Annotated in this window: 97 protein-coding genes, 1 tRNA gene and 4 pseudogenes (1 of these 102 cut by a window edge); 47 read left to right on the top strand and 55 right to left on the bottom strand. The window is 69.3% G+C overall.

Translation table 11 applies throughout. From position 1 onward, the window contains the following. Positions 1–45, top strand: partial view of a Smr/MutS family protein gene (locus tag ODE13_RS14465; RefSeq protein ID WP_322479885.1) — the 3' end only. Its footprint begins 207 nt before the window's first position; the window shows 45 of its 252 coding nt (coding positions 208–252); the start codon falls outside the window, past its left edge; the stop codon is at positions 43–45. Between the two features lie 509 nt (positions 46–554). On the opposite strand, the gene ODE13_RS14460 is transcribed toward ODE13_RS14465, so the two are convergent. The 5 genes from ODE13_RS14460 to ODE13_RS14440 all read right to left on the bottom strand — a co-directional run bounded on the left by ODE13_RS14460 (position 555) and on the right by ODE13_RS14440 (position 3013). After that, positions 555–731 carry a GNAT family protein gene (locus tag ODE13_RS14460; protein ID WP_322479884.1) on the bottom strand — a complete coding sequence of 59 codons (177 nt, stop codon included), beginning with the start codon at positions 729–731 and terminating at the stop codon, positions 555–557. Between the two features lie 216 nt (positions 732–947). Further along, entirely contained in the window at positions 948–1373 is a 426-nt protein-coding gene (locus tag ODE13_RS14455; protein WP_322479883.1) for a DUF1801 domain-containing protein, read from the bottom strand. A gap of 193 nt (positions 1374–1566) precedes the next feature. Next, complete coding sequence (locus tag ODE13_RS14450) at positions 1567–2364, bottom strand: alpha/beta hydrolase (RefSeq protein WP_322479882.1); 798 nt, start codon at positions 2362–2364, stop codon at positions 1567–1569. Continuing rightward, positions 2361–2783 (bottom strand): type II toxin-antitoxin system VapC family toxin, encoded by a 423-nt coding sequence (locus tag ODE13_RS14445; protein ID WP_322479881.1) that lies wholly within the window; start codon positions 2781–2783, stop codon positions 2361–2363. The genes ODE13_RS14450 and ODE13_RS14445 overlap by 4 nt, the downstream gene beginning before the upstream one ends. Further along, entirely contained in the window at positions 2780–3013 is a 234-nt protein-coding gene (locus ODE13_RS14440) for a FitA-like ribbon-helix-helix domain-containing protein (protein WP_322479880.1), read from the bottom strand. The genes ODE13_RS14445 and ODE13_RS14440 overlap by 4 nt, the downstream gene beginning before the upstream one ends. Positions 3014–3268: 255 nt before the next feature. Between ODE13_RS14440 and ODE13_RS14435 the strand changes: the two genes are divergently transcribed. Further along, entirely contained in the window at positions 3269–3844 is a 576-nt protein-coding gene (locus ODE13_RS14435) for a GNAT family N-acetyltransferase (RefSeq protein ID WP_322479879.1), read from the top strand. A 407-nt stretch (positions 3845–4251) separates the two neighbouring features. Here ODE13_RS14435 and ODE13_RS14430 read toward each other — a convergent pair whose 3' ends face one another. Next, on the bottom strand, positions 4252–5112 hold the full coding sequence (locus tag ODE13_RS14430) for a class I SAM-dependent methyltransferase (protein ID WP_322479878.1): 861 nt from the start codon (positions 5110–5112) through the stop codon (positions 4252–4254). Between the two features lie 76 nt (positions 5113–5188). Next, positions 5189–6274: a redox-regulated ATPase YchF gene (gene ychF, locus ODE13_RS14425; RefSeq protein ID WP_322479877.1), complete on the bottom strand. Its 1086-nt coding sequence runs from the start codon at positions 6272–6274 to the stop codon at positions 5189–5191. 196 nt (positions 6275–6470) lie between these two features. On the opposite strand from ychF, the gene betT reads away from it, so the two are divergent. The 8 genes from betT to ODE13_RS14385 all read left to right on the top strand — a co-directional run bounded on the left by betT (position 6471) and on the right by ODE13_RS14385 (position 16453). Then, on the top strand, positions 6471–8600 hold the full coding sequence (gene betT, locus ODE13_RS14420; RefSeq protein WP_322479876.1) for a choline BCCT transporter BetT: 2130 nt from the start codon (positions 6471–6473) through the stop codon (positions 8598–8600). A gap of 11 nt (positions 8601–8611) precedes the next feature. Next, complete coding sequence (locus tag ODE13_RS14415) at positions 8612–10093, top strand: aldehyde dehydrogenase family protein (protein WP_322479875.1); 1482 nt, start codon at positions 8612–8614, stop codon at positions 10091–10093. Positions 10094–10107: 14 nt separating this feature from the next. Continuing rightward, entirely contained in the window at positions 10108–11682 is a 1575-nt protein-coding gene (locus tag ODE13_RS14410; protein ID WP_322479874.1) for a GMC family oxidoreductase, read from the top strand. 68 nt (positions 11683–11750) lie between these two features. Further along, positions 11751–12674: an ABC transporter ATP-binding protein gene (locus tag ODE13_RS14405; protein ID WP_322479873.1), complete on the top strand. Its 924-nt coding sequence runs from the start codon at positions 11751–11753 to the stop codon at positions 12672–12674. Continuing rightward, positions 12671–13444 carry an ABC transporter permease gene (locus ODE13_RS14400; RefSeq protein WP_179540430.1) on the top strand — a complete coding sequence of 258 codons (774 nt, stop codon included), beginning with the start codon at positions 12671–12673 and terminating at the stop codon, positions 13442–13444. Before ODE13_RS14405 ends, ODE13_RS14400 begins: the two co-directional genes overlap by 4 nt. 35 nt (positions 13445–13479) lie before the next feature. Further along, positions 13480–14568, top strand: a complete 1089-nt coding sequence (locus ODE13_RS14395; protein ID WP_322479872.1) for a sensor histidine kinase — start codon at positions 13480–13482, stop codon at positions 14566–14568. Further along, the gene (locus ODE13_RS14390) at positions 14565–15185 is read left to right on the top strand and encodes a response regulator transcription factor (protein ID WP_322479871.1); all 621 of its coding nucleotides are present in this window, start codon (positions 14565–14567) and stop codon (positions 15183–15185) included. Before ODE13_RS14395 ends, ODE13_RS14390 begins: the two co-directional genes overlap by 4 nt. Further along, positions 15185–16453: an MFS transporter gene (locus ODE13_RS14385; RefSeq protein ID WP_322479870.1), complete on the top strand. Its 1269-nt coding sequence runs from the start codon at positions 15185–15187 to the stop codon at positions 16451–16453. Before ODE13_RS14390 ends, ODE13_RS14385 begins: the two co-directional genes overlap by 1 nt. On the opposite strand, the gene ODE13_RS14380 is transcribed toward ODE13_RS14385, so the two are convergent. Continuing rightward, positions 16435–17199 (bottom strand): histidine phosphatase family protein, encoded by a 765-nt coding sequence (locus ODE13_RS14380; RefSeq protein WP_322479869.1) that lies wholly within the window; start codon positions 17197–17199, stop codon positions 16435–16437. The two genes, ODE13_RS14385 and ODE13_RS14380, sit on opposite strands and share 19 nt — an antisense overlap. 72 nt (positions 17200–17271) lie before the next feature. Between ODE13_RS14380 and ODE13_RS14375 the strand changes: the two genes are divergently transcribed. Next, complete coding sequence (locus tag ODE13_RS14375; RefSeq protein ID WP_322479868.1) at positions 17272–18489, top strand: DNA recombination protein RmuC; 1218 nt, start codon at positions 17272–17274, stop codon at positions 18487–18489. Position 18490: 1 nt separating this feature from the next. Here ODE13_RS14375 and ODE13_RS14370 read toward each other — a convergent pair whose 3' ends face one another. From ODE13_RS14370 to ODE13_RS14360, 3 genes are all read right to left on the bottom strand, one after another. Then, positions 18491–20158: a DASS family sodium-coupled anion symporter gene (locus tag ODE13_RS14370; RefSeq protein ID WP_322479867.1), complete on the bottom strand. Its 1668-nt coding sequence runs from the start codon at positions 20156–20158 to the stop codon at positions 18491–18493. A 79-nt stretch (positions 20159–20237) separates the two neighbouring features. Beyond that, positions 20238–21356 (bottom strand): 4-hydroxy-3-methylbut-2-enyl diphosphate reductase, encoded by a 1119-nt coding sequence (locus tag ODE13_RS14365; RefSeq protein WP_322479866.1) that lies wholly within the window; start codon positions 21354–21356, stop codon positions 20238–20240. A gap of 31 nt (positions 21357–21387) precedes the next feature. Then, positions 21388–22329 carry a hypothetical protein gene (locus tag ODE13_RS14360; RefSeq protein WP_322479865.1) on the bottom strand — a complete coding sequence of 314 codons (942 nt, stop codon included), beginning with the start codon at positions 22327–22329 and terminating at the stop codon, positions 21388–21390. A 203-nt stretch (positions 22330–22532) separates the two neighbouring features. On the opposite strand from ODE13_RS14360, the gene xseA reads away from it, so the two are divergent. Together xseA and ODE13_RS14350 are read left to right on the top strand one after the other, a co-directional pair. Beyond that, entirely contained in the window at positions 22533–23849 is a 1317-nt protein-coding gene (gene xseA, locus ODE13_RS14355) for an exodeoxyribonuclease VII large subunit (RefSeq protein ID WP_322479969.1), read from the top strand. Between the two features lie 17 nt (positions 23850–23866). After that, a complete protein-coding gene (locus tag ODE13_RS14350; protein WP_179540437.1) occupies positions 23867–24130 on the top strand; it encodes an exodeoxyribonuclease VII small subunit in 264 nt (87 codons plus the stop codon). Positions 24131–24151: 21 nt separating this feature from the next. Here ODE13_RS14350 and ODE13_RS14345 read toward each other — a convergent pair whose 3' ends face one another. The 4 genes from ODE13_RS14345 to ODE13_RS14330 form a co-directional block, all read right to left on the bottom strand. Beyond that, positions 24152–25147, bottom strand: coding sequence for a PPK2 family polyphosphate kinase (locus tag ODE13_RS14345; protein ID WP_322479864.1), 996 nt, complete (start codon positions 25145–25147; stop codon positions 24152–24154). A gap of 9 nt (positions 25148–25156) precedes the next feature. Further along, positions 25157–26395, bottom strand: coding sequence for a pyridoxal phosphate-dependent aminotransferase (locus ODE13_RS14340; protein ID WP_322479863.1), 1239 nt, complete (start codon positions 26393–26395; stop codon positions 25157–25159). 70 nt (positions 26396–26465) lie between these two features. Next, on the bottom strand, positions 26466–27713 hold the full coding sequence (locus tag ODE13_RS14335; RefSeq protein WP_322479968.1) for a pyridoxal phosphate-dependent aminotransferase: 1248 nt from the start codon (positions 27711–27713) through the stop codon (positions 26466–26468). A gap of 51 nt (positions 27714–27764) precedes the next feature. Next, positions 27765–28766 (bottom strand): glycine betaine ABC transporter substrate-binding protein, encoded by a 1002-nt coding sequence (locus ODE13_RS14330; protein ID WP_322479862.1) that lies wholly within the window; start codon positions 28764–28766, stop codon positions 27765–27767. A gap of 79 nt (positions 28767–28845) precedes the next feature. Between ODE13_RS14330 and ODE13_RS14325 the strand changes: the two genes are divergently transcribed. From ODE13_RS14325 to ODE13_RS14315, 3 genes are read left to right on the top strand one after another with little or no spacing between them, the layout of a single operon-like run. Further along, positions 28846–30624 carry a tetratricopeptide repeat protein gene (locus tag ODE13_RS14325; protein WP_322479861.1) on the top strand — a complete coding sequence of 593 codons (1779 nt, stop codon included), beginning with the start codon at positions 28846–28848 and terminating at the stop codon, positions 30622–30624. Next, positions 30621–32081, top strand: coding sequence for a HAMP domain-containing sensor histidine kinase (locus ODE13_RS14320; protein ID WP_322479860.1), 1461 nt, complete (start codon positions 30621–30623; stop codon positions 32079–32081). Before ODE13_RS14325 ends, ODE13_RS14320 begins: the two co-directional genes overlap by 4 nt. After that, positions 32078–32773: a response regulator transcription factor gene (locus ODE13_RS14315; RefSeq protein ID WP_179540442.1), complete on the top strand. Its 696-nt coding sequence runs from the start codon at positions 32078–32080 to the stop codon at positions 32771–32773. Before ODE13_RS14320 ends, ODE13_RS14315 begins: the two co-directional genes overlap by 4 nt. Here ODE13_RS14315 and ODE13_RS14310 read toward each other — a convergent pair. The 6 genes from ODE13_RS14310 to ODE13_RS14285 form a co-directional block, all read right to left on the bottom strand. Beyond that, positions 32715–34052 (bottom strand): aminoglycoside phosphotransferase family protein, encoded by a 1338-nt coding sequence (locus ODE13_RS14310; RefSeq protein ID WP_322479859.1) that lies wholly within the window; start codon positions 34050–34052, stop codon positions 32715–32717. The genes ODE13_RS14315 and ODE13_RS14310 overlap by 59 nt on opposite strands. Before the next feature lie 15 nt (positions 34053–34067). Continuing rightward, positions 34068–35009, bottom strand: a complete 942-nt coding sequence (locus ODE13_RS14305) for a hypothetical protein (protein WP_322479858.1) — start codon at positions 35007–35009, stop codon at positions 34068–34070. Positions 35010–35145: 136 nt separating this feature from the next. Then, entirely contained in the window at positions 35146–35802 is a 657-nt protein-coding gene (locus tag ODE13_RS14300) for a GNAT family protein (RefSeq protein ID WP_322479857.1), read from the bottom strand. 2 nt (positions 35803–35804) lie between these two features. Continuing rightward, complete coding sequence (locus ODE13_RS14295; RefSeq protein ID WP_322479856.1) at positions 35805–37469, bottom strand: DUF885 domain-containing protein; 1665 nt, start codon at positions 37467–37469, stop codon at positions 35805–35807. A gap of 57 nt (positions 37470–37526) precedes the next feature. Then, on the bottom strand, positions 37527–38966 hold the full coding sequence (locus ODE13_RS14290) for an NAD(P)H-quinone dehydrogenase (protein ID WP_322479855.1): 1440 nt from the start codon (positions 38964–38966) through the stop codon (positions 37527–37529). An 8-nt stretch (positions 38967–38974) separates the two neighbouring features. Continuing rightward, on the bottom strand, positions 38975–39679 hold the full coding sequence (locus ODE13_RS14285) for a maleylpyruvate isomerase family mycothiol-dependent enzyme (RefSeq protein ID WP_322479854.1): 705 nt from the start codon (positions 39677–39679) through the stop codon (positions 38975–38977). 103 nt (positions 39680–39782) lie between these two features. On the opposite strand from ODE13_RS14285, the gene ODE13_RS14280 reads away from it, so the two are divergent. From ODE13_RS14280 to ODE13_RS14260, 5 genes are all read left to right on the top strand, one after another. Then, positions 39783–40649, top strand: coding sequence for a purine-nucleoside phosphorylase (locus ODE13_RS14280; RefSeq protein WP_322479853.1), 867 nt, complete (start codon positions 39783–39785; stop codon positions 40647–40649). Positions 40650–40739: 90 nt separating this feature from the next. Continuing rightward, positions 40740–42566: a phospho-sugar mutase gene (locus ODE13_RS14275; RefSeq protein ID WP_322479852.1), complete on the top strand. Its 1827-nt coding sequence runs from the start codon at positions 40740–40742 to the stop codon at positions 42564–42566. Between the two features lie 51 nt (positions 42567–42617). Further along, positions 42618–43343 carry a deoxyribose-phosphate aldolase gene (gene deoC / locus ODE13_RS14270; RefSeq protein ID WP_322479851.1) on the top strand — a complete coding sequence of 242 codons (726 nt, stop codon included), beginning with the start codon at positions 42618–42620 and terminating at the stop codon, positions 43341–43343. Positions 43344–43378: 35 nt separating this feature from the next. Beyond that, positions 43379–43699 (top strand): hypothetical protein, encoded by a 321-nt coding sequence (locus tag ODE13_RS14265; RefSeq protein WP_179540451.1) that lies wholly within the window; start codon positions 43379–43381, stop codon positions 43697–43699. Between the two features lie 93 nt (positions 43700–43792). Then, a complete protein-coding gene (locus tag ODE13_RS14260; protein ID WP_322479850.1) occupies positions 43793–44782 on the top strand; it encodes an acyltransferase family protein in 990 nt (329 codons plus the stop codon). Here the strand turns inward: ODE13_RS14260 and mfd are convergent. Beyond that, positions 44685–48326, bottom strand: a complete 3642-nt coding sequence (gene mfd, locus ODE13_RS14255) for a transcription-repair coupling factor (protein WP_322479849.1) — start codon at positions 48324–48326, stop codon at positions 44685–44687. The genes ODE13_RS14260 and mfd overlap by 98 nt on opposite strands. 114 nt (positions 48327–48440) lie before the next feature. After that, positions 48441–49347: pseudogene (locus ODE13_RS16955) on the bottom strand (EamA family transporter). Positions 49348–49426: 79 nt separating this feature from the next. Between ODE13_RS16955 and ODE13_RS14240 the strand changes: the two are divergent. Beyond that, the gene (locus ODE13_RS14240; RefSeq protein ID WP_322479848.1) at positions 49427–50293 is read left to right on the top strand and encodes a LysR family transcriptional regulator; all 867 of its coding nucleotides are present in this window, start codon (positions 49427–49429) and stop codon (positions 50291–50293) included. A 19-nt stretch (positions 50294–50312) separates the two neighbouring features. On the opposite strand, the gene ODE13_RS14235 is transcribed toward ODE13_RS14240, so the two are convergent. Next, positions 50313–51464, bottom strand: coding sequence for a calcium/sodium antiporter (locus ODE13_RS14235; protein ID WP_322479847.1), 1152 nt, complete (start codon positions 51462–51464; stop codon positions 50313–50315). A 158-nt stretch (positions 51465–51622) separates the two neighbouring features. Here ODE13_RS14235 and ODE13_RS14230 point away from each other — a divergent pair, with 158 nt between their 5' ends. The 3 genes from ODE13_RS14230 (at position 51623) to ODE13_RS14220 (ending at position 53938) form a co-directional block, all read left to right on the top strand. Continuing rightward, positions 51623–52003 (top strand): DUF4267 domain-containing protein, encoded by a 381-nt coding sequence (locus tag ODE13_RS14230; protein WP_322479846.1) that lies wholly within the window; start codon positions 51623–51625, stop codon positions 52001–52003. 64 nt (positions 52004–52067) lie between these two features. Then, complete coding sequence (locus tag ODE13_RS14225) at positions 52068–52490, top strand: helix-turn-helix transcriptional regulator (RefSeq protein ID WP_322479845.1); 423 nt, start codon at positions 52068–52070, stop codon at positions 52488–52490. A gap of 242 nt (positions 52491–52732) precedes the next feature. Continuing rightward, positions 52733–53938: a hypothetical protein gene (locus tag ODE13_RS14220; RefSeq protein WP_322479844.1), complete on the top strand. Its 1206-nt coding sequence runs from the start codon at positions 52733–52735 to the stop codon at positions 53936–53938. On the opposite strand, the gene ODE13_RS14215 is transcribed toward ODE13_RS14220, so the two are convergent. Both ODE13_RS14215 and ODE13_RS14210 read right to left on the bottom strand, forming a co-directional pair. Further along, the gene (locus ODE13_RS14215; protein WP_322479843.1) at positions 53939–54559 is read right to left on the bottom strand and encodes a ClpP family protease; all 621 of its coding nucleotides are present in this window, start codon (positions 54557–54559) and stop codon (positions 53939–53941) included. It abuts the gene before it with no gap. Further along, positions 54556–55203, bottom strand: coding sequence for an ATP-dependent Clp protease proteolytic subunit (locus ODE13_RS14210; protein WP_322479842.1), 648 nt, complete (start codon positions 55201–55203; stop codon positions 54556–54558). Before ODE13_RS14210 ends, ODE13_RS14215 begins: the two co-directional genes overlap by 4 nt. A 137-nt stretch (positions 55204–55340) precedes the next feature. Here ODE13_RS14210 and ODE13_RS14205 point away from each other — a divergent pair, with 137 nt between their 5' ends. Next, positions 55341–55844, top strand: coding sequence for a DUF2505 domain-containing protein (locus tag ODE13_RS14205; RefSeq protein ID WP_322479841.1), 504 nt, complete (start codon positions 55341–55343; stop codon positions 55842–55844). A gap of 14 nt (positions 55845–55858) precedes the next feature. On the opposite strand, the gene pth is transcribed toward ODE13_RS14205, so the two are convergent. Together pth and ODE13_RS14195 are read right to left on the bottom strand one after the other, a co-directional pair. Further along, complete coding sequence (gene pth / locus ODE13_RS14200) at positions 55859–56443, bottom strand: aminoacyl-tRNA hydrolase (protein WP_322479840.1); 585 nt, start codon at positions 56441–56443, stop codon at positions 55859–55861. Between the two features lie 62 nt (positions 56444–56505). Then, the gene (locus ODE13_RS14195; protein WP_322479839.1) at positions 56506–57129 is read right to left on the bottom strand and encodes a 50S ribosomal protein L25/general stress protein Ctc; all 624 of its coding nucleotides are present in this window, start codon (positions 57127–57129) and stop codon (positions 56506–56508) included. 246 nt (positions 57130–57375) lie between these two features. Here ODE13_RS14195 and ODE13_RS14190 point away from each other — a divergent pair, with 246 nt between their 5' ends. Continuing rightward, entirely contained in the window at positions 57376–58173 is a 798-nt protein-coding gene (locus ODE13_RS14190) for an alpha/beta fold hydrolase (RefSeq protein ID WP_322479838.1), read from the top strand. 17 nt (positions 58174–58190) lie between these two features. Here the strand turns inward: ODE13_RS14190 and ODE13_RS14185 are convergent, their stop codons facing one another. The 3 genes from ODE13_RS14185 to ODE13_RS14175 form a co-directional block, all read right to left on the bottom strand. Continuing rightward, positions 58191–59171, bottom strand: coding sequence for a ribose-phosphate diphosphokinase (locus ODE13_RS14185; protein WP_179540472.1), 981 nt, complete (start codon positions 59169–59171; stop codon positions 58191–58193). Positions 59172–59204: 33 nt separating this feature from the next. Next, positions 59205–60704 carry a bifunctional UDP-N-acetylglucosamine diphosphorylase/glucosamine-1-phosphate N-acetyltransferase GlmU gene (gene glmU / locus ODE13_RS14180; protein ID WP_416210718.1) on the bottom strand — a complete coding sequence of 500 codons (1500 nt, stop codon included), beginning with the start codon at positions 60702–60704 and terminating at the stop codon, positions 59205–59207. Positions 60705–60775: 71 nt separating this feature from the next. After that, a tRNA-Gln gene (locus tag ODE13_RS14175) sits at positions 60776–60847 on the bottom strand. A 144-nt stretch (positions 60848–60991) separates the two neighbouring features. Between ODE13_RS14175 and ODE13_RS14170 the strand changes: the two genes are divergently transcribed. Beyond that, positions 60992–61840, top strand: coding sequence for a DUF6612 family protein (locus tag ODE13_RS14170; RefSeq protein ID WP_322479837.1), 849 nt, complete (start codon positions 60992–60994; stop codon positions 61838–61840). Positions 61841–61861: 21 nt separating this feature from the next. On the opposite strand, the gene ODE13_RS14165 is transcribed toward ODE13_RS14170, so the two are convergent. Continuing rightward, a complete protein-coding gene (locus ODE13_RS14165) occupies positions 61862–62386 on the bottom strand; it encodes a DNA-binding protein (protein ID WP_322479836.1) in 525 nt (174 codons plus the stop codon). 225 nt (positions 62387–62611) lie between these two features. On the opposite strand from ODE13_RS14165, the gene ODE13_RS14160 reads away from it, so the two are divergent. From ODE13_RS14160 to ODE13_RS14150, 3 genes are all read left to right on the top strand, one after another. Continuing rightward, positions 62612–63268 carry a hypothetical protein gene (locus ODE13_RS14160; protein WP_322479835.1) on the top strand — a complete coding sequence of 219 codons (657 nt, stop codon included), beginning with the start codon at positions 62612–62614 and terminating at the stop codon, positions 63266–63268. Positions 63269–63274: 6 nt separating this feature from the next. After that, entirely contained in the window at positions 63275–63472 is a 198-nt protein-coding gene (locus ODE13_RS14155) for a hypothetical protein (protein WP_322479834.1), read from the top strand. 253 nt (positions 63473–63725) lie between these two features. After that, on the top strand, positions 63726–65171 hold the full coding sequence (locus tag ODE13_RS14150; protein WP_322479833.1) for a hypothetical protein: 1446 nt from the start codon (positions 63726–63728) through the stop codon (positions 65169–65171). 4 nt (positions 65172–65175) lie between these two features. On the opposite strand, the gene ODE13_RS14145 is transcribed toward ODE13_RS14150, so the two are convergent. Together ODE13_RS14145 and ODE13_RS14140 are read right to left on the bottom strand one after the other, a co-directional pair. Further along, positions 65176–66381, bottom strand: a complete 1206-nt coding sequence (locus ODE13_RS14145) for a serine/threonine-protein kinase (RefSeq protein ID WP_322479832.1) — start codon at positions 66379–66381, stop codon at positions 65176–65178. Between the two features lie 27 nt (positions 66382–66408). Next, positions 66409–67170, bottom strand: coding sequence for a GntR family transcriptional regulator (locus tag ODE13_RS14140; protein ID WP_322479831.1), 762 nt, complete (start codon positions 67168–67170; stop codon positions 66409–66411). Positions 67171–67508: 338 nt separating this feature from the next. Between ODE13_RS14140 and ODE13_RS14135 the strand changes: the two genes are divergently transcribed. The 6 genes from ODE13_RS14135 to ODE13_RS14110 all read left to right on the top strand — a co-directional run bounded on the left by ODE13_RS14135 (position 67509) and on the right by ODE13_RS14110 (position 73230). Next, positions 67509–68648, top strand: coding sequence for an ABC transporter substrate-binding protein (locus tag ODE13_RS14135; RefSeq protein ID WP_322479830.1), 1140 nt, complete (start codon positions 67509–67511; stop codon positions 68646–68648). 101 nt (positions 68649–68749) lie between these two features. Next, complete coding sequence (locus ODE13_RS14130) at positions 68750–69550, top strand: spermidine/putrescine ABC transporter permease (protein WP_322479829.1); 801 nt, start codon at positions 68750–68752, stop codon at positions 69548–69550. Next, positions 69538–70437: an ABC transporter permease gene (locus ODE13_RS14125; protein ID WP_322479828.1), complete on the top strand. Its 900-nt coding sequence runs from the start codon at positions 69538–69540 to the stop codon at positions 70435–70437. The genes ODE13_RS14130 and ODE13_RS14125 overlap by 13 nt, the downstream gene beginning before the upstream one ends. Beyond that, positions 70437–71537 (top strand): ABC transporter ATP-binding protein, encoded by a 1101-nt coding sequence (locus ODE13_RS14120; RefSeq protein ID WP_322479827.1) that lies wholly within the window; start codon positions 70437–70439, stop codon positions 71535–71537. The genes ODE13_RS14125 and ODE13_RS14120 overlap by 1 nt, the downstream gene beginning before the upstream one ends. Further along, entirely contained in the window at positions 71534–72268 is a 735-nt protein-coding gene (locus tag ODE13_RS14115) for an HAD family phosphatase (protein ID WP_322479826.1), read from the top strand. Before ODE13_RS14120 ends, ODE13_RS14115 begins: the two co-directional genes overlap by 4 nt. Further along, the gene (locus tag ODE13_RS14110; RefSeq protein WP_322479825.1) at positions 72265–73230 is read left to right on the top strand and encodes an endonuclease/exonuclease/phosphatase family protein; all 966 of its coding nucleotides are present in this window, start codon (positions 72265–72267) and stop codon (positions 73228–73230) included. The genes ODE13_RS14115 and ODE13_RS14110 overlap by 4 nt, the downstream gene beginning before the upstream one ends. Positions 73231–73337: 107 nt before the next feature. On the opposite strand, the gene ODE13_RS14105 is transcribed toward ODE13_RS14110, so the two are convergent. The 9 genes and pseudogenes from ODE13_RS14105 to ODE13_RS14070 all read right to left on the bottom strand — a co-directional run bounded on the left by ODE13_RS14105 (position 73338) and on the right by ODE13_RS14070 (position 86300). After that, a complete protein-coding gene (locus ODE13_RS14105) occupies positions 73338–76973 on the bottom strand; it encodes a LamG-like jellyroll fold domain-containing protein (protein ID WP_322479824.1) in 3636 nt (1211 codons plus the stop codon). 89 nt (positions 76974–77062) lie between these two features. Continuing rightward, positions 77063–79117 (bottom strand): glycoside hydrolase family 127 protein, encoded by a 2055-nt coding sequence (locus tag ODE13_RS14100; protein ID WP_322479823.1) that lies wholly within the window; start codon positions 79115–79117, stop codon positions 77063–77065. 3 nt (positions 79118–79120) lie between these two features. Beyond that, positions 79121–79939 (bottom strand): carbohydrate ABC transporter permease, encoded by an 819-nt coding sequence (locus ODE13_RS14095; RefSeq protein ID WP_322479822.1) that lies wholly within the window; start codon positions 79937–79939, stop codon positions 79121–79123. Beyond that, positions 79936–80994, bottom strand: coding sequence for a sugar ABC transporter permease (locus ODE13_RS14090; protein ID WP_322479821.1), 1059 nt, complete (start codon positions 80992–80994; stop codon positions 79936–79938). Before ODE13_RS14090 ends, ODE13_RS14095 begins: the two co-directional genes overlap by 4 nt. Before the next feature lie 24 nt (positions 80995–81018). Continuing rightward, positions 81019–82287: a sugar ABC transporter substrate-binding protein gene (locus tag ODE13_RS14085; RefSeq protein ID WP_179540486.1), complete on the bottom strand. Its 1269-nt coding sequence runs from the start codon at positions 82285–82287 to the stop codon at positions 81019–81021. Between the two features lie 100 nt (positions 82288–82387). Then, entirely contained in the window at positions 82388–83410 is a 1023-nt protein-coding gene (locus ODE13_RS14080) for a LacI family DNA-binding transcriptional regulator (protein WP_322479820.1), read from the bottom strand. Between the two features lie 314 nt (positions 83411–83724). Then, positions 83725–84723 (bottom strand): annotated as a pseudogene (locus ODE13_RS16950) (ATP-binding cassette domain-containing protein); the annotation flags it as partial. A gap of 516 nt (positions 84724–85239) precedes the next feature. After that, positions 85240–85632: pseudogene (locus ODE13_RS16945) on the bottom strand (ATP-binding cassette domain-containing protein); the annotation flags it as partial. Between the two features lie 113 nt (positions 85633–85745). Then, positions 85746–86300, bottom strand: a complete 555-nt coding sequence (locus tag ODE13_RS14070) for a CGNR zinc finger domain-containing protein (RefSeq protein WP_322479818.1) — start codon at positions 86298–86300, stop codon at positions 85746–85748. A gap of 70 nt (positions 86301–86370) precedes the next feature. Between ODE13_RS14070 and ODE13_RS14065 the strand changes: the two genes are divergently transcribed. Further along, entirely contained in the window at positions 86371–87438 is a 1068-nt protein-coding gene (locus tag ODE13_RS14065) for an EamA family transporter (protein WP_322479817.1), read from the top strand. Here ODE13_RS14065 and ODE13_RS14060 read toward each other — a convergent pair. The 6 genes from ODE13_RS14060 to ODE13_RS14035 all read right to left on the bottom strand — a co-directional run bounded on the left by ODE13_RS14060 (position 87362) and on the right by ODE13_RS14035 (position 95653). Beyond that, complete coding sequence (locus tag ODE13_RS14060) at positions 87362–88915, bottom strand: NCS1 family nucleobase:cation symporter-1 (RefSeq protein WP_322479816.1); 1554 nt, start codon at positions 88913–88915, stop codon at positions 87362–87364. The genes ODE13_RS14065 and ODE13_RS14060 overlap by 77 nt on opposite strands. 189 nt (positions 88916–89104) lie before the next feature. Then, on the bottom strand, positions 89105–90094 hold the full coding sequence (locus ODE13_RS14055; protein ID WP_322479815.1) for a 4-(cytidine 5'-diphospho)-2-C-methyl-D-erythritol kinase: 990 nt from the start codon (positions 90092–90094) through the stop codon (positions 89105–89107). 108 nt (positions 90095–90202) lie between these two features. After that, positions 90203–91090: a 16S rRNA (adenine(1518)-N(6)/adenine(1519)-N(6))-dimethyltransferase RsmA gene (rsmA, locus tag ODE13_RS14050; RefSeq protein WP_322479814.1), complete on the bottom strand. Its 888-nt coding sequence runs from the start codon at positions 91088–91090 to the stop codon at positions 90203–90205. Next, a complete protein-coding gene (locus tag ODE13_RS14045) occupies positions 91087–92028 on the bottom strand; it encodes a TatD family hydrolase (RefSeq protein ID WP_322479965.1) in 942 nt (313 codons plus the stop codon). Before ODE13_RS14045 ends, rsmA begins: the two co-directional genes overlap by 4 nt. An 84-nt stretch (positions 92029–92112) precedes the next feature. After that, complete coding sequence (locus ODE13_RS14040) at positions 92113–93954, bottom strand: AMP-dependent synthetase/ligase (RefSeq protein WP_322479813.1); 1842 nt, start codon at positions 93952–93954, stop codon at positions 92113–92115. Positions 93955–94060: 106 nt separating this feature from the next. Further along, positions 94061–95653, bottom strand: a complete 1593-nt coding sequence (locus ODE13_RS14035; RefSeq protein WP_322479812.1) for a dolichyl-phosphate-mannose--protein mannosyltransferase — start codon at positions 95651–95653, stop codon at positions 94061–94063. 51 nt (positions 95654–95704) lie between these two features. On the opposite strand from ODE13_RS14035, the gene rsmI reads away from it, so the two are divergent. Next, positions 95705–96619 carry a 16S rRNA (cytidine(1402)-2'-O)-methyltransferase gene (gene rsmI, locus ODE13_RS14030; protein WP_322479811.1) on the top strand — a complete coding sequence of 305 codons (915 nt, stop codon included), beginning with the start codon at positions 95705–95707 and terminating at the stop codon, positions 96617–96619. Between the two features lie 51 nt (positions 96620–96670). Here rsmI and galE read toward each other — a convergent pair whose 3' ends face one another. After that, entirely contained in the window at positions 96671–97609 is a 939-nt protein-coding gene (gene galE, locus ODE13_RS14025) for a UDP-glucose 4-epimerase GalE (protein ID WP_322479810.1), read from the bottom strand. 322 nt (positions 97610–97931) lie between these two features. On the opposite strand from galE, the gene ODE13_RS14020 reads away from it, so the two are divergent. From ODE13_RS14020 to ODE13_RS13985, 8 genes are all read left to right on the top strand, one after another. Continuing rightward, entirely contained in the window at positions 97932–99146 is a 1215-nt protein-coding gene (locus tag ODE13_RS14020) for a glycosyltransferase family protein (protein WP_322479809.1), read from the top strand. Next, entirely contained in the window at positions 99139–100374 is a 1236-nt protein-coding gene (locus ODE13_RS14015; protein WP_322479808.1) for a glycosyltransferase family 4 protein, read from the top strand. The genes ODE13_RS14020 and ODE13_RS14015 overlap by 8 nt, the downstream gene beginning before the upstream one ends. After that, positions 100371–101573: a glycosyltransferase gene (locus tag ODE13_RS14010; RefSeq protein WP_322479807.1), complete on the top strand. Its 1203-nt coding sequence runs from the start codon at positions 100371–100373 to the stop codon at positions 101571–101573. The genes ODE13_RS14015 and ODE13_RS14010 overlap by 4 nt, the downstream gene beginning before the upstream one ends. After that, complete coding sequence (locus tag ODE13_RS14005) at positions 101570–103495, top strand: ABC transporter ATP-binding protein (protein ID WP_322479806.1); 1926 nt, start codon at positions 101570–101572, stop codon at positions 103493–103495. The genes ODE13_RS14010 and ODE13_RS14005 overlap by 4 nt, the downstream gene beginning before the upstream one ends. After that, positions 103492–104880, top strand: a complete 1389-nt coding sequence (locus tag ODE13_RS14000) for a phosphotransferase (protein ID WP_322479805.1) — start codon at positions 103492–103494, stop codon at positions 104878–104880. Before ODE13_RS14005 ends, ODE13_RS14000 begins: the two co-directional genes overlap by 4 nt. Further along, positions 104877–106013, top strand: coding sequence for a hypothetical protein (locus ODE13_RS13995; protein ID WP_322479804.1), 1137 nt, complete (start codon positions 104877–104879; stop codon positions 106011–106013). The genes ODE13_RS14000 and ODE13_RS13995 overlap by 4 nt, the downstream gene beginning before the upstream one ends. 26 nt (positions 106014–106039) lie before the next feature. Beyond that, positions 106040–106660, top strand: a complete 621-nt coding sequence (locus tag ODE13_RS13990) for a 5-formyltetrahydrofolate cyclo-ligase (protein WP_322479803.1) — start codon at positions 106040–106042, stop codon at positions 106658–106660. 128 nt (positions 106661–106788) lie between these two features. After that, entirely contained in the window at positions 106789–107070 is a 282-nt protein-coding gene (locus ODE13_RS13985) for an FmdB family zinc ribbon protein (protein ID WP_322479802.1), read from the top strand. Positions 107071–107083: 13 nt separating this feature from the next. Here ODE13_RS13985 and cpaB read toward each other — a convergent pair whose 3' ends face one another. The 5 genes and pseudogenes from cpaB to ODE13_RS13960 all read right to left on the bottom strand — a co-directional run. Beyond that, entirely contained in the window at positions 107084–107950 is an 867-nt protein-coding gene (gene cpaB, locus ODE13_RS13980; RefSeq protein ID WP_322479801.1) for a Flp pilus assembly protein CpaB, read from the bottom strand. A 109-nt stretch (positions 107951–108059) separates the two neighbouring features. Next, positions 108060–108410: a hypothetical protein gene (locus ODE13_RS13975; protein ID WP_322479800.1), complete on the bottom strand. Its 351-nt coding sequence runs from the start codon at positions 108408–108410 to the stop codon at positions 108060–108062. Continuing rightward, the gene (locus tag ODE13_RS13970) at positions 108407–112378 is read right to left on the bottom strand and encodes a DUF4011 domain-containing protein (protein WP_322479799.1); all 3972 of its coding nucleotides are present in this window, start codon (positions 112376–112378) and stop codon (positions 108407–108409) included. Before ODE13_RS13970 ends, ODE13_RS13975 begins: the two co-directional genes overlap by 4 nt. A 47-nt stretch (positions 112379–112425) precedes the next feature. Next, entirely contained in the window at positions 112426–113976 is a 1551-nt protein-coding gene (gene guaA, locus ODE13_RS13965) for a glutamine-hydrolyzing GMP synthase (protein ID WP_322479964.1), read from the bottom strand. 119 nt (positions 113977–114095) lie between these two features. Continuing rightward, positions 114096–114337: pseudogene (locus ODE13_RS13960) on the bottom strand (carbohydrate ABC transporter permease); the annotation flags it as partial.

Genomic DNA, 114337 nt, shown 5'->3' with positions numbered 1-114337 from the left:
GACAGCAAGAACTTCGGGCGAGTGTTCGTGCATTTCAAACACTGACGGCTCCCGGCGTCACCACTGGCAGAACACGGGAGTTGACGTCAACGACACTGCCGGGCAAGACCTAGGCACGAAGGACTCCTGGGGACTTCATCCGATCATGTAGACCGCACCCCGTCCCTCGCCCGGAAGTCCCGCGAAAAATCCCTGGGCCATGGCAGGCATGGCCTCAGGGGTCACGGTACCTAGCCGCGGGGTCCATCCCATCTGCTCCGCGTCCATGGTGACGTGGCCTTCGAACAGGTCTAATGCCGGACGCGGTGAGTCTCTTCGTTCCTTCGGTCCAGTGAGGACCGGGAGGCCTCCCCAGGCTTTGTCCAGCTACAACAACGACGGCGAGCGAAGCGACGTCCTCCGAAACCACACACGAGGAGGCCCCTTCCGCGCAGAACACGCACACTGCCGTGTCACTAATCTCTGGCGCTTCCCTCAGTCGGCGTGACCGCGCGGGGCCGGTGGTCCGCTGCGAGGATCGCCATGTAGTCGACGTCGCCCAGCCGTCGTCACCTTCAGGCCTGCCGCTCGGTGCCCTCGTGGACGAGTCCGACCTTCTCGTAGACGTGGCAGGCCCGCGGGTTGACATCATAGACCTCCAGACTGATCCTGTTCAGCCCAAGCGCGACCAGGCCATAGTCCACTGGGAAGCGGGTGGCCTCCGTGCCGAGCCCGCGCCCCCGGGCCGGCATCACCCGGCCTCCCGAGGCCCAGCCCACGGTCCGTCAGACAATCCGAGCATCGGTCCGCAACCCAGGCCCCAAAGGTCCCCCAGAGCCTCTCCGGGGAAAGCCGGGCAGCGGACCGATGCTGGAGTGTACCGACCCGGTTCACAGGGTCGGCTTGTGCGAAACGAGCGCACCGTCGTCAGGGTGAGGAGTGAGGCATGGGGCTCGTCCAACCGACGCTCAGTCGACCACCGAACGAACGATCTCCACGATGCGCCTCTGGGTGGCCTCATCCACGGTCTCGAAGTACCACGCAGCGGGCATCAGCGCCCCATCCTCGCCACCTGCCGGCCTGAAGGGTGCCTTCTCGGTGATCGCCAGATTCAAACGCTCGTCGTTCCGCAGGGTCACGAGTGCCGGGGTGCTCGCAGCCTTCGCATAGGCAGGCATTCCGTACCAGATCCGCGGCTTCAGGGTAGGGGCCACACTCACGATGATGTCGTGCACCTGGCGCACGACTGATCGCCGGGGCTCGTCCATCTTAGAGATCTTGTCGATCACCTGCGAGAGGTTCTTCTCGTCCTTCGACAACATGGCACATCCTTTCGTCAGCCGATGTCGGGCATCGGCGGAATGAAGTTGGCGCATCAGTGCGCCGCACCCCATCCGGACGTGTCCTGAAGTCCTCAGGCCTCTCCGCGATGATTCACGTGGTCGTCACGTGGAAGCGCAGTCGGTGGCGCGTACCACCATGACCAGGATACTTGACGTGCAGAAGACCACCCAGCAGACAATGCAGACGACGGCACACGTTAAAGCGGAACTCCACCGAGTTCCGACACGTACGACCATTTGCCCGTCACCGTGCAGGCGGGACCTCCGTGTCCGACAACAGCCAACCGCGCAGGGCACCAATCCACTCATCGAAAGCGTCAAGATGCGCATCGTGGCTCCCCGCCGAAAAGTCGATGCGCTCGGTCCCCGGACGACGCCGGACCAACTCGTCCTTTTCGGAGTCGCTGAACATCCCGTTCTTCGCGAACATCGCGAGCGTCGGAGTCCCCAGAGACTCCCACTCGTCCCAGCGCGGCTCGTGCACAGCCTCGATCGTGCGCTGCATGACGTCGGCGTCGAAGCGCGGTCGCAGCCCACCGTGGGTCACCTCAAGGTCAGCGATCCACGCATCGACGATCGCACCCGATCCGAGGAAGGTACGCGCCGCGTCCTCGCCGGTGAACGGCACAGGCCACGACGCGAAAAACTGCCCGGGCCCGGCAGCATCGCCCGAGTCGTCACTGCCGGCGACATGCCCTTCGAGCATCACGAGCCGTTCGACGAGTTCCGGGCGCGCCGCGGCCGTGAGGAACGCCGTGTGCGCGCCCATCGACTGACCGACGAGAATGCACCGCTGCCCCGGCGCGTACTGCTCGAGGACCTGGACGACGTCGTCGACGAAGGCCTCGCGCGACAGGTCCGCCGGTCGCCGAGTACTGAGCCCGTGCCCGCGCTGATCGATGAGCAGTACACGGAAGGCGTCGCTCAGCGCCCATGCCGTCGGAAGCATCTCTCGGGAGCTCCCGCCAAGGCCATGAAGAAGCACCAACGGCGGGCCGTCGCCGCCGAACTCGGCCACGGCGATCGACTCGTGTTCACTCACGCGAGAGTCCAAGGGTCGACCAGCTCAACGCCAGTATGCGCGAAGTCCTTCGCGTTGCGCGTCGCGCAGGTCGCGTCGTGGGTCAGGCAGATCGCGGCGATCTGCGCATCGGCCGTGCTGATCGGGGCTCCCGCGTTCTCTCGAGCCACGAGCACGTCGGCATAGCGGTCGGCCGCCACGTCATCGAACGGCAGCACAGCGCGACTGCCCCAGTACGGCTCGACTGCTGCGTGGATGCGTTCGGTCAGCTCATCCCTGCGCCGACCGTCCGGGAGTCGCCGCACACCTGCCAACAACTCGGCAAGCGTCACGGACGTAATCGCAACATCACCCGTCAACGACGCGAGCCAGTCCACCACGTGTACCTCCGGAGCCGGCCTGAAGATCTCCGAGATGACGTTCGTGTCGAGGACGATCACTCGAACTCGACCGCCCGCGCGACGTCATCGCGCACCGGGACCTGCAGGTCTTCGACTCCGCCGACTTCCTGCACGGCAGACAACAGCGCCATCCCGATGTGCGGCCGTCGCGCCGCCTTGGTCAAGATGTCGCGGACCTCCGCCTCCATGGACCGACCATGCTCCTTCGCCTGCGTGGCGAGTTGCTGCTTCACAGCGTCGTCGAGACCTCGAACGATGATCGATGACATGAGAGACCACCTCCTTTGCTATCAATCATGATAGCGCCACCCGGAGTGAGCACACCAGAGGTTATGGCACTGCCCTGCTATGACACCGCCCCGGCCGCCTCGTGTCGAGACGTCCGGGGCGGTGTGCGACTCCGAGGTCGCAACGAGTCACACGTTGAAGCGGAACTCCACCGCGTTCCAACACGTGGGGCCATCTGTGGTTCCAACTACACGGAAGGGGTGGCCGATCCCCTCGTGGGGGTGCACACTGGCAGAATGGCGATCATCGACGTGCGTCCTGCGGTGGACTTCGACGACGTCGCCGCGCTGGTCGGGCCGAAGAAGCCGACGTCGAACGTGTGCTTCTGTCTGAGCTACCGGATCGGCAGTAGAGAGAACAAGACTCTGCGCGGCCCCGCGCGCGCCGAGATGGTGCGCGCACTGTGCGCACAGGATCCGCCGCCCGGCGTCATCGCATATCGCGACGCGGAACCGGTGGGATGGGCGGCGCTGCACCCCCGCCGCGAGACGAGCTTCGCCCGTCACCGGCTCATCCCTCACATCGACGACCTCGATGTCTGGTCACTGTGGTGCTTCCGGGTGCGCCCCGGTCACCGGAAGCAGGGCGTGATGCACGCGCTCATCGACGGAGCAGTCGCATACGCTCGAGACCGAGGCGCACCCGCGATCGAGGGCTACCCCGTCGACAACCGCAGTGAACGGGTCGATCTGACCATGGCGTACGTCGGCACCAAGGCCCTCTTCGAGCGCGCGGGGTTCGAACAGCGCGCCGAGACCCGATCGGTGTTGAGCGGGTTTCCACGCGTCCTCATGCGACTCGACCTGAGCTGATCCCACCCGCGTTGTGCCCGCTGTCTCGGTGAGCATCGAAGCCCTCCCGGACGGATGACGAGGGCCCACCGATCATGACGTTCGGCGGGTCCTCGAGTCATCGGTCACACGTTGAAGCGGAACTCCACCGAGTTCCGGCACGGAGCAACCTCTGGTTGTGCCATCACATACGGTCCGAGTCGACGCCATCCTCCTTGATACGGCAACGTGAACCGCTGCGCTGGGAACACGTCGACGACCTCGCTACCCAACAACTCGCGAACGTCCTTCCCGAGAGCAGAGGCCCGCAACAGCAGCTTGCCGTCAGCAGAACCAGTCGAGGTCTTGTCGCACGGTACTTCCACGCCCAAACGGGTCCCGTTGAACTACCTCCTCCCGAGGTGTGCAATAGAAGATCGGTCCACGCGTTACCCGAAGATGCGGTCCGCCACGAACGACGATGAGGCTTCAATGGCAGCATCGTCACGCTTGGTGGCTACGTACAACCAGCCACGACCTGGCGCATACTCAAGGTCCCGGACATCGTGGATGGTGAAGCCCGCGTCTTGCAGTGCACTCTCGATGGCGTCACGTGACCGAAATCTGAGGGTCGAAACGGAGTCGTATCGTTCATCGTTCTCGTGGAAGACCACCGGAACAAGGTGCGTGGTGAACTCGCCCTCGACTGAACACAGTTCGACCCAGGTCTCCACAAGACCCGCGCCCGGAATCTCGACGGAACGGCGAGTCCGCTCGGGTGTCCACCGCTCCCATCCTCGGTCTTCCGGACGACGTGCCTCGAAGACGATGACCCCGCCAGGATTCAAACTGGCCCACGCAGCACGGAGCGCCGCGCTGAAGTCCTCATCGGAGAGAAAGACCTGAGCCACATTCGCCGTCATGGTGACGGTATCCACCTGCACCGACGACAGTTCTGTCACCGTCCCCACATGCCACGTGACGGCATCGGCACCAGGTTTGTTGCGCGCGATGTCGATGGAGGCCTCGGCGGGGTCGATGCCGACCACGGCGAGGCCGGCACGGGCGAGCCGCAGCGCGAACACCCCAGTGCCACACCCGATGTCCAGAACGGATGTCGCGCCGACTTCAACCCGCACGACACGTTCATACATGTCGAGGTCGATACGATCCGGGTCCAACGCGTCATACACCGCCGCAAGTCGAGACTCGCGAAACTCGCCGTCCTCGATCGCGATGCCTTGGTCACCGACCTGTCGCGTTGAGGGGTAGGTCCGCCTCTGACTCAAACCGCCGTCAGCGTCTCCCATGCACCCAGCTTCTCACTTCACAAAGCCACAGGCGATGAGCAGGCTTGCGGACGAGCGCTTGGAGAGTAGAAGTTGACTACACATTAAACCGAAACTCCACCACGTCGCCGTCCTTCATCACGTAGTCCTTGCCCTCCATACGGACCTTGCCGGCGGCCTTGGCATCGTTCATGGTGCCGGCGGCGGTGAGGTCCTCGAAGGAGACGATCTCGGCCTTGATGAAGCCCTTCTGGAAGTCGGTGTGGATCACGCCGGCGGCCTCGGGGGCGGTGTCGCCCTTGTTGATCGTCCAGGCGCGGGCTTCCTTGGGACCGGCAGTGAGGTAGGTCTGCAGGCCGAGGGTGTCGAAGCCGACGCGGGCCAGCTGATCCAGGCCGGACTCCTCCTGGCCGTTGAGCTCCAGCATCTCGCGAGCCTCCTCCTCGGAGAGCTCCACCAGGTCCGCTTCCAGCTTGGCATCCAGGAACACGGCCTGGGCCGGTGCCACGAGCTCGGCGAGCTCCTGTTGGCGTTCGGCAGAGTTCAGCACCGTCTCATCCGCGTTGAAGACGTAGATGAATGGCTTGGCGGTCAGCAGCGAGAGCTGGGCCAGCTGATCCATGTCCAGCTTCTCGGACTCGATGGCTGAGAAGATCGTGTCGCCGCGCTCCAGTACCGCCTGGGCGGCCAGGTAGGCGTCGAGCTGAGCCTGCTCGGCCTTCCTCTGCTTGACCTGCTTCTCCAGCTTCGGGACCGCATTCTCCAGCGTCTGCAGATCCGCCAGCACCAGCTCGGTATTGATGGTCTCCATGTCAGAGGTGGGATCCACCTTGCCGTCCACGTGGATGACGTTGTCGTCCTCGAAGACCCGCACCACCTGGGCGATCGCATGGGCCTCACGGATGTTGGCGAGGAACTGGTTGCCCAGCCCCTCCCCCTCCGAGGCGCCCTTGACGATGCCGGCGATGTCCACGAAGGAGACGGTCGCCGGCAGGATCCGGTCCGAGCCGAAGATCTCGGCAAGCGTGTCCAGGCGCTTGTCAGGCAGGTTCACCACCCCGACGTTCGGTTCGATCGTCGCGAACGGGTAGTTCGCCGCGAGGATCGTCTGCCGGGTGAGCGCGTTGAAGAGTGTCGACTTGCCCACGTTGGGGAGTCCCACGATTCCGATAGTCAGTGCCACGGTCACCCAACCTATCGCGCGCGGTCATGCCGAAGCGACTCGAACCGCCCATGCGGTGCGGAGAGCGTTCTCCGGAACGTGGACCGGGGACAGGGGATCGCGGCCCCGATAGGATCACACCACGTCGGACACCAGATGAGACGACAACACGCACCGCACACGCACTTCTGGGCATGTTTCAAGGGAAGGACACATCATGGCAGCCGCCACGGATCACTCGCCCGCCGACGCGGAGAAGGAGGGCGGATCAGGCACCGGGGGGCGCCTGAAGAACTCCAAGCTCAACCCGCCCGTCTTCTTCGGCGCAGCGGCGATCATCGTCGCTTTCACCATCTGGGCCTGGCTGGCCCCGGACACGGCCTACACCACTCTTGAGGCAGTCTTCCTCTGGATCGGCGAGCACCTCGGCTGGTACTACATCCTCACCGCCGGCGTCGTGGTCGCCTTCGTCCTGATCGTGGCGTTCTCCCGCGTGGGCCGCACCAAGATGGGTCCAGACCATTCCACCCCGAAGTACAACCTCTTCACCTGGACGGCGATGCTCTTCGCCGCCGGCATCGGCGTGGACCTGATGTTCTTCGCCATCTCCGGTCCGGCCACGAACCTGACCACGGCCCCCGGCAACGAGGTGGGCTCCTCCCAGGCCACCGAGATGGCCGTGCTGTGGACGCTGTTCCACTACGGCATCCCCGGCTGGGCGATGTATGCGCTGATGGGCATGGCGTTCGGGCTCTTCGCCTACCGCTACCACATGCCTCTGAGCATCCGCAGCGCGTTGTACCCCATCATCGGCAAACGCGCCCAGGGCGCCGCCGGGCACGGCATCGAGATCGCCGCCGTCATCGGCACCATCTTCGGCATCGCCACCAGCCTCGGCATCGGCGTGGTCTTCCTCAACTACGGCCTCGAGCTGCTCTTCGGCATCCCGCAGGGCACCGCGGCACAGGTCGGGCTCATCATCCTGGCCGCCATCGTGGTCACCTTCTCCACGGTCTCCGGCGTCGACAAGGGCATCCGCCGCCTGTCGGAGCTGAACGTGATCTTCGCGGTGCTCCTGCTGCTCTACGTGCTGATCGCCGGTCACACCACCGATCTGCTCAACGCCCTGGTGAAGAACATCGGTGACTTCGCCGCCTACTTCCCCTCCATGCTGCTGGACACCTTCGCCTACGACCCGCCGGAGGGTCAGTGGCTCGAGTGGTGGACGCTGTTCTTCTGGGCATGGTGGATCGCCTGGGCCCCGTTCGTCGGGCTCTTCCTGGCACGCATCTCCAGGGGCCGCACCCTGCGGCAGTTCGTGGTCGGCACGCTGATCATCCCGTTCGGCTTCATCCTGCTGTGGATCTCGATCTTCGGCAACGGGGCCATCTGGGAGTTCATCTCCGGCAACACCGAGTTCCTCACCGCCGCGGTCGAGACACCAGAGTCGGGCTACTACATGCTCCTCGAGCAGTACCCCGGCGCCACCTTCACCATCGGCCTCTCGGTGCTGACCGGTCTGCTGTTCTACATCACCTCGGCGGACTCCGGAGCCCTGGTGATGTCCAACTTCACCTCCAAGGCGGAGAACAGCACCGACGACGGCGCCCCCTGGCTGCGGATCTTCTGGGCCATCGCCACCGGTGCCCTCACCCTGGCGGTCCTGATGCTCGACGGCGTCTACACACTGCAGATGGCCACGGTCATCATAGGACTCCCGTTCTCGGTGGTGATGTACCTCCTCATGCTGGGCATCTGGCGGGCCCTGCGCGTGGAGGGCTTCAACCAGGCGTCCCAGGAGGCCTCACTGCCCTGGATGCTCTCCGGGCGCATCCGGGACGCCTCCGACCGCGGCGGCGGATGGCGACGGCGCCTGGCCCGTCACATGACCTTCCCCACGGCCAAGCAGGTCACCCGATACCTCGAAGAGACGGCCATCCCGGCGGTGGAGGAGGTCGCCGCCGAGCTGAAGGACCAGGGCGCCGACGTCACCTGCACGCGCGGGCTGCTCGCAGACACCGAGCTGCCGCAGATCGACCTGCACGTGCGGTTCGGCGACCAGAACGAGTTCAAGTATCAGGTGTACCCGATCGCCTACTCCGCACCGAACTTCGCCCAGAACATGAAGGCCGTGGAGGACGTCTACTTCCGGGTGGAGATCTTCTCCGCCAACGGGTCACAGGGTCACGACATCATGGGATACACCAAGGACCAGGTCATCACCGACATCCTCGACGCCTATGAGCGGCACCTGACCTTCCTCACGCTCAGCGAGGATGTGAACACCCAGTCACTCGGCACCGGGGGCCACATCCCCGACGAGTGGGACCACGACCGGACGAACTGAGAAGGAGCACCATGACCACCGCAACACTGTTCATCGACGGAGCGTGGGTCCCCGCCGCATCAGGCGAGACCCGCACCATCCACTGCCCCGCCGACGGACGTGAGGTCGCCGTCGTCTCCGAGGCCGGAGAGGCCGACGCCCTCGCCGCGATCGCGGCGGCGCGGCGCGCATTCGACTCCCGCACGTGGGCCGACACCCCCGCCGCACAGCGCGGCGCACTCCTGTTCAAGGTCGCCGAGTCGCTCACCGAACGCAAGGACGAGTTCGCCCGCGCCGAGGCCCTGGACACCGGCAAGCGCCTCGTCGAAGCCGAGATCGACATGGACGACATCATCGGCTGCTTCAAGCACTTCGGGAAGCTGGCCGACTCGAACCCGGGCCGCCTCGTCGACGCCGGAGACCCCACCGTCGTCTCCAAAGTCGTCTACGAGCCGGTCGGCGTCTGCGGGATGATCACCCCGTGGAACTTCCCGCTGCTGCAGGCCGCCTGGAAGATCGCCCCTGCACTGGCCGCCGGCAACAGCTTCATCCTCAAGCCCGCCGAGCTGACCCCGCACACCGCCATCCTGATCATGGACGTCCTCGACAAGCTCGGCCTGCCGGCCGGAGTGGCGAACCTTGTCACCGGGGCGGGGGCGAACGCCGGCGCCCCGCTGGCCTCCCACCCCGACGTCGACCTCGTCTCCTTCACCGGAGGGCTGGTCACCGGCCGCAAGATCGCCGCTGCGGCCTCCGAAACCGTCAAGAAGGTCGCGCTGGAGCTCGGCGGCAAGAACCCCAATGTGGTGTTCGCCGACGCCGACTTCGACGCCGCCGTCGACAACGCCCTCAACGCCGGTTTCCTGGACTCAGGCCTGGTCTGCTCCGCCGGCAGCCGGCTCATCGTTGAGGAGTCCATCGCCGAGCGGCTCGTGGACGAGCTGGTCCGCCGCGCCGAGAACATCTGCATGGGCGGGCCGTTCGACGAACAGGCTGAGACGGGCCCGCTGATCTCCGCCGAGCACCGGGACAAGGTCACCGACTACGTCAAGCGCGGCGTCGAGGAGGGTGCGACCCTCCGCACCGGCGGCCACTGGGGCGGCGAGGAGCACAAGGAGGGCTACTTCTACGCCCCCACCGTGCTCACCGGCGTCCGCCGGGGCATGAGCGTGGTCGTGGAGGAGGCCTTCGGCCCGGTGATCACCGTGGAGACCTTCACCACTGAGGAGGAGGCCATCACCACCGCGAACGACACGAACTACGGGCTCGCCGGTGCGGTGTGGACCTCCGACGCCGGCCGCGCCCACCGCGTCTCCTCGCGGCTGCGCCACGGCACGATCTGGATCAACGACTACCACCCCTACCTGCCGCAGGCCGAGTGGGGCGGATTCAAGCAGTCCGGAGTGGGCCGCGAGCTCGGCCACGCCGGCCTTGACGAGTACCGCGAGGCCAAGCACATCTACCAGAACACCGAACCGGCTGTCTCCGGCTGGTTCTCCATGCCCGCGAAGTGAGTGAGGAGCACAACGTGACTGAGAAGACCTTCGACTACGTAGTCGTCGGCGGGGGCTCCGCCGGCGCGGCCGTCGCCGCCCGCCTGAGCGAGGATGCCGACGTCAGCGTGGCGCTGCTGGAAGCCGGCCCCACGGACACTGACAAGGACGTCATCCTGCAGCTCAACCGCTGGATGGAGCTGCTCGAGTCCGGCTACGACTGGGACTACCCCATCGAGGAGCAGGCCCAGGGCAACTCCTTCATGCGCCACGCCCGCGCCAAGGTGCTCGGCGGATGTTCCTCCCACAACTCCTGCATCGCCTTCTGGGCTCCGCAGGAAGACATGGACGAGTGGGAGCAGATGGGGGCAGCCGGCTGGAACGCCGAGTCCACCTATCCGCTGTTCCAGCGCCTGGAGACCAACGACTCCCCCGGCGAGCACCACGGACGCACCGGCCCGGTGCACCTGATGAGCATCCCGCCGCACGACCCCTGCGGCGTCGCCCTGCTCGACGCCTGCGAACAGGCCGGCATCCCGCGCGCCGACTTCAACTCCGGGGAGACAGTGGTCAAGGGCGCGAACTTCTTCCAGATCAACCGCCAGCAGGACGGGACCCGGGCGTCGTCGTCGGTGTCCTACCTGCACCCGATCCTGGACCGGAAGAACCTCACCGTCCTCACCGACAGCTGGGTGCGGAAGATCCTGATCGACGACGAGCGGCGCGCCACCGGAGTCGAGGTCGTCACCAACGCCTTCGGCCGCGCCGAGACCGTCTCCGCCACACGCGAGGTCATCATTTCCGCCGGCGCCATCGACTCCCCCAAGCTCCTGATGCTCTCCGGCATCGGACCGGCCGCGCATCTGGCCGAGCACGGCATCGACGCCGTCGTCGACGCCCCCGGCGTCGGAGAGAACCTGCAGGACCACCCTGAGGCCGTCATCGGCTGGGACGCCAGGAAGCCGATGATCACCGAGGGCTACCAGTGGTGGGAGATCGGCATCTTCGCCGACACCCGGGAAGGTACCGGCGAGTCCGACAAGCCCGGCCGCCCGGACCTGATGATGCACTACGGCGCCGTGCCCTTCGACATGCACACCCTGCGCCAGGGTTACCCGACCAGCGACAACACCTTCTGCCTGACCCCCAACATCACCCACGCGAAGTCCCGCGGCACAGTGCGTCTGCGCTCCCGGGACTTCCGTGACAAACCGAAGGTGGACCCGCGGTACTTCACCGACGCCGAAGGTCACGACATGCGCGTGGCGGTCGAGGGCATCAAGCTGGCCCGGCAGATCGTCTCCCAGCCGGCGATGGCCGAATGGGCCGGTGAGGAGCTCTACCCCGGCAAGGACGTGCAGTCCGACGAGGAGATCGCCGACTACGTCTCCCGGACCCACAACACCGTCTACCACCCCGCCGGCACGGTCCGAATGGGCGCGGTGGAGGATGAGATGTCCCCGCTGGATCCGGACCTGCGGGTCAAGGGCGTCTCAGGACTGCGCGTGGCCGACGCCTCGGTGATGCCGGAGCTGACCACGGTCAACCCGAACATCACCACCATGATGATCGGTGAGCGCTGCGCAGATCTGGTCAAGGCGGCCCGCTGACATCTGTCATGGGGCATCGATGACACCAGCCCTATGACACATCCGACGCCCCGGGCGAGACTGTTGGCATGGACACAGCCATCATCTCCGCCCGGGGCGTCGCCATGTCATTCCGCGACGGCGCCGGAGGCCGCACCCGAGCCGTCGACGGCGTCGACCTGACGGTCACCCGCGGCGAGGTCCTCGCCCTGCTCGGCCCCAACGGGGCGGGCAAGACCACCCTTCTGGACATCATCCTGGGACTCACCACCCCCGAATCGGGCGAGGTGCTCGTGGACGGAGGCACCCCCCAGGCGGCGGTGCAGGCCGGCCGGCTCTCCGCACTGCTGCAGACCGGCGGCCTGCTGCCCGACCTCACCGCCGCCGAGACCGTCCGCATGGTCGCCGCCCTGCACCGCGACCCGGCGGACGTCGACGACGTCATCGACATCGCCGGTGTGCGCAGCTTCGCCTCGCGCCCGGTGGGCAAATGCTCGGGCGGGCAGCAGCAGCGGCTGCGCTTCGCCTTGGCGCTCCTCCCCCGCCCGGAGATCATCATCCTCGACGAGCCCACCGCGGGCATGGACGTCTCCGCCCGGCACGAGTTCTGGGATCGGATGCGCACCCAGGCCGACGACGGCGTCACCGTCATCTTCGCCACCCACTATCTGGAGGAGGCCGAGCAGTTCGCCCGCCGCACTGTGCTGATGGACCGCGGCCGGGTGCTCGCCGACGGCGCCACCGACGAGGTCCGCTCACGGGCCGGCGCCGCGCACGTGGCCGTGACCTGGACACCCACTCCGGAGGAGGTCGAGGCGCTGCCTCATGTGCTCTCTGTGACCTCTGAGGGACCACGGGTCAGCTTCCGTACCGACGACGCCGACACCCTGGCCCGGCATTTGCTCACCGGAACCGACGCCCACGGGCTCACCGTCCGGCCGGCCAGTCTCGAGGAGGCCTTCCGGCTGCTCACCGAGACCCCCGCCGAGGAGACCACGGAGGTGCGCTCATGAGCCGCAGCTATCACCTGGGCCGATACATCGCCCTCGACTTCTGGCGGAACCTGCGCAACATCGGCAACAGCTTCTTCGTCATCGTGCTGCCCACTGCGCTGTTCCTGTTCTTCGGCACCACCATGGACTGGTCGGACAACCCGGTGGGCCAGGGCAACGTCAGCGCCTGGACGATGATCGCGATCGCATCCTACGGCGCCGCCATGGCCACCACCTCCCTGGCGGGGGCCGCAGCCCTGGAGATCCAGCAGGGCTGGGGACGCCAGCTGGCGCTGACCGCCATGCCGCACGGCGCCTTCGTGTTGGCCAAGTCGGTGGTCGCCGTCAGCATCGCCGTGCTGCCGGTGGTGGTTCTCAACGTCGTCGGCATCCTCACCGTGGCGGACATGCCGCCCGGGGTGTGGCTGGCCACCGCCTCCCTGACGGTGCTGGGCTCGCTGCCCTTCGCGCTCTACGGGCTGGCGATCGGGCTGAGCTTCCGATCGGACGCGGCAGTGGGGGCCGCCACCGGGCTGCTGGTGATCTTCAGCTTCCTCGGCAACGCCTTCATGCCGCTGGACGGCATCCTGCTGGACATCGGCCGATTCACCCCCATGTACGGGGTCGTCGCGCTGGCCCGCTACCCGCTCACCGAAGGGGACCTGATCTCCATGGACGCAGCCAGCCAGCAGGACCCGCTGTGGGCCGTGCTGCTGAACATCATCGCCTGGACGGTCATCTTCGGCGCCGCCTGCCTGGCGCTACAGCACCGCAGGACCTCCCGCCGCTGAGGGCCTCCCTCGCTGACATGGGGCAGGATAGGGGCATGGGACAGGACGGGGGCATGGGAATCCGGATCTATCGGCTGGTCTATGCCGGCATCTGGCTGGTGTTCCTCAGCCTGCCGGTGGCCTATGCCCTGCGCCCTGAGACTCCCTCCGGGTGGCGCATCACCGCCCTGGTCACCACCGCCGCCTTCATCCTCCTCTACCTGTGGATCTTCTGGCGGAGCCGAGACACCCACGAGGTGACCGCGGATGCTCGGTGGACCGTGGCCGCCGTCGTCGTGCTGGGGCTGCTGGCCGCCGCCTCCGTGCCCGCAGCCGGATACGCGGCGCTCAGCTTCGTTCCGTTCCTCAGCGCGGTGCTGGTGTTCACCCTGCCCCTCCGCTCAGGACTGCTCAGCGGCACGCTGGTGTGGCTGGTGGCCTGCCTACTCTCCCTGCCCTTCGCCGACACGCTGTGGCCGGTGTTCGGAACCGGGATGGGCGTGCTGTTCATCGTGGTGATCCGTCTGGCCGACAACTTCGAGCAGCGTCAGCTCGACGCCGAGGAAGAGCTGCGCCGGGCCGCCGAGCGGGACTCGATCGCCCGGGACGTCCATGATGTGCTGGGCCACTCGTTGACCGTGCTCTCCATCCGAGCCCAGCTGGCCCGCCGGCTCATCGACCATGACCCGGCGCAGGCCCGTGAGGAGGTGGATCGGATCGACTCCCTGGCACGCGAATCGCTGGCGCAGGTCCGCTCCACGGTGAACCGCCTGCGCACCCCTCGGCTGGTCACCGAGCTCGAGGCGGTCCGGGAGGCGCTGACCGCCGCCGGCATCACCGCCGAGGTGATCGGCGACGCCGCCCCGGACTCCCGGCATGCAGAACTCTTCGCCTGGGCCCTGCGCGAGACGGTGACCAATGTGGTTCGGCACTCGCAGGCCAGCCGCTGCGTCATCCAGGTGGGCCCGGACCAGCTGCGCGTCCAAGACGACGGCGTCGGCCTGGCCTGCGCCGGAGGGCCCGAGGGTCACGGGCTCCGCGGGCTGCGCGAGCGTGCCGCCGTCGGCGGAGCCACCCTGCACATCGGGCCGGCCGCCGACGGCGCAGAGCGCCCCGGCACCGTGGTGGAGGTGAGCCTGCGATGAACGAGACCCGAGGCATCCGGCTGCTGCTGGCCGATGACCAGGACCTGGTCCGCGGCGGGCTGGCCGCCCTCTTGTCACTGGAGCCTGACCTGGAGGTCGTGGCCCAGGTCGGCCGGGGAGACGAGGTGCTCGCCGCGGTGCAGGAGCACCGACCGGACGTCGCACTGATCGACATTGAGATGCCCGGTCAGGACGGCATCGAAGCGACCGCACAGATCATCGCCTCCGAGGTGGGCTGTCGGTGCCTGATCGTGACCACCTTCGGCCGCCCAGGTTACCTGCGCCGCGCCATGGAGGCTGGCGCATCGGGATTCGTGGTCAAGGACACCCCCGCCGAGCAGCTGGCGCAGATGGTCCGCCGGGTCGCCGCCGGCCACCGGGTGGTCGACCCGGCCCTGGCCGCCGACTCCCTCTCCGGGGGCATCGACCCGCTCACCGAGCGGGAGCGGGATGTGCTGCGCGCCGCCGTCGACGGCTCCTCGGTGAAGACGGTGGCGGCTCAGCTGCACCTCTCCCCCGGAACCGTGCGGAATCATCTCTCCGCGGCCATCGGCAAGACGGGGGCAGAGAACCGGTACGCGGCGACTCGGATCGCACGAGACCGCGGCTGGATCTGATGCACGGCAGCTTCATCGACCTCACCCCGCTGCGCAGCTCCTCCGGCTTCCGACGCCTCTGGCTGGGCGGGCTGGTGTCCGCGTTCGCCGCGCAGCTCGCCGTCGTCGCGGTGCTCTTCCACGTGTGGGAGGAGACCGGCAGCCCGTTGTGGACCGGCATGGTGGGGCTGGTCTCGGCGGCGGCGATGACAGCAGGATCCCTGCTGGGCGGCACGGCGGCTGATCGGTATGACCGCACCCGGGTGCTGCGCTGGACCACGCTGGGGCAGCTGCTCGCCGGCCTCGGGCTCACCGTCCAGGCGCTGCCGGATCTCGCCCTGGGTGCCGCACCGGGGGTCACGCTGGTGCTGGTCCTGGTGGCGGCCAACGCGTTCTGCGCCGGGTTCGGCGCCGCCTCCCGGCGGAGCCTTCCTGCCCGGCTGCTGGATCACCTGCAGCTGCCGGCTGGCATCGCCCTGCTGCACCTGGGCGTCCAGGGCGCGCTGCTGCTGGGGCCGGCGATCGGCGGCGTCGTCATCGGGGCATTCGGCCTGGCGGCCTGCTTCGGTATCTGCGCCGCGGCGCTGTGCGTGGCATTGTGGACGGTGCTCCGGCTGCCGCCGGTGCCCCCGCCGGCCGCCACCGGGGCGAGCCCCTGGGCGATGACCCGGGAGGGCCTCCGGCACGTGAGCCGCCCGGGGGCGGTGCGCGGGGCCTTCGGAACCGACCTGTTCGCCACCCTGCTGGTCATGCCGGTCTCGCTGTTCCCGATGATCAATGAGATGCGCCTCGACGGCGCCCCGGAGACGCTGGGCATGATGACCAGCTCGGTGGCGGTGGGCGGGCTGCTCGCGGGGCTGCTCTCCGGGGCGGTGATGCGCCGGCAGCGGCTGGGACGGATCCAGTCCGGCGCCGCGGCGGTGTGGTGCCTGGCGCTGATCGGTTACGGGCTGAGCCCCACGCTGGGGACGATCCTGCTGTGTCTGGCGGTGGCCGGCGCGGCGGACACGGTGAGTGTCATCGCCCGCGGGGCGATTGTGCAGCTGGTGACCCCCGACGCGAGGCGCGGCCGGGTCTCCGCCGCCGAGCATGTGATCGGTGCGGCAGGTCCGGATGTCGGCAACGCCCGGTCCGGCCTGGTGGCCCAGCTGGTGGGCGCCCCGGCCAGCCTGGTCGGCGGAGGGATCCTGGCGCTGATCGGCATCGGATGGATCGCGGCGCGCAACCGGCACCTGCGGGACTTCCGCCGGTCAGACTTCTCCGGAGGGGATCAGACGGACACGCTCTGAGTCGCCGAAGGGTTCAGCAGCTCCGGGGAGAGGTTCAGCACGCGCAGCCGCGACTGGGCGATGATCTGCTCATCAGTGAGGCCCGCGATGTGCGCAGCCTCATCCTCCGGGGCGAGCGCGTCGTCCAGCCCGCCCCGCGGGAGCGAGCTGCTCACCGGACCCAGGGTCAGCGGCACGTCCACCACCGTCACCGAGGCCGGGGTCAACGGGATGGACTGGGCACGGTCGATCAGATCCAGGTGCTCCAGCAGCACGCGCAGGGCAGCCCCGTGGCTGACCACCACGGCGGTGCGCACCGCGAAGCTCAGGTCCGGAGACGCAGTGGGCCCGATCTGGGCAGTCTCCCGGACGACGCCGCAGAAGACGGCGAGCATGCGCTCGGCCAGCTGCTGATGGGTCTCCCCGCCGGCAGGGGTGTAGGTCCCTGCCCGCCAGGCGGAGAACTCCTCAGGTTCACGATCGCGGATCTCCGCGGCGTAGGAGCCTTCCCACTCGCCGAGGTTCTGCTCCATGAGCTCATCCCACACGCGCGGCTGCAGGTCCAGGCCGAACTGCGCGAAGGTCTGCTGGGTGCGCACCAAGGAGGAGACATGCCCCTGCTGAGGGTTCTGGGCGCGGACGAACCCCCCGGTGATGGAGGCCTGCCGCTCCCCCGAGGAGGCCAGCGAGATGTCCGAGCGTCCCTGCAGCCGGTGGTCACGGTTCCAGTCGGTCTCGCCGTGGCGGCACAGCAGGACACGGATCATGGGAGGCACTCCTGACGGTGAGGATTCCTGATGAGGGTTTCTGAGGATGATGGTTTCTGACGATGACACCCTATGCCATCGCGCGGCGGCGAGGCCGTGTCAGCGGCAGGTGCGATGCTGGTGATCATGGAATGGACGTTGTTTCCCCTCGGTTTACTGCTCGGTCTGATCCTCGGCGTCGCCGGGGCCCTGGTGCTGCTGCGTCGCATGCGCGGTGATGCTGACGACGGCGACTCCCTCCGCGAGCAGCTCCACGCCGCCCAGCTGGAGGCCGGAGCGGCGACGGCGCGTCTGCAGGCCATCGAGCAGCAGCGTGAGGACGACGCCGGGGCTGACCGGGAGCGCGAGACCCTGGTGGAGATGCTCCACCCGGTGCGCCGCGGGGTGACCGAGATGCAGCAGCGGGTCCAGGAGCTGGAGAAGGAGCGTGCCGCCCAGCACGCCACGCTGAGCCGGCAGCTCACCGAGGCCGCGCAGAACGACCAGCGGCTCTACGACTCCACCCAGGCGCTGATGGGCAGCCTGCATTCGACTTCGGCTCGCGGCTACTGGGGCGAGGTGCAGCTGCGCCGCATCGTGGAGGCCGCCGGGATGATCCCCCATGTGGACTTCGTGGAGCAGCACTCCGGCACCGGCGGTGACGGCGCCGTGCTCCGCCCGGACATGGTGGTCCACCTGCCCGGGGGCCGGCAGCTGGTCATCGACTCCAAGGCGCCGCTGAATCCGAAGGACGGCGCCGCCCAGGCCCGGGCGCTGAAGCAGCATGTGGGTGTGCTGGCCGCCAAGGACTACACCGCCACCGTGGAGAACTCCCCCGAGGTGATCTTCTGCTTCATACCGGCAGAGTCGCTGCTCTCCTCCGCCCTGGAGGCCGACCCGGAGCTGCTCGACCATGCCCTGGGCAGAGGAGTCTCACTGGTCTCCCCCTCCTCGCTGCTGGCCGCGCTGAAGGCCGTGGAGACCTCGTGGCGGCAGGAGCGGCTCGCCCACAACATTCGGGAGATCGTGGACCACTCCCGGGAGCTGTACCGACGTCTGGCCAAGATGAGCGAGCATCTCGCCAAGACCGGGGATCGACTTCGTCAGGCCGTCCAGGCCTACAACCAGCTCATCGGCAACATCGAACGCCAGGTGCTGCCGAAGGTGGAGACCATCAGCCGCCTGCAGCTGGCCCCGGAGAACGACGACGAGCAGGCACCGTTGGAGGATCTCGGCGAGACGCTGTCCCTGCAGACGGTGGAGGCCGAGGTCAATGACCTCGGCCCCCGCCTCGCCCAAGGTGAGCAGTGACCTACAGGCTCAGGCCGAACACCCACAGCAGCAGCGTCATGGACACCAGGGTGATCACCACGACGGCGGCGATGTTGAGCAAGATGCCGCCCTTGACCATCTGGCCGATGGTCACGTACCCGGAGCCGTAGGCGATCGCGTTCGGCGGCGTCGCCACCGGCAGCATGAAGGCGCAGGTGGCGGCCAGGGCCACCGGTGCGGCGAGCACCAGCGGGTCCACTCCTGTGCCCATGGCCACACCGGAGGCCACTGGCAGGAAGGTGGCAGCCGTCGCGGTGTTGGAGGTCATCTCCGTGAGGATCAGGACCCCTGCCGCGGCCAGCAGGACGAGCACCCAGACGGGGACAGTGCTCAGCCCTTCCATCTGCTCACCCATCCAGGAGCTGAGGCCTGAGGCCGAGAACTGTGAGGAGAGCGCCAGTCCGCCGCCGAAGAGCAGCAGCACACCCCAGGGCAGCTTCGCCGCGTACTCCCAGTCCAGCAGCCGGACCCCACGGTTGGCCCCACCGGGCAGCAGGAAGAGCAGCAGTCCGACCACCATGGCGATGCCGGCGTCGGAGATGAACGGCTCAGCGTCCTCCTCGAGCACACCGGCGCCGATCAGCAGATCGGTGCCCAGCGGGATGCTCACCCAGGAGACTGCCGCCAGAATGAAGATGAGCAGCACCCGCAGCTCGCCTGAGCTCATCGGGCCCAGCTTGTGCAGTTCACCTCGGATGAGGTCTGAGCCACCGGGGATCGTCTTGATCTCCGGGCGGAACAGCAGCCGGGTGAGCACCACCCAGACGAGCACGAGCATGACGATCGCGATGGGCACGCCCACCAGCATCCATTGGCCGAAGCCGATGGTGACGTCATGGTTGGTGCTCATATGGCCCACCAGCAGGGCGTTCGGCGGAGTTCCGATGATGGTGGAGACCGATCCGACCGAGGCCGCGTAAGCGATGCCCAGCATGAGGGCGGTGCCGAAGTTCGACTTGACCGCCTGGGCCTTCTCCGCCGGGTCGGCATCGTCCTCCGAGATCGATCCGGGGTCCTCTCCCTTGGCGATGCGCTGGACGAGCATGAGCACCGAGATCCCGATCGGCAGCATCATCACCGCGGTGGCCGTGTTCGAGACCCACATGGACAGGAACGCGGTGGCGATCATGAAGCCGCCGATCAGATTGACCGGCTTCGAGCCCATGGCGCGCAGGGTCAGCAGGGCGATGCGTCGGTGCAGGTTCCATCTCTGCATCGCCAGGGCCAGCATGAATCCGCCCATGAACAGGAAGATGATGTTGTGGCCGTAGTTCGCGCCGATCACGTCCACGGTCACGGGTTCATCGCCGGCCTCCGCGGCGGGCACCAGCATGGGGAACACCACCAGGGGCACCAGGGCGGTGGCGGGGATCGGGATCGCCTCGGTCATCCACCAGACCGCCATCAGCACGGCGGTGGCGGCGGTCAGACGGGGCCAGACATCCATGTCCCCCGGCATGACCAGAAACATCAGCCCGGCCCCGACCAGGCCCCCGAAGAGCCCGATGATCCGGCGGAGGAAAGTGGGCCTGGGCAGAGACTCGGCACGGGCACCGACTGAGAGCTGCTCCTGCTGCTCCCGGGCGGACTTCCGCGGGTCGTACTTCCTGAGGTGCTCCCCGGTGACGCGGGAACCCGGTGTCATCATGATCTGCGCTCCTGATCTGAGGTCGTCAGCGCGTCACAGCTCACGGTCTGTGACAGACGCCACAGAGTCTACCGGCAGGTCAGCTCCTGGACTTGGAGCGATTGCCGCCGCGGGCGCCCTCGCCGTCGCCGACCTCCTGGAGCGCCTTGCGGATCTCCTTGGGGAGACTGAAGATGATGTCCTCCTCAGCGGTGACGACCTCTTCGACGTCGTCGTAGCCGTAGTCCGCCAGCAGGCGCAGCACGTCCTGGACGAGGACCTCCGGCACTGAGGCTCCCGAGGTGACTCCGATGGTCTGGGCGTCCTCGAACCAGGCCTCATCGACCTGGTTGGCGAAGTCCACCCGCTCGGCCCGGCGCGCTCCGTACTCCGTGGCGACCTCTTTCAGCCGCACCGAGTTCGAGGAGTTGGCCGAACCGACCACGATCACCAGGTCGGTCTCCGGCGAGACCTTCTTGATGGCCGCCTGCCGGTTCGAGGTGGCGTAGCAGATGTCATCGCTGGGCGGGTCCTGCAGGTTGGGGAACCGCTCCTTGAGCTTCTGGACCGTCTCCATGGCCTCGTCCACCGAGAGCGTGGTCTGCGAGAGCCAGATGAGCTTGTCCGGATCAGGGACCTCGATCTGGTCGACCTCCCACGGGCCGTTCACGATCGTCGTGTTCTCCGGAGCGTGCCCAAAGGTCCCCTCGACCTCCTCATGGCCGTCGTGGCCGATGAGCAGGATGTGGAAGTCGTCCTTGGTGGTGAAACGCACCGCCTCCCGATGGACCTTCGTCACCAGCGGACAGGTCGCATCGATGGTCTGCAGGTTGCGGTCGGACGCGGCCTGCTTCACCGCAGGGGAGACGCCGTGGGCCGAGAAGACCAGCAGCTCGCCCTCAGGGACCTCGTCGGCCTCCTCCACGAAGATCACGCCCTTCTCGGTGAGCGTGTCGACCACATGGCGGTTGTGCACGATCTCCTTGCGCACATAGACCGGCGGGCCATAGCGCTCAAGAGCCTTCTCCACCGCCACCACGGCCCGGTCCACCCCGGCGCAGTAGCCGCGCGGCGCCGCCAGCAGGACCTTCCGGTCCCCCGAGAACGACGAGGCGGCGGCCACCTCCTCGGGGCTGCGGCGTTGGCGCGGCACCATCGGCACGGGCACAGAGATGTGCCGGGTGTGCGAGGAAGCTTCCGGAATCGCACGCGTAGTCATGCGGCTCAGTCTACCGGCCGGGGTGGGCTGCTCAGACTCGCAGCAGGTCATCGTGACCCACGGAACTCCCCGCCGGGTCAGGCCCTCGCGACGGCGTCAGCACCGCACCCAGCAGCCCGACGACGACGACGACGCTGCAAGCCCCGGTGAAGATCCACCAGGCCGGCCGGGCCCAGTCCGTGAGACGTGCCTGGACGTGATCCAGCAGCACCTCGGCGGCCGGTGGGATCTGCTGAGGCGGGGTCAGGTCCGGTGAGGCGACAGACAGCGCGATCCACAGCCCCAGCCCGAGGCCGAGTCCGAGGAGTCCGCCCAGCGCGAGGGCCGCCCACCGGCCACGGCCGACACCGATGACCATCGCCAGCAGACCCAGCAGCGCCGCGCCTCCGGCCATCACCGTCCAGTGCTTGGAGGCCTCGGCGCCCGCCGCCCACTGGTAGGGATCGACCCCGTCCTCGGCGACGGCGTCGAGGTTCACCACGATCTCCGGGGCCAGGGCGTCGAAGCTGGACTCGTCGAAGAACGGCAGCCAGCCGAGCAGGCCCTCCAGGCGCTCACGCAGCGGCTCAGTCGTCGCCGCGGCCATCGGGCTGAGGTCCAGCGCGACGACGAGGTCCTCCGGGGACCCTGTCCCGCCCTCGTGGAAGAGTCTCTCCAGCTCGGCGGCGAGGTCCTCCCGACTGGTCTGCAGGGACTCGTCCCAGGCCTCCAGGGTCTGGTCCTCCTTCAGCACCGAGGACGCCATCCCGGAGACGGCCTCCTGCACACCGGAGGGCAGCGCGTCCTCGTCCTCTCCGGTGAGCTCCTCGACCATCATCTCGACCGCGGCCTCGGCGAAGCCCTCCTGGGCGGGGAGATCCCCGGCGATCTCCCGGACGGGCTCCTCCTCGCGGAGGAGCTGGTCTATCTGGCCTCCGGCGAGTGCGGCGGCCGCCAGAAGGGCGGCCAGCACGGCGCAGAGGGTGCTCAGCACGTGACGCACTGGATCTCCTGTCTTCCACTCGGCGCTGTTCCTCCACAGGTTTCGATGCTGTGCGGGTCTTCTCCACACCCGTGGACCACCGGGAGGAACGCGTCGGCGCAGATGAGTAGAGTGTCTGGCAGCATCGATCGTACCGGCGCGGAGGAGGAACTGTGGGTCAGGCACACGCGGGGGACGGTCCTGAGCTGTCCGCCATGCCGGCGACCAGCCGTGAGACCTCCCCGGAGACGCCGTGGCCGCTGAGTCACTTCTCCGGAAAACTCAAGACGCACATCGAGAAAGTCGCCCCCACCTGGGTGGAGGGGCAGCTGGTGGAGTTCACCCTGCGCAACGGCAACGCCTGGATGACCCTGCGGGACCTCGAGCAGGAGGTCTCCTTCAGCGCCGTGGCGTGGCGCCAGGTGGCCTCCGGGCTCGACGGCGTGGTCCAGCCCGGTTCCCGCGTGGTCGCCCAGGTGCGCCCGAACCTGTATGAGAAGACGGGCCGGCTCTCCCTGGTGACCCAACAGATGCGCCCCGTCGGGCTCGGCGACCTGCTCGCCCGGGTGGAGCAGCTGAAGAAGCAGCTGGCCGCCGAGGGGCTGTTCGCCGCCGACCGGAAGCGGCCGCTGCCGGTGCTCCCCCGCCGGATCGGGCTGATCACCGGCCGGAACTCCGATGCGAAGAAGGACATCCTGCGCAACACCCATGCGCGGTGGGCCGCCGCACAGTTCGAGATCCGTGAGGTCGCCACCCAGGGCACCGCCGCTCCGCTGGAGGTCGCCGCCGCGTTGGCCGAGCTCGACGCCGACCCGGCCGTGGACGTGATCGTGATCGCCCGCGGCGGCGGAGCGCTGGAGGAGGTCGTGCTGCCGTTCTCGGACGAACGCCTGATCCGGGCCATCGCCGCCGCACAGACCCCGGTGGTCTCGGCGATCGGCCACGAGGCCGACCGTCCGCTGCTCGACGAGGTCGCCGACGTCCGCGCCTCCACTCCCACCGGCTCGGCCAAGCTGCTGGTGGTGGACGAGGCGCTGGAGCGGGAGAACATCACCCAGGCCCGCGCGCGGATGTCTTCCGGGGTCCAGCGGATGGTCGCCCGCGAGGCCGAGTGGCTCAGCTCCGTCCGCTCCCGCCCCGTGCTGGCCCAGCCGGAGACCATGGTCACCGTGCGTGCTGAGGAGCTGACCGGGCTGCGACGCCGGGCGCTGGTCTCCATGGAGGCCTCGGTGGCGCGCGCCCGCGACTGGGTCGGTCAGGCCCGGGCCCGGGTGACCGGGCTCTCTCCGCAGTCCACCCTGGACCGCGGCTATGCGGTGGTCCAGTCCCATCCGGAGCACGGCGCCCTGGATGAGTCCGGCCGACCACGGACTCGCAGCGGATGGCACATCGTCCGGGACGCCTCCGAGGTGGAGCAGGGGTCGCCCCTGCGCGTCATGGTGGCCCGCGGCGAGCTGACGGCCCGCACAGCACACGTGCTGGCGGGCGAGGGCCCGGCCGCCGAGGGCGCAGCTCACGAGGATCAGAACTGAGAGGAAGAGGGCAGCAGATGGCACAGAACCCGGAAGAGGGCTTCTCCGGCGCCCAGCTCGAGGACATCGAGACGATGACCTACGAGCAGGCGCGGGAAGAGCTGATCGCGGTGGTCACCAAACTGGAGACCGGCGGCGCGCCCTTGGAGCAGTCGCTGGCCCTGTGGCAGCGCGGAGAGGCGCTGGCGGACCGCTGTGAGCGCTGGCTCGACGGCGCCTCGGCACGGCTCGAAGAGGTCCGGCGCAGCCTGGAGAGCACCCAGGAGGCGGAGCAGTCCTGAGCAGATCGGCTCCGGCCCGGCCTACAGCCAGCTCTGCAGCAGACGGGCTCGCTCCGTCTCGATGTCATAGCCAGCCCGGGGCCAGCCCAGCTCCAAGTCCTCCAGGGCGGCGATGAGCAGCTCCTGGACCGCGAGCCGGGAGTACCATTTGCGGTCCGCCCCGACGATGTGCCACGGCGCCCAATCGGCGTCGGTGGCTTCCAGCAGGCCCGAGTAGACAGTGCGGAAGGTGTCGAAGTCGGCGCGGGCATCAGCATCGGAGGGGTCGTACTTCCAATGCTTCTCGCGCCGGTCCAGCCGGGAGAGGAGCCGTTCCAGCTGTTCCTCCGGGGACAGATGCAGGAACACCTTGACGAGGGCGAAGCCGCGACGCACCAGCTCGTCCTCGAAGAGGCGCAGCGTCTCTGTGCGTCCGGCCAGCGCGTCGGCGTCCAGGTCGCCGCTGACCGCCGGGACCAGCACGTCCTCGTAGTGCGAGCGGTCGAAGACTCCGACCATTCCGGGCGCGGGCAGTCGACGGATGACCCGACGCAGGTAGTGTTCGCGGCGTTCCGCCTCGGTAGGCCGCCCGAATCCGGTGACCGAGACGCCCAGCGGGTCCATCGAGCCGGCCACATGCTTGACCGTGCCTCCCTTGCCCGAGGCGTCCATGCCTTGGAGGACCAGCAGCACCCGGGGGCCCTGCTCCACGTCGCGCAGCGCCTCGAGGACCTCAGCGGTGAGCACCTGCTCACGCCGTCTTCGCTGATCACCGGTGAGCTGCGGGATCCGGCTGGTGAGCCGCTCCATGACGGCGGAGCGGGTCTCGTCAGCGGCGGCGACCTGGTGGGCCCAGAGCCGCTCCTGGGCGTCGGCGAGGACCTCGGCACGTTCGGCGAGCAGGCGCCGCCCCCGCTTCTTCTTCCCGGCGAACTCCAGACGACGTCCGGTGGGGATCTTCTCCAGATGCAGCGGAGCGCCCCAGCCGGGGGCTCGCCAGATGCCGCGGGGGTCGGCGTCGAAGGGAAGATCCGTCACGGAGACCTCTCAGCTGCGCGCCGCAGCGTTCCGGTACGCCTCCAGGAACTCGGAGATCCCACCGATGGCGACCTCCAGCTCCTCCACGCCGGGCAGGGTGACCAGCCGGAAATGATTGTCATCGATCCAGTTGAAGGCCCGGCCATGAGAGACCAGGATCTTCTGCTGCCGCAGCAGCTCGATGACGAAGGCCTCGTCATCCTCGATCGGGTAGATCTCCGGATCCAGCCGCGGGAACAGATACAGCGCACCGTCAGCCTGCTCCACGGTGACACCTTCGATCTCGGAGAGCAGCCTGTGCGCGGTGGTGCGCTGCTCGTGCAGACGTCCGCCCGGAGCGATCAGGTCCTGGATGGACTGGTGACCGCCGAGGGCGGCCTGGATCGCATGCTGAGCCGGCACATTGGCGCACATGCGCATGTTCATCAGCAGGGTCAGGCCTTCGAGGTAGTTCTTCGCCCGGTGCTTGGGTCCGGAGACGTAGATCCACCCGGAGCGGAAGCCCGCCACCCGCCAGGTCTTCGACAGACCCGAAAAGGTGATCGTGAAGACATCATCAGAGAGCGTGCAGACGTTGACCATCTCGGCCTCGTCGAAGGTGATGTTCTCGTAGATCTCATCCGAGAGCAGGATCAGGTTGTGACGCCGGGCGATGTCGACCATCGCCTCCAGAATCTCCCGCGGATACACCGCCCCGGTGGGATTGTTCGGGTTGATGATCACCAGCGCCTTGGTGCGGTCGGTGACCTTGGACTCGATCTCCTCCGGATCCGGCCACCAGTGGTTCTGCTCATCACAGAGGTAATGCACCGCGCGACCCCCGGCCAGCGTGGTCGCTCCCGTCCACAGCGGGTAGTCCGGGGCCGGGATGAGGACCTCGTCCCCAGGCGCCAGCATCGCCTGCAGCACCATGGTGATCAGCTCAGAGACCCCGTTGCCCAGGTAGATGTCATCCGGGTCGGTGTCGGTCATGCCGCGGGACTGGTAATACTGCGCCACCGCGATGCGCGCAGAATAGATGCCCTGCGAGTCCGAGTAGCCCTGAGCGTCCGCCAGGTTGTTGATCATCGTCATCCGGATCGAGTCCGGCGCCTCGAAGCCGAACGGGGCCGGGTTGCCGATGTTCAGCCGGGTGATCTTGTGCCCTTCACGTTCCAGCCGCGCCGCCTCCTGGGCGATCGGTCCTCGGACGTCGTAACGGACGTCTCGGAGCTTGGGCGACTGAGTGAACTCCTCGAACTCCTGCATCCCCCCATCTTGCCTCACCGGAGGTCGCCGTCGCGCAGATGACACCCCGAGCCCCGAGGACACCCCAGGCTCACAGCATCCTGCTCGCGGCGACGGCGTCCCGATAGCCCGCCAGGAACTCGGAGATGCCGCCGATGGCCTCCTCGAGCTCCTCCACCGCCGGAAGGGTGACCAGCCGGAAATGATTGTCATCGATCCAGTTGAAGGCCCGGCCATGAGAGACCAGGATCTTCTGCTGCCGCAGCAGCTCGATGACGAAGGCCTCGTCGCTCTCGATGGGGTAGATCTCCGGATCCAGCCGCGGGAACAGATACAGCGCGCCGTCGGCCTGATGGACTTCGACGCCCTCGATCTGGCGCAGCAGCTCATAGGCCACATTGCGCTGCTCATAGAGCCGGCCGCCGGGCTCGATGAACTCGTTGATGGACTGGTACCCGCCCAGCGCCGTCTGGATCGCATGCTGAGCCGGCACATTGGGACACATCCGCAGATTCGACATCAGCGTCAGGCCTTCGAGGTAGTTCTTCGCCCGGTGCTTGGGCCCGGAGATGTAGATCCACCCGGAGCGGAAGCCCGCCACCCGCCAGGTCTTCGACAGGCCCGAGAAGGTGATCGTGAAGACATCGTCGGAGAGCGTGCAGACGTTGACCGTCTCCGCGTCGTCGTAGGTGATCTTCTCGTAGATCTCGTCCGAGAGCAGGATCAGGTTGTGACGCCGGGCGATGTCGACCATCGCCTTCAGGATCTCCCGCGGATAGACCGCCCCGGTGGGATTGTTCGGGTTGATGATCACCAGCGCCTTGGTGCGGTCGGTGACCTTGGACTCGATCTCCTCCGGATCCGGCCACCAGTGGTTCTGCTCATCGCAGATGTAGTGCACCGGCCGTCCGCCGGCCAGCGTGGTCACCGCGGTCCACAGCGGGTAGTCCGGGGCCGGGATGAGGACCTCGTCACCGGGGTTCAGCATCGCCTGCAGCACCAGGGAGATCAGCTCAGAGACCCCGTTGCCCAGTATCACGTCCTCGACCTCGGCCTCTCTCATCCCCCGGGTCTGGTAGTACTGCGCCACTGCGGTGCGGGCGGAATAGATTCCCTGGGACTCGGAGTAGCCCTGTGCGGTCGGCAGGTTCTTGATCATGTCGACCAGGATGGAATCGGGCGCCTCGAAGCCAAACGGGGCGAGGTTTCCGATGTTCAGCTTGGTGATGCGGTGTCCGCCCGCCTCGAGGCGGGCGGCCTCCTCGGCGATGGGACCGCGCACGTCATAGCGGACTCCGCGCAGCTTGTGCGACTGGGTGAACTCCTCGAACTCCTCCATGAAGCAATACTGCCTCATGCGTCAAGACTCCCACGAGCCTCGAGGCCCTGGTCAGCCCCAGTCCTCAGGCTCGGCGACGAGATCCTCCTCCACCAGCCAGTACTCGGCCGCCTCCTGCGGCCCGAGCCCGTCCTCCCCGTCGATGAGCTGACGCAGGGTCACCATCGCCTCGTCGTCCAGCCGCCGGGCGACCTCGTCGACGATGTCGGGCATGTCCTCGGCGATGCCGGGGACCACCACCGGCACGTACTGCTCCTCCCCGAAGGCCTGCTCGGCGTCGGTGAGCGCCACCAGGGCGTGCTCACGGATCCCAGGGTGGGAGTCGGTGATGATCGCCGCATCGATCTCCGCGGTGATCACCTGCTGCAGCAGCTCTCCCTCCGTGCCGGCGGTCACCTCTTCCGGCTCACAGTCATAGAGCTCCTCGAGCAGCGGCTCCGGATCCGGCAGGTCCTGGCGGATCCCGATGCGCAGCTCGTCGCAGGCCGCGGCGAAGGCCGGATCATCGGCCTCCGCGCTCAGGTCGATCTCGTGCAGCTCCGCGGTCACCGAGGTGATCACCAGAGCATTGGAGAGCACCGCGGCCGAGGGCTCCAGCAGCTGGGCCCCGGGCAGGTGGGTCTCGGCGGCGTCGACCAGCTCCTGAGCGGCCGGGCCGGGCTTGACGCCGTCGGCCTCCCCTTCGGCTCCGTCGTCGGCTCCGTCGTCGGCCGCGTCGTCCTCCAGCTGATCGACCAGCGGGAGGGTTCGGGCCAGGACCATGTCATAGCCCGGGTCCTCCTCCCCGGTGAGCGCGGAGGCGAGCGCTCCGACACCGCCGTCGTGGATCTCCACCACAGCAGGGGTCTCCCGGGAGTTCAGCGCCAGAGAATAGATGTGCGCCACCGCGCGGTCCAGCGCGTGGTCGGGGACGGCGATGGTCCAGGCCCGCTCGGCAGCCTCACCGGTGGGTTCCTCAGCGGGGGGCGGACCGGAGCATCCGGCCACCAGCGTGATCAGGGCCAGCAGGGTCGCCGCAGGCAGGGCGGAGCTGCGGACGGCCGGAGAAGTCATGGCTGCCATTGTAGGCAGGAGGTGCTCCCACGGCGCCGACGGTGCGCGTCATGATCCCAGAACACATAGGCTGGAGGTGATGACCAGTGATCCTGCCGATGTCGACGTGGAGCTGCCGGGCGCCGCTCCGCTGATCACCCGTCTGCAGTCCCTGCTGCACGGACCGCAGACCGTTGAGCCGCGCGCCGAGACCTCCCGCGGCTGGTTGGACCTCGCCTATGAGGCGGCCTACGGCGAGCGCTATGCCGCGGCCGCGGAGGCCGCACAGGCGGGCCTGGACGCCGCCGGAGGCGAGGACCCGGACAACCGGCTGATGCTGCTGCGGATCCTCTCGGGCGTGCATGAGATGCGCGGCGACACCGGGGCTTCCTCCCCCTACGTGAAGGAGCGGGTGGCGCTGCTGCGGCGACTCGGTCGCACCCGACAGGCCCGCATCGAGGAGGAGCTGGGGCCGATGCTCCTGCGCGAGCCCGACCACGTGGAGGGGGAGATCCTCGCCCGAGTGGCCGAACAGCTCCGCGATGAGGACGAGGCCGCCGGAGCACCCACCCTGGAGCTCGCCGACGTGCTCTCCTCCCAGGCGGTGCGGGTCCTGCACGACGAGGGACCTGAGGCCGCCCTGCCGGTGGTCGAGGAGGCCGTGGACATCCTCATCCGGCTGGACCGCCCCGAGGCGCTGGCCGGGGCACGGATGTTCCTCGCTCACACCTTGCTGCTCACCGGAGACTCATCCCGCGCACTGCAGGTCACCGATGACGTCATGGGAGCGCCGGCCAACCGGGCAGTGCGCGGGGCCATGTCGATGCTGCGCGCCACCATCCACCACCACGACGACAAGCCTCACGAGGCGATCACCGACGCGATCAGCTCCGTGGAGCTCTACGCCGCCTGCGGGGTGCGCAAGGGCGCGGCCTCCGCTGCCGCGCTTCTGGCGGGCCTGAGCTCCGCCGTCGACGAGGGCGAAGCCTCGGTGCTGGCCTGGAAGGTCGCCGTGCAGCAGGCGGAGCTGGGCGAGTTCCCCGAGTCTCGGATGCTCACTCTGGCCCTGGGTCAGCAGCTGCTCGAGCTGGAACGCTTCGACGAGGCGGAGAAGGTCCTCGACGCGCTCTCGGTCCGGCTGGCCAGCTCCGAGGAGGACATCGCAGTGCGGGCCCGATCTCTGATGGGTCTGGGCCACTCCGTCACCCAGCAGAAGCGTCCCCTGGAGGCCATGGCGCACTGGGAGGAGGCCGCTGAGCTGTTCCTCTCTGCCCAGGAGCTGGAGGAGTCCGCACGCGCACGCCTGGCCGCCGGCGCCCTGGCTGCCTCGCTGGAGCGGTTCGAGGCCGCCGAGACGCACCACCGGAAGGCCCTCGAGCTGGCACGCAGGGCCCAGGAGGACGATCCGGCGATCCTGGTCCAGGCACTGCACGCGTTGGGACACCTGCTGACCCGCACCGAGGACCCTGACGGCGTCGACCTCCTCCAGGAGGCGCTCAAGGTCGCCCAGGAGCATGGCACCGACTGGCAGGTGGCTGACATCACCGATTCCCTCGCCCGCGGCTATGTCTCGCTCGGGGAGGGATCCGCCGCCGTCGCCCGCGCCCTGGACGCCGCAGACCTGTTCCTGGCCGCCGGAGACGACCGTTCCGCCGGCGGTGCGGAGATCCTCGCCGGGAAGGTCCTCCTGGAGATGGGCCGCGCCGACGAGGCCGAGGCGATCCTGCGGATGGCCGTCGGTGACCGGCAGGCCGAGCACGATCTGGTCGCCGAGGCCCTGGAGGGCCGTATCGACGCGCTCATGCGCCAGGGCAAGGCCGACGAGGCCGCTGAGCTGCGCCGCGAGCTCACCCGGCTGAAACGACGGATGAAGCCGTGAGACGCTGGGCGGTCCGCACGCGCGTGCTGCTGTTCATGGTGTTCCTCACCGTGCTGACCCTCGTCCTCGCCGGCGCTGCCGCCTACCTGCTGCAGAGGGTGGAGCACTATCGGACCATGGACGACGCACTGGCCCGCACCGTCACCGAGTTCATCCAGCTCGGCGAAGACGGCAACGATCCGGAGACCGGGGAGCCCTGGAGCACCGCCGACCGGCTGATCCAGGTGGGCATGCAGCGCACCCTGCTGGCCGAGCACGAGTCCATGCTCGCCCTGCGTGACGGCACGGTGCGCTGGACTCCGAACGAGCAGCAGCCGGTCCGGCTCGAGGAGGACCCGGAGTTCGTCGACTGGGTGCTGGACCAGGAACCGATCACCGAGCACCGGATCCATACCGTGCAGACCGCGGCCTCGACCTACCGGGCCGTCGTCGTCCCGGTGATGATGGCCGAGGACGACTCCCCCACTCTGTTCGTGCTGGCCGTCGACGTCGAGGCCGGCATGGCCGCACTGAACCGCACCTTCCTCACCTACACCGCAGTGGGCCTGGGGGCGGTGGCCGTCACAGGCTTCCTCGGCTGGCTGATGGTGGGCCGGCTGCTGGAACCCATCCGACGGCTGCGGCAGACCGTCCGGTCCATCACCGAGACCGACATCTCACGGCGCATCGACGTCCACTCCCGGGACGACCTCGGCGAACTGACCGTCACCGTCAACGAGATGCTGGACCGCTTGGAGACCGCGGTGACCTCCCAGCGGCGGCTCCTCGACGACGTCGGCCACGAGCTGCGCACCCCCATCACCATCGTCCGCGGTCACCTGGAGCTGGTGGACCCGGAGGACCCCTCCGAGGTGATCGCTACCCGGGACCTCGCCGTCGACGAGCTGGACCGGATGAGCCGTCTGGTGGAAGACCTGGTCACCCTCGCCAAGTCCGACCAGATCGACTTCCTCACCCCGGCGGCCACCGACGTGGATCTGCTCACCGACCAGGTCTTCGAGAAGGCTGTGCAGCTGGGTGACCGGACCTGGCTGCGCGATGTCAGGGCCCAAGCGGTGCTGCCCCTGGACGCCCAGCGCATCACCCAGGCCTGGCTGCAGCTGGCGCACAACGCGGTGAAGTTCTCCGCCCCGGGCGCTGAGATCTCGTTGGGCTCCGCCCTGCGTGGCGATGCCCTGCACTTGTGGGTGCGCGATGCCGGGGCGGGAATCAGCCCGGAGGACCAGGAGAAGATCTTCCTCCGCTTCGCCCGGGGCACGAACTCCTCACGCGCTGAGGGCTCCGGCCTGGGCCTGACCATCGTGGACACCATCGCCCGGTTGCACGGAGGGCAGGTCCACGTGGAGTCTGCCGCCGGGCGGGGATCCACCTTCACCATCGTGCTGCCATTGCAGGAGCTCGAGGCACTGGACCAGCCGGGCCAGATAACAGGGATCATGCCAGGAGGAGAGAGATGAGCAGGATCCTCATCGTCGAGGACGAGGACCGGATCAGCGCCTTCGTGGCCAAAGGGCTCCAGGCAGCGGGCTTCGAGTCACAGATCGCGCGCAGCGGCACCGAAGCGATCGTCCAGCTCGCCAACGCTCACTTCGACCTCGTCATCCTCGATCTCGGGCTGCCGCAGATGAACGGCTTCGAGGTGCTGGAGAAGCTCCGCTCTGGGGGCAGCGCCGTGCCGGTCATCATCCTGACCGCCCGTTCCTCCGTGGAGGACACCGTCCAGGGGCTCTCCTCGGGAGCGCAGGACTACATGGCCAAGCCCTTCCGGGTGGAGGAGCTGGTGGCCCGGGTCCGGCTGCGGCTGCGGCCGGTCGCACAGACTGACGAGGCGGCCGCGGAGATCACCGAGCTGGAGCACGCCGGGCTGCGCCTGGACCTGCAGAGCCGGCAGGCCAGCGTGGAAGGCCGGGGCGTGGAGCTCTCCGCACGGGAGTTCGCCCTCGCGGAGGTGCTGCTGGACCACCCGCGGCAGGTCCTCTCTCGGGACCAGCTGCTGGACATGGTGTGGGAGTCGGGCCCGGAGACCAGCTCCAACGTGGTCGACGTCTACATCCGTTATCTGCGCACCAAGCTGGGCGCCGAACGCATCGTCACCGTACGTGGTGCGGGATATCGTCTGGCCACTGCGGAAGAGCTGGCCCGGGGCTGACGAAGCCCATCAGCGCTTCGGCGCAGGTCAGTCGGTGCTCGGCCTGGGCCTCCCAGCCGTCGCGCCGAGAGTCTCGAGCACCGGCCACCAGGGACAGCGCCACCGAGGCCGCCCGCAGCCGCAGTGCCTCGGGGTCCACCACCTGGGCGAAGGCTCGGGCGAAACGGGCCAGCGCCGCAGGGGCATGCACGTAGCGTGAGTCCACAGCCGGCAGCACGGCGACGTGGCCCAGGAAGCAGGCCAGATCGTCCACCCGATGTCCGGGGCCCAGCGAGTCGACGTCGAGCAGGCACGAGACCACGTCATGAGCCATGAGCACGTTGGCCTCATAGAAGTCCCCGTGGGTGGGCACCACCGGGCCGCGGTCGGTGCGCGGCAGCCCGGTCAGCACGGCGCGCTCCAGACGACGGATCCGGTCGGCGCAATGCGGCAGGGCGGAGACCGCCGCAGAGGCGTAGGCCGGCAGCCGGTCGGTCCAGGCGTCACGGGCCGGCAGGGTCATCACCGAGACCGGCATCGTGTCCAGCAGGCGCAGGAACTGGGCGGGGTCCACGGTGGCGCCGCCGTCGGCCAGCAGCTGCTCAGCCAGGGACTCGCCTGGGCCCTCCTGCAGCGCGACGACGTCGGCCACCGGCTCGCACACCGGCTGCGGGGCCGGGATCCCGGCCCCGAGCAGCATCCGATGGCGGGCGTCGAGGTCCCTGGCACGGCCGGCGCGGAGGACCTTCAGATACAGGCGCGTGCCGTCGTCGAAGTCTGCGGCGATCACCGCACGGCGCAGCGGCCGATAGCTGATGGTCTCCAGGCCCACAAGCCTGCGTCCCCTCCCCCACTGCGCCACTACGGAGGCCGGGTCGGTGGCCAGGCGCAGGCCGGGCAGCGAAGGGTCCAGCGGGTGCTGCCAGATCGCCAAGCGTCCATAAGGGCTGTGCGAGTAGATGATGCCGTCCGAGTCGGCCGGGACCGCCTCGGTGGTCATCCCCACGTAGAGCTCGTCGACGTGATCGGAGGTCTCGGTGTAGACGCCGGAGGGCCAGTTCCGGGGCATCACTGGTCGCGCAGTGGCCACCCGGTAGATGCCGGTGACCCCGGCGCCCGGCCGGTGCTGGAGGGACTCCAGGTGGATGGAGGTCGGGTAGACACCGGTGTGCTGGACGGCCACCGAGATCGGCGAGTGGGCGTCATAGGACTCCATGAACGCCAGCTGCTTGGCCTCCAGCTGGGCGGTGCCCGGCGAGGGCGCGGCCCGCGGGGCCTGCGGTGGAAGGTCGACGGCCATGGAGGTGGTCGCGGCTCAGGCCCGCCGGCGCTTCAGCACGGCGTCGAGGTCGAGAGACTGCTGGACGGCCGTCTGCGGACGGGCCGGGGTCGGCGGCGCCACGGCCGGGCCGGAGGCCGCACGGCCGATCTTCACATCTGCGGAAGGTTTGGGCGCCTCTGGGGTGATCGGCTCGGGCAGCGGACGCTCGGCCTTCTCCACCTCCAGATACTTCGGCTTGGGCAGCTCGCGCGGCTCCCAGGGCTCCGCCGGCGAGGCGGCGGCCGGGGCCGGCTGCTCCCCTGCCGGGAATGTCTCAGCGAGGTCGACCGGCAGTCCGTCGGCGTCGACCTCCTGCAGCGAGCGGGGCCCGCCGACTCCGCGCTCGTCGGAGCTCAACGCGTCGAACGGGCCCGTGCGGGCAGAGTGCTCGGTGACCGCGGCGGCGGTGCTGGGCACCGTCGGCCTGCGCAGTCCGGCCTCGTCCACATCAGGGTTCATGGCCTCCCGCAGCGCGGCATCCAGGCGACGACGACGGCGACGACGCCGACGGGAGGCGGCCATGGTGCGCAGCGTGGCCAGGCTGGCGAGGAAGACGGCGCCGGAGATCAGCGGCACAGTGACAGTGAGCGAGGTGGCGGCGGCCAGCACGCCGGTGACCGTCGCGGTCAGCAGCGCGAGCAGGCCCAGCAGCACCACCGAGGTCCTGCCCCAGTGGACGGTGAAACGGCTCGCAGGCTGGGCCGCGGGCGCTCCGGTCGTCGATGCGGCGCTGGCTCCGCCGCGTGAGGTGGTCGCAGACATGCTTGCCCTTCTTCGGGAGGTCTCCGAGGGTCGGCTCGGCAGTCGCTGGGCCCGGATGATCAGCGCCGCCAGGAAGAGCCCGGCGATCAGGGCGAACAGCACTGAAGAGTGGATGGGCAGACTGTGGATCACGTTGATGATCGCCATCTCGAGGCGACCGATGCCCAGCGTCACCGTGACTCCACCTGCCCTTCTTCAGCACCGTCATCTCCTGCGCACCGGGGGTTACGCCGATCATGAGGTACAGCTCCCCAGCGTAGCCGATCGGAGGCCCGGTTCCGGCGATACCCGCCCGGCGACGCGAGGCGTGTCACATCAGCCGGGCGAGCAGCCCCGGGCCCACTTCCTCCGAGGTCAGCGCGAAGCTCCGGTGGTCGGTCCATTCCCCGGCGATGTGCAGATACCTCCGGCGCAGCCCTTCGTCCCGGAAGCCGAGCTTCTCCACCACCCGCAGGCTCGGGGTGTTCTCCGGGCGGATGTTGATCTCCACCCGGTGCAGGCCCCGTTCGAAGAAGAGGTGGTCGCAGGCCAGCGCGACCGCCGAGGTCATCAGCCCACGGCCGGCATGGCCCTGATCCAACCAGTAGCCGATGGAGGTCGTGCGTGCCGAGCCGCCGATGATCGGCCCGACGGTCACCTGACCGACCATCTGGGGGGCGGTGCCGGTGTCGGTGCCGGTTCCGGTCTCGCGGAACCACAGCAGCCAGGGCAGGTGGGTTCCCGCCCGGGCGTGACGGGCCATGGTGCGGAGCATCTTCCGGACGCCGGCCTGAGTGGGCTGCGCGACCACGGGGCTCTCCGGCGTGGTGGCGTCCCAGGGGGCCAGCCAGTCCTGATTGGCCCGGCGAAGTGCCAGGTAGCCATGCTCGTCTCCGGGCGTGCACGGGCGCAGCCAGATCTGGCCTGCAGGGAGCTCCGCCGTCAGGGTCACCGGCCGTGCGGACGTTCGGAAGGGGTTGGGCGCCATGGTCAGTCCCGGGCCAGTGCGAATCGGAGGGTATCCAGGCCCAGCATCCCGAGCTGCAGGACCTCGGTGTGGAAGGCCCGCAGATCGAACTGAGCACCCTCGGCAGCCTCGCGCTCGGCACGCACCTGCTCGAAGACCCGCTGACCGACCTTGTAAGAGGGGGCCTGGCCGGGCCAACCGAGGTAGCGCACGAATTCGAAGTCCAGCTGCGCCTCGGAGATCGGCAGGTGCTCGCGCAGAAAGGCTCGCCCGGCCTCGGGCGTCCAGGTACCGCCGCCATGCTGCTGCGGGGCAGGCATGCGGCAGTGCACGCCGATGTCGAAGACCACCCGTGCCGCGCGCATGCGCTGCATGTCCAGCATGCCCATCGCGTCACCCGGGTCGGAGAGATGGCCCAGTTCGCCCATGAGCTCCTCAGCGTAGAGCGCCCAGCCCTCTGCGTATCCGGAGACGAAGCAGCCGTGGCGCCGCCAGGAGTTCAGCCGGTCCTTGACCAGGGTGGCGGTGGCGATCTGCAGATGATGGCCGGGCACGCCCTCGTGATAGACGGTGGTGGTCTCCGCCCAGGTGGTGAAGCTGGTGTCCTCCGGCGGCACGGACCACCACATGCGGCCCGGACGGCTGAAGTCATCGCTGGGGCCGGTGTAGTAGACCCCGCCGTCCTGGGTAGGGGCGATGCGACATTCCACCACGTCCATGGGCGCCGGGATGTCGAAGTGGGTGTCCTTCAGTGCGACGACGGCGGCGTCTGAGAGGCGCTGCATCCAGGCCTGCAGGGCCTCGGTGCCGTGCAGCTGGCGGGCGGGATCGGCGTCGAGGATCTGCTTGGCCTCGGCGATGCTTGCCCCGGGACGGATGCGCTCGGCGACCTTCTGCTGGGCGGCGACGAGCCGGGAGAGCTCCTCGAGCCCCCACTCGTAGGTCTCCTCCAGGTCCAGCACGGTGCCGGTGAACAGCTGAGAGGCCAGCCGGTAGTGCTCGGGGCCGACGGCGTCTTCCTCCGGAGCGTCGGGCAGCAGCCCGTCGACGAGTCGGGCAGCCAACTGCTGATAGCCGCCCGCCGCAGCTGCCACACCGTCGGTGACATGGGCGACGACGTCGTCGCCGAGACCGGCCTGCCGAGCGGCCTCGATCAGGGTGGACAGCGCACCGTCGGTGCGCGCGTAGTCACGGCACTGCTCGGCGACTGCGAGCACCTGCCGGCGGGCCGGGACGTGACCGAGGTTCTGGGAGTGGCGCAGCGACTCCCAGTGGCCCTCCAACGCACCGGGAAGATTGTGCAGCCGACCGGCGATGTGGGCGAAGTCTTCGGCCGAGGACTGCGGCATCAGCTCCAGGACCATCCGCACCTCTTGGGAGGGCGAGGCGAGATTGTTCAGCTCCGTGCGGCCGGTCTCGTGCAGGGCGATCTCCAGGCCGAGACGCTCGCGCATCGCGTGCACGGTCACCTCATCGGTGCGGTCCTGCGCGGTGAGTCCGTCCAGGCCGGCGAGCGCCCGCCGGTGCTCGGCGACGACCTCCTCACGGCCTGCCGGGGAGAGATCCGAGTATTCGGTCTCGGCGCCGGAACGGCCCAGCATGGTGGCCTCTTCGGGGCTGATCGCCAGAAGCCTCTCGAAGTGTTCCTCAGCGTGGGCGTCGACGGCGGTGGGTGCGCGGGAGGTCATCCCCACATGCTAGCCGCGTGCAGGTCAGCGCGGACTGCGGTGCACGGCCCACCCGATCTAGAGGTGCACGTGCAGGCGGCGCGCCGCCTCGGCCAGCGACCCGGACAGCGAGGGATACACGGTGAAGGTGGCGGCGACGTCGTCGACGTGGATCTTCTGGGTGACCGCCAGCGCGAGCGGGAAGATCAGCTCCGAGGCCCGCGGAGCGACGACCACGGCGCCGATGACGGTCCCCGAGCCTTTGCGCGAGAAGATCTTGACGAAACCGTCCTTGACGTTGGTCATCTTGGCCCGCGGATTGGTGGCCAGGTCCAGCTTGACGACGTCGGCCTGGTACTTGCCGGAGTCGACCTGCTCCTGGGTGACGCCGACGGTCGCGATCTCCGGGGAGGTGAACACGTTGGAGGCCACCTGGTGCAGCTTGAGCGGCTTCACTGCGTCTCCCCGCATGTGGGAGACGGCCACGCGACCCTGCATGGCGGCCACGGAGGCCAGCGGCATCATGCCGGTGCAGTCACCGGCGGCGTAGATGTTGTTCGCCGTGGTGCGCGAGACGTGATCCACCAGGATGTGCCCCGACTCGGCGATCTCCACGCCGCATTCCTGGAGCCCGATGTTCTCGGTGTTCGGGATGCCTCCGACGGCCATCAGGCAGTGTGTGCCCTCCAGGACGCTGCCGTCGGTGAGGGTCACCCGCACGCCGTCGGTGGTGCGCTCCACCGCCTCGGCGCGGCTCCGGGAGGCGACCTTGACCCCGACCCGGGCGAAGGAGTTCTCCAGGACACGGGCGGCATCTGCATCCTCGCCTGGCAGCACCCGGTCACGCGAGGAGACGAGGGTGACCCCGGCGCCGAGGCGCCGGTAGGCGGATGCGAACTCCGCTCCGGTGACTCCGGAGCCGACCACGATCATGTGCTCCGGCACCTCGGTGAGGTTGTAGGCCTGGGTCCAGTTCAGGATGCGCTCACCGTCGGGCACGGCCGAGGCCAGCTCGCGGGGGTGGGCGCCGGTCGCGACGATGAGGGCGTCGGCCTCGACCAGCTGCGTCTCTCCGCCGGGAGTGGTGACCTCGATGTGGTGGGGCGGCACGAGCCGCCCCCGGCCCTGGATGATGGTGACGCCGATGGCCTCCAGGGACGCGTGGATGTCCCGGGACTGGTCGTGGGCCAGCTTCAGCAGCCGCTCGTTGACCTTGGAGATGTCGGCCCAGGCCTCGGTCTCATAGGCGTCGCTGCTGTGCTCGCCGAAGCGCACCCCGAAGGCGGTGGAGGCATTGACCCGCCGCATGGCGTCGGCGGTGGCGATCAGCGTCTTGGACGGCACGACGTCGGTCAGCACGGCGGAGCCGCCGAGGCCCTTGTCCTCCACGATGGTGACGTCGGCGCCCGCGTCGGCGGCGACGAGGGCTGCCTCATAACCGCCCGGGCCGCCACCCAGGATCGCGACACGGTCAGGGGCGAAATGCTTGCGGAGGTCAGATGAAGTCACGGGGACCATTGTGCCGACTAGGCGGCGCTTTTTCCTAGCGGACCTTCCGGACCGGGCGTGGCCTCCTCCAACAGCCGGGTCCGCAGAAGCGCGACCCCCGGCCCCTCCAGCTCGTCGAGCGCGACGGCGCGACCGGTCACCCCCAGCGCGAGTGCTTCCAACATGCCACGCACCGGGGCCCCGACCCCTGCCTGCCAGCCGGCGTCGACGGCGATCAGCTCCAGCCCCGCGATCCGACCCGGCGGGACGAGGCCAGGGATGACGGCAGGGCCCGCCAGATGGTCCATCAACACCTCCCAGTGCCGAGCCGGGACATCAGCCTCGAGCCGCAGCGGCCTGGCGATGTCGCGCAGGTGGATGCAGGAGTCGGAAAATGGCCCCATCGGACCCACTCGCGGCGGGTCAAGGCGATCATCGCTGTGCCGCCGCAGCGCAGCGGTCAGCTCCTCGCGCGGTCGACGAGCCAGCCGACGGGTGATCGCATCGACGGTGCGAGCAGTGTTCCCGCGGTGCCGCAGTGCAGCAAGCAAGAAATGCGGGAACCCCACCACCATGGGCTGGACGAGATGAGCGGCCATGTGGTGGACCGTCCACCCGGTGCAGAGGGTCTCGGTCCGCCACTGGGTGTCGTCGAGGGATTCGAGAAGCTCCGCCAGGCGCAGGCGGTTCACAGTGGTCAGCTCCCAGATCGCCTCGTCACTGACTCGCCTGTCTTCAGTCATGACCGCAATGGTATGGCTGTTCTCCGCGGCTCAGCCAGGGACCGCGTCCGGCTGGCCGGACGCGGTCTCCCGCACACACCCGCACGCAGGTAGATTGGGGCAGATGAGTGAGAACACGCAGCATGTGGCCCCTGAGCCCGCACTGACCCCCACGAACGACCCCACCGCCCCGGCCAACAAGCTGGCCGAGGGGGCCGCCCGGGTGCTTCTGGAGCGCACCGGCGTCGAATCCTTCGACCTGGCCTGCACCCTGGGCTCAGGGTGGGGCGAGGCCGCCGGACAGCTGGGCGAGGTCATCGCTGAGGTCAGCGCCGATGACGTCCCCGGATTCCACGTCTCAGGGGTCTCCGGGCACACCGGCACGCTGCGGGCGATCCGCACCGCGCAGGACCGCACCATCCTGGTGGTCGGGGCCCGCACCCACTACTACGAGGGACGCGGCGTCGACGCCGTCGCCCACGGGGTCCGCACCGCGGCCGCCGCCGGTGCGAAGACGATGGTGCTCACCAACGGATGCGGCGGGCTGAACCCGGACTGGGTGCCCGGCACGCCCGTGCTGATCAAGGACCACATCAACCTCACCGGGACCTCCCCGCTGCGCGGGGCGCATTTCGTGGACATGACGGATCTCTACTCGCCGCGCCTCCGAGGCATCGCCCGGCAGATCGATCCGGAGCTGCCGGAAGGCGTCTATGCGCAGTTCCCCGGCCCGCACTACGAGACGCCCGCAGAGGTCCGCCACGCAGGCATCATCGGGGCGGACCTGGTCGGAATGTCCACCGCACTGGAGTCCATCGCCGCACGCGCCGCCGGGATGGAGGTCTTCGGCATCTCCCTGGTGACCAATCTGGCCGCAGGCATCTCCCCGGTGCCGCTGAGCCACCAGGAGGTGCTCGACGCAGGCCAGGAGGCCGCACCGCGGATCGCCTCCCTGCTGGCTCGCATCATCGCCCGAGCCCTGGAGGACTGAGCCCAGGCTCCCGCTCACGGCTGCGCCCGACTAGGCTGTGACCCACCGTCTGCCACACCGTATGAGCCCGCGACCGAGGAGTTGAGACGCGTGTCGGAGAACACGAACGTCACCGTCCAGGACGAGCTGCTGAGCACCGTCCGCCGCTGGATCCAGCTGGACCCGGATCCCGTCACGCGCCGCGAGCTGGAGGCCCTGCTCGCCCGCGCCACGGAGAGCTCTGAGGCCGCTGAGCAGCTCGACCGGCTCTTCGCAGGGCGTTTGGCCTTCGGCACGGCCGGGCTGCGTGCCGAGCTGGGTCCCGGGCCGCTGCGGATGAACCGTCTGGTTGTCCAGCAGACCGCCGCCGGCCTGCTGCGCTACGCCGAGGAGAAGCTGGCCGCCGTCGATGGAACCGCCGGAGGCGCCCGGCGCATCGTCATCGGTTTCGACGCCCGCCACCAGTCCGACGAGTTCGCCGCCGAGACGGCACGGCTCTTCGCCGACGCGGGCTGGGAGGTCCACATCTTCGACCGGCCCGGCCCCACGCCCCTGCTGGCCCGGCAGGTGCTGGTCCGTGAAGCCTCGGTGGGCGTGATGGTCACCGCCAGTCACAACCCGCCTCGGGACAACGGCTACAAGGTCTACCTCGGAGGGACGCTCTCACGCCTGCTGGAGCCCCACGGCCGAGGCGCCGGCGCGCAGATCACCGCGCCGGTGGACCGAGAGATCGCCACGACCATCGAGGCAGTGGTCGCCGAGGAGTTCGCCTCCTCGACCGAGACCCCTCCGGGTGAGGCCCCGGACGTGCCGTCCGGAGCTCTGGCCATCGACGACGACGCCCGTGCCTCCTACCGGGAGGAGGCCCTGGAGCTCCTGGACCCGGAGGGCTTCCCGCACCGGGACCTGACCATCATCTACACCGCCATGCACGGCGTCGGCGGGGAGATGGTCACCGAGCTGCTCGCCAAGGGCGGCTTCTCCCGGGTGGTGCCGGTGACTGAGCAGTTCGCCCCGGACCCGGACTTCCCCACCGCCGACTTCCCCAATCCGGAGGAGCCCGGCGCTCTGGACTTGGGGCTGCAGGCCGCCCAGGAGCATGACGCGGACCTGCTCCTGGCCAACGACCCCGACGCGGACCGGCTCTCCGCCGCCGTCTACGACCCGGCCAGGACGCAGTGGCGGCAGCTCTCCGGCGATGAGATGGGCGCCCTGCTCGGCGCCCATCTGCTGCGCCGCGGCCCGTTGCGCCCTCGCGAGGACGGATCCCCGGTGGTGATGGCCAACTCGATCGTCTCCTCCCGGCTCCTCGAGCGGCTCTGCGAGATCCGCGGCGTCGGCCACGCCGCCACGCTGACCGGATTCAAGTGGCTCGCCCGGGTGGAGGCCATGAGCTTCGGCTACGAGGAGGCCATCGGCTTCAACGTGGACCCCACCATGGTCAAGGACAAGGACGGAGTCTCGACCGCCCTGATCTTCGCCGAGCTCGTCGCTGACCTCAAGGCCGCCGGCAAGACGGCGATCGACGCGCTCGACGAGATCGCCGCCGAGGCCGGCGTCTTCATCACCGGGCAGGTCACCATCAAGGTCGACGATCTCAGCCAGCTGGGGCAGATCACCTCCGGGCTTCGTGCCGAACCTCCGACGGAGATCGCCGGCTCCGCCGTCGTCGAGTCCCTGGACCTGACGAAGGACCCGTTGCCCGGTGCCGAGGTGAACGAGGCGACCATCACCGATGCGCTGATCTACCTCACCGAGCAGGGCGACCGCGTCATCGTCCGGCCCTCCGGCACCGAGCCCAAGGTCAAGTGCTATCTGGAGGCTGTGGCCGACACCCCCGGCCTCGACGCTTCCGCCGACGCCATCGCCGAGGCCCGGCAGCGTGCCGCCGACCGCCTCGCTGAGCTCCATGAGAGCATGGAGCGGCTCCTCGGCTGACCCTGCCGACGAGCTCTCGACCACCCCGGCGACACCCCGCAGGAGAGACCCATGAGCACGACACCCGACGGCGCACCCGCCCCTGCCCCCCGCGAGATGGCGGGCCTGATCGATCACACGGCCCTGAAGCCAGACACCGACGAGGCGACTGTGCGCCGCGTCGTCTCCGAAGCCCGCGAGCACGGGTTCGCCGCCGTCTGCGTGAACCCCCGCTGGGTGCCGCTGGTGGTCGCCGAGCTCACCGGCTCCACGGTGAAGACCTGCACGGTGGTCGGCTTCCCGCTGGGCGCGAGCACCACCGCCTCGAAGGTCGCCGAGACCCAGGAGGCGGTCGCCGCCGGCGCCCAGGAGATCGACATGGTCGTCGACATCGCCGACGCCCTCGCCGGGGACAGCGCGGCCGTGGAGACCCAGATCCGCGTCCTCGCCGAGGCCGCGCACACCGAGGGCGCGATCCTGAAGGTCATCCTGGAGACCGCGCTGCTCAGCGAGGACGCCAAGGAGCTGGTCTGCCGGGCCTCCGAGGCTGCCGGCGCCGACTTCGTGAAGACCTCCACCGGTTTCGCCGGCGGCGGCGCCACGGTGGAGGACATCGCCCTGATGCACCGCCTGGTGGGAGGCAGGCTGGGAATCAAGGCCTCCGGCGGGGTGCGCAGCTATGCCGACGCCGTCGCGATGGTGTCCGCCGGGGCAACACGCATCGGCGCGAGCTCCTCTCTTGATATCGTGGGAGCAGACGAGACGACATCCGCTCCAGGCGCCGCAGACGACTACTGAGCAGCGGACCGAGCACACTTCCTCAGGGGGACCACATGATCAGCAACGGCCAGGTCAAGGCCTTCTCCGGCCAGGGAAACCTCGTCGGAAACCTCATCGCATTCATCTTCGTGTTCGGCCTGCTCATCGGCTCCGTGGTGGCCATCGGGTTCTGGTCTCTGGAGAACGCCTGGATCCCCGGGCTGGCCTTCATGGCCCTGTGGACCCTGGCCTTCTTCGTGGCCCAGGAGGTCGTGGGACGCTCGGACTCCCTGGAGCAGCAGGACCTCCACGGTGAGCACGGTGAGCCGCTGGACGCCATGGCCTCCCGCGCCGCCGAGTCCCAGGCTCCCATCCACGAGCCGAAGGCCCACTGAGCTCGTCCCCTGCGCTGAGAGCCCACTGAGACCCTGACGCCGCTCAACCCCGACCCCGCTCCCCCCGACTCCGCCTCCGGCCGGAACATCGGGGTGGACCTGCTGCGGGTCATCTCGGTGGCCGCCGTCGTCATCGGTCACGCATACCCGGCGATGCCCGGCGAGGAGTACCTGCAGATCTGGCGGATGCCGCTGTTCTTCTTCCTCGCCGGGTTCTTCTTCTCGACCTCCAGGACGTTCAGCGGAGAGTTCGCCGTCCGATGGAGGACCCTGGCCACCCCCTACATCAGCTGGTTCCTGATCCTGCTGGTCGCCGTCTGGGCCATGGAGCACACCCCTTGGCCCTTCGATGAGCACGTCATCTCCGGCGCCCTGGCCGGCGGCGCCTCCACCGACATGCCGTTTCTGGCGTTCTGGTTCATCTCGGTGATGTACTTCGCCGCGCTGCTGCTACGCATCTTGGTCAGCCTGCCGTGGTGGGTGGGCGTCGTCGTCGCGCTGGTGGGCCTCACCCTGGCGGAGATCCCAGAGTCCCGCATGGCCTATACGGTGCTCGGCATCGGCCTGGTGCCGGCCTGTGTGACCTACATGTTCGCCGGGTACTGGTTCCGCCGGCACTTCTGGCGGATCCCCAGGCCGGTGCCGGTGGGCCTGGTGTGCCTCGTCCTCGGATTCGGCGCCGTGGCGATGGGCGCGGAGACCATGAACATGAAGTGGTCCGGATTCGGCACCTATCTGCTCTCCCCCGCCCTGGCGATCATCATCTGCTGCGGAATGGTGCTGCTCTTCTCCACCCGCATCGACGCCGTCCTGCGTCGCTCCGCACCTGTGGTGACGGTGCTCTCCGAGCTGGTGCGCACCGGAACCCTGGTGGTCTTCGCCCACGCGCTGGTGCTCTATCTGGCCCTGCGCTGGCTGGACATCGAGGAGCCCCTTACGCGCACCCTGCTGGCCCTTCTCCTGTGCTGGGGCCTCGGCGTGCTGGTCAACCGGACGCCGGCGTCGCCGTACCTGACAGGGCTGCCGGCGCGAAGATCGCCTCGAACACCTGCGCGAGCCACTCCAGCAGCGCCCCGTCCGTGAGGTCCTGCCCGCCGATGCGGGAGGTCGCCGGACGTGGGATGAGCACGGCGCTGATCGAGGATTTGATCTGTGAGCCCGGGTACATCCGTTCCAGGCGCATCTGCCGCGACTCCGGCAGCTCCTGGACCGGGCCGAATCGGATGAACTTGCCCTGCACCCCGATGTCGGACAGTCCCACGGAGCGGGCGCGGTTGCGCAGCCGAGCGACCTCCACCAGGTTCTGCACCGCCTCGGGCAGCTCCCCGTAGCGGTCCTGCCATTCGGTGACGACCTCGGTGATCTTCTCCTCGGTGTCTGCGGCGGCCATCTTGCGGTAGCCCTCCAGGCGCAGCCGTTCCCCGGGCACGTACTCCGCGGGCAGATGCGCGTTGATCGGCAGCTCGATCTTGACCTCGACGATCTTCTCCTCGGAGTCACCGCGATAATCGGCCACCGCCTCACCCACCAGGCGCAGGTAGAGGTCGAAGCCGACCCCGGCGATGTGGCCGGACTGCTCGCCGCCGAGCAGGTTCCCCGCCCCTCGGATCTCCAGGTCCTTCATGGCCAGCTGCAGGCCGGCGCCGAGCTCGTTGTTCGCAGCGACCGCCTTCAGCCGCTCCAGGGCCACCTCCCCCAGCGGCTTCTCCGCGGGGTAGAGGAAGTAGGCGTAGGCCCGCTCCCGGGACCGGCCCACCCGGCCGCGCAGCTGGTGCAGCTGGGAGAGCCCGTAAGTGGAGGCCCGGTCCACGATCAGCGTGTTCGCGTTGGAGATGTCCAGGCCGGTCTCGATGATCGTGGTGGAGACCAGCACGTCGAACCTCTTCTCCCAGAAGTCCTGGATGATCTGCTCCAGGCGCGCCTCGCTCATCTGCCCGTGGGCCACCTCGACCCGGGCCTCGGGGACCAGTTCACGGACCTTCGCCGCCGTGGCCTCGATGGAGGAGACCCGGTTGTGCACCACGAACACCTGGCCCTCACGCATGAGCTCACGGCGGATGGCGGCGGAGACCTGCTTGTCGGTGAACGGCCCCACATAGGTCAAAACAGGGTGCCGCTCCTCCGGCGGTGTGGCCAGGGTGGAGGTCTCACGGATTCCCGCCATGGACATCTCCAGGGTGCGCGGGATCGGCGTGGCCGACATCGCCAGGACATCGACATCGGTGCGCAGCTTCTTCAGCGCCTCCTTGTGCTCGACGCCGAAGCGCTGCTCCTCGTCGATGATCACCAGACCCAGGTCCTTGAACTGGACCTCCCGGGAGAGCAGCCGGTGGGTGCCGATGACGACGTCGATGCTCCCGTCGGCCAGCCCGGAGATGACGTCCCGGGACTGCTTGGGAGTCTGGAACCGGGACAGTGCCCGCACGGTCACCGGGAATCCGGCGAAACGCTCGGTGAAGGTCTCCAGGTGCTGTGAGGCCAGCAGCGTGGTCGGAACCAGCACTCCGACCTGTTTGCCGTCCTGGACGGCTTTGAACGCCGCACGCACGGCGATCTCGGTCTTCCCGTAGCCGACGTCGCCGGAGATCAGCCGGTCCATGGGCACCTCACGCTCCATGTCCCGCTTGACCTCCTCCATGGTGGTGAGCTGATCCGGGGTCTCCGGATGCGGGAAGGCGTCCTCCAGCTCGGCCTGCCAGGGGGTGTCCGGGTTGAACGCGTGCCCGCGGGAAGCCATCCGTGCGGCATAGAGCCGGATCAGCTCACCGGCGATCTCCTTGACCGCCTTCTTGGCCCTGCTCTTGGTCTGCGCCCAGTCGCTGCCACCCATCTTGGACAGACTCGGCGCATCCCCGCCCACGTACTGGGAGACCTGGTCCAGCTGATCGGTGGGGACCATCAGTCGGTCCTTCGGGCCGCCCCGCTTGGACGGTGCGTACTCGAGCACCAGATACTCGCGGATCCCGGCGGTGCCGGCTCGGACCGCCTGAGGAGACCCGACAGGACGCTGCATCAGCTCCACGAACTGGCCGATGCCGTGCTGCTCGTGGACGACGTGATCGCCCTTCTTCAGCGCCAGCGGGTCCACCGCGTTGCGCCGACGACGTGCCGGCATACGGCGCCCGCCGGTGGATCCGGAGCGCATCGAGCGGCCCAGCATCTCCGACTCGGTGAGCAGCGCCAACTGCAGGGCATCCACGGCGAAGCCCTGCGAGACCTCCGCGGTGGTGACCGTGATCCTGCCGGGCGCGGGGGCGTCGTCGAGGGTCTCGACGAGTTCAGCAGGCACATCGTGTTCCTTGAGCAGCTCGACCACGCGCTGCGCGGAACCATGCCCCGCGGTGGTGACCACCACCGACCAGCGGTTCCGGGCGCGCTCGGCCAAGAACTGCATGACCTCATCCACGCTGCCGCGGTAGCCGATGGGCTCCCGGGAGTCGAGGGAGACGATGTCCGCGTCCTGCTCGAGCTCCTCGTCGAGGCCCAGGGAGGTGATGGACCACCACCCGGCTCCGTGCTCCAGGGAGGCGTCCCGCGTCTCAGCGAGGGTGGCGAAGGAGCCGGCGGCCAAGCCCTCCTCCTCGGCGGCGGTGATGTCCAACGGCGCGGACCCGCCGTCCGGTGCTGCGGCCCAGGCCGCGGCGAGGAACTCCTCGTTGGTGGCAGCCAGATCGAGAGCCCGGCCGCGAGTCCGTTCTGGTTCGATCACCAGGGTCAGGGAGCCGGCGGGCAGCTGGCTGACCAGCGGCACCATCTCCTCGACCAGCACCGGAGCCAGAGACTCCATGCCTTCGGCGGCTATGCCGTCAGCGATCTTGGTCAGCAGGTCCTGGGCGTGCGGCATCTGCGGCAGCAGCTCCTTGGCCCGGGCTCTGACGGCGTCGCTGATGAGCAGCTCGCGGCAGGGCGCGGCGTCGAGCACCGTGGGGTGCTCATCATCGTCGAGGGAGCGCTGGTCGGCCACGGAGAAGTGGCGCATCTGCTCGACCTCGTCACCGAAGAACTCCACCCGCACCGGGTGGGACTCGGTGGGCGGAAAGACGTCCAGGATTCCGCCCCGCACCGCGAACTCACCACGGCGGGTGACCATGTCCACCCTGGAGTAGGCGGCGTCGGCCAACGCGGCGACGACCTCGTCGAAATCGCGCTCATGCCCGGTCTCCAGGCGGACCGGAGCGAGGTTCCCCAGACCGGCCACCAACGGCTGGACCACGGCACGGACCGGCGCGACGACGACGTCGAGCCTCCCGGCGTCCTCCGGGTGGGCGAGCCGACGCAGCACACCCAGACGCCGCCCCACCGTGTCCGAGCGCGGAGAGAGCCGCTCGTGGGGCAGGGTCTCCCAGGAGGGGAAATGGGCGACCTGGATGCCCGGCGCATAGCTGCGCAGCGAGGTGGCGAGGTCATCAGCCTCGCGGTCCGTGGCGGTGACGGCCAGCAGCACGCCGGTGCCCTCGGCGCTGCGCAGCCGGGAGGTGATCTCGGCGACCAGGGCGGGGCGCAGCCCTGTGGTGGCCGCGATCTGCAGCTCCTCGGTGCGTTCGGACGCCGGATGCGAGGCCGCGGCGGCGACCCGCCCGTAGGGGGAGCTTGCCGCCAGTGCCGTGCGCAGACCGGACAGAGCCATGGGGTGGGACGCCTCGCTTCGTGACAGTTCAGGTGTTCGGTGCCGGGGATTCAGGGCCGAGCGGCCTCCCACAGGATACTGCGCATCCGACGCCCCAAGCATCCGCGTCCGCTCTCAGCGGCTCAGGCTGACCTCTTCAACCGTGGCGACCCGAGCGCTGTGTGCTCCCTGCCCCAGCTGGGTCGGATCCACCTGGCCGGCCACGAGGGCCGCGAGCGCCAGCCCGAAGCCGCTCAGCTGCCACCAGGTGAAGGCCTCTCCGAGCAGAACCGCGCCCAGCAGCGCCGCCACCAGCGGGGAGAGCAGCCCGAGCAGGGCGGTGGCGGTCACCGGCAGCCGCCGCAGAGAGCCCGTAGGCCAGCAGGCCGCCCACCAGCCCCAGCCAGGCATATCCGAGGACGGCGCCGACGTCGATGCCCGCGGGGACTCCCTCCAGGGCGAGCGCGGGCACCAGAAGCACCAACCCTCCGGCGGTCAGCTGCCAGCCCGCATAGCCCACGGGTCCCACGCCCTCCGGCCGGCCCCACCGCTTCGTGAGGATGACGCCGGTGGCCATGCACAGCGCCCCACCCAGGCCTGCGGCGACCTCGACGCCGTCCAACGCGGCGGCCGGGCCGAGCACCACCATCCCGACCCCGAGGACGCCGACCATCCCCCACAGCAGCCGCCAGCGGCACAGCCGCTCGGAGAGCACGAGGACGGTGAGCACGGTCACCAGCAGCGGCTGGACCGCCCCCAGGGTGGCGGCCGCGCCACCGGGGAGCCGCTCGGCGGCGAGGAACAGCAGAGGGAAGAACGCCCCGATGTTCAGCATGCCCAGCACCAGCGCCTTCCACCACCAGTGGCCGCGCGGCAGCCGTCGGGCGATCAGCAGGGCCAGCAGGCCGGCCGGAAGGGCTCGCAGGAGCCCCGCGACGAGCGGACTGTCAGCGGGGAGCAGCTGGGTGGTGACGATGAAGGTGGTGCCCCAGGCGGCCGGGGCCAGAGCGGTGAGCACGGTGACGCGCGCGAGATCGGTCATGTCTTCAGGTTCCGCTGATCACCATCAATGAGTCCAACACATCCTTGTCATCGCATCGATCGTGATTCACGATTTATCTATGGATCTCCAGCAGATGCGCTACGTCCTCGCGGTCGCCGAGCACGGCAGCTTCACCCGGGCCGCCCGACGATGCTTCGTGGTGCAGTCCGCGCTCAGCCACCAGATCGCCGTGCTGGAACGGGAGCTCGGGCTGAGACTCTTCGCCCGCTCCAGCCGTCGGGTGGAGCTCACCGCCGCCGGTCAGGCCTTCCTTCCCGCAGCCCGTCAGGCGCTCGAGGCCGCCGATCGGGCGGCCGCCCAGGCCGCAGCCGCCGCCGGAGAGGTCCGCGGCACCGTGCGCATCGGCATCATCCCTACGGTGACCGCCGTGGACCTGCCGGTGCTGCTGCGCCGTTTCCATGAGGCGCACCCTCAGGTGGCCGTGAGCCTGCGGGTGGCGCGCAGCGATGAGACCGTCGCCGACATCCGTGCGGGCCGGCTCGACGTCGGGATCCTGGGACTTCCCGCCGGGCAGACCCCCGTCGGGGTGAGCTCACGGATGCTCGCGCAGGATCGGCATGTGGCCGTGATCGCCTCTGATCATCGACTCGCGGGCAGGAAGCGGGTCCGCCTGGCGGAGCTGGCCGAGGAGTCCTTCGCAGACTTCCCCGCGGACTCTCCTGGCCGCGCGCAGACCGATCTGGCCTTCGCCGAGGCAGGGCTGGTCCGGGAGGTGGCCTACGAATCGACCACTGCGGACCTGATTGTGGGGCTGGTGCGACAGGGGCTCGCCGTCGCGCTGCTGCCGTCGGCGCTGCGGCGCGAGTTCTCCGGACTGCACATCCTGGCGGTGACCGCCGGGCCCACCCGCACCGAGCATCTGGCCTGGGACGGGTTCAACACCTCCCCGGCGGCCGCCGCACTGCTGGAGCTGCTCGAGGCCTGACGGGGCGGCGCGGGCAGGGTCAATCGGAGAGCCGCTGCCGGCGACCGTGACGCAGCCCGACCTCGTAGCCCACCAGGGCGATGATCCACAGGGCCGTCACCGGGAGCACGAACCACATCATCGCCACGCTGAACGGCCCCAGCGCGGCGTGATGGGCGGCTGCCATGACGAGGTAGGCCACGTAGGAGGCGTAGAGGGCCACCAGCAGCGCCCCCTCCCACCGCCCGATGGACTGGCCGGTGAAGGCCAGCGGCAGCAGCACCAGGGCGGTGGCCAGCATGACCGGCAGATCGAAGTGGATCGCCGCCGGGTCGATGGCGATGCCCTGCGGTGCGATCACCGCGGTCACTCCGATGACGGCTCCGATGTTGAAGATGTTGGAGCCCACCAGATTGCCCACCGCCATCTCCCGGTCGCCGCGCAGGGCGGCGATGATGCTGGTCGCCAGCTCCGGCAGCGAGGTGCCGATGGCGACCACCGTCAGACCGATGATCAGCTCTGAGACACCGAACGCCTCGGCGATGTCCGTGGCGCCGGAGACCAGCATTCGGGCGCCTCCCACCAACAGCGCCACTCCGACGGCGACCAGCACCACATCTGTCAGCACCGAGCGCAGCGTGGTGGCCCGCAGCGCGCGCACCAGCTCACCTGGCCCGCCGTCGTCGTCCTCACCATCCTCGGCGGCGACGTCGACCTGTGGCGCCGCACCGTGGACCTGCTGCCGGCGGGCATAGAGCAGCAGCGCGACGAGATACACCACCAGCAGCACCAGGAGCAGTACCCCGTCCCCGGTGGAGAAGCCGCCGTCGAGGGCCAGCACGAGCAGCAGCACGGAGAAGCCGATCATCACCGGGATGTCCGCGCGGATGAGCTGCAGCCGCACCGCCAGGGTCCCGAAGATGGCCGTCAGTCCCAGGACGAAGAGGATGTTGGCGATGTTGCTGCCCACCACGTTGCCCACCGCCAGACCCGGAGATCCAGACAGCGCCGCGCCGGTGGAGACGGCGAGCTCGGGGCTCGATGTGGCGAAGGAGACGATGGTGAGTCCCACGACCAGCGAGGACAGGCCGGCGGTGCGTCCCAGGGACCCGGCGCCGCGGACGAGCGCTTCACCACCGACGACGAGCAGGACGAACCCGCCGAGCAGCAGAAGGATGCTGAGGATTGTCACAGCACCAGAGTACTCAGGTGCTGGCCGGTTCAGGCCGCATCCGCCGCCGCGTCGTCGGTGTGACCTCTCGGCGCGTGAGACCTTGCGCCGACGGAATTCCCCCGCCAGACTCTGCGTGGACCCAGCTAGACGCCTCCACAGGCAGGAGTGGCACGACGATGACTGTGCCCCAACTGGTCGGCATGCTCATCGCCGGGCTCTCCGGCCTCGCGATCGCTGCCATCGGAGCCATCTATCTCGTGGCTCCCCGGAGGGCAGCGACCGGCTTCGGACTGCCGTCGCTGCCCCAGGAATCTGCCACGCCGTGGTTGCAGCTGAAGGGCCTCCGCGACCTCGCCACCGGAGTGGTGGCAGGAGTCCTCCTGCTCACCGCCCCCATACCCACTCTGGGGTGGGCGTTGCTCGCCTTCACACTCATACCGGCGGGAGATGCGCTCGTCGTGCTCCGCTCCGGCGGGCGACGCGGGATGGCGTGGGGCGTCCACGGTGGGACAGCCAGCCTCATGACGGTGGGAGCTGTGCTGCTCCTAGCCGGCTGATCTGTGCCTCTGCCCAGGGCAGAAACCCTGGGCGACGCCGTCAGGGGCGGTCTACTGTGGGCCCATGAGCGAGAGGGCGTGGGACCAGACGACGTCGGGCCAGGCCCCGTGGCGGCAGCACCGCTGTGGCACCCATGGTCGGCAGGAGCCGCTGTGGCGTGAAGTGCTGGGGGCGCGGCTGCGCCGCCTGCGCAAGCACCAGGGGCTGACGCTGCACGAGCTCGCCGCCGAGGCAGGGATCTCCCCGCAGTACCTCTCCGAGATCGAGCGCGGTCGCAAGGAGCCCTCTTCTGAGATGATCGCCGCCGTCTCCGGCGCTCTGGGGATCGGGCTGGTGGATCTCACCGCCGAGGTGGCGGACGAGCTGCGTCGCGACACCCTCTCCTTCATCGGCTTCTCCCCCGCCACGGACTTCGCAACGGCCCCGGGGCACCCCGGGGCCGACGTCGGCCCGGCCCCGGTGGTGAGCCTGAGCGCTGTGGCCTGAGCGGCCGGGCCCGAGAGTCCGGACGGTCGACGAGGGCACGAACACGTGACTGCTCCATGGGTTCCTCGGGGCCGGGCCGCGGAATTGAAACCTTTCACCTGGTCAGAAATCCTGTTACGGTGCAGCGCATCATGTGATGTAGACCACATGCTGAGAGCCTGCAGATCTGTCTGGATGTTTTCGCCGTCGAAGAATTCCAACGTTGCATGCTTTCCACCGCATCCCGATGAGAGGACTCGACGATGACACCCCCAACCCCACCCGCACGCCCTCGAGACGCACGACGCAGGTTCCCCCACCTCCTGCACCTCCCCCGCCTCCCCCGCCTTCTCGGTGCCCTCCTGGCCGCCCTCGCCCTGTGCGCAGCATCGCTGTCCGGCGGCACCCTCGCCACGGCGGCCGTGCCGGAGGAGGCCCGAGCCTCCCAGCAGGCCTGCGGCGGCGGAGACGCCGTGGTGACCGGCAGCCAGAGCACCGGATTCACCACCACCTACCGCGGAACGACCGTCTACCAGGGCGACAACTACATCATCGCCATCTGGGAGGCGCTGGGAAGCCTCACTCCCGGACGCACCACCCAGGAGAGCGTCTCTGTCATGGCCAGCGGCTGGATCGGGAACAACACCATCGATCTGCCCAGCCACACCTCCTTCGAGGTCTGCGGCACCATGGGGGTCGGCAGCGCCAACGGGCGCGGCGCCATCGAGGCCTTCGACGCCACCGACGTGGCGATCCCACACCTGACCATGACCGGCAGCCCCTGGTTCGGCATGCACTTCGGGGCGGTCCGCGGCCTACACCTGGGTCAGATCACCCTCACCCTCGACACCGGCCTGGGGATCCGCTTCGACCGCCAGGCCTCCGACAGCACCTCAGTGGTCATGGATCACGTCTTCGTCTCAGGGACCGACAACCACGGCGTGGAGACCTGGAACATCAACGGTCTGGACATCGGCACGGTGATCGCCCGCGACGTCGGCTACGCCGGTCTGCTGCTGAACAACACCCGCAACGCCCGCATCGGGCTCGTCGATGGGCACAACGTGGCCACGGGCACCGGCTACGCCACCTTCCGCATGGCCAACACCGCAGGACGGGCCGCCGACGGCGGCTACACCACCAATGTGGTGGTGGATCGAGTGGTCGCCCATGGCGGAGGTCGCGGCATCTTCTGCGTCTCCCAGTCCGGCGGGCTGCACATCGGCGAGGTGGAGCTCAGCGGCAACGGCGGCAACTCCGTGCTGATCGAGAATTGCTACAACGTCACGCTGGCCTCCGGCACCGTCGACGGCGGAGGCGAGGTCAGGATCTCCTCGCGCAGCGAGTTCCCGGTCACCCGAGATGTCAGCATCAGCCTGGACGTGAACGGCACCGCGGTGCGCGAATCACCCTGCGGCCAGAACATCTCTTGGCACATCACCGGGGACGCACCCCAACACATCTGCTGATCAGGCGGCCAGCGGCCTCGCCGCCGCCGTGGAACGGGTGCTGAGCATTTCGTCCACCAGCCCATACTCCAGAGCCTGGGCCGCGGTGAACACCCGGTCCCGATCGGTGTCTCGGCGCAGCTGCTGGAGGTCCCGGCCGGTGTGACGGGCCAGCACCTCCTCGAGCTCCCCACGGACCCGGACCAGCTCGTCGGCGTGGAGGATGAGATCAGGGATGGCGCCGCGGCCGGCTCCGATCGCCGGCTGGTGCAGCACGATCCTGGTGTGCGGCAGCATCGCCCGCGCCCCGGCCTCGCCGCCCGCCAGCAGCACCGCCCCGGCGGCGAAGGCCTGCCCCACGCAGGTCGTCGCCACCGGGGCGCGGATGTACTGCATGGTGTCGTAGATGGCCAGCGTGGCCGAGGGGTCCCCGCCCTCGCAGTTGATGTAGAGGTTCACCGGCGTGTCCGGGTCCGCGGACTCCAGATGGAGCAGCTGGGCGATGACGGCGTTGGCCACCCCGGAGTCGATGCCCGTGCCCAGGTAGATGATGCGCTCGTGCAGCAGCTGGGAATAGACGTCCATGGCGCGTTCGCCACGTCCGTCCCGGGTGATGACCTGTGGGATGGTGTAGGCGCTCATCGCGTCTCCTCCCCTGCGGCACGTTCCAGGTGGGAGGTCAGTCCCACCGGGCGCCGTCGGGCCCGCGGCACGATGCCGCCGAAGTCCTCGGCCACCCCGTCCACGAACCCGTAGGTCACAGCCTCTGCCGCGCTGAACCAGGTGTCGCGCAGCGAGTCGTCGAAGATCTGCTCAAGCGGCCGCCCGGTGTCCTCGGCGATCAGCCCCAGCACGGTGTCCCGGGTGCTGCGCAGATCTTGGGCCTGGAGCTCGACGTCGGCCGTCGAGCCCCCGATGCCCGAGGAGCCCTGGTGCATGAGGATCTTCGCATGTGGCAGCGCCCGACGGCGCCCGGGTGTGCCCGCCGAGAGGAGGAACTGCCCGGCGCTGGCGGCCACTCCGAGGACGAGCGTGGACACCGGGCAGGGCACGAAGCCCATCAGGTCGCGCAGGGCGAGCATCGCTGGCACGGAGCCGCCTGGAGAGTGGATCCACAGAGCGATCTCGGTCTGCGGATCATCGGCGGCCAGGGTCATCAGCTGGGTCATCAGCAGCGTGCCGTTGTCGTCGTCGAGGACGCCGTCGAGCACCAGGACTCGACGATGGAGCATCTCCTGGCGTGCGTTCTCACCGAACATCGGGGCTGCGGGGGTCTCTTCGCTCATGAGTCCAGGCTGGCCGCTCAGCGGCCCCGAGGACGAAGGAACCTGCTGGGGGCGGATCTGCCGTGGGCTGAGCAGCTCAGAGCGGCGCCGGCCCTATGATGGAGGGCACCATCATCCAACGAGAAGGAGCACCACCCGTGGCGCTTGAAGCTGAGACCGTCATCTCCCACGACGTCGACAAGATCGTCGCCGCCTACGCCTCGCGCGACTTCCACCAGCACCTTGCTGACACGGTCGGTTCCACGTTGGAGAGCTTCGAGGTCAGCGGGGACCCGGCGCATGCCTTCGAGGTGACCTCGAAGCAGTCGATGTCGGTGGACCGCCTGCCCGACATCGCCAGGAAGGTGATCAAGGGGCAGGTCACCGTGACTGTCACCGAGCGCTGGTCGAAGCCCGACGCCGACGGCTCACGGCGATCTGACATGGACGTCAAGATCCACACCGCCCCGGTGAGCGCGGCTGCCTCCCAGGTGCTGCACTCACGCGGCTCCTCTGAGACGCTGTCCACCGTGCGCGGCGAGGTGTCCACCTCGATCCCGCTGATCGGCAAGAAGCTGAAGTCCGCGGCGGAGCCCTACATGAAGAAGCTCGTCGCGGTGCAGTCCCGCGAGGTCGCGAAGTGGATCGAGCAGAACGGCTGAGGCTTCGCTGAGCCTCAGGCCTGGTGGACGGTGTTCTGCGCGCCGGTGAGACCCTCGGTGATGATCAGCTCGACGGCGTCGGCGGCGCGCTGGACCAGCTGCGGCAGCTCGTCGGCCTGGTCGGGGGAGAACTTCTGGAGCACGTAGTCTGCGGTCTCCATGCGCCCCGGCGGACGCGAGACCCCCACCCGGACACGGATGTAGTCCCGGTCCCCCCTGAGGTGCTGGGTGATGGACTTCAGCCCGTTGTGCCCACCCTCGGAGCCGCCGCGCTTGAGCTTGATGCGGCCGAAGTCGAGGTCGACCTCGTCGTGGACAACCACCAGCCGGGCCGGGTCGACGTCGAAGTAGTCGATGAGACCGCGGATCGGCTTGCCGGAGGTGTTCATGTACCCCTCGGACACGGCCAGGACCACTTTGGGCCCACCCAGTCCGAGGCGGGCCGCCACGACCTGGGCGCCGACCTTGGTGCGGGTGTACTTCGCGTCCATGCGGTCGACGAGCTCGTCGAGGACCATGTGCCCGATGTTGTGCCGGGTATGACGATAGCGGGACCCGGGATTCCCGAGTCCCGCTATCAGCCAGGTGTCAGATGCCATGCCCCGCAGTCTATCGAGGAGCGGCGATCCTTCGAATCAGCGTCGGATCAGCGTGGAGCTGATCAGGCGTCGTCACCCTCGGACTCGCCCTCGGAGGTCGCCTCCGCCTCGGACTCCTCGGCGGTCTCGTCCTCGTCGCCGAGGTCCTGGACGGTCGGCTCGTAGATCGTGACGACCGGGGACTCCAGGTCGGTGATCGCCAGGGTGACGCCTGCGGGCAGCTGAAGGTGCTCCGGCAGGGCGTTCTCCTCGCGGTCGGTGATGTCGATGCTGATCGAGTCCGGCAGGTGCGTGGCCTCGGCCTCCACTGCCACGGTCGGCTGGTCGAGCAGGTACTCGAGGCCGCTGGCCGGCTCGCCGATGACCTCGACCGGAGCGTCGACGACGACCTTCTCGCCGGAGCGCACGGCCAGCAGGTCCAGGTGGTCGACGCTGCGGTAGATGGCGTCACGCTGGATGTCCTTGGGCAGCACGAGCTGCTTCTTGCCCTCGATGTCGAGGGTGATCAGGGCATTGGGATTGCGGACCGCCAGGGTGGTCTCGTGGTTCGGCAGAAGGATGTGGATCGGGTCCTCGCCGTGGCCGTAGACGACGCCGGGGATGTAACCGCTGCGGCGGGCCTTGCGGGCTGCGCCCTTGCCGAAGTCGGTGCGCGTGGTGGCCGGAATGACGATCTTGTCTGCCATGATGTGTCCTTCGTCGGTTGTCTGCTGGAAGTTCCAGGGCCGGGGCCGGAACCGACGAGTTCACGAGACAGGGCTGATGAGCGTCCTGTCCGTCGCCTCGTCGATCACGGAGCCGCCGCCGGACCGTCATCGGTCAGCCGGCGCTCCCTCGCCTGGGCACAGTTGATCATGCTACCACGGGGGCACCTGTCGGTCGCCGCCGTGTTCGGCGGGCGGCCATACCGAAGATCCGCCATACTCAGAGTCATGGACACCGCACCGATCCTGACCACGACGACGCTGCGCACCTGCGAGGACCCGCACCGGCTGCTCATCCTGGTCCCGGGCCTCGGCACCGATGTCGCCTCCACCTGGGCGCACGTCTCCCCGAAGCTGGCTCCGGGTGTCTTGGCCGTGGGCCTGGACCTCCCCGGCCATGGCCTCTCGGCGCCCTGGACCGACGCACCGAAGGCGCCCACGATGCAGCTGCTCGCCGAGGCCGTGGTGGACAGTCTGGAGCGGCTCCGCGAGCGGCGGCCGAGCCTTCGGGGCATCCCGGCCCGCCTGGCAGGCACCTCGCTGGCCGGCGGGCTGGCGCTGGAGCTGGCGGCCTTCCACGGCGATGCCCTGGAGGCCGCGGCCGTGATCGGCGGCCTGCCCCGCTTCGGCACCGCGGAGGTCTGGCAGCAGAGGGCGCAGCAGGTCCTCGACGACGGCACGGCCGCTCTGGTCGAGCCGACCCTGGGGCGCTGGTTCTCTCCAGAGTTCCGCACGGCGGCCCCCGAGGCCGTGGAGGCGGTGATGGCCTCCCTGCGCGCCGCCGACAACGCCTCCTACGCCGCCTTGTGCTCAGTGCTGAGCCGTTTCGACATGCGGACCCAGCTGTCCGAGATCCGCACTCCTGTCCACCTGGTCGCCGGTGAGTTGGACGAGGTGGCGGCACCGGCGCTGCTGCGCGAAGTCGCCGAGACCATTCCCGAAGCCGAGTTCACGATGGTCGAGGGCGTCGCCCATCAGATCGCGGTGGAACGGCCCCGGCAGATCGCCGCGCTGCTCAGCGCCTGAGGCCCGCTCTGCGTCCGTCAGGCGTGGCCGTCGAAGAGCGAGGTCACCGAACCGTCGGCGAAGACCTCCTTGATGGCGCGCGCCAGGGTCGGAGCGATCGAGAGCACAGTGAGCTGCTCGAAGCGCTTCTCGTCCGGGATCGGCAAGGTGTTGGTCACCACGACCTCCCGGGCACCGCAGGCGGCGAGCCGTTCGGCGGCCGGCTCGGAGAACACCGCGTGCGTCGCGGCGATGATGACGTCCTTCGCTCCAGCATCCTTGAGCACCTTCACGGCACCGGAAATGGTGCCGCCGGTGTCGATCATGTCGTCGATCAGCACGCAGGTGCGGCCCTCGATCTCACCGACGACCTGCTTGGAGACAGCCTTGTTCGGCATCGTGAGGTCGCGGGACTTGTGCACGAAGGCCAGCGGGGCGCCGCCGAGACGCTCGGCCCACTGCTCAGCCACCCGCACCCGTCCGGTGTCGGGCGAGACCACGGTGACCTCGTCGTCGGCGACCTGCTCACGGATGTAGTCGGCCAGCAGCGGCACTGCGAAGAGATGGTCCACCGGTCCGTCGAAGAAGCCCTGGATCTGCGCAGTGTGCAGGTCCACGCTCATGATGCGGTCCGCACCGGCGGTCTTGTAGAGGTCGGCCACCAGGCGGGCCGAGATCGGCTCGCGGCCGCGGCCCTTCTTGTCCTGCCGAGCGTAGGGATAGAACGGGGACACCACGGTGATCCGCTTGGCGGAGGCACGCTTCATGGAGTCCACCATGATCAGCTGCTCCATCAGCCAGTTGTTCAACGGGTAGGGGTGGGACTGGAGCAGGAACACGTCCTTGCCCCGCACCGACTCGGAGGAGCGCACGTAGAGCTCGCCGTTGGCGAAGTCGTAGGCGCTCATCGGAAGGAGCTCGGTGCCGAGCTCGGCGGCGATCTCCTCAGCCAGCTCCGGGTGGGCCCGCCCTGAGGCGACCACCAGAGTCTTCTCGCCGCTCAGCCTGATCTCATCCATGCTGGTCTTCCTTCTCTCCGGTTCCCTGGGCTGTCACTGCTTCTCGGAGTCTGTGTGCCGCTCGACGCGGTCCGGTCCCGTGGCGTCGCCGGCCTGGGCGGCGGCCTGGGCGGCCGCGGATCCGGGGCGCCGGGTCCCCACCCAGCCCTCGGCGTTGCGCTGCGGGGCCACGGAGAGGGCCAGCGCACCAGCGGGGACGTCCTTGCGCACCACCGCACCGGCGCCCGTGTAGGCGCCGTCGCCGACCTCCACCGGTGCCACGAAGACCGTGTTGGATGCGGTGCGCACGTGGCTGCCGATGACGGTGCGGTGCTTGTTCTCACCGTCGTAGTTGGCAGTGATGTTGCCGCAGCCGATGTTGGTGTGCTCACCGATGGTGGCGTCTCCGGCGTAACCCAGGTGCGAGAGCTTCGAGCCGCGGCCGATGGTGACGTTCTTCGTCTCGTAGAACGCACCGATCTTGCCGTCGGAGCCCAGCTGAGTGCCCGGCCGCAGGTAGGTGAAGGGGCCGACGGTGGCGCCGTCGCCGATCTGCGCACCGGACCCGTGGGTGCGGGTCACCGTGGCGCCCTCGCCGACGCGGACGTCGGTGAGCGTGGTGTCCGGCCCCACGACGGCGTCGCGGCCGAGGTGAGTGGCGCCGTGCAGCTGGGTGCCGGGCAGCACGGTGGTGTCCTCCTCCAACGTCACGGTGGCATCGATCCAGGTGCTCGCAGGGTCCACCACTGTCGTGCCGGCGCGCATGGCGGCCTCCACGGTGCGACGGTTCAGCTCAGCACTCAGGGCCTGCAGCTGCACGCGGTCGTTGGCACCTTCGACCTGCCAGCGATCGTCCGTGACGACGGCGGCGACGCGGCCACCCTCGGCGCGAGCCAAGGCCAGCACGTCAGTGAGGTACTTCTCCCCCTGCACGTTCTCCGTGGTGACCTGGGTGAGCGCCCGGGTCAGCACGTCGGCGTCGAAGGCGTAGATCCCGGAGTTGATCTCGCGGATCGCCCGCTGGGCGGGGCTGGCGTCCTTGTGCTCCACGATGCCGGTGACGGAGCCGTCATCGGCACGGATGATGCGGCCGTAGCCGCCGGCGTCGTCGAGGACCGCTGTGAGCACCGTGACGGCGTTGGCCTCGGACTCATGGGAGCGGACGAGCTCGGTCAGCATCTCCGTGGTCAGCAGCGGGACGTCACCGTAGGTCACTACGACGGTGCCGGTCAGCACAGAGGGGCCGCCCTGCGCGACAGAGAGGGCCTCGAGCCCGCATTCCACGGCGCGGCCGGTGCCGGGCACCTCGTCCTGGTCCGCGATGATCGCGCCGGTCTTCAGCTGATCGATGTGCGCGGAGACCTTCTCTCGCTGATGGCGCACCACCGCGACGAGATGTTCAGGGTCGAGCCCGCCCGCCGCGGCGAGCGCGTGGCCGATCATGGAGCGACCGCCCATGCCATGCATGATCTTCGGGGTGCGCGACTTCATCCGGGTCCCCGCCCCAGCGGCCAGGACGATCACTGCGGTGGGACGGACATCGGGAGTGGTCACGAACGGAAGCTCCTTGACGCGGGAATCGGCGAACCCCTCAATCCTAACGGCGCACGGGCCGTGAGGGGCCGTTCCGCCCCTAGGACTCGAACCTAGACTGCACAGCTCCAAAGGCTGGCGTGCTGCCATTACACCAGGGCGGAGTGCGCGCCACGAAGCACGCGTGGTTCATCTTCGCATGAGTGCCGATCGAGTTCACATCTTGACTTCCCTATCGCAAACTACTATATTTGCTTGAGTGAATATCAGCGAAGATCCCTGCGATCTCTTCACAGACGGGAACAATCATGACACGCACCCCATGCGCCACCGGCGCCACCAGCATCGCTGGCATCGCCCTGCTCACGCTGACCGGATGCGTCAGCCTTGGCCCCGGTGAGAGCCAGGCCGGCCCATCGACCGACGCGACCCGTGGGGACGGGGCGCAGATCCCCGACGAACATGGCGCGGGGCTGGTCCATCCGCTCGAGGACCCGGAGATCTTCGCCGAGATGCGCACTGCGGCCGAGGACCTCGAAAGCCTGCGGATGGGCGCGACGATGACCTTCGAGCTGGACGCTCCCTGGCTCACCCAGGAGCAGCACCTCGAGATGACCGCCGAGGGCGCGGCCGACTTCAGCGAGGTCCACGTGACCGCCTCCCTGACGGAGCAGGGAGACCCGGTGGAAGACATTGAGGCCTACATCCAGGACGGCACGGGCGTCGAGAACATCGACGACCAGGGCTGGACGGACTCCCCCTCCAGCACCATCGACGAGGGGACCGACAGCACCTACGCGGCCGTCCTGGAGGCCGTCATCGCGATGGAGGACCTCCTGGAGGTCGACTACGACGACGATTCCTATGCCCTGGAGTACGCCGGCAGCGATGCGGAGATCTTCGACTCGCTGGAGGACCCCTTCTCCCTGAACCTGGACGGCTATGAACCCGAAGAGACCGACATGACCGTCGAGGTCCTCCTCGATCCGCAGACGCTTTTGATGGAGGAGTTCGAGTTCACCCTGTACACCCAGGACTCGCCGAACCCGATCAGCCTCGGCATGGAGATCAGCGTGGAGTACTCCATGTTCAACGAGGTGCCGCCGCTGGAGATCCCCGAGGACGTCCTCGAGGAGGCGTACGGCCCTCAGCAGTGAGCACGGCCGGACCTCAGTCGCTCAGAAGAGATCCTTGTGGCGGGTGAAGTGCTCATGGGCTGGTCCGACCGGCCCGATGCCGTAGGTGTGCAGCACTTCAGCCAGAGCCGGAGCGGTGCTCTCCAGCTGCTCGGCGGCCTCTTTGATCTGCTGCCCAGAGGCGACGGCGCGCAGTAGGTGGCGCATCCCGGCGACGACAGCGGCGTCCCCGGCCTCGGCCGAGACCATCGAGGTGGTGCGGGTGAACCGCCCCGTGGAGGCCTTGATCCCCTCAAGCCGGCCCGGCACCTCATCCCGGGATACGACCCCTTGGTCGAGCTGCTCCGCGAGCTCGTCGAGCGACTGCAGGCGCTGGAGTACGGCGGGATTGCCGATCTTCACGCGCTGGGCGCTGTTGAGCTGCGACAGCATCGGCGCGGACATTCCGAGGATGCCAGCAAGTTCGGACTGATTCATGCCGAAGGCCTGCTTGACCCGCCCGAAGATCTCCGAGAGCTGCTCGCCGTACGCGGCCCGCTGGGCCTCGATGTTCTCTTCCACGCTCATGGACGCCTCTTCTCCGCCAGTCGCCATCATTCACTCACGCGAAGTCTACTCGCCATGGTCACCCGGCGCGATGCCCCCGTCAGGGCAGGCCAGCCAGGACCTGAGGCCCCATCGGCCCGGCCCCGTGCCACCCTGATCCCACCTCCTAACTTTGCTTTAGCGACTCCCTCGCGTTGCTTGTACAAATACATGACTCATCGAGGAGCACATCATGGACACCCGAGCATGGCGCACCGCACTCCCCTGGCCCACGCATGGGAGAGGGCCGCCCGCGAGCAGCTGCGGTGCATCGCCAAAGCCGACGATGGCGAGTATCACGACGCCGATGACGTCGACTCCCTCACCCACACACTGCAACGGGTCTCCGAGCCGGCGTCCGAGCCCTTCAGCCTGACCGGCGAGGATGGCACCGGCGGCGAGAACTGGATCAAGGCCTCGCAGCTGGAGACCGGCGCGCAGTACGTCGATGCGTTGACCCACCAGACGCTGCATGACCGGATCCCGCGCCAGTTGGGGAACTGCTCGATCCATGTCGAGCTCACCACCCATGATCCGGACGGCGTCTCCGACTGGATCCAGGTGGAGCTGGAAACCTGGGGCGGCGATCGCTGCGCCTGGGGGGGGACTATGACCGGCTTCCATTTCTCCACGCTGGACGTCCTGGGCACCGTACGGCCCCCCGCCTACCGGAACCCGGCGCTCGCCGAAGGCGAGGATCCCTGTGGGGAGGACGACGAGCTGATCCTCTCTGTGGAGCCCTTCGGAGATCCGGAGGACGCCGAGACGGTGGGTCCACCCTTCGAACTGACGGTCCCTGAGGAGCCGGAGGCCCAGGACTCCGATCTCCTGCCCCCTGAGGTCGAGCGGGATGAGTCGGGCTGAACGGACATGGGGCGCGATGCCGGGGGTGCGCAGGACGTCCTCGGCGCGACCCCGAGCCTCCCCTATCGGCTCACCGTGGCCACCTTCGGTGAGGCCGGCCGGGGCGAGCCGGACGACGCATCCGACCCCGAGGAGCTGCGTCCCGGCCGGGACGAGCGGGAGGTGGATCGCGTGGAGGGCCCAGGAGCCGGTGACGAGGCCTGAGGCCCCGCCTGGAAGCTGATCCCGCCGAGGCGGCCCTGATCCCGGATCTCCGAGCACGGGGCCGCCGTTCTGCAGCACCTGGGCGCAGTAGACTGCCGTCGAAGGAGCCTGCCGGACATCTTTCAGCACTCTTGATTTTGCTTCCGCAATTTTACTAGAATTGCAGAAGGGAATTATCGCAGTGAGGCGTCAGGAGGACTCCGTGGCAGGGCCGAGGCATCCACAGCAGCACACCGTCGAAGAGGCCAGGGAGATGACCATCAGAACCCCCCTGCGGACCATCACCGCCATGGGCGGCGCCCTGCTGCTGATGCTCCTCACCGGACCCGATGCGGGCGCCGTCGAACCGGCCCCGGACGATGTGCGACCGGTGCTCCAGGGCGAGGAGATCAGCGGCGGCGGGAATCTGGGGGACGCCGTGGAGCTCAGCTCCGGCACCCAGTACCTGGACGAGTTCTCCGCCGGGACCCTCCACTACCGGATCCCCCGGGAGATCGACCACTCCACCATCCACATCGGAGTGACCACTCTGGGCCAGGACGGCGAAGGAGACTCCGTCCGCGTGGAGACAGGCACGTGGGAGGGTGACCTCTGCTCCTCCGACACGATCTCCAGCAGCGCCGCAGGCTTCCGGGATCACCTGCGCACCACGCATGTTGCCGCAGGCCCGCCGCTGGACGGCGGGGCCGACGGTGCCTGCGGGAGCTCCGAGGAGATCGTGCTGACCATCGAGCTGACCATGGACCCGGAGGACTCGCGCAGCGTCGGGGAGCCCGTGGAGATCCTCGTCCACGAGGAGCCGCGCCCGGTGCGACTCGGGACCCTTCCCCCACCCGACGAGGACTTCGACGGCGGGGAATGGCAGGACATCGGGCGCAACGTGGCCGGCGCCCTGGAGGTCACGCCCAGCCGATCCTTCGGCGGAGCTCCCGAGCTGGAGCCCGGAAGCACCTATGACGTCACGATCCACCCCGGGGAGACCCAGATCTTCCGCGTGCCCTTGGACTGGGGACAGCGCCTGCAGGCAGAGGCCTACTTCCCGGAGCCGGACGAGGCGCTCGCCGATCAGCTGAGCGGGATGGGCTCTGTCGCGCTGATGGCCGCCAATCCCCTACGTGCCGGGCTGGATCATGATTCCGGAGCCCCGAGCATGAGTTCCTCGAGCCAGCACCGCGTCAGCACCGGGCCGATCCGCTGGTTCAACCGCGAGTCCTCCCACGCCATGCTCGCCGGCGATCATTTCCTGGTGGTCACCGCCGATCAGCATGACTCCGGTGAGGACGTCTCGATGCTGTACCGACTCACCCTGGACACCTTCGGGGAGGCCGGCGACGGCGCCCCGGAGTATCCGGAGGGTCACGAAGACGCCTGGCCTGTCTTCGAAGGGGGCGAGGTCACCGCCGATCGATCGGGGGCGGACGCGCTCTCCAGGATCAGCGCACTGGGCGACAGCTCCGCCGTGGTGGCCGCTCTGGCCACCGTCGGACTGCTGCTGCTGGGCACCGGGATCGTCGTGCTGGTGCGGGTGATCCGTGATCCTCGCCCGCTGCCCGAGAGCGCACCGCAGACTTTCGTGCCGCATTCTCCTGGTCCACATCCTCCTGGACCGCGGCCTCCCCACGGGCAGAGCCCCTCTGCCGGGCCTCCCCCTCAGGCGGGCGGCCCAGCGCCCTGGGGACACGGTCCGCAGCACCGCTGAGGTCTCACGTCAGCACGATCCAGACGGTCGCGACCAGCACCAGGAGGCCCAGCAGGATCAGCCCTAGCGCGATCCCGAGCCCGCGGACTCTGCCCTGGACGGTGAACCGCTCACGCGGCGGATCCTGCCGCGGTGGATCCTGCCGCGGTGGATCCTGCCGTGGCAACGCCGGCCGGGCCAGCGGCTGCGCCGCAGACAGGACGGGGGCCTGGGGGGCGGGGCGCGTCGGTGCCTCCCGGCGGCCCGGCATCGCGGTGGAGACCACGGCGGGAGACGGGCCGGCGGAAGGCGCTGCCGCCCCCGCGGGTGAGCCGGCGCCGCGCCCGTCCACGGGACCACGTGCAGACCAGCCTGCCGGGAACTCCGGAACATGGTCGAAGACCTCCACCTCCCCGAGGATGCCCTCCATCGGCACCTGGTCGGCGCACAGCTGGGACTCGGCGAGCGCCCGGCGGGCGGCCGCCGCCTCCTGGGTGCGGGCCGTCAGGCTCGGCGCCGCCAGGCGTGTGACGACGTCGACCAGCTGCGGCGGCAGCGAGTGAGGGAGCTCAGCCTGAGCGAGCGCCTCGACGGCGTCGGTGTCCTGATCCGGGCGCAGCCCGACGAGCATCTCCACCGCGCACATGCCCGCCGAGTAGAGATCAGCGCGCGGATCGGGATCCCAGCCCCGACGCAGGCATTCCGGGGCGAGATAACCGGGGGTGCCCAACGCATAAGGGCCCTGGGTGAGCCGCGGCTCATCGATTCCGGCGGCGATCCCGAAGTCCCCCAGCCACAGCTGCGGATGCTGACGACCGGTCGCGTCGAGGAGTAGGTTGGCGGGCTTGACGTCGCGGTGAACGAGCCCTTCGGCGTGGATGGCCTCCAGAGCGGCCAGCAGCTGGTCCAGCAGCAGGGCGACCAGCCGGGGCGGCAACGGTCCGAAATCTCCCACCAAGGTGGAGACGGAGCCGCCGCGGATGATCGGCAGGGTGAACAGGACCTTGTCATCCTCCCCGGCCCATCCGGTGGGGGCCAGCACATGCGGGTGGTCCAGGCGCAGGCTCTGCTCACGGATGAAGCGCAGCAGAGAGGTGGCGTCCACCTGGCGCAGCACCTTGGCCGCACAGTAGGCCTGCTGACGGTGATCCCAGGCGCGCCACACCGTGCCGACACCGCCTTCTCCCAGCGGGTCGACGAGTTCATAGCGTCCGGCGAAGACATCCCCCATCAGTGGCCAGTGTAGCGACAGCCCGGGTCAGAGCCCGGGCTCTGACCCGGGAAGCGCCCAGCGCAGCGGGTTGGAGTTCCACGAGTTGCCCACCGAGAGCAGAATCCGTCCGGAGATGTAGCGGTCGGTGGACCATTCCAGCACCCGTCCGGCCGGGTCCCGGGAGACCCGCCGGTGCATCAGCAGGGCTGTGCCGCGGGAGATCCCCAGCATGGTCGCGTCCCGGGCCTTGGCGCCTTCGGCGCCGAACATGTGCTCGGCATGGCTGAAGTGGACCTGGTGACGTTCTGCCAGGACTGCGGTGACTGACGGGGTCTCCGGGGGCAGTGCCTCGACGATCTCGCCGAGCCATTCGGGATAGTGCGTGCGCTCGAGCATGACCGTCTCCCCATCGAGAGAGCGCAGGCGGGTCACAGCGAGCACCCGCTGCCCGACCCGGGCCTGCAGCAGCGCCTCGTCCATCTCTGAGGCGATCTGCCAGCGGTTCTCCATGACCTGCCCACCGGGCTCCCGGCCGTGCCCGCGGGCCCATTGGGCGAAGCTGTGGAACTCCCCGAAGCTGGACTGCGGGCGAGGCACCCGGACCACGGTCTTCGGTCGCCCACGGGTGCCGTCCACCGTGCCCTCGGAGACCAGTTCCTTGAGCGCGACGCGCACTGTGCCCGGCGAGACGCCGAATCGCTCGCTCAGGGCACGCTCGGAGGGCAGGGAGTCCCCCACGCCGAGCACTCCGGCGCGGATCTCCTCGCGCAGCGCCTCGGCGATGCTGGTGAAGGCGAAGCCTGTCATCCGCCGCCCCTTCCTCGGTGTCGTCCCCGTCTGCTCCCAGAGTCTGCCGGGGACGGTGCTGGTCAGTGTAGGCGCCGTCGCCGCGCGCATCCCGGAGCCGCACCGGTACCGACGCGACCGGGCCACTGCTGGTCCGGCCAAGACGTCGCCGAACGTTCATCCGGCATGCACCTTACCTCCCCTCTGCTGTCACATCCACTAGTGATCTTTGACTTGACTTCGATTACTTCACTAGTGAACATGGAGTCGTTCAGCGTCCTCGGCACACCGGACAGATGCTCCGGCTCGACGATGCCCCCGATCACTCGACACCTGAAGAAGGGCTTGGAACCGCACTGATGAGCATTCGCACAAGCACCCTGCTCGGCACCCTGACCATCACCGCAGTGGCAGTGACCGCCTGCGGCGGCGACGCAGGAGAGTCAGACACCTCCGCAGCCTGGCGTGAGGCCACCTCCGCCGAGGACGGAGGCGGCATGGACCAGCTCATCGAGGACGCCCAGGCTGAGGGCACCTTCACCGCGATGGGTCTCTACGACGACTGGGCCAACTACGGCGGCCTGCTGGAGGCCTTCTCAGAGAAGTACGACATCGAGATCGTCAATGACACCTCCACCGGCTCCAGCCAGGACCTGATCAACGCCGTGGTCAACCGCCAGGGGCAGGCCGACTCGTTGGACTACCTGGACACCGGAGTCAGCTTCGCCTATGACGCCGACGAGGACGGCCTGCTGGCGGAGTACGCCCCGGCTACGATCGACGACATCGATGAGGAGTTCGTCGGCGAGAACGGCACCTGGATCAACCATCTGGGCGGCACCATCGCCATCGGCTGCGACACCTCGCGAATCGAGGAGTGCCCGACCAGCTTCGCCGACCTGCTCGACGACGCCTACCGCGGCCAGGTCGCCATCCCCGGGGACCCCACCACCGGGGAGTCCGGCTTCATGATCGTCCACGCCGCCGCCCTCGCCAACGGCGGCAGCCTCGACGACATCGAGCCCGGCATCGAGTTCTTCTCGGAACTGGACGAGATCGGCAACTTCATCCCTGTGGAGGCCGGCGCCGGCACCATCGAGACCGGGGAGACCCCGATCGTGCTCGAGTGGGACTACAACCTGCAGCCCATCGCCGAAGATCTCGCCGAGGACGCCGACATCGAGCTGGAGATCAACACCCCTTCTGACGGTGAGGTCTCCTCCTTCTACGCCGCCTCCCTCAACGACGATGCCCCGCATCCGGCCGTGGCGCGACTGTTCTTCGAGTTCCTCTTCTCCGACGAGGGCCAGAACCTGCTCCTCGAAGGTGCGGTGAGCCCGGTGCGCCTGGACGCCATGATCGAGTCCGGAACCGTGGACCAGGACGCCCTGGAGGCGCTTCCCAACCCGGACGGAATCACCGCCCCGATGCCCACCCTGGAGCAGCGCCAGGCCAACCAGGCCGTCATCAACGAGCAGTGGTCCGGGGCCATCCAGTGAACCGCGCGGCCGTCAGCGCCGCGGCACCTGCGTCCCCACCGACGCGAGGACGACGTGGCAGCGGAGTCCTGAGCTCCCCTGCCGTCCTCGCCCTGGCCCCGATGACGCTGGTGCTGCTGGCCTTCTTCATCGTGCCCATCCTCGGGATGGCGATGGTTGCCTTCACGGTGGACGCACCGGACGGCGGCACGGCCCTCGGGCTGGACCACTTCCTGGAGCTGACCGACCACTCCCGGGCGATCGGCAACTCGGTGAAGGTCTCGCTGGTGGGCGCCGCCATAGGCGCACTCATCGGGACGATCACCTCCTTCTGCATCGCGCAGATCCGCAGCCGCCGGCTGGACTCGGTGGTGGCGGTGCTCTCCTCGGTGCTGGCCAACGACGGCGGCGCCCCGCTGGCGTTCTCCTTCATCGTCACCCTGGGCAACACCGGCCTGCTCTTCGGGCTGCTGGGCCTCGACGCCATCGGCTTCTCGCTCTACAGCTGGCAGGGGCTGGTGGTGATGTACCAGTACTTCCTCATCCCCACGATGATCATGGTCACCCTGCCGACCTTCGTCGGTCTGCGCCGCGAATGGCAGGAGGCCAACACCGCGCTGGGCGGATCCCCCTGGACGTTCTGGCGCCGAGTCGGTCTGCCGGTGGCCGCCCCGGCCCTGCTGGGCGGATGGATCCTGCTCTTCGGCTCCGCCTACGCCACCCATGCCTCGGCCGCGGTGCTGATCGGCACCGGTGTCTATCCGCTGGTCCCGCTGAGCATCGCCTCCGAGCTGCGTTCCGGTGCCTCCGGCGGAGGCGAGGCCACAGCCATGGCGCTGGGCGTGACCATGGTCGTCATCGCCGTCGTCGTGCTGTTCCTGTTCACCCGCCTGCAGAGGAGGTCCGCCCGATGGCTCCAGTGACCCGACACGGCTGGCTGCGCTGGCTGCCGGTCGTGGCCGTGGCTGTCTACATCGCCGTGCCACTGATCTGCTCCGTGATCTACGCCGTCTTTCCCGGTGGGAGCTTCTCCCTGCGCGCCTACTCCGTGCTCACCGAGGACGCCAGTCTGCTCGCGGCCGCCCTGCGCACCGTCACGGTGGCCGGACTGACCATCGCCGCGCTTCTCGCCGTGCTCGTGCCCGCCGTCGTCGCCGTCCACCTGTGGGCCCCGCGGCTGCGCGCCGTGCTGGAGATCCTGTGCACGCTGCCCCTGGTGGTTCCGGCCATCGCGCTGGCTGCCGGCATCGTCGGGCTGCTGCGCTGGGGCGCCCAGCAGGGGCGCGGGTCCTTCGCCAGCCAGGTCAGCCAGTTCATGCAGAACCCTGATCTGCCGCTGATACTGGTGGGCACCTATGTGGTGCTGTGCCTGCCGTTCACCTTCCGCTCGATCGACGCCGGGCTGCGCACCATCCCGCTCAAGGCCATGGTTGAAGGCTCCGCCTCGCTGGGCTCCTCCACCTGGGGGACCATCTGGCGCGTGGTGCTGCCCAACATCCGCGGGCCGGTGCTGTTCTCGATCTTCTTCGCCACGGCACTGTGCTTCGGCGAGTTCTCCGTGGCCGCCACGCTGAGCCAGCAGACCGTGCCGGTGTGGCTGTTCACCGTCTCGAACACGGATTTCCGGGCCTCCATCGCGGTGGCGGTCCTGCTGAACCTGACCACCTGGGCGCTGATGCTGACCGCCACGCTGATCGCCGGACGCTCCGCCCCCGGAGCGCGGACCACGGATGCCGCGGAGGACAACTCCACCCCCGACGACGACGCCGGCCCCGTTCCGACCCCCGACCTGCAGAAAGTGAGCGTGTGATGAGCACCGCCACCGACACCCCCGCCCGGCAGACCGCGAGCGCCGGCGCCGCGACGGCGACTTCCGAGAACGAGGTCGTCCTCGAAGACGTCACCAAGCGTTTCGGCCGCACCACTGTGCTGGAGAGCCTGAACCTTCGCCTGGCTCCCGGCGAGCTGATCTCCGTGCTGGGGCCCTCGGGCTGCGGCAAGACCACGGCGCTGCGCATCCTGGCCGGCTTCGAACGCCCCACCGCAGGCCGGGTCCTGGTGGCCGGTCAGGATGTCACCGCGATGCCGCCGAATCGTCGGGACATCGGCATGGTCTTCCAGTCCTACAGCCTCTTCCCCAACCTCTCGGTCCGGCAGAACGTCGAGTACGGTCTGCGTGTGCGCCGGGTCCGGGCCGAGGCCCGCCGCCGCGCCGCCGAGGAGCTGCTGGAGATGTGCGGGCTGGGGAGTCTGGGCGAGCGCTATCCCCACCAGCTCTCCGGGGGCCAGCAGCAGCGGGTCGCACTGGCCCGCGCCCTGGCCGTGCAGCCCTCGGTGCTGCTGCTCGACGAGCCGCTCTCCGCCCTGGACGCCATCGTGCGCACCCAGATCCGCGAGGAGATCCGCCGGCTGCAGCAGCAGCTGGGGATCACCACCATGTTCGTCACCCATGATCAGGAGGAGGCGCTGGCCATCGCCGACCGCGTGGCGGTGCTCAACGGCGGGGTCATCGAACAGATCGACGTTCCGCAGGCCGTCTACCAGAGGCCGGCCAGCGAGTTCGTGGCCCGCTTCGTCGGCACGGTCACCACGCTCGGCGCCGAGGCGTCCTTCACCCGCGGAGCACTGCCCGCCCGCCCCCCGGGCCCCGGTCTGGACACCGTCTTCATCCGGCCCGAGGACCTCACGTTGGTGCCCGCGGAGGACGGCGGCTGCACTGTGGTCTCACAGATCTACACGGGCGAGCGCACAGTGGTGCGGGCAGAGTCTGCTGAGGGCCCCACGGTGACCACGTCGGTCTCCTCCGCCGAGGCGGCCGATCTGGTCCCCGGCACCCGGGTCACCCCGCATGTGCTGGCGGCGCCGGCCCTGCGTCTGCCCGCCGGTGCGGCCCAGCGAGTCTCGCCATGATCGGGGCCGGAGAGCGTGCCCTGTTCAGCCGGGAAGGAGATCCGCGGACCGTGCTGAGCGCCGAGGCTGTGGTCTTCGACTGCGACGGCCTGCTGGTGGACTCCGAATCGGTGTGGATGGAGCTGATCGCCGCCTGGCTGCCTCGAGACGAGGCCTCACGGCCCGTCAGGCTGGAGGGCTTCCGTGGGCTCGGCGTAGACGACGCCGCCCGCCGGCTGGCTGATCTGCTCGGCCGTCCTTGGACCTCCGCAGGGATCCAGGAAGAGCTGGTGGAGCGCTACTCGGCGCTGCTGGCCGACGGTGTCCGCCCGATGCCCGGGGCGGTGGAGCTGGTCCGGTCGCTCTCCGGCCGGATGCCGCTGGCCGTGGCCAGCAACGGGCTGCGCACTGATGTGCTCGCCATGCTGGACGACGTGGGGATCCTGGAGATGGTCGACGTCGTGCGCACGCTCGATGACGTCTCGGCAGGGAAACCCGCACCGGATCTGTACCTGGCCGCAGCCGCGGCTCTGGGGGTGAGCCCGGACCGCGCAGTGGCGTTCGAGGACTCCCCCGCGGGCGCCCATGCGGCAGGCGCGGCCGGGATGACGGTGATCGGGGTGAACGCAGACCACGCAGTGGAGCTGGACTGCACTCTGCGGATGAGGCGTCTCTCCGAACTGGCCCGTGACCATCAGCGGAACCCGCAGGTGGCGCCGGCGGCGTCCAGGCTGAAGACTGACCCGCTGTGACCGCTGACGAGCACCATGAGCATGATGAGACCGACCTGGAGGAGACCATGACCTCGCCCACCTCACCGGCGACCCCGACCGCCCTGACCGCGGAGACCGACCGTCCCGCACTGCGCCTGTTCTGCTGGAACCTCTGGTTCGGCGGCGAGAAGGTGAACCTCGGCCGGCACAAGCAGGTCGATGTGCTGCGGGGGCAGCAGATCGACCTGCTCTTCCTGCAGGAGTGCTGGGGCGACGCCGGCGGCCGACTCGGCCGCACCCTGGGGATGGCCGTGGCCCAGCAGTCCTGGGACAACGCGGTGCTCGCCGCGGGAGGGGTCCGCCTGCTGAGCACCGACACCGCCCCGTACGCGACCGCCGCGATCGCCCAGACCCGGGTCGGTGAGGTGCTCGCCTGGTCGGTGCACCTGGCTCCGCAGGACTATGGGCCCTACCGGTCCGCCGAGCTGCCCGAGGGGCAGGACGCGGTCTTCGCCCAGGAGGGAGAGCTGACCCGCGACCAGCAGGCCCAGCAGGTGCTCGCCGAGACCGACCGGATCCTGGCCGAGCACGGTGACATGCCCGTGATCATCGCCGGGGACTTCAACGTGCCCTCCCCGGTGGACTGGGAGGGCACGGACCGTCCAGCGGCCGACTGGCCGGCCACCCGACGGCTCATCGACGCCGGCTACACCGACGCGTTCCGTGCCGTGCACCCGGACCCGGTGCGAACCCCGGGCCGGTCCTGGTCCCAGATCCATACGCTGACCGATGAGCCGCGGGACCGGATCGACTTCATCTATGTCCGCGGCCTCGACGTCCTCGCCGCCGACCATCTGGGAGGGGCGGCCGACGGCGAGGATGCCCCTGACGATCAGGGCTTCGTGGAGTACGGCGGGGTATGCCGACACATCCCGGATCACGAGGACAACGAGTTCCCCTCGGACCACCTGGCCGTGCGAGCCGTGGTCGCCGCCGGCTGAGCCGACGACGTACCCGCACCCATCGAGTGGGCGATCTGGCGGTCTTTCCGGGGCTCAGAGGCCTCGAAATCCCTTCGAATCGCCCACTCGATGAGCGGGCAGGCCCCTCACCCGTGCAACGGCGAGACCGTCAGGCGATCAATGATCGGGGCCTCGCCGGCTCGCAGCGGGATCCCCGGCCAGTTGTCCTCCGCGTGGGTCTCCCCGTCGAAGTTCGGCTGCTCCTCCGCGGAGATCGTCACGGTGTTCGTCCCTTCCTCCAGGTCCAGCATGATGGTGCGCTCGAAGAAGCTGTTCTCATGGAAGGTCGGAGCGAACATGTGCCGCTGAGGCTCCTCACCGTTGACCGAGAACGCGGCGTGGCGCCCCATCGGATTGGGGTTGTAATGCGTCGCCGGCACTTGCTCCGGATTGGAGTACCTCACCACCACCGCATGCGGACCGGCCTGGGCGGCGTCGACGGTGAAGGTCACGGTGTTCTCATTGCCGGGCTCGCCCCCGACGCCGGTCACCGCGGTGCCGTCTGCGGCCAGCGAGAGCTCGGAGAGAGCGGCCTCCCCGGCCAGCTCGCCGTCTGAGGCCGCCAGCTCGGTCACCGGCAGCTGCCCCTCGGAGGGTGCCACGGTGAGGCTGTCGACCATGAGCCACTTACGGTCTCCGGTGTGGGTGACGGTGACCTTGTTGATCCCGCCCTCCAGGTGGGCGGCGATCTCGACGTCGCCGTCCACCTGCGCCAGCTCTCGATCGTTGAGGCTCAGCGTGCCTTCGGCCCGGCCGAAGGTGGAGAGCTGCAGCTGCGCCTCGCCGTCGACGGCGCCGTAGACCCAGAAGGTCACACTCTCCCCCTGGGCCAGCTTCGCCCCGCCCGATCCCGTGCCGTCCTCAGGCTTGTCATGCTCGGCGAAGGACCCCTCATGCTGGGCGGTCTCGGCCGGATAGACGTCGACGCCATCCTGCTGGTGCGACAGAGTGATGCGGTCCACGAGCGCGTCACCTGCAGTGGTGCGCTCCCCGTCCAGGCTGTGGGTGGACAGCGAGATGGTGTGCGTGCCTTCAGTGAGCTCCACCGTGGTCTCGGTGTGGTCCCAGACCACCCACTTGTAGCCCAGCGGCAGGAAGATCTCCTGCTCATCCTCCCCGTCCACGGTGAGGAACACGTTGGTGGGCCCCTGCTCCTGCACCAGGTCGACGGTGTTCAGGCTGTTGGCGAAGACCGAGAGGTCATAGGTGCCGTCCTCAGGAACCTCGACGGTGAAGTCGATGGACCCCTGCCCCCCGGTCCGCAGCCCGCCGACGTGGTAGCCGCCGGAGGTGTAGAACCGGTCCACCGCCGCCGGAGAGCCCTCGGGTCCGTTGATGCTGAAGCCCTCACCGGTGAGCTGGGCGTCCTCGGCCTCATAGCTGGCCTCCCAACCGTCGTCGACGGTGTCCTCCCTGCCCGCGCCGGCCGGGGCGAGCACGATCTCATAGGCTGAGGACTCCTTGAGCATCGGCAGCGTCGTGCCGTCGAAGTCCACCCGGACCTGGCCGTCCTGCACCGGCAGGACGAGTTCGGCGAGCTGCCGAGGCTGGGCAGAGTCGCCCAGCTGTCCGGTCCAGGGGATCTCCTGGACCCAGGCCCGGACCTCCTCGCCGAACGTGTCGGCGGGAACGTTGTCGAAGGTCACCGGTGCCACGCCGTCGGCTCCGCCGATGAGAGTGCGGGCGGTGCGTTTCTTCTCGTCCAGGGCGGCCACCCCCTGCAGGGTGTAGTTCTCCCCAGGGTGGGGCGCAGTCAGCTCGACGGTCTCGCCGCTGAGCTTCGCATAGGCGTTGTAGAGCCACCACTGACCGTTGCCCCGGTTGGCCTGCACCGCAGAGTCCGCCAGGTTGCCGTTGATGTTCCAGAAGGCGATCATCGCATCGACCTTCGTGTCCTCGATGGCCGAGATCCACTGGATCATCTGGCCCGGCACCGAGGTGTGATAGTTGAAGGCGTACTCGTTGATGTTGATGGGCAGCTCCACACCCTCGTACGCGGTGCCGGCATAGATCTCCTGCTCCCAGCTGCGGAACTGGGCCACCGAGTCGCGGATCGCCTGCGGGTGGGTCAGCTCGTGCCAGGTGACGATGTCCGGCAGGGTGCCCTCGGCCACCGTGTGCTCCAGGTACCCTTCGATCTGCGGCCACAGATGTTCAGCCCCAGGGCCAGCGATGCGCATCTCCAGGCCGGTCCGCTCGGACCAGTCCCGGATCGTGCGGGTGACCTCGTCCCAGGTCTGGAAGAACAGCTCGGGCTCCGTCAGCCAGGACTCCCCCGGAGCCTGCACGCTCCACTCGGCGTTGGGACGGTCGCTGAACATGTTGCCCTCGGGCTCGTTGAACGGCTCGATCACCAGGTTCTCCGCCACCTGACGGCGTTCCTCCTCGCCGCGATCTGCGTACTCCTCGATCATCTCCAGCTGCTCATCGAGGACGCGCAGGAAGTCCTGGCGGCGCTCCTCCGGGGTCTCCCCGGGGATCTGGTAAGGGAACCCGCGGTACCAGTCGGTGATCCGCAGGTAGATGTCACCGTCGGTGGTCTCGGCGAGCTGCGGCAGCACCTCCAGCGCGTCGGAGCCCGGATGCTGGGAGCCGTCCTGCGCCTTGGTGGCCACCGACTGCAGGTTCATCCCCTCGATGAGGTTGTCCGTGGGCATCCCCTCGTCGTAGAGGCCGTAGAGCACCCCGGAGGCGCCGCCGTGGACTGCCCCGCTGCTGCCGGCCAGATCCACGGTGACCTCATGGTCCTTCACCGTGACCCGGGCGGAGACCGCAGTCCCAGCGGCGTCACCGGTGACGCTGAACTCTCCGGCCTGCGCGTAGTCCGCCGGATCGATCTCCTCCCAGCTCACCGGCACGGCCCGCGGGTAGCCGTCGGTGTACTCGGCCCGGACCGTCTCGGGCAGCTGCGGGGCGGATCCGGTGGAGGCCTGGATCTCGACCTCGGTTTCGATCGACTCCCTCTCGGAGACGTCGCTGTCCTGGAGCTCGGCCACCTGGTCCTCCGTGAGTGCGGCGTCGTAGATGCGGAAGTCATCGACCTCGCCGGTGAAGGGCGGGTCGGGGTAGAAGGAGCGGCCGATGTACCCGCTGACCTCCGCCTCGGAGCCCCAAAGCTCCGCTGCGTTGATGGTGGTCGGGGTACTGCCCACCGCCACCCCGTTCAGGTAGGTCGTCAGAGTGTCCGCCGCCGAGTCGAGGGTGACCGTCAGCGTCGCCCACTCCTCGGCGTGCAGCGGACTCAGCCCAGTGATGGTCGACTCTCCCCCGGCTCCCTCGGCGGTGATCGCCGAGCGCAGCTGGCCCTCCCCGTGGGAGGGCGTGGTGAACAGGTATCGCTCGGTGTCGGCGCCCAGTGCGAGGAGCCACTGCCAGGCGCCGCCGTCCCCGCTCCACCTCACCCGGGTGGAGACGGTCAGGTCATCGGCCTCCTGGAGCTGGCCGGAGGGGATGGCCACGTGGCCGCCGCCCAGGCGCAGCACGGTGCCATCCTGGGCCTCGACGACGTCGACCTCGCCGGAGATCCTCCCGTCCAGACCGTTGCCCGAGGCATCGACGATCCTGTCGCCGTCCACCTCGTCCATGGTGTAATGCACGACCGGTTCGGGCGGGGCGGCATAGGCTGGGGATCCCCCGGCCAGCGTGCCCGCGCCCAGGACGACGGCCGCTGCCGTCGCCGTCGCGCGGGGCGATCTGCCACGCCGTCTCTTCGGGTGCTGCATGGATATGTCACCTCTCTGTCTCGGTGGCGATTCGGTGGTGCTGCTGGTTCGGTGCTGCTGCTAGGTCCAGCTGCCGGATCTGGACAGTCTCAGCCGACCGGGAGGAAGATGCGCATGGTGGAGGGACCGCGCTCGGCCCAACGGTGGTAAGGGATCAGCGCCCCCTCGAACGTCTCGGGCTCCCCGTCCGCTGCTGGCGGCGCGTGTCCGAACGGCGGGCGCCCAGGAGCCGGCTTCCCAGCGGGGCGGACGAGGAGCCGTACGCTGGCGCCGTCGCGGTGGGCCCGCAGGGGCTGGTCCAGATCGATCCGCACGTCCTCCAGGGCGACGCCCTCCGGCAGGTCGGTGGACTCCAGGCAGAGGACCAGCGGGCCACGCTCGACGGCGACGGTGCCGCGCACCGCATCGATGCGCGGGTCCGGCCAGGTCAGCCGCGGGGCCGTGCCGAGGTCCAGATGAAGCACGTCGCCGAGAGTCAGGTCGGTGGGCACCTCCGCCCAGCCGGGCCGCACGGCACGCCGGGACCGCCGGATGCCGTCCGCCCCGGTCACGCTCAGCTGCGCGTCCACGGCCCAGGCGGGCACCCGAAGGCGCAGTCGCACGGGACCTGGTGGGGCCTCGGTGACCGTGAGGCGGATGAGCTGCTGATCCGGATAGTCGCCTTCCACGCGCAGCCCGAGATGCCCCACGGCGAGCTCGGCCCGGACTTCCCCGGCCATGTACTGGAGCACGGAGACGGTCGGCGCTCCTGCCTCTCCTGCTTCCTCTGGTTCCTCTGCCTCCCCTGCTTCCTCGACCGAGATCACGTAGTTCTGCAGGGAGGCGAGAGTGCGCGCCACATTGGTCGGGCAGCAGGAGACGTCGAACCAGGGGGCCCGCAGCCCGCCCTCTGCGCGCATGTGCACACCCTCGGCCTCCTGGACGTCGGGCTCCTCGCGCAGCTGCAGCGGATTGGCATAGAAGAAGGCCCGGCCGTCCTCGGCGGCAGACGTAGCGATCACGTTGAACAGGGTGCGCTCGATCAGGTCCAGGTGCTCCACGCCGCCTGTCTTCAGATAGAGCCGCCAGGAGACCATGATCGAGGCGACGCCGGCGCATGTCTCGCAGTAGGCACGATCACAGGGCAGTTCGAAGTCCTCTCCGAAGCCCTCGTCCTGGTGCCGAGAACCCATGCCGCCGGTGAGGTAGGTCCGCCGCTCCACAGTGCGCCGCCACTGGCCGATCACCGCCTCCAGCAGCTGCTCGTCCTCGGTGTCGACCGCCAAGTCCACCGCACCGGCAGTCAGATACAGGGCACGCACCGCGTGGCCGCGCAGCACCTCCGCGCGACGCACCGGCACATCGTCCTGGAAGTAGTCCGCGGCCAGCAGCGCCGGGACCGGGAGGCTTCCGTGTCCCCGCCGGTCCAGGAACAGCCGCGCCTGCTCCCGATACCGGTGCTCCCCCAGGGCACGTCCCAGTTCCACCAGGGCGACCTCCACCTCCGGATGTCCACAGATCCCCTGGCGGGCCTCCGGGCCGAATTCGGTGCAGATGTGATCCGCCGCGGCCCGAGCGACGCCGACCAGCTGATCCTCCTGGGCCCGCTGCGAGCCGAGCAGACGAGCCCGGGCCACAGCCGCTTGGATCAGATGACCCATGTTGTACAGCTCATGACCCATGGACAGGTCTGAATAGCGCGGGGACAGCCCGGGATGGCCGAAGGCGGTGCCCAGGTAGCCGTCGTCGTCCTGGGCCGCAGCGATGCGGGCGACCAGCCCGCGATGCAGCTCCTCCAGCTCCGGGTCGCCGGTGCGGGACTGCTCCCAGGCCACCGCCTCCAGGAGCTTGTAGACCTCGGAGTCGGAGAACTGCCAGCCCGGGCGGTCCTCGGTGGGTTCGCCCCGGCCGACACGGTCGAAGTTCTCCAGCCAGCCCAGCCGTTCCATCCACTCCACGCAGTGCGGCAGGGTCGCCGCGGCGTTGACCTCCTGACGACGGCCCCAGAAGCTCGCCGGGTCCAGCCGGACCTCAGCGGACCGGGCCCCACGGCGTCGACCGTGCGCCGGCACCACCGGAGCCGTCGCCAGAGTCTCGGGGGCGCCCCGGCCCTCAGGACCGACGGCGAGCTGTCGGGGACGCTGGTCGGTGTGATGAAGAGTCACGGATCAGTCCTTCACTGCCCCGGCGGTCACGCCGGCGGCCACGTAGCGCTGGGCGAAGACGAGCAGCACCGCCGCAGGGATGGAGGCCACGACCGCGGTCGCCATGATGGCGTTCCACTGGGTCGTGTTGTTGCCGATGAACGAATAGATGCTCAGCGTGATCGGGATGAAGTCCGCGTTGCGGCTCAGCGTGGACGCAAAGATGAAGTCCGACCACGCCCACAGGAAGGCGAAGAGCGAGACCGTCAGGATCGAGTTGCGACTCATCGGCAGCACGATCGACACGAAGACCCGCCAGACGTTCGCGCCGTCGATGGCGGCCGCCTGGAGCAGCTCCCGCGGCAGCCCGCTCATGAACGCTGTGAACAGCAGCACCGCGAAGGGCACCGCGATCGTCGAATCGGCCAGGATCAGCCCCCAGACGGTGTTCAGCAGCCCCAGGCGGACATAGACCGCATAGAACCCCATGGCCATCACCACTGCGGGCAGCATCTGGGCAACCAGCAGCACGAAGTTCAAGGTTCGTCCCCCGCGCAGGTTCAGCAGCGCGATCGCGTATCCGGCCGGGGCGGCAATGACCACGGTGAGCAGCACACATCCCAGAGCGATGACCAGGCTGGTGCCCAACGCCGGAAGCTGCTGGTCGAAAACGGCCGCGTACCCTTCCAGCGTGGGCTCCGTGGGGAAGAGCTGCGGCGGGCTTGAGCGCAGATCACCGGTGCGAGTCAGCGAGACGTTGAGCATCCAGTAGACCGGGAAGAGCATCAGGGCGGTCAGGACCAGCCCGAGGATCGTCTTCCACCAGGGGCGACGCGCTGTCATGACTCCTCCTGACGACGCTGGACCCGAAGGTAGATGAACCCGCAGATCAGCGCGATGACGATGAGCAGATTCCCGACGGCGGCGGCCGGAGACATGTCCGGCTGACCGGTGCCGAAGGCCTGGCGGTAGGACCAGATCGCCAATGTGGTGGTCGAGTTCGCCGGTCCGCCGGAGGTCATGATCCAGATGATGTCCACGACCTTGAGCGTGTACACCAGCCCGAGCAGCAGGGTGATCGCCGAGACCGGGCGCAGCAGCGGGAAGGTGATGCTGACGAACTGTCGCCATGGCCCGGCCCCGTCCAGGGAGGCCGCCTCATAGAGCTCCTCAGGGATGTTCTGCAGCCCCGAGTAGAGGATGACGAGGTTGAAGGGGATGCCCAGCCAGATGTTGGCGATCAGCACCCCGATCATCGCGGTGTCCGGTGAGGTGAGCCAATTGACCTGGCCGATGCCGAAGATGCTCAGGAAGGAGTTGACGATCCCGTTGTCACTGTTGAGCATCCAGGCCCACGCCGAGCCGGAGACGATCAGCGGCAGCAGCCACGGGACCAGGAACAGCGCCCGGAGGATCGCGGAGAGCCGGAATCCAGATCGGAAGAAGACCGCCAGGGCCAGACCGATCGTGTACTGGAAGAGCAGCGAGACCAGCACGAACACTGTGGTGTTCCACATGGCCTGCGCGAACAGGCTGGAGGTGATGACGTCCACGTAGTTCGAGAACCCGACGAACTCGGCGTCGCCCTGGACGAATGCCCGGACCGTGTAGTCGTGGATGCTGAGGTCGATGCTGCGCATCAGCGGATACGCGTAGAAGGCGATCAGGTAGATCACCAGCGGTGCCGCGAATCCCGCTGCGGCCAGCTGTGATCCGCTGAGCCGGCGTCGTGCGCGGGCTGCCGCGGCACGCGGGGAGAGGCCCTGCCCCGCCGCAGGCCGGTCGAGGCGGCCGGGCCGCCCCGGCCCGTCCGACCCGCCGTCGGACAGCACGGTGGTGTGCTCCCGCCGGGCGGGTGCAGCAGGGTGGACCGGAGCGTCGGTCGGTGGAGTGCTCATGGGAAGAGTTCCTCGCAGAACGGATCAGTCTTGGGAGGAGACCTGCGACTCGGCGGCCTCCTGCGCGTCGGAGAGCGCCTCCTCCGGAGTCTTGGCCCCGGAGAGTGCGTTCTGCACGGCGGTCCAGAGCTGCTCGGAGATCACCGGGTAGTCCGTCCCCAGGTCGTCACTGGTCCGACCCTTCGCGGACTGCACGGCCTGCACCCAGGTCTCCAGCTCCGCGTTGTCCTCCAGGAAGGCATCCTGGCCCTCCGGCGTCGGCGGGATGTAGTAGGCGAAGGTCTCCGCGGTCTCCACGAAGCCCTCGGGAGTGGTCATGCACTCGATGATCTGCACCGTGGTCTCGTATCGGTCCTCCTCGGACTGGACGGGCGCGATGATGAACTCGCCTCCCGTAGGAGCCGGGGCAGTCCCGCCGTCGGGGGTGGGCAGCTCCATCACCCCGACCTCGAAGTCGGCCTCGGCCGCGGCGTTGACCTGCCAGGTGCCGTTCTCCACGAAGGCGAAGTCCCCGGTGAGGAACTCCTCCCAGGTGCTGTTCTGCGAGTTGTCGATGACCGACTGCGGCGCGTAGCCCTCGTCGAGCCAGGAGGTCCACAGCTCCAGCGCCTCGACGGCCTCCGGCGAGTCCAGCTGGCGCAGATCCGCCCCGGCGCCCCAGAACCACGGCAGGAACTGGAAGGATCCCTCCTCGGTGTTGATGCCGGCGAAGGTGATGCCACGGTGTCCGGCCTCGTCCACCGACTCGAGGGCCTCGGTGAGCGACTCCCAGCCGGAGATCGTCTCCGGGTCCACCCCGGCCTCCTCGAGGATCTCGGCGTTGTAATACAGGGCCAGTGTGTTGGCACCGACCGGGATCCCGTAGGTCTCGCCGTCGAGCTGGCCGGCGGCCAGGAGGTTCTCATCGACGTGTGAGACGTCGAGCCCGAGCTCGTCGACGGTGGTGAGCATGTCGGTCTCGGCCAGGGTGGACACTGCGGGGTTGTCCAGCAGGATGACGTCCGGCGAGGTGCCCTCCTGGGCGGAGAGCAGCGCCTGATTTGTCAGCGAGGTGGTGTCGTAGGCGGTGCGGTCGATGCTCACCCCGGCCTCTTCGCCGCAGCGCTGCACCCGCTCGTCCCAGTCTGAGCCGTCCTCATGCTGGGGGTAGGGATCCCACCAGGTGAACGTCCCATCAGCGGCCTCGGCCTCACCTCCTGCGCCGCCGCAGGCGGTCAGGATGCCGAGGGATGCGGTGGCGGTGAGGGCGGCGAGACTCATCCGGGTGCCTCTGCGGGTGCTCGTGCGGGTCATGATGTCTCCTCATGGGCGAGATGTGCTGTCAAGGTGATGGACGGTGGCATGTGCTGAATATCGAACGGAGGTGAAGCTGGTCGGCGGACGGTCAGCGTCGTCAGTGGCCCGGTGGGGCGGCGAGGCTGCCGCGGTCGGTGAGCGTGGGCGCCAGGAGTTCAACGCTGGGAGGAGCCTCGTCCGGCACCCGTCCGGTGATGCGACCCACCAGACGGTCGACGGCGGCGCGGCCAAGCTCGTCCGCGGCGCTGTCGATGGCGGAGAACGGCAGGGAGAAGGTTCGGGCGAAGTCGTCGGAGTACCGGCCGATCACCGACAGGTCCTCGGGCGCGCGCAGGCCACGAGACCAGAGGACATTGGGCAGTGCCGCGGCGGCGGCCTCGTTGTTGAGCAGCAGCCCGGTGGCGTTCGGGTGGGTGTCGAGAACCTCGTGCAGGTCCACCCCGATCGCCGGCTGGGAGGAGGAGCCGAAGCAGGCGTGCACGGTGACGCCGAGCTGGTTCGCCCGCTCACAGGCGGCGTCGGCCAGCCGCCAGACGTAGGCACCGCCGCGGGCCACCACGTGCTCAGGCTGGGAGACCAGCACCAGTTCGCGATGCCCCAGATCGTGCATCCTGTCGACCATCAGACGCCCGGCCGCGGCGAAGTCCAGGTCAAAGATGTCGACGTCGCCGGTGCGGCCGGGCAGTCCCACAGTGGAAGCCGGCTGCGACACCTTCACGAGTGCGTCGAGGCGCTCATCCTCCTCGGAGACGTTGAGCAGCAGGAAGCCGTCGACCTTCCGGGAGCGGGAGAGCCGCTGCAGGGCCCGGACGCCATCCTCCTCGGTGACCATGAGCGTGTCGTAGCCCAGCGAACGTGCGTGATCGGTGACTCCGAGGATGTACTCGAGCATCGCCGGAGCGAACTCGTCGTCCAGGAAACGCGCCAGCAGCGCCAGCACGTGGGTGCGGGAGGTGGCCAGCGCCGTCGCTCCGGCGTTGGCGGTGTAGCCGAGCTCCTCCACGGCGGCCTGGATCCGCTCCTTGACCACCGGGGAGATGGGCCGCTTCCCCGAGAGCGCATAGGACACCGTGCTCCGAGACACTCCTGCCTCGCGTGCGACGTCGCCGATCGTGACCATGGGAGCCTCCGTGATGTCGAACCGATTCGATCCATCGAACCGGTTCTACAGTAACGTGTCTCAGGTCACAGACACAAGGGTGCTTCAGGGCGTTCGACGACCAGGCATCCGACGCGGCCAGGGATAAGCGCAGGTCACGGCTGCCATGCAGAGATCTCAGAAAATTGTGCGAGGCCGTGGCGTTCGACGCCTCACGACCGGCCGGCACCCCTCGGGCTCCCGCCCCTCCACCATCGAGTGGTCGATTTGATCGACTTTTCCGGGCTCAGAAGCCCTGAAATCCGGTCGAATCGACCACTCGATGAGGAGTGCGGTCACTCCGTAAGTTCGCCGGCCTCCAGCCAGATCTCCTCCAGCTCGGCGAGCTCGACGTTGACGCCGTCGAGCTCGGACTGCAGCTTCCTCAGCCGATCGAGGTCCACGGATTCAGAGGCAGCGGCCATCTGATCATGGAGCTTCTGCTGACGCTCGGAGAGCTTCTCCATCTGCTTCTCGATCCGCGCCATCTGCTTCTTGGCCTGACGCTTCTCCGCCTCGGAGGCCCCGGAGTCCGCAGAGCCCACGGATCCCGTCGGCGTGCCACCCGATCCGCCCACCGGCGCAACCGGCCTCGAACCGCCGGCCTGCCCCTTCCCCGGCGTCGAGGCCGCCTGCAGCGTGGACTGACCGCGGTATGTCCTCGCCGTCGCCCCGGGCACAGGCTCTCTGCCCGCCCGGATGCGCAGGTACTGCTCCACTCCCCCGGGCAGCGCGCGCACCGCGCCGTCGCCGAGCAGCGCCACCTGATGATCGGTGACCCTCTCCAGCAGGTACCGGTCATGACTGACGACCACCAGTGTGCCGGGCCACCCGTCGAGGAGGTCCTCCATGGAGGCCAGGGTGTCGGTGTCGAGGTCGTTGGTGGGCTCGTCGAGCATCAGCACGTTCGGTTCTCCGGTCAGCAGCTTCAGCAGCTGCAGGCGCCGCCGCTCGCCGCCGGAGAGATCGCCCACCGGAGTCCACTGGCGCGTCCGGTTGAACCCGAGGGTCTCCAGCAGCTGGGCCCCGGAGAGCTCTTTGCCGCCGACCTCGAAGACGTTCTTCTCCTCGGTCATCACTTCGTGGACGCGCATATGGTTCCGCTCGCGCAGCTCCTCGACCTCCTGAGAGAGGATCGCGGTGCGCACAGTCTTGCCGCGCTTGACCCGCCCCGCATCGGGCTCGGTGCGCCCGTCCAGCAGGTGTAGCAGGGTGGACTTGCCGGCTCCGTTGACCCCGACGACGCCGACCCGCTCCCCCGGCCCGAGCCGGAAGGTCACATCGTCGAAGAGCACCTTCTCTCGCCCCTCGGCGTGCACGGTGAGCCCGACGTGCTCCAGATCCAGGACGTCCTTGCCCAGCCGTGCGGTGGCCATCTTCCTCAGGTTCACGGTGTCCCGCGGCTCGGGGACGTCGTCGATCAGCGCGTTGGCCGCGTCGATGCGGAACTTCGGCTTCGACGTGCGGGCGGGAGCACCGCGGCGGAGCCAGGCGAGCTCCTTCTTGACCAGCTGCTGGCGCTTCTGCTCCTCCACAGCCGCAGACCGATCGCGTTCGGCCCGAGCCAGCGTGTAGGCCGCGTAGCCGCCGTCGAAGGACTCCACCGTGGCGTCGTGGACCTCCCAGGTCAACGTGCAGACCTCATCGAGGAACCAGCGGTCGTGGGTGACGACCAGGAACGCCCCCTCGTCAGCCTTCCAGCGGGTCTTCAGATGGTGCGCCAGCCAGGCGACGCCTTCGACGTCGAGATGGTTGGTGGGCTCGTCAAGCATGAGCACGTCATGCTCGCTCATCAGCAGCCTGGCCAGCGCCACCCGGCGGCGCTGCCCTCCGGAGAGCGCCCCGATGGGCTGCTCCCAGTCCAGGCCGTCGAGCAGGCCGGAGGCGATGTCGCGCATGCGCGGATCGGAGGCCCACTCATGGTCGGCCATGTCCCCGACGACGGCGTCACGGATGCTGGACTCGCCGTCCAGGACGTCGGACTGATCCAGGAATCCCACGGAGACTCCACCTCGCCAGGTCACCCGACCGGAGTCCGCCGCGCTCATGCGGGCCAGAAGCCGCATCAGGGTGGACTTCCCGTCCCCGTTGCGGCCCACGATGCCGATCCTGTCCCCCGCGTCGATGCCGAGGGTGATGTCGTCCAGGACGGTGCGAGTGCCGAACGTGATGCTGAGCCCTTCGGCTCCGAGGAGATGCGCCATGCGTTAACACTTACCCCAGATGCCCCGCCTGCTCCCAAACTGCGGGTGTGCGCTTCGCCTCGCCCCGCCGCTTCAACCCTGCCGTCTCGCCCCGCAGCCTCACCCCTGCTCCCTCATCCCTGCCGCCGCCGGTAGGCCGCCGCGGCGAGCCGATTTCCGCAGGTCACCGAGCAGAATTGGCGGGACCTGTTCCGCGAGAGATCCACCAGCACCTGACCGCAGTCCTCGGCCGCGCAGATCCTCAGCCGGTCCAGCTCCTCGGCCCTGATGACGTCGGCCAGGGCCATGGCCGCCTCCACTGCCATGCGCTGCCACAGCGGAGCCTCCGGCGCCGTGGCGTGCAGGTGCCAGCCGAACTCATCATGGGTGACCAGCTGCGGCAGCGCCCGGGCCTCGGACAGCCAGGCGTTGACCTGGTCGACGAGGTCCTCGGCCTCCATGGTCCAGACGTCGTGCAGCCGACCCCTGAGCTCCTGCACCCCGCGCAGCTCCGCGGCGCCATGGGTGCGGCTTCCGGTCCACCGCCAGCTCGCCACGAAGTCATCGAGTGCGGCGACGTCGGGCAGCCTCTCCCTCTGGCCGACACCTCCGCAGGGCAGCCACGGGGCGGTATTCACCAACGCCGCGGCATTTTGCAGCGCCACATCGACATCATGGGTGAAAGTCATCTTTGTACGTGATCTCCGCTCGGTCTACCATCACTGACGAACCTGCTCGACACCCATGATAGGAGGAGCTGTGGCCTCTTCCGCCCCACCCCATGCCTCCGACCGGCGGGGCGGCCTCACCGGCCGAGGGCTCGCAGCCGGCCTGCTCATCGCCCTGGTCTCCGCAGTCGCCTTCGGATCCTCCGGAGGTGTGGCCAAGGGCCTGCTGGACTCCGGATGGTCGCCGGCGGCGGCCGTGACCGTGCGTGTCCTCATCGGGGCGGTCGTCCTGCTGCCGCTGGCCGTGTGGGAGATGCGGGGACGCTGGCACCTGCTGCGCGGTCGACAGACCTGGCTCCACGTGGGTCTGTTCGGATCTCTGGCGGTGGCCGGCTGCCAGCTGTTCTTCTTCCTGGCGGTGACCCACCTGCCAGTGGGCGTGGCCCTGATGCTGGAGTACCTCGGCCCCGTCCTGGTGGTCCTGTGGCTCTGGCTGGCACGTCGGCAGCCTCCCCGACTGCTCACCCTCCTCGGGATCGGGCTGGCGCTGGCCGGGCTGCTGCTGGTGCTCGATGTCTTCAGCGACGTGCAGATCAGCATGCTCGGGGTGCTCTGGGGGCTGCTCGCCGCCGTCGGCCTGGCCGCGTTCTTCCTGATCGGCGCCGACGACTCCACCGGCCTGCCGCCGCTGGCCTTCACCTCCCTGGCCATGCTGCTGGGCGCCGCGTCCCTCGCCGTGGCCGGTGCGCTAGGCGTGGTGCCCTTCCACGTGAACGCCGAGCAGGTGCTGCTGGCCGGGTTCAGCGTGCCCTGGTGGGTCCCGGTGCTGTGGCTGGGCCTGATCGCAGCCGGGATCGCCTATGCCACCGGAGTGATCGCCGCGCGGCGGCTGCAGGCCAAGCTGGCCTCCTTCGTGGGCCTCACGGAGGTGCTCTTCGCCGTGCTCTGGGCCTGGGCGCTGCTCGGCGAGCTTCCCGCCGTCATCCAGTTGGCCGGTGGCCTGCTCATCCTGGCCGGGGTCATCTGCATCCGGCTCGACGAGCCGTCGCGGCCCCAGCCCAGCGCCCAGCCGAGCGCCCCGCTCAGCTCGTCGGCAGACTCAACCGGTGTGAGCGCATCGCCGCCAGATGGAGCATCCCGCCGACTGCGGCACCGATGATCCAGGCGAAGCCGCTGTAGTCGTCGAGCTGCGGGGTCCAGACCAGCACGATGGACAGCACCGAGGCCACCGAGAACGCCAGGATCGCCCGGACGTTCCAGCCCTTCTGGTACCAATAGGCGCCGGCGGGGTCCGAGGAGTAGAGCTCCTGGACATTCAGCCGCTGCCGCTTCACCAGGTAGTAGTCGGCCACGATGATCCCGTAGAGCGGAGCGAGCAGAGCCCCGAGGGTGTCTACGAACAGCGGCAGGCCGAACTCCGAGATGACCGACACCCACAGGCCGCCGATGATGAATCCGGCTCCCGCGGTGATCCATCCCGCCCGGGTGAAGTTGATGTGCCGCGGGGCGATGTTCGACAACGAGTATGCCGGCGGGATGAAGTTCGCCACGACGTTGATGCCCAGCGTGGCGACCAGGAAGGTCACTGCGGCGAGCACCGTCAGCGGGGTGTTGTCCACCGCGGCGACGATGTCGGTCGGGTTGGTCATCGGCTCGCCCTGGCCCTCCTGGTAGAGGACATAGGCGCCGGCGGTGATGAAGACCGAGAGGAAAGTGAACAGTGCCAGGCTCACCGGAAGCCCCAGAAAGTTTCCCGTGCGCATGGCGCGCTGGCTGCGGACGTTCCTGGCGAAGTCTCCGTAGTTGATGACCACCGCGGCGAAATAGGCGACCATGGTGCCGGTCACCCCGACGAAGGCGCTGACCGCGGCCCAGCCGGTGACCTCGCCGCGCGAGAAGACACCCGCCACCGCGCTGGGCAGATCGGCGCCGACCTGGACCCAGATGGCGACCAGCAGAGCGATCATCACCAGGTAGACCCCGGGGCCGGCGATGTTGAGGAACCGGCCGATACGTTCGATGCCTCCGATGAACAGGGCCACCTGCAGCACCGAGGCCAGCACATAGGAGGACCAAGCGACTGCATCCATACCCAGCACAGTCGCGCCGCCGGGCGAACCCAGCAGCGCGTTCACGGCCAGGGCGATGGCCGTGGAGGCGAAGTACGTCTGGGCGCCGTACCAGAAGATGGCCACCAGGGCCCTGACCAGGGCCGGGAACTGTGCCCCGCGGACGCCCATCGAGGACCGTGCCAGCACGGGGTACGGGAACCCGTACTTCACGCTGGGCTTGCCGCTGAGGTCCACGAGGATCTGAATGATGAAACCCGCCAGCAGGATCGCGGCGAAGACATACCATCCGTTGATCCCTGCGGCGATGAACAGGCTGGCCGCCAGGGTGTAGCCCGCCAGGGACTGGATGTCATTGGACCAGACGTTGAAGATCTCGAAGGCGCCCCAGGTGCGCTTCGCCTGGGGCAGCGGGGCGAGGCTCTCGTTGTACAGACCCGGATCCGCGGCGGCGGGGTCGAAGGACTCCGCACAGTCGGTCCCTTCGCCCATGGCTGCCTCCCGACCAACGTGGACCCCCGCATGAGTGTGCGGCCCGGTGGACTTCTCGATTCTGTGCCTCGTCATGACGTCTCCTCATCAGCCCGCCCGGGTGCACCTGCTGCATGGCAGCTGGACACTGGTTCAGCCAGGATGCCTCGCCCATGTTTCCGGCGTGTGAAATAAAGTATCCAGGATGTGACAACGAGTGTAATCTGGGTCACATAGGTGAAGTCAAGAGGTCACGCGAAGAGATTGGGGCCGACGGCGGCCGATTCACTCCCCCGGACGGTGAGTTAGAAGATGCGCTCCTGGCGCAGGCCCACTCACCGGAATCGCCCACACCGAGGTGCGATCCTCCAGTCGAGTGGCCAGCTGACCGGCGGATTCCGCATCGCGAGACAGGAACAGCACGCTGGGCCCCGAGCCGGAGACCATGCCCTGCAGCGCGCCGTCCACCAGGCCGACGTCCATCATGTCCTCCAACGAGGGCACCATGCTCACCGCCGGAGCCTGCAGGTCGTTGGACATCAGCGAGGCGATCAGCTCGGCGTCTGCGGTGGAGACCGCCCGGACCAGATCCGGGTCCAGCACCGGCTCCTCGGCCTCCACCTCGGCGTCGCCGCGCATGGCGTCGAGACGGCGGTAGACCTCCGGGGTGGCGAGCCCGGTGTTCGACGGGACGATCACCAGATGCAGCTCGCCACGGGTCAGCAGCGGGGACAGCTCATCGCCCACGCCCTGCCCGACGGCGGCGCCGCCGAGGATCGCGAAGGGGACGTCGGCGCCGAGCTCTGAGCCGAGCTCTGCCAGCTGCTCCTTGGACAGACCGGCCTCCCACAGGGCTGAACAGGCCACCAGGGTCGCGGCGGCGTCGGCAGATCCTCCACCCATGCCCCCGGCCACCGGCACGTTCTTGGTGATGGTCAGGTCCACCCCGCGACGGTGCCCCAGGCGCTGGCGCAGCAGCGTCGCCGCACGGTGGGCGAGGTTGGACTCGTCCAGCGGGATCGCCGCGGTGACGGTCTCCCCGGACTCCGGGTCCTGGAACTGCACATCGCTGAAGGCGGAACGCTCCGAGAGGCTCACCGTGATCGCCTCGTCCTCACGGGGCGCGGCGGTGACCTCCTCGGTGAGCGAGACGGCCAGGTACAGCGTGGCGACGTCGTGATAGCCGTCCGCGCGCAGCGGACCCACTCTCAGGCTCATGTTGACCTTGCCGGGTGCGACGGCGGTGACGTGTCCGAAGAATTCGCTGTCCTTCATGCGCTGTCCCTCATACTGCCTGCCTCATCCTCCACGTCGTGCCGGGGTCTGCCGTCAGGGTGCTCCACCTGGTGCCTCAGCACTCTACCGCTCGGGGCTGACACCGCCTCACGCCTCGGCGTCGGGCATCTCCCGCAGCGCCGCGGCGATGCGCGTGTAGGCGGTGACGTCGAGGGTCTCCCCCCGGGCCTGGGGGTCCACTCCAGCGGTACGCAGCACCTGCTCGGCCCGCACCCCGCTGCCCACCAGCGTGGACAGCGCGGCGCGCAGGGTCTTGCGACGCTGGGCGAAGGCGGCGTCGACGACGGCGAAGACTTCCTTCCGGGCCACGGTCTCGGAGGCGGGCTCGGTGCGGTCGAACCGGACCAGCCCGGAGGAGATCCGCGGCTCCGGCCAGAAGACCTTCTTGCCGACCACCCCGGCCTTGCGCATGTGGGTGTCCCAGGCGGCCTTCACGCTGGGCACCCCGTAGATCTTCGACCCCGGGCCGGCGCAGAGTCGGTCGGCGACCTCCTCCTGGACCATCACCAGCCCCTTGCGCAGCGAGGGCAGGATCTGCAGCAGGTGCAGCACCACCGGGACCGCCACGTTGTAGGGCAGGTTGGCCACCAGCACCTCTGGGCCGGCGTCGTCCCAGCTCAGCTGCTCCGCCGGCACGCGCAGGGCATCATGGGCGACCACGCGCAGCGCGGCGGCCCGTTCGGGGCGCATCAGGGTCACCGTCTCGTCCAGCTGACCGGCCAGCTTCGGGTCAATCTCCACGGCGGTGACCTTGGCGGCCTCGTCCAGCAGCCCCAGGGTCAGCGACCCCAGACCGGGCCCGACCTCTAGGACGTGCTCGTCCCCGGTGAGCTCGGCGAGACCCACGATGCGCCGGATGGTGTTGGGGTCGATGACGAAGTTCTGCCCCCACTGCTTGGTGGGGCGGATGCCCAGGCCCTCGGCGAGGTCCCGGATATGGGAGGCGGAGAGCAGCTCCGGGTGCTCCCCGCTCATGTCCAGCTCCCGTAGGCCTGGACGGTGTTGAGCATGACCTGCTGGCACAGCGAATCCAGTCCTGTCTGCCGCACCTCGGCCATCAGCCGCATGGTCTGCGGGATCAGGTACGGCGCGTTGGGCCGACCGCGGTGAGGATGCGGGGTCAGAAAGGGGGTGTCGGTCTCCACCAGGATCAGCTGCGGGTCGGCGATCTCCAGGGCCTCACGCAGGTGCTCGGCGTTCTTGAAGGTCACCGTCCCGGCGAAGGACATGTACCAGCCGTGCGCGTTGCAGATCCGGGCGAGCTCGGCGTCTCCGGAGTAGCAGTGGAACACCACCGAGCGTGGCAGCTCCGGGGCATCCTGCAGCACGGCCACGACGTCCTCGTGGGCGTCACGGTCGTGGATCTGCATTGCGAGGTCCAGCTCCACGGCCAGGGCGATGTGCTGGCGGAAGCTCTCCTGCTGCGCGGCGACGCCGTCGGCCCCGGTGCGGAAATAGTCCAAACCGGTCTCGCCCACGGCGACCACCTGGTCCTGCCGAGCGAGTTCGGCGATCCGGGCGAAGGCGGCGTCGAACTCTCCGGCGGCGGTCAGCTCCGGGGCTTCGTTGGGGTGCAGGGCGACGGCGGCCTTCAGCCGCGGCTCGGCGTCGGACGCTGTGACGGAGAACTCTGAGGAGGCCACGTCATAGCCCACGCAGATCGCTCCCGCCACGCCGACCGCCTCGGCGGTGTCGAGGGCGGCCTCCACGGAGACCGCCACCTGCCCGTCCCGAAAGTCCAGGTGCGCATGGTTGTCGATCACCGACGCGGGCAGCGGCTCCGGCGCCGGCGGGTACTCCAGCCGACGACGACGCCCCGAGCCCTCCTCGGACTCGTCACGGACCGGTGCGCCGTCCTCGGGGGCGCGCTCCGGGGCCGGGACATAGGCCTCCGGGGTCCGGCCGGGGGTCACCGGGGTCTGCTGGCGGGACTCACTCACCTGGCGGGATTCACTCACAGCGCTCCAGCCTAATGCCCTGGGGCGCGAGACCCGAGCTCATCGCGCGTAGAGCGCCTCGACATCCTCGGCGAAGTCGGCGATGACCTTGTGGCGCTGCAGCTTCATCGACGGGGTCAGATGCCCGGACTCCTCGGTCAGCTCCACATCCAGGATGCGGACCCTGCGGATCGACTCAGCTCGAGAGACCGTGGCGTTGGCCTCGTCCACGGCGGTCTGCACGGCCGCCCGCACACGGTCGTCGGTGCAGGCCTGCTCCAGGCTCAGCTCCCCGGCGCCCTGCTCAGCGCACCAGGCCGGCAGCGCCTCGGCGTCCAAGGTGACCAAGGCGGAGACGAAGGGACGGTCATCACCGACGACGACGGCCTGGGCCACCAGCCGATGCGCGCGGACGGTCTCCTCCAGCGGCGCCGGGTGCACGTTCTTACCGCCGGCGGTGACCAGCAGCTCCTTCTTCCGCCCGGTGATGGAGAGGAACCCGTCGGCGTCGAGGGCACCGAGGTCCCCGGTGCGGAAGAAGCCGTCGACGAAGGCCTCCGCTGTGGCGTCCTCGTGGTGGTCGTAGCCGTCGAAGACCACCGGACCGGCCAGCAGCACCTCTCCGTCCTCGGCGATGCGCACCGTCGTACCCGGCACCGGCAGGCCCACTGACCCGATGCGCGTCGCCCCGGGGATGTTCAGCGTGATCGGAGCAGTGGTCTCGGTCAGCCCATAACCTTCCTTGACCGGCACCCCGATTCCGGTGAAGAAGTGGGCGATCTCAGGGTTCAGCGGGGAGGCTCCGGAGATCATGTACTCCGCACTGCCGCCGAGCCGGGCGTGGAGCTTGGCGTAGACCAGCCGGGAGAACAGCGCACGACGGGCCTTCAGCCCCACCGAGGGGCCGGGGCCGCGGCCAGCGGCGGCATCGTCGAGGGCTCGTGAGTACTCCACAGCCGTGCGCCGGGCGGCCTCGAAGATCCGGCCCTTCCCGGCGGCCTCGGCTGCGGCCGCCGCCCCGTGGTAGACCTTCTCGAACACCCGCGGCACCCCCAGCAGCCAACGCGGCCGGAAGCTGGCGAGGTCCTGCGCCAGGGTGGCGGTGCTGGGGCTGTGCGCCACCTGGACCCCGCGGTGCAGACAGATCAGCTGCACCGCCCGGGCCAGCACATGGGCCAGCGGCAGGAAGAGCAGCGTGCGAGAGGGGCCCTCGCCGACGATCTCACGGACGAAGGGCATCAGGTTCGCCGCACCCTCGGCCAGGTTGCGGTGGGTGATCCGCACCCCTTTGGGCCGGCCGGTGGTGCCGGAGGTGTAGACCAGCGTGGCGACGTCGTCGAGGCCCGCAGCGGTGCGGGCACGCTCGAGGGCGGCAGCCTCGACGCCGACGCCGGAGGCCGCGATCGCCTCAAGCTCTTGGTGCGTGCGCATGCCCCGCACCGGGATCTGTGCGGTCTCGCCGCCGACCTGCTCGACGGCGGTCCGGACGGTGGCGGCGATCTCGTCACCACCGGTGAGCACCAGCACCGCGCCCGAGTCGGCGAGCAGATCACCCACCTGACGGGGGGAGCTGGTCTCATAGATGGGCACCGAGATCCCCCCGGCGAACCAGATGGCCTGGTCCACCACGGCCCAGGAGTAGCAGGTCGGTGACATCACGGCCACGCGCTGGCCAGGTTCGATCCCGAGTCCCAGCAGGCCCTTGGCCACGGCGCGGACCTGCTCCACGAAGCTGCGGATGGAGACGTCCACCCAGCCGCCTGAGCCGTTGGGGACCGCATAGACGGGCTGCTCGGGCGAAGCCTCCTCAAGGGCCAGGACCCCGTCGGTGACGTTGGTGCTCGGGCCCAGCCGGATGACCTGTTCGGTGGTGGCCTCGGTGAGGGGTTCGGTGGAAGTCACGGCAGTCACTATAGCCGCGCAGGAAGGCCTGGATGTGAGCTGGGCGACATTGTTACTTCTGAGTAGGGACGTGTTTCCTCGAGTCTCTGATGACACACCCTGCCGATCAGATCCAGGACGGCAGCCACATGCGCAGCCGCCACTGCTCATAGGTGATCGTCTCCCCCGTCCACAGCGGCAGGAAGAAGATCGACACTGCCGTGGCCAGCAGCAGGAAGCACAGCACCACCACGGTGTTGCGCCGTCGGTTCGCCCGAATCGCCCGGGAGGAGAAGCGCGCCGGATCGGTGCCGGCCCGCAGCACCGATGCGGCCACCGCCACCAGGGAGAGGATGAGGAACGGGTGGTAGGCGATGGTGTAGAAGAAGAACATCGTCCGGTCCGGGAACAGCAGCCACACGGCGAAGCCGGCCGCATAACCGGAGAGGATCGCGCCGTGCCGCCAGTCCCGGCGGCCCAGCCACAGCGCGCACACGAGCACCAGGGCTGCCAGCCCGGCCCACCAGATCACCGGATTCGCCAGGTCGAGGATGGCCTGTGAGCAGCGCGACGCGGCGCAGCCGGCCTCGCCCTGCTCGAAGGACTCGTAGTGGAAGGACACCGGACGGCCCATGAACAGCCAGGTCCAGGGCGTGGAGGCGTAGTCATGACCGGCGTCGAGGCCGGTGTGGAAGTCCGTGGCGCTGAGGTGGTACTGCCACAGCGAGCGCAGCGGGCCAGGCACCAGAGCGCCCAGCCCCTCAGCCGGGTGGCTCTCGTGCCACAGCCGCCCCCATCCGGTCTGCGAACGCAGCCATCCGCCCCAGGAGCCCAGGTAGGTCAGCACCGCCACTGGCAGCACGGTGAGCACCGCGAGCGCGGCGTCGCGCAGCCCGGCCGCGCCCCAGCGCCGAGCCCCCGCGTCACGGCGGGACTGCAGATCCCAGAGGATCACCAGGACCCCAAAGACGGCGAGGAAGGCCAGCGCGGAGAGCTTCACCGCCACCGCCGCCCCCAGCAGCACCCCGGCGAGCAGCCGCCAGGGCCGCCAGGCCAGCCAGGCGCCGGGGCTGGAGTCGGCCAGCCGTCGTCGCCCCTGGTAGCGGTCCGCCAGCAGCGCGCCGAAGGCCGCCAGCACGAAGAGCATCAGAAAGATGTCCAGCAGTGCCACCCGGCTCATCACCAGATGGTGCCCCTCCACGGCGGTGAGCACCCCGGCGACGCCGCCGAGCAGCACCGAGCGGAACATCCGTTGGGCGATCAGCGCCACCAGCAGCACGGACAGCGTCCCGGCCACTGCCGCGGAGATCCGCCAGCCCGCGGCCGACTCCGGCCCGAGTGCTTGGATGCCCAGCGCGATGAGCCATTTGCCCAGCGGAGGGTGCACCACATAGGAGGGCTCATCTGTGGGCGCCGGGTCACCGGCCAGCCACGCCGTGTCGGCGTCGTCGGGCCAGACCAGCTCATGACCGGCGATCAGCAGCGCGTAGGCGTCCTTGGCGTAGTAGGTCTCGTCGAAGATCAGCAGATGCGGGCGCCCCAGACCGGGCAGACGCAGCCCGGCCGCCAGCAACGTGACCAGCGCGGGCACGATCCATCCGAGCAGACCAGGACGGAAGGGCTCGACGCCGAGCCGACGGCGCCGGAGGTCCCGATCGTCGGGACGCGCCCCGGTGAGGTGCGCGGCGGAGGTGCGTCGCCTGGTCAGAGTCCCGTCCACCCTGGGTATGCTACGTGACCGACCCATGTTCCCAGCAGAGAGTCGGCCACCATGGCGTCCCACGCCCCCTCCTCCCCCGAACCGACCTCATCCTCAGCCCTGACACCTCATCCCGGCGGGCTCTGGGACGCCCCGGTGGTGCTGGCCGCGACGCCGATCGGGAACCTCTCCGACGCCACTGGGCGACTCCGCGCCCTGCTGGAGACGGCCGAGATCATCGCCGCCGAGGACACCCGGCGCACGCGTCATCTGTGCCAGGCGTTGGGAGTGTCCGCGCCGGGCCGGATGGTGAGCCTGCATGAGCACAACGAGGCCTCGCGCTCGGAGGAGCTGGTGGCCGAGGCGGCCGACGGCGCCCGAGTCCTGGTGGTCTCCGACGCCGGCATGCCCGGGGTCTCAGACCCAGGCTTCCGGCTCGTGAGCGCCGCGATCGCCGCAGGGGTCTCCGTGACAGTCGCCCCGGGCGCCTCCGCGGTCACGACGGCATTGGCCCTCTCCGGGCTGCCCACGGACCGGTTCACCTTCGCCGGTTTCCCCGCCCGCAAGGGCGCTGAGCGCCGGCGGCTGCTCCAGCGCCTGGCGGCCGAGGAATGGACGACGGTGCTCTTCGAGTCCCCGCATCGCACCGCCGCCACCGTGGCGGAGCTGGCCGAGGCTCTGGGGACGGGGCGTCCGGCGGCGGTCTGCCGCGAGCTGACCAAGAAGCATGAGGAGGTCCTCCGCGGGAGCCTGGGAGAGCTGGCCGAGCAGCTGGCCGACCGTGAGGTGCGCGGGGAGGTGGTCCTTGTGGTCGGCGGCGCCGAAGACACTGCGGAGGAGGCCAGCGCCGAGGAGCTGGCCGCTGAGGTGCTCCGCCGGGTGGAGGCGGGCGTGAAGCTCAAGGTCGCCGCCAAGGAGGTCGCCGCCGACCGCGGGATCAGCGCCCGGGAGCTCTACGACGCCGCATTGGCAGCTCGGAAGAACTGACTCTCAGCACAGCGCCGGTGACGCTGCCCCCGTGACGGCGTGCTGCCATGTTCAGAGGTGGTTCCAGGCATCGCGGATGATGTCCTCCAGGCTGTGCCGCGGCTGCCAGCCGAGCACCTCCCGGGCCTTCTGCCCGGACGCCACCAGGGTGGCCGGGTCACCGACGCGCCGGGGGTGCTCCTCCACGGGCACGCTGCGGCCGGTCACCCGTTCGACGGCGTCGATCACCTCGCGCACGCTGGAGCCCACCCCGGTGCCCAGGTTGAAGACCTCGTGGGTGCCGGGTGCCACCCACTCCATGGCCTGCAGATGTGCGGCGGCCAGATCCAGGATGTGGATGTAGTCGCGGACCGCAGTGCCGTCGGGGGTCGGATAGTCGGTGCCGAAGAGCTTCGCGGTGCCGCCGTGGCCCGCGGCGGCCTTGAGCAGGTTCGGGATCAGATGGGTTTCGGGGTCGTGCCGTTCGGAGAGCCCGTCGCTGGCCCCGCCCACGTTGAAGTACCGCAGGCTGACCGCGGCCAGCCCGTGGGCCTTCGCCTCGGCGCTGAGCATGTGGTCGATGGCGAGCTTGGAGGCCCCATAAGGGTTGATCGGCGCGGCCGGGTGGTCCTCGGCGATGGTCTCGGTGAGCGGGCTGCCGTACACCGCGGCGGTGGAGGAGAACACCATGCGCCGCACCCCGGCGGCGCGCATCGCGTCGATCAGCCCCAGCGAGGCGACGACATTGCCGTGCCAGTAGCGCTCGGGATGCTCCACCGACTCCCCCACCAGCGACTTCGCCGCGAGGTGGATGACGGCGTCGACGCTGGGGTCCAGCACCTCTGCGGCGTCCCCCAGACCACCCTGGTGCCAGATGGCCCCGGGCAGCACTGAGTCGGCATGTCCCTTGGAGAGGTCATCGAGCACGATCACCTCGTGTCCGGCGCGCAGCAGCTGTTGGGCCACCACACTGCCGATGTAGCCGGCGCCGCCGGTCACCAGAACCTTCATCCGCGCTCTCCTCGGGGTCGTCGACGACTGCTCCACAGCTGGGGAGCGCACTGTTCCATGGCAGGAATTCGTGACCTGCCCCGCCACAGGTCCTGGAAGGACTCTACACAAGAGTCTTCGAAATCAACAGATTGCGACATTTTTCCACGGTATTCACCATCCAGAGGCAGTGTCAGGTGCACCCGGGCGGCCGCATGACCCGGCATCTACCTCATGAACTCCTCATGTGCTTCTCATCGTTCTCTCATGAACAACCCCGAGTCTGAACAGGGATAACAACACTCCCGCCGAGCTACCAACCGGACCTGCTGAGAGGGCACCCATGAGCATCACGATCGCCATGTACTCCCATGATTCCGTGGGCCTGGGCCATGCCCGCCGCAACCGTGCGATCGCCCACGCCCTAGCCGCAGACCTGCCGCGGCTCACCGGTGAGCCGGTGGGCGGGCTGCTCATCGCCGGGCATCCCGACGCCGCCCGGGACTCCCTGCCGGCAGGCTGGGATTGGCTGGTGCTGCCCGGGTTCACCCACACCGCCGCCGGGTACGCGGCCCGGAGGATGAGCCTGCCGGCCGAGCAGATGTCTGCGCTGCGCGGCGCCACAGTGGCCGCCGCCGTCGACGCCGTCTCCCCCGACCTGTTCATCGCCGACCGCCACCCCTTCGGCGTGGGCGGCGAGCTCACCGAGGCGCTGGATCTGCTGCGCGGCAGACCTGACTGCCGCACCGTGCTCGGCATGCGGGACGTGCTCGACTCCCCGGAGGTCGCCGCCCGCGAGTGGGAGACGGTCGGCGGCGCCGAGCGGGTCGCCGAAGCCTACGACCAGATGTGGATCTACGGCGATGCCGCTGTCTACGATCCGCGCCGCACCGGGGAGATACCCGCCGCCCTGACGACCAAAGGGCGCACCACCGGCTACCTCGCCCATGGCAGACCCGATGACGACGGCGCCCCAGCCGCCCGGCCCTATGTGCTCACCATGGTCGGCGGCGGATCCGACGGCGCGCACATCGCCCTGGCGGCCGCGCTGGCCGAGCCTCCGGCCGGGCATCGGCACCTGATCGTCGCCGGCCCGCAGATGCCCGCCGAGGACGTCGCGCGGATCCGCGAGGCCGTGGACCGCCGCCAGGAGTCCAGCCCCGGCCGGGGCGGGGAGCCGCAGGTGCGGGTGCTGCGCAGCGCGGGCAACGTGCCGGCACTGGTCCGCGACGCAGCCGCCGTCGTCTCGATGGCCGGATACAACTCGGTGGCCGAGGTCATGGCCACCACGACGCCGGCTCTGCTGGTCCCCCGTTACACCCGCCGCGCGGAGCAGCCACGACGCACCGCGGCCTTGGCCGCCATCGGAGCCCTCGACTCCCTGCCCGCTGTGGAACTGAGTCCGCAGGCGCTGACCCGCTGGCTCGCCGGCGCCGTGAACCGCCGCACCCCGCGCGACCAGGTGGACCTCGACGGGCTCACCCGCGTAGGGGGCTTCGCGGCCGAGCTGATCGGCGCAGCCCGCACCACCCCGACGGAGGTACCCGCCCATGCCTGAATCGACCACGCCCGTCGTCGGCTACGTGCTGAAGATGTATCCGCGCTTCTCCGAGACCTTCGTGGTCTCGGAGATCCTGGCCCGCGAGGCCCAGGGCGAGCAGATCGTGATCTTCTCCCTGCGTCCCACCACGGACAGCCGCTTCCATCCGGAGCTGGCCCGGGTGCAGGCCCCTGTGGTGCACGTGCCACGCCCCAGCTCGGCCACCCGCCTGTGGGACGCTCTCAGCTCCGGGCCGGCCGACGGCGTGGCCGCAGCCTGGGAGGAGCTGCGCCGGCACAGCCATGACGACGCCGCCCAGGCGGTCGCCGTCGCCCGGCTGGCCCGCGAGCACGGGGTCACGCACCTCCACGCCCATTTCGCCTCGGTGGCGACCACGGTGGCACGGCTGGCCGGGCGCATCGCCGGGCTGCCCTACTCCTTCACCGCGCACGCCAAGGACATCTTCCACCAGGATGTGGACCCTACGGACCTGGAGGCCAAGCTCGCCGACGCCCACCACGCGATCACCATCAGCGAGTACAACCTGGCCGACCTCCGCCGTCGGTTCCCTCAAGCCACCGGCACTCTGCATCTGGTGCGCAACGGCCTGGAGCTGGAACGCTTCCCCTTCACCCCCGACAGGCCCCAAGCCACCGACGTCCCGCCGCGTCTGCTCGCGGTGGGGCGCCTGGTGGAGAAGAAGGGCTTCCGTCTGCTGATCGAAGCAGTGGACGTGCTGCGCTCCCGTGGCCTCGCCGTCAGCGCAGACATCGCCGGCGACGGACCGCTTGCCGAAGAGCTGGCCGCGGAGATCACGCTCCGCGGGCTAGACGACCGCATCCGCCTGCTGGGTCCGCTCACCCAGGCGGAGCTCTCGAAGCGTCTCGGCACCGACGACGTCTTCGTCGCGCCCTTCGTGGTCGGCACCGACGGCAATGCCGATGGGCTGCCCACCGTGCTGCTGGAGGCGATGGCCCGCGGCATCCGCTGCGTGGCCGCCGACGTGACCGCCGTCGGCGAGGTGGTCGTCCCGGGCGAGACCGGGTGGCTGGTGCCCAGTGACGATGCCCCCGCCCTGGCCGATGCGATCCAGGAGGCCGTGGCTGAGGCATCCGCGGACGGCCAGATGGTCCGTCGGGCCCGCGCTCTGGTGGAGGAGCTCTTCGCCTCCCGCCGTCAGGCCGCCGCCCTGCGCGCCCTGGTGCCCGTGGAGCGCCCCTCCGTATCCGCCGGAGGTGCCCGATGAGGATCGCCTATCTGCTCGCTGACCCGGGCATCGGCGTCTTCGGCACTAAGGGAGCCTCCGTGCACGTCCAGGAGATGGTCCGCGCCCTGCGGTCCCACAACCACGAGGTGACCGTCTATTGCACCAAGCGTGGGGACCGCCCAGGCCGGCCGGAGACCGAATCCGTCCCAGACGACCTGGCGGACCTGCCGGTGGTGGTCGTCCCGGTGCCCGGGGCCAGGGACGCCGCGGCACGGGAAGCCGCCGTGGCGCAGGCCGCCGCGCGGATGGCCCGCCGGGCCGCCGCCGACGGCGCCGAAGCCGCCTATGAGCGCTACTCGCTGTTCTCCGAGGCCGGGGCCCGGCTGGTCGAGCTGACCGGCGTCCCGCTGGCGGTGGAGGTCAACGCCCCGCTGATCGAGGAGCAGCGTGACCATCGCACCCTCCACGACGAGACGACGGCCTGGAGCGCCACCCGCCGCACCTTCGCCGCCGCCGACGTCGTCTCCTGCGTCTCCGAGCCGGTGGCCCGCTGGGTGGCGCGGGTGGAACCCTCCGCGCAGGTCGCGGTCATCCCCAACGGCGTCAACACCGAGCGGATCCGCCCGCAGGCCGAGGACCAGGCAGGTCAGGCTACGAGACCGTTCACCATCGGTTTCGTCGGCACCCTGAAACCCTGGCACGGCACCGAGATGCTGCTGCGCGCCGTGGCGACGGCCAGCGGCCGCGAACCGGGCGGCTGGCGGCTGGAGATCTGCGGGTACGGACCGGAGCTGGCCCGGCTGCGCGCCCTGGCCGAGGAGCTCGGGCTCGAGGACACCGTGCACTTCCTAGGAGCGGTGCCCCCGGCGCGGATCCCGCAGATCCTCGAGGGCTTCGACGTCGCTGTGGCCCCATATCCGCGGCCCGCCTCCGGCGAGCACTATTTCTCCCCGCTGAAGGTCTACGAGTACCTCGCCGCCCAGGTCGCCGTGGTGGCCTCCGCCGTCGGGGACCTGCCCGAGGTGCTCGGACACGGCTCCTGCGGCCTGCTCGTCAGCCCCGGCGACGTCGACGCGCTGGCCAACGCATTGGACCAGCTCGCCCGCCACCCCGAGCTGCGGGCCCGGCTGGCCGCCGCCGGCCGCGCCGCCGTCGTGGCCGAGCACAGCTGGCACCGCCGCTGCGCACAGCTGCTCACCATGCTCGGGCACCGCTCCCAGGCGGTGATCCCCGGATGAGCGCCGCCTCCGCCTCCGCCCGCCGCCAGCACCGCCGGGCCGTCTCCCGCACACTGAAGATGCTGGTCCCACATCTGGGTGAGCACAAGCTGCTCATCGCACTGGGACTGCTCGCCCTGGCCGGCGACGTCGCCTTCCGCATCCTGGAGCCCTGGCCGGTGAAGTTCGCCGTCGACGCCGTCACGGAGGCCCTCGGTGCCCGTCTGGCGGAGACCACCGGGATCGCCGGCGACGTCTCCACCACAGTGGTGCTGTGGGCGCTGCTGCTGGCCGGCATCGTGGGGGGACGGGCGGTGTGCAACTACATCTCCACGATCGCCTTCGCCAAGACCGGGGTGAAGGTGGTGACCCGCCTGCGCACGAAGGTCTTCGACCACGTCCAGTCGCTGTCCCTGCGCTACCACTCCACTGCCTCGGTGGGAGACACCTCCCAGCGTCTGGTGGGAGACATGGGGCGGCTGCAGGAGGTCGCCGTCACGGCCGGACTGCCCCTGGTGGGCAATGTGATGACCCTGCTGGCGCTCTTCGTGGTGGTCATCATCATGAACCCGACCCTCTCTCTGGTGGTGCTGGTGACCGCCGGTCTGTACTTCCTCATCTCTCGGGTCTCCTCGCCGAAGATCTCCTCAGCCTCCCGGGACACCCGCAAGGGCGAGGGCCGGTTGGTGGGCGACGCCGCTGAGGCGCTGGCCGCCATCCGGGTGGTGCAGGCCTACGGACTGGAGGACACCGTGGCCGCGGGGTTCGCCGCAGGCAACGCCCAGGCGCTCAAGGCCGGGATCAGAGCCCGGAAGCTCGCCGCCCGCCTGGAACGCTCCACCGATGTGCTCGTCGGGGTCTCTACCGCAGTGGTGCTCGGCTTCGGCGGCTGGCAGGTGCTGCGCGGGGTGATGACCCCCGGTGACATGGTGCTGTTCCTGATGTACCTGAAGATCGCGATGAAGCCGCTGCGAGACATGGCCAAGTACACCGGACGCATCGCGCGGGCGGCCGCCTCCGGCGAGCGCATCGCGGATCTCATGGACGAGCCGGTGGAGATCACGGATCCGGACCCTGCCCTGCCCATGGGCCGGGTCAGCGGCGACGTCGCGTTCTACCGGGTGAGCGCCCGCGACGGCCATGGTCGGGAGCTCTTCCGGGACCTGAGCCTGCATCTTCCCGCCGGGCAGCGGGTCGGACTGTTGGGCCCTTCCGGGTCGGGGAAGTCCACGCTGGCCGGCTACCTGCTGCGCCTGGCCGACCCTGACGAGGGAGCGGTGCTGGTGGACGGCTGCGACACCCGCCGCGTCCGCCGGGAGGACCTGCGCCGCAACATGGCCATCCTGCTGCAGGAATCGGTGCTCTTCGCGACCACGGTGCGCGAGAACATCCGCTACGGGCGGCTCGAGGCCACCGACGACGACGTCGAGCAGGCCGCGCGGCGGTCGGGGGCCCACGATTTCATCACCGCGCTGCCCCAGGGCTACGAGACGGTGCTCGGAGCCCGCGGCGACACTCTCTCCGGCGGGCAGCGGCAGCGTATCGCCATCGCCCGGGCACTGGTCCGCGACGCCCCGATCGTGATCCTCGACGAGGCCACCACCGGCCTGGATCCCGCCTCTCGAGATCTCGTGGAGTCCTCCCTTCAGGAGCTGACCCGGGGGCGGACCACAGTCGCCATCACGCATGATCTCAGCACTCTCCAAGGTGTGGACCGCATACTCTGGCTTCAGGATGGTCGCATCGTCGAGGACGGCTCCCCGGAGGAGCTGCTCGCTCACGAGGGCAGCCGAGTCGCTCGCTGGGCCGCGGCCCAGCGGGAGTCCTCCTCCCAGGAGGAAGCCGGGCGGACTCCGGCAGCGGCCATCCACGGAACGGCGGAGACCCCCGCGGTGCAGCAGCAGCCGGAGGGGACCGCCCAGGACGAGAGGGCCAACGCGTGACCGCTTCACGAGCCGCATCCCAGGACCTGCCCCGGGGCGCACAGCAGATCGGCGAGGCCTCATCCGCCTCGATCGACGAGCTGGAGACCCCCATGGAGTCCCCGGAGATCCCCGCCGGCGCCGCCGATCCGGACGAACAGCTCGCGCAGGCCTCCCACCTGACGATTCCCGTACCGCCGGTGAAGGTCCGCGCCCCGCGGGCTGCGGATGCCGACGCCGCCGTCGCCGCCCTCACCCACCTGCAGCATGCTGAGGGCCTGTTCGACGACGACGCCCTCTCCTCCTGGTTGGGCTTCCCCGTGCGCGGCCGCCATGTCCGGATCAAGCCCGAGCGCAGCGTGCTCATGGCCTGGGAGCGCACCGACGGGGCCCGATCCGCACCGGACGGCGCCGACGGACCCGCCCAGCACGGCTGGACGGAGGTGTCCCTGAACACCGACAAGTACGCCAAGACCCTCGCCCGCGCCGAACGGGTGGGGCGGCAGCTGACCATCCACCGGGAGGACCCGGTGTACCTCGTCTCGGGGTCGATGTGGTCGGACCGGATGCTGGGCCGCGAGCTGGCCGAGGCCCAGGACGCGCTCGGCCCCGAGGTTCCCTGGCAGGTGCTGCGCTACAACCCTGGGCGCCGGGTGGTCGCCAGCGTGCAGCTCGAGGGCGCACAGCATGTGGTGCGGGTGAGCGCCGGCGAGGTTGCTCCCCAGCTGGCGGCGGCCGACAGGTGGCGTCGGCTGGGGGTCCCCATGGAGCCGATGCAGCCCCTCGGTGAACGTGGGACCGCGGTCATCTCCCCGCGGTGGGGTCTGGGTGATCTCCTGCAGCACCCCGTGGGAGCCGCCGCCGAGACCGCCGGAATCGTCTTCGGTGAGCTCCACACCCGCTCCTCGGAGCTCGAGGTGCAGCCCGACAGCGTGCTGATCCCGGAGGTCGCCGAGGCCGTGCATGCCATCGGGCTGGTGGCCCCGTGGCTGGGGCAGCGGGCGGACATGTTGGCAGAGATGCTCTCCCCGCAGCTGGAGGACCTCGGCGAGACCGACGAGCTGGTGGAGCTCCATGGCGACCTCTCCCCCGACCAGGTGCTGGTCTCCGACCTCGACGGCTCGCGAGTGCGGATCATCGATCTGGACCGAGCCGGCCGGGGGCCGGCGATGCGTGATGTCGGCTCCTGGGTCGCCTCCTGCCGGGCGGCCGACCATGTGGAGCTGGCCGAGGCGTTCCTGCACGGTTACCGCGAGGTGGCGCCGATCGATGAGGATTCGCAGGCCGCCTGGGAGGCGTATGCACATCTGCGCGCCGCCTTGGACTCCTTCCGCCGTCGGGAGGCGAACTGGCCGCAGCAGGCCTCCCGGCGCATGTCGATGGCCGAGCGGGCGCTGCAGAGATGACCCGGACGGGCACCTCGGGTTCTGTCGTGCTGCCGCCGGAGCATGCCGAGGTCGAGGGTGGGATCGTCACCGTCACCCGGGTATGGCCGGAGAAGGCCTCGACGAGCCGTGGGGCTCACGGCTCGTCGAGGCTGGCCGTCGAGGCGGTGGATGCTCAGGGTCGCCTGCGCGCCGGCTGGTTCCAGGGCGCCGGGGACGGGCGTCTCGACCTCTTCCCCGCCGGAACGGATCCTCGGCTGCCACGCTTGGAGCAGTTGAGCGGGAGCGGGGTCGTGGTGTCGCATCGTCCGCACCGTCGCGCCGTGGTGCGCACCGAGGCCGCTCCGGAACCCTCCGGTGCTGCGGGCTCCCGATTCATCAAGCTGGTCCGCCCAGGACGCGCCCGGGGGATCCTCGAGGGCGTGGCGCGGGCGGCGGCCTTCGACGGCCCGTTCCGCACTCCGGAGGTGCTGGGACATGATGAGGCCTCGGTGACCTTCTCCGCCCTGTCCGGCTCGGGCCTGCACGAGGTCAGCGACGACGGCGCCCCCTTGGACTGGGAACGGGCCTGGGATGAGGTGCTGGCTGCCTGGGGTGAGGCGGTGCGCCGGCCTGTGGACGGGCAGGACCTGCCGGTGCATGACGCGGCGGAGGAGGTAGCGGTGCTGCACCGGTGGACCGAACTGGCCATGCCGGTGCTGCGGGCCCGCGACCCGGAGCCGGAGCTGTTCGTGGAGGCGGTGGCCGCGGCCGCTGAGGCCCTGGCCGGACTGCCGGTGGGGAGCCCCCGCCCGGCGCACCGGGACCTGCATGACAAGCAGGTGCTGTGGTCCGCCGAACTGGGGCCGGGGCTGCTCGACGTCGACACCGCCTGCCTGGCGGATCCTGCCCTGGACCTGGGCAATCTGCGCGCACATGCCACCTGGCGGCAGCGTCAGGGCGTGTGGAGCACCGCGCAGGCCGAGACCGTGCGCGGATGTGTGGACGTCACGGCCGAGAAGCTCTCCGGCGCGTCGGGTGCCTCCGTGGCGGAGGCGGTGGCCGTCTACGAGCAAGCGAGCCTGCTGCGTCTGCTGTGCGTCTACGCCTTCCGTCCTCGGTACACGGGGCTGGTCGACCAGCTGCGGGGCGAGCTGCGGCCGGGGCGGACGTGATCGCCGTCGACGACTACCCTGGGCCCATGGGAGAGATCGGGGCGGCCAAACGTCAGGTCCGAGGGCGGGTCCGCGACGCCCGACGCGCCGTGAGCGCCGAGGCTCGACGACGTCTCGGCGACGCCCTGGCCCGGGTCCTGGAGGAGCACGTGCCGGCCGGATCCCATGTGGCAGCCTATCTGCCGATGCCGGAGGAGCCGGACGTGCGCCCGTTCCTGGCACACCACCTGGCCCGCGGCGGGGAGGTGGCAATGCCCCGGGTGGCGGAGACGGCGGAGCCGCAGCTGGAATGGGTGGACTGGACCCTGGAGGCGCCGACTCGCCGTCACCCGGTGCTGCCGCTGGACGAGCCGGAGGGCCCGGGCCGGGAGATCGAGTGGCTGCTCGACCAGGGGCCGCTGCTGATGCTGCTGCCCGCCCTGGCGGTGGACACCCGGGGGCACCGGCTGGGCCAGGGCGGCGGGTACTACGACCGCCTCTTCGCCCGACTGGACGCGGCAGGACGACTCCCCGGCGTCGTCGCCTGGGCGGTGGTGGGCCCCGGTGAGGTGCTCGAGCCGGGCACGTTCCCGGTGGAGGACCATGACCTGCAGGTGGAGGCCGTGGTGACTCCCGAGGGGCTGCGTCGGCTGTCCTCTGAGCGCTGAACGGCATCCGCTGTGATGCCGCGTGCGGAGCCGTGCCGCTGAGCGGTATAGAATCAGTGGTCGGCAGATGTCTCCGTGGCGGCCCGTGCAGCATGGGTCCGCCGCCTGTCCCCAGACCGAGGAATCCGATGCCCACCTATTCGTACGCCTGCAAGGACTGCACCCACTCCTTCGACATCGTCCAGTCGTTCAGTGACGACTCGCTGACCCTGTGCCCGGAGTGCTCCGGCACTCTGCGCAAGAAGTTCGGCAGCGTCGGCGTCAGCTTCAAGGGCTCAGGCTTCTACCGGACCGACTCCCGCAGCGCGGCCAGCTCCTCGCCCAGCTCCAGCTCCGACTCGTCGACATCCACCTCGGACTCGTCGAGCTCCTCCAGCAAGACTCCGGCGGCGGCCGCCGCGGCCGACTGAACCACCCCTCCTCTCACCCCACCAGGCTCAGGTGAAGGTGCCCCTCATGGGCGGCCTGCGCGATGTCCTGAGCCGTGGACGGGCTGACGCCGATGACCACCACCTGTCCGCCGTCACCGGGCTGGGGGAACCAGTCGTCCCCCTCCCCCGAGGGTGTCCACAGCACCGGCGCCGCACGCGCCACGGTCCTCGAGGAGGGGCCCTCCTCCAGCGACTCTGCCGAGAGGATCACATCCACCTCCTGGCCCGGGGTGAGCATCCCCACGAGAGCCGTGTCCGCCGGACGGACCGGCACCGCCACATGCCCCTCAGGCTGACCCGCCAGCAGGCCCGGCCCGACGAGCAGCGAGCTCAGCACCACCGCGCCACTGGGCAGCGGCACCGCCGCCTGGCGTCCCGCAACCTCCTCGGCGGTGGCCGGTTCCCCGCCCGGGACCGACTCGGCGTCCACACTGACCTCCTCCAGCATGCCGGCCGCCAGCTCCTCCCCCGCGGGCACGTCCTGTGTGACGCGCACGGCGGTGACGGTCTCACCCCGGGACTCGACGCCGGCGAGCAGCCCTGCCGCGACCGCGCTGAGACCGCACAGCAGCGCCAGCGGGATCCGTAGACGTCGCACCCAGAGGCCCAGCCCTGTCCCGCGCAGACGCCTGGCCACGCGCGGCCGACGCCGCCGCAGAGGCTGAGCCGAGCGCCCACGGGACGGCGCGCCGGAACGAGATCTGCGGCTGCGGCGGGTCTGCCGGGGTCCTGCGGCTGGAGCCTGCGGGTACGTCCCGTGCCGCGCGGCATGCGGCGGCGCACCGCCATCGGAGGAGTCCGCGCGGGATCGCACGGCAGGGGGCGCGGGGAATCGGCGGGGTTCGGCGGTGAGGGTCATGCCCTCCACTGTGCGAGCACCAGCCGGTCCTGACCATCCCGCCGGGCCTGGCTGGGGAGCCTTCGGCGTGTCGGCCCCGGCGCCCACCCCGCTGTGGAGGAAGAGCCGCTCAGCCCCAGTGCGGAGGCCGCTGGTCCAGGATCCAGCGATCGCGAGGGCTCAGTGCAGGCGCGTTCGCCGATGTGCTCTCCGGCTTCTTCGTCCCCGCGGTCTCGTCGGAATCCGTCTCACCACGGGTCCTGTCCTCCGAGGGCTCTTCTTCCGAGACTCTTCGATCAGCGGCCGCGCCGCCCTCGGGCCCCTGGTCAGCGGCCTTCGGGGAGGTCTCCTCGCGTGCCTCGCCGGCCTCCAGCGAGGCCGAGCGGAACACCTGCGACTCGACCTCCTCCGGCTGCCCGGAGGTCGCCGGGGCGACCACACGACGCCGTCCGCGCCGGCCCCGGGGCTTCTCTGTGCTCACCGCACCCACTTGCCGCGCTCCCGCGGCGAGGCCCAGGTGGTCGCCCGGCGGTGCGAGTCCTCGTCCTCGGCGTCGGCGGCACCGCCGAAGCGGACCCGGGAGCCGGCGCCGTCGCGCGGAAGCCGCTCCGCGAGCGCCCCGGTGGTGTTCAGTGCGATGCGTCCATGCTCGGCGAACTCCGGCCCTTCAGCCAGGCCCACCTTCTCGGCCACCACCTCGGTGCAACGGATCGGATCCGAGAAGACTTCGATGGTCCACAGCACCAGGTAGTTCCAGCCCAACGCCTCGAAATCAGCAGGTCGCTGCCTGGACCGCTCGCGCACGCTCATCTCCGCGTAACTGTCCGTGCCGTCGGAGACCATGGCCAGCGGAGTCACCGGAGACTGCGGGCTGATCTTGCGCGGGCAGGCCGCCAGGTCCAGAGTGCCGCGGAAGCCGTCCTCCACCCGTCCGCCGCGTGCACGGATCCGATCCACCAGGTCCAGCACCAGCGGGTCGGTCAGCGAGCCGGAGGCGGTCGGGTTGTCCGTCCCCTCCAGCCCGAGGGTGATCAGTCGGTGCATCAGGGCCGCACCGCGCTCCAGACCGGCGGGATCCAGGTCCCCCGGCGCCAAGGAGGTCACCACGGTCAGCTCACCGCGGGCGCGCGTGGTGGCCACCGCGAAGAGCTCCTCCCCTCGAGCCTCGGAGAGGTCCCCGAAGTGATGCACGGGCTCGCCCTTGATGCTGCGACCGTAGCCCAGTGAGAAGATGACCCGGTCCCGCACCAGGTGATGGGCACGCTCCACCGGGGCGACGACGAAGCCCTCGCCCTCCTCCGTCTCGAAGAACGGGCGCGCCCAGGTGTGGTTGGCCAGATTCACCCGGATCGCGTCGGCCACCCGGCGGGCATGCCACTCCGAGCCGGTGATCACCGCCAGGGAGCTGTCCTTGCGGGTGCGCACGTGGTCGAAGACCATGTCCACCACCCGGTTGACCTCCACGGTCGGAGACTCCACCGAGTCTCGCGCCCCGGGCCGGCCCAGCGCATCACCGAGGTGCTCGACCACCAGACGGCGGCCCTGACCGGTCAGCTGTGCGGCGTCCGGGATGCGCAGCAGCTCGCCGTCGTAGAGCGCCTCAGAGAGCAGCCCGGTGAGCTCCTGGTCCACCCCGCGGTGCACCCGGCGGAGCTGATGCTGAGGCAGCACCTCGACCAGCTCCGAGAAGATCGATGCCGGCACCTGCTGTTCGGCCTCGCGGGCCACCGGGTCCGCCGAGACGTGGAAGGGCTTCGGAGTCCCCGAGACCGGGTCTCCGAAGGCGATGACCTGGTCCGCCCGGGAGATCGCGCCCAGCGCGGCCGGCACGGAGAGGGTCTCGGCATCGAGCAGGATGACGGCGTCGAAGCGGGCCTCCGCCGGGAACTGCTCGGAGAGCCCCAGCGGGGAGGTCGTCCACACCGGCACCAGCGGCTGGATCAGGGCGTCGTCGACGGCTCCCAGGCCGGCCACGGTCGGTTCGGCGTCGCGCAGCAGCGTCTTCAGCCGCGTAGCGGCCTCGGCGTGGGACTCCACGGCGGACTTCCAGCGCACCGCGAGAGCGTGGGTCAGCCGTTGGGCGCCGGTCTCGACATGCGCGGCGTCGGCCTCACGGAACTCGGATTCGATGGTGCGCAGGTTCTCCCCTGTGGTCATCGCCAGGTAGTCGTCCCCGGAGATCATCGCCTCCAGGGCGGACTGCCACCAGGCCAGCTCCATCTCGTCGGCGACCTGCGCCGCAGGGACCTGCCGCTCGGCGAAGTCCTCCATCAGCTCCCGGAAGCCCTGCTCGCGCAGCTGCTCGGTGACCAGGGTGCGCTCGGGAAGGGTCTCCAGGGGCTTCTCGTCCTCGGCGAGGGTCTCCACCGTGGCGATCATGGTCTCGGCCGGCATGTCCAGCAGATCGAGGTCCGTAGCGTCGTCGGGATCCACCGGACGCAGCACGCCCACCAGCTTCTCCAGCCGGGTCTGCACATGCCCGATGGTGTCGGCCAGCCTGTCCAAGCTCTTGGGCACCTTCGGCAGTGACTCCTCCACCGCCTGCCGGGCCCATTCCTCCCGCTCGGTCTGCACGTCGATCAACGAGGAGTGCAGGTCGTTGATGGACACGCCGGAACGCACATACTCCTTGGCCACGCGCCGCAGCCGGGAGCGGACCATGGAGGTCATCTCCACCCCATGCTGCCGGCGCCACCAGCCGGGCGCGGTGGCGGCGATCAGGTCATCCACCGGCTTGGCGTAGACGTCGTGGCTGAACCTGCCGAGGGACTCCTGGACACGCTGGAAGAGCAGCACCTGGGCGTGCCAGGCGGAGAAGCTCTCCCCGAGCTTCACTCCCGTCACCGCCGTGGCGACCTCCATCTGAGCCTTCAGCTTCGGCAGCTCCTCACGGAGGTCCTGCACCAGGGCCATGGCGTCCTCGGTCTCCTGCCGGTTCCGCAGCCGAGCGTTGTACCAGGGGCTGCTGCGGGTCTCGGAGGCGAAGGCCCCCAGCTCGGCGGCACGGCGAAGCTTCACCGTGACCTGGCTGCGGTCCACAGTGTTGTCCAGCACGGACCGCTTCAGACGCACAGGGGTCGACGGCGCCGGGCTCAGCGAGGTCAGCGCGGCCAGCGCCTGCATCGCCTGATAGGGCGAGCAGGACCAGCGGGTGCGCAGGTTGTGCAGCGACTTCACGTGGTCAAGCAGCTGGTGCCGACGGTCCACCAGGCGCTGGTGTAGCGCGCCCAGTCGCGGCGGTTCAGCCCGCTCGGCCCGCTTGATCGCGCGGACCATCTGCTCGCGAAGGTCCTGGCCCCCGGCGGAGGCGGGCACGTGCAGCGCCAAGGTGCCCAGGCGGACGTCCTTCATGCGGAGGCGGAACTCCTCCAGCGTGGAGGCACGTTCCGCGACCACGAGTGTGCGTTTCCCCGTCCAGGCCAGCGCCGCTGCCGCGTTGATCGCCGTCTGCGTCTGACCGGTGCCCGGAGGCGCGGAGACCACCACGGAGGCGCCTGCCTCGATGGCGTCCAGGGCCTTCTGCTGGTCCGGGTCGGCGTCGGCGACCAGCTTCTCCTCCCGCGGGTCGCGGGCATCCAGCGGCGCCGCCTCCACGGCGGGAGCGTCGAGGCGATCCGAGGTCGCCAGGGCGCGCAGCACCGGGTGCTCACGGTCCAGCGCCTCGGGGTTCCCCAGGTCTGCCAGGTCCGCGAAGGTGGAGATGTAGGTCTGCCGCCACACCTGCAGCGCGTCGACCGATTCAGAGACGAGCCGGCTGAGCAGGTCCGCGGTGCGCACCGGGTCGAAACGCGCTGTGGCGTAGCCGGTGGCGTGGAACTCCTCGGCGTCGAGGGTGATCCCGTGCCTGCCGAGCATGTGCCGAGCCAGGGCGGGGTTCAGCCTGGCCGGAGCGGTGAACTGAACCTCGTAGTCATCGTGCTCCGCACGTGGCCGCAGGGCGACCGGCACGAGCATCACCGGAGCGGTGAACTGCTCCGCCCCGGCATCGGTGGTCTCGGTCCAGGAGGCGACCCCGGCGGCCAGGAAACCGACGTCGATGCCCCGTTCCGTGGACATCTCCCGCACCTTGGCCCGGATGCGGCGCGCCGCCTCCTGCCCCGCGGCGAAGGCCCCGGACTCGTTGAGCAGGGTGGAGAGCCGGGTCTTGCGGCCGGCCAGCAGCTGCATGAGCCCTGAGGAGTTCGACTCGGTGAGGTCGATGGCGTTGTGCTGCGAGGGAGTGAAACGCAGCATCGTGTCGTTCTCCGTGCCGGAGTGCAGCGCCTCCACCCAGGCGGTCACCGGATCATCGGTCACCGAGGTGCGAATCTCCGCCAGCTCGCTCTGGGTGAACTCGGAGGTGTCCGCGGGCTGGAAGTCATCGGTCTGCGACTCGGCCTCGGCCGCCGCTTCGATCTCTGCGTCGGACAGCGGGATACGCTCCTCAGAGGTGGATTCGTCTCTGCTCACTTCTGACCTTCCGGCAGGATCACCTTCACGTGGACGACGATGCTAGATCATTCCCATTCGATGGTCCCCGGGGGCTTCGAGGTGACATCGAGGGTTACCCGGTTGATCTCCTCCACCTCATTGGTAATACGGTTGGAGATGCGCGCCAACAGATCGAACGGCAGCCTCGACCAGTCAGCGGTCATGGCATCTTCCGAGCTGACCGGACGCAGCACCACCGGGTGGCCATAGGTTCGGCCGTCTCCCTGCACTCCCACGGAGCGGACGTCGGCGAGCAGCACCACCGGCATCTGCCAGACCTCACCGTCCAGGCCGGCCGCCGTCAGCTCCTCGCGGGCGATCGCGTCGGCACGGCGCAGGATCGCCAGGCGCTCCGCCGTGACCGCTCCGATGATGCGGATGCCCAGCCCTGGGCCGGGGAACGGCTGGCGCTGGACGATCTCGGCGGGCAGGCCCAGTTCGGCGCCGACGGCGCGCACTTCGTCCTTGAAGAGGCTGCGCAGCGGCTCGACGAGCTTGAACTCCATGTCCTCGGGCAGTCCGCCCACATTGTGGTGGGACTTGATGTTGGCCGCGCCCTCACCTCCGCCGGACTCGACGACGTCGGGGTAGAGGGTCCCCTGGACGAGGAACTCCACCCGGGCGCCGTCGGCGGCGGCCTCCTGCAGCACCGCGGCCTCGGCGGCCTCGAAGGCGCGGATGAACTCTCGGCCGATGATCTTGCGCTTCTGCTCGGGGTCGGTCACTCCGGCCAGTGCGCTCAGGAAGCGGTCGCGCTCGTCTGCGACGTGCAGCCTGGCACCGGTGGCGGCGACGAAGTCACGCTCCACCTGCTCGGCCTCGCCCTGCCGCAGCAGGCCGTGGTCGATGAACACGCAGGTCAGCTGGTCACCCACAGCCTTCTGGACAAGGGCCGCGGCCACGGCGGAGTCCACACCGCCGGAGAGGCCGCAGATGACGCGGGCCTCGCCGACCTGCTCGCGGATCGCGGAGACCTGCTCCTCGACGATGTTGCCGGTGGTCCACTCCGGAGTGAGGCCGGCCCCGTCGTAGAGGAAGTTCTCCAGCACACGCTGACCCTGGGGAGAGTGCTTGACTTCGGGATGCCACTGGACGCCGTAGAGACGGCGAGCCTCGTCGGCGAAGGCGGCGACCGGGGCGCCGTCGGAGGCGGCCAGCACCTCGAAGCCCTCGGGCGCGGCCTGCACCGAGTCCGAGTGGGACATCCAGGTCGTCTGTACCGCCTCGGTGCCGTCCAGCAGCGAGTGCGGCGCGTTGGTGGCGCGGACCTCCGTCTTCCCGTACTCGCGGTCCCCGGTGCGGGCGACCTGCCCGCCCAGGGCGTGGGCCATGGCCTGGAAGCCGTAGCAGATGCCCAGCACAGGGACTCCGGCTTCGAAGAGTTCGGCCTGCACCGCCGGGGCGCCCTCGGCATAGACGCTGGAGGGGCCGCCGGAGAGGATCACCGCGGAAGGGCGACGATCCAGGATCTCCCGGGCCGAGAGCGTATGCGGGACGACCTCGGAGTAGACGCGTGCCTCACGGACACGACGGGCGATCAGCTGGGCATACTGGGCGCCGTAGTCGACCACCAGCACGGTCTGCGCGCTGTGTGTCGGACGTTCGGCGGCGGGGGCGAGGCTCTCAGATGTCACCCGGCCATCCTACCGGTGCGGCACACCCCTCGCCGAGCCGCCGCCGCGGGCCGGCTCGGCAATCACTGCTTGACGGAGCCGAGCATGATCCCGCGCACGAAATACTTCTGCAGAAACGGATACAGACAGATAATCGGCAACGTAGTCAGCAGCATCGTCACCGCCCGCACATTGGAAGCGATCTGAGTGGCCTCCGCAGCCTCACCACCCATCTGCTCAGTACCAGTAGCCCCAGCCAACAGATTCCGCAGATACACCGTCACCGGATACAACTCCCGCCGATCCAGATACAAAAACGCCTGAA

The organism is Nesterenkonia sp. HG001 (genome assembly GCF_034438835.1).
GTDB lineage: Bacteria > Actinomycetota > Actinomycetes > Actinomycetales > Micrococcaceae > Nesterenkonia > Nesterenkonia xinjiangensis.
The sequence above is the reverse complement of the archived record's forward strand: the minus strand, read 5'-3'. Positions and strand labels throughout refer to the sequence as shown.

What these genes read in the sequence shown, in the direction of transcription:
- ODE13_RS14460 (WP_322479884.1), bottom strand. Translation starts at nt 731, where the DNA reads ATGCCGGCCCGGGGGCGCGGGCTCGGCACGGAGGCCACCCGCTTCCCA.
- ODE13_RS14455 (WP_322479883.1), bottom strand. Translation starts at nt 1,373, where the DNA reads ATGGGGTGCGGCGCACTGATGCGCCAACTTCATTCCGCCGATGCCCGA.
- ODE13_RS14440 (WP_322479880.1), bottom strand. Translation starts at nt 3,013, where the DNA reads ATGTCATCGATCATCGTTCGAGGTCTCGACGACGCTGTGAAGCAGCAA.
- ODE13_RS14435 (WP_322479879.1), top strand. Translation starts at nt 3,269, where the DNA reads ATGGCGATCATCGACGTGCGTCCTGCGGTGGACTTCGACGACGTCGCC.
- ODE13_RS14430 (WP_322479878.1), bottom strand. Translation starts at nt 5,112, where the DNA reads ATGGGAGACGCTGACGGCGGTTTGAGTCAGAGGCGGACCTACCCCTCA.
- betT (WP_322479876.1), top strand. Translation starts at nt 6,471, where the DNA reads ATGGCAGCCGCCACGGATCACTCGCCCGCCGACGCGGAGAAGGAGGGC.
- ODE13_RS14415 (WP_322479875.1), top strand. Translation starts at nt 8,612, where the DNA reads ATGACCACCGCAACACTGTTCATCGACGGAGCGTGGGTCCCCGCCGCA.
- ODE13_RS14405 (WP_322479873.1), top strand. Translation starts at nt 11,751, where the DNA reads ATGGACACAGCCATCATCTCCGCCCGGGGCGTCGCCATGTCATTCCGC.
- ODE13_RS14400 (WP_179540430.1), top strand. Translation starts at nt 12,671, where the DNA reads ATGAGCCGCAGCTATCACCTGGGCCGATACATCGCCCTCGACTTCTGG.
- ODE13_RS14395 (WP_322479872.1), top strand. Translation starts at nt 13,480, where the DNA reads ATGGGACAGGACGGGGGCATGGGAATCCGGATCTATCGGCTGGTCTAT.
- ODE13_RS14390 (WP_322479871.1), top strand. Translation starts at nt 14,565, where the DNA reads ATGAACGAGACCCGAGGCATCCGGCTGCTGCTGGCCGATGACCAGGAC.
- ODE13_RS14385 (WP_322479870.1), top strand. Translation starts at nt 15,185, where the DNA reads ATGCACGGCAGCTTCATCGACCTCACCCCGCTGCGCAGCTCCTCCGGC.
- ODE13_RS14380 (WP_322479869.1), bottom strand. Translation starts at nt 17,199, where the DNA reads ATGATCCGTGTCCTGCTGTGCCGCCACGGCGAGACCGACTGGAACCGT.
- ODE13_RS14375 (WP_322479868.1), top strand. Translation starts at nt 17,272, where the DNA reads ATGCCATCGCGCGGCGGCGAGGCCGTGTCAGCGGCAGGTGCGATGCTG.
- ODE13_RS14370 (WP_322479867.1), bottom strand. Translation starts at nt 20,158, where the DNA reads ATGATGACACCGGGTTCCCGCGTCACCGGGGAGCACCTCAGGAAGTAC.
- ODE13_RS14365 (WP_322479866.1), bottom strand. Translation starts at nt 21,356, where the DNA reads ATGACTACGCGTGCGATTCCGGAAGCTTCCTCGCACACCCGGCACATC.
- xseA (WP_322479969.1), top strand. Translation starts at nt 22,533, where the DNA reads ATGCCGGCGACCAGCCGTGAGACCTCCCCGGAGACGCCGTGGCCGCTG.
- ODE13_RS14350 (WP_179540437.1), top strand. Translation starts at nt 23,867, where the DNA reads ATGGCACAGAACCCGGAAGAGGGCTTCTCCGGCGCCCAGCTCGAGGAC.
- ODE13_RS14340 (WP_322479863.1), bottom strand. Translation starts at nt 26,395, where the DNA reads ATGCAGGAGTTCGAGGAGTTCACTCAGTCGCCCAAGCTCCGAGACGTC.
- ODE13_RS14335 (WP_322479968.1), bottom strand. Translation starts at nt 27,713, where the DNA reads ATGGAGGAGTTCGAGGAGTTCACCCAGTCGCACAAGCTGCGCGGAGTC.
- ODE13_RS14330 (WP_322479862.1), bottom strand. Translation starts at nt 28,766, where the DNA reads ATGACTTCTCCGGCCGTCCGCAGCTCCGCCCTGCCTGCGGCGACCCTG.
- ODE13_RS14325 (WP_322479861.1), top strand. Translation starts at nt 28,846, where the DNA reads ATGACCAGTGATCCTGCCGATGTCGACGTGGAGCTGCCGGGCGCCGCT.
- ODE13_RS14315 (WP_179540442.1), top strand. Translation starts at nt 32,078, where the DNA reads ATGAGCAGGATCCTCATCGTCGAGGACGAGGACCGGATCAGCGCCTTC.
- ODE13_RS14310 (WP_322479859.1), bottom strand. Translation starts at nt 34,052, where the DNA reads ATGGCCGTCGACCTTCCACCGCAGGCCCCGCGGGCCGCGCCCTCGCCG.
- ODE13_RS14300 (WP_322479857.1), bottom strand. Translation starts at nt 35,802, where the DNA reads ATGGCGCCCAACCCCTTCCGAACGTCCGCACGGCCGGTGACCCTGACG.
- ODE13_RS14295 (WP_322479856.1), bottom strand. Translation starts at nt 37,469, where the DNA reads ATGACCTCCCGCGCACCCACCGCCGTCGACGCCCACGCTGAGGAACAC.
- ODE13_RS14290 (WP_322479855.1), bottom strand. Translation starts at nt 38,966, where the DNA reads ATGGTCCCCGTGACTTCATCTGACCTCCGCAAGCATTTCGCCCCTGAC.
- ODE13_RS14285 (WP_322479854.1), bottom strand. Translation starts at nt 39,679, where the DNA reads ATGACTGAAGACAGGCGAGTCAGTGACGAGGCGATCTGGGAGCTGACC.
- ODE13_RS14280 (WP_322479853.1), top strand. Translation starts at nt 39,783, where the DNA reads ATGAGTGAGAACACGCAGCATGTGGCCCCTGAGCCCGCACTGACCCCC.
- deoC (WP_322479851.1), top strand. Translation starts at nt 42,618, where the DNA reads ATGAGCACGACACCCGACGGCGCACCCGCCCCTGCCCCCCGCGAGATG.
- ODE13_RS14265 (WP_179540451.1), top strand. Translation starts at nt 43,379, where the DNA reads ATGATCAGCAACGGCCAGGTCAAGGCCTTCTCCGGCCAGGGAAACCTC.
- mfd (WP_322479849.1), bottom strand. Translation starts at nt 48,326, where the DNA reads ATGGCTCTGTCCGGTCTGCGCACGGCACTGGCGGCAAGCTCCCCCTAC.
- ODE13_RS14240 (WP_322479848.1), top strand. Translation starts at nt 49,427, where the DNA reads ATGGATCTCCAGCAGATGCGCTACGTCCTCGCGGTCGCCGAGCACGGC.
- ODE13_RS14230 (WP_322479846.1), top strand. Translation starts at nt 51,623, where the DNA reads ATGACTGTGCCCCAACTGGTCGGCATGCTCATCGCCGGGCTCTCCGGC.
- ODE13_RS14225 (WP_322479845.1), top strand. Translation starts at nt 52,068, where the DNA reads ATGAGCGAGAGGGCGTGGGACCAGACGACGTCGGGCCAGGCCCCGTGG.
- ODE13_RS14220 (WP_322479844.1), top strand. Translation starts at nt 52,733, where the DNA reads ATGACACCCCCAACCCCACCCGCACGCCCTCGAGACGCACGACGCAGG.
- ODE13_RS14215 (WP_322479843.1), bottom strand. Translation starts at nt 54,559, where the DNA reads ATGAGCGCCTACACCATCCCACAGGTCATCACCCGGGACGGACGTGGC.
- ODE13_RS14210 (WP_322479842.1), bottom strand. Translation starts at nt 55,203, where the DNA reads ATGAGCGAAGAGACCCCCGCAGCCCCGATGTTCGGTGAGAACGCACGC.
- pth (WP_322479840.1), bottom strand. Translation starts at nt 56,443, where the DNA reads ATGGCATCTGACACCTGGCTGATAGCGGGACTCGGGAATCCCGGGTCC.
- ODE13_RS14195 (WP_322479839.1), bottom strand. Translation starts at nt 57,129, where the DNA reads ATGGCAGACAAGATCGTCATTCCGGCCACCACGCGCACCGACTTCGGC.
- ODE13_RS14190 (WP_322479838.1), top strand. Translation starts at nt 57,376, where the DNA reads ATGGACACCGCACCGATCCTGACCACGACGACGCTGCGCACCTGCGAG.
- ODE13_RS14185 (WP_179540472.1), bottom strand. Translation starts at nt 59,171, where the DNA reads ATGGATGAGATCAGGCTGAGCGGCGAGAAGACTCTGGTGGTCGCCTCA.
- ODE13_RS14170 (WP_322479837.1), top strand. Translation starts at nt 60,992, where the DNA reads ATGACACGCACCCCATGCGCCACCGGCGCCACCAGCATCGCTGGCATC.
- ODE13_RS14165 (WP_322479836.1), bottom strand. Translation starts at nt 62,386, where the DNA reads ATGAGCGTGGAAGAGAACATCGAGGCCCAGCGGGCCGCGTACGGCGAG.
- ODE13_RS14160 (WP_322479835.1), top strand. Translation starts at nt 62,612, where the DNA reads ATGGCGCACCGCACTCCCCTGGCCCACGCATGGGAGAGGGCCGCCCGC.
- ODE13_RS14155 (WP_322479834.1), top strand. Translation starts at nt 63,275, where the DNA reads ATGGGGCGCGATGCCGGGGGTGCGCAGGACGTCCTCGGCGCGACCCCG.
- ODE13_RS14150 (WP_322479833.1), top strand. Translation starts at nt 63,726, where the DNA reads ATGACCATCAGAACCCCCCTGCGGACCATCACCGCCATGGGCGGCGCC.
- ODE13_RS14145 (WP_322479832.1), bottom strand. Translation starts at nt 66,381, where the DNA reads ATGGGGGATGTCTTCGCCGGACGCTATGAACTCGTCGACCCGCTGGGA.
- ODE13_RS14140 (WP_322479831.1), bottom strand. Translation starts at nt 67,170, where the DNA reads ATGACAGGCTTCGCCTTCACCAGCATCGCCGAGGCGCTGCGCGAGGAG.
- ODE13_RS14135 (WP_322479830.1), top strand. Translation starts at nt 67,509, where the DNA reads ATGAGCATTCGCACAAGCACCCTGCTCGGCACCCTGACCATCACCGCA.
- ODE13_RS14130 (WP_322479829.1), top strand. Translation starts at nt 68,750, where the DNA reads ATGACGCTGGTGCTGCTGGCCTTCTTCATCGTGCCCATCCTCGGGATG.
- ODE13_RS14125 (WP_322479828.1), top strand. Translation starts at nt 69,538, where the DNA reads ATGGCTCCAGTGACCCGACACGGCTGGCTGCGCTGGCTGCCGGTCGTG.
- ODE13_RS14120 (WP_322479827.1), top strand. Translation starts at nt 70,437, where the DNA reads ATGAGCACCGCCACCGACACCCCCGCCCGGCAGACCGCGAGCGCCGGC.
- ODE13_RS14115 (WP_322479826.1), top strand. Translation starts at nt 71,534, where the DNA reads ATGATCGGGGCCGGAGAGCGTGCCCTGTTCAGCCGGGAAGGAGATCCG.
- ODE13_RS14105 (WP_322479824.1), bottom strand. Translation starts at nt 76,973, where the DNA reads ATGCAGCACCCGAAGAGACGGCGTGGCAGATCGCCCCGCGCGACGGCG.
- ODE13_RS14095 (WP_322479822.1), bottom strand. Translation starts at nt 79,939, where the DNA reads ATGACAGCGCGTCGCCCCTGGTGGAAGACGATCCTCGGGCTGGTCCTG.
- ODE13_RS14090 (WP_322479821.1), bottom strand. Translation starts at nt 80,994, where the DNA reads ATGAGCACTCCACCGACCGACGCTCCGGTCCACCCTGCTGCACCCGCC.
- ODE13_RS14085 (WP_179540486.1), bottom strand. Translation starts at nt 82,287, where the DNA reads ATGACCCGCACGAGCACCCGCAGAGGCACCCGGATGAGTCTCGCCGCC.
- ODE13_RS14080 (WP_322479820.1), bottom strand. Translation starts at nt 83,410, where the DNA reads ATGGTCACGATCGGCGACGTCGCACGCGAGGCAGGAGTGTCTCGGAGC.
- ODE13_RS14070 (WP_322479818.1), bottom strand. Translation starts at nt 86,300, where the DNA reads ATGACTTTCACCCATGATGTCGATGTGGCGCTGCAAAATGCCGCGGCG.
- ODE13_RS14060 (WP_322479816.1), bottom strand. Translation starts at nt 88,915, where the DNA reads ATGACGAGGCACAGAATCGAGAAGTCCACCGGGCCGCACACTCATGCG.
- ODE13_RS14055 (WP_322479815.1), bottom strand. Translation starts at nt 90,094, where the DNA reads ATGAAGGACAGCGAATTCTTCGGACACGTCACCGCCGTCGCACCCGGC.
- rsmA (WP_322479814.1), bottom strand. Translation starts at nt 91,090, where the DNA reads ATGAGCGGGGAGCACCCGGAGCTGCTCTCCGCCTCCCATATCCGGGAC.
- rsmI (WP_322479811.1), top strand. Translation starts at nt 95,705, where the DNA reads ATGGCGTCCCACGCCCCCTCCTCCCCCGAACCGACCTCATCCTCAGCC.
- galE (WP_322479810.1), bottom strand. Translation starts at nt 97,609, where the DNA reads ATGAAGGTTCTGGTGACCGGCGGCGCCGGCTACATCGGCAGTGTGGTG.
- ODE13_RS14020 (WP_322479809.1), top strand. Translation starts at nt 97,932, where the DNA reads ATGAGCATCACGATCGCCATGTACTCCCATGATTCCGTGGGCCTGGGC.
- ODE13_RS14015 (WP_322479808.1), top strand. Translation starts at nt 99,139, where the DNA reads ATGCCTGAATCGACCACGCCCGTCGTCGGCTACGTGCTGAAGATGTAT.
- ODE13_RS14010 (WP_322479807.1), top strand. Translation starts at nt 100,371, where the DNA reads ATGAGGATCGCCTATCTGCTCGCTGACCCGGGCATCGGCGTCTTCGGC.
- ODE13_RS14005 (WP_322479806.1), top strand. Translation starts at nt 101,570, where the DNA reads ATGAGCGCCGCCTCCGCCTCCGCCCGCCGCCAGCACCGCCGGGCCGTC.
- ODE13_RS13995 (WP_322479804.1), top strand. Translation starts at nt 104,877, where the DNA reads ATGACCCGGACGGGCACCTCGGGTTCTGTCGTGCTGCCGCCGGAGCAT.
- ODE13_RS13990 (WP_322479803.1), top strand. Translation starts at nt 106,040, where the DNA reads ATGGGAGAGATCGGGGCGGCCAAACGTCAGGTCCGAGGGCGGGTCCGC.
- ODE13_RS13985 (WP_322479802.1), top strand. Translation starts at nt 106,789, where the DNA reads ATGCCCACCTATTCGTACGCCTGCAAGGACTGCACCCACTCCTTCGAC.
- cpaB (WP_322479801.1), bottom strand. Translation starts at nt 107,950, where the DNA reads ATGACCCTCACCGCCGAACCCCGCCGATTCCCCGCGCCCCCTGCCGTG.